Consider the following 111,799-nt stretch of genomic DNA (forward strand, 5'->3'; position numbering starts at 1 on the left):
AAACAACAATAGCGACTGGAATACATTAATTGATCATGCTGTTTACCCGGTTATAGATGCTAGGGGCAGACATATTCAAATTGCTTATCCTGTGGAAGCCTGTAAAAAATACGCTTACGGAAAAGGGGTGGAGCTGATTGCTAACTATGATTCTTTGGTATACCGGCAACACCGCATATTGGGCCTGATTAAATACAACAGGGTTCCCGATAATCACATTCTCGCCAGGGTCAACTACAATTATTACATGTTCCGCGATGGAGATGGTGTGGCTTATATGGGTACGGACCCGGGCAATGCGATGGCCCTGGTGGTTGATCCGGCCCGTGTGGTAAAAGGTGATCCTTGCTGGGGATTCAGCCACGAAGTAGGACATGTACATCAATTACGTCCTTACCTCAATTGGGGTGGACTGGGAGAAGTGAGCAATAATATTTTCTCTTTGTATGGCACTACTTCCTTTGGCAATAAGAGCCGCATCAGTGAACAAAAAAATTACCAGAAAGCCCGCGACAGTATTATTGCACGTAAAATATGTTATCTGCAAGACAATGATGTTTTTAATCGCTTGATCCCCTTCTGGCAGCTGCAGTTATATTTCGCTGGAGTCGGTAATAATCCTGATTTTTATCCCGATCTTTTGAAGCTTTCCGTAAACAAGGGAATGTGGAGCGTGCCAGCCAGCGCGGGGGCCGCAGAGCTAATGGCGGTTGGGGCGACAGGGGCAATAATCCTGCACCATATCAGTTAAACTTTGTGAAAACAGCCTGTGAGGTAAGTAAAACAGATTTAACAGACTTCTTTGATCAATATGGTTTTTTCTATGTGGGCCAGTTTGAGTTTGGCGATTACGGCAATTATAAGTATGAGCTGACACAGGAAATGGCAGATAAAACAAGGGCCGAGATCAAAGCGATGAATCTGCCTAAACCTAAAGTAGATCTGACAAAACTGGAGGATTAAAAAGGTTGAGCTCAGGCGGGTTTGATACTTCAAGAAGTATTACTCAGCAAGCATTTTTTCGAACATTTTTTTAGTTCGGTATTGGATTGGTGTTCAAGATCCCTGCTCACAATCTCGCCTTTTTTATTAACCAATGCGTAATGCGGGATGCCACTGATATTGAAAAAACCTGCAAGGTAGTTCCACTCATTTTCTGTGAGCCTGAAGTGTTCGCCATTGATACCGGCTATCATGTTCTTCCATGTCTTTTCGGGTGACGAGGGGTCTGTAATGTAAATAAATACCACGTTTGTTTCTTTCATTTCGTCTTTCAGCGAAGCTATTTCCCTGATGCCTGCAATGCAGGGGCTGCACCATGTAGCCCAGAAATCTATGTAAATAACCTTACCTTTAAATTGGTCGGTTATGGAAGACAGTACTTTCCGTACTTCTACATTACCTAATTTGTTTATCTTGCTTTCGGTATTGTTTCTTTGCTTGGCAATGGTATTGTTAACCGCATTGTTACAATCCTGCCAGTAAGAAGCTATAATGGGTAGTTGAAGCTGTTTTTTTAAGTAGGCGAGTTCTTCATTGTCTAAGGGCGATGTTTGACTGATAAGCTTTTTAAGTACCTCTTGCGAAATAATAATGTCATTCAGCAATGGGTTTTTTAACTGCAGCTTATGTTCGAAGAAATTCTTTTGGCATTCTGCCAGCCTTGCCCCATCCAAAAGTTATGCAGTCCTCCATATTGCTCAGAAAGGTTTTGGAAAGCTTGGATTCGCGGGTAGTAAGCCCTTGAAACTTTTGGTACGCTTCTGTACTTTCATATTGTTGATAAGCATTTATAATCGTATCGGAGACTGCCACATTGCTGTCTTTTAAAAAAGTAGCAAGCGGCTCGGTGAATACCCGTTTTCTAGTGGAAACAGTTTATAATATTTTCTCCATAAAACCATATTTTCTTTCACAAGGAGAGATAATTGGGATTCAAACGGTGCAATAATATCTTTATGAGGGACTTGGATGTAGTTCTTCTGTTCTTGAATTTTTTTAATTCAGCAATTTTTTTTGATGCTATATTTTGTCTGCTCAATGAGTCGATAAAAGCGCTGGTGCTCAAACCGTAAGATGAATTGGTAGCCCGCGCCTCTTTGAGGAAAAATAATCTGTTAAAGAGGAAGAAGGAGCTTGCAGACATAAGGTATACCGGGTTACCCATGGTTGCATTGCTTAAAAAATTGTAATAGTTGTCGGGTTTTTCAGGCTTTTCGGGCAGACTGTCTTTGTGGCTCTTTAGATTGTATTTATCCCTCACATGATTTTCAAAATCCATATTGTAAGAAAGCAGTGTTTCGGTACAATTGTTTTCAATGGCTACCGCCTTTAATTGTATAGCCCTCTCGCTAATGGTAAAATTCTTTTGCATAGCGTTTAATGAGTCCAATAGTTTTTTTCTATTGGATAATAGGAAATCTTTATATTGGTCCGCTGAAACGCTTCCGATTTTCCGGGTAAGTTCCTCATAACCCGGGTGCTTTATACCTGACAGAAAGTTTAACTCGCGATTAATTTGTCCCGATGTTCCCATGAACACATCTCCATACTGTGCGTCAATAATATGAAACAGTGTTTCGCCCGGTTCCAAATAAACAGAAAACCTGTTGCCCAGGTTTACATAAACATCTTCCGGGTAAAATAAGGGTATGCTCACTTTGAAGTATCCCAGCTCATTTACCTGCACAATATGAGCATCCTGGTTGTCTGTGAAAACATTGTTTACAGCTATTTTACCGGTTTTTAATTTGCTGGTAGGGTTATAGTTGGCTATGTATCCCTCATAAATAGCAGTATCTATTTTTAGTACATTATCTGCCTGATAGGCAGCTATGTTTTTAATGGTGGCAGCCTGAATGTTTTTTACATAAGTGATGCTGTTTTTTAAGGAAGCACCTGCTTGTATTTTGCTATGGGTTAACTTATTAAAATATAGTCTTCTGACAGTTTTGTTATCAGTAAGGACAATGAGGTCTGATGACAGGTCGATTAATTTATAACTCCATATTTTATTATCGTATACCGCTGTAGTCTTGTAAAGAGCTATTTCAGCCAGGCCGGTTTTTGAGTTATACCAACCTCCACGTAAGTCTTTAGGCATGTTATTAGGAGCTGTTTCATTAGATAATTCAATTCTCCCAATGAACCAGGAACCTCCGTCTTCGCCATAATTGATGGTTGATGTTGCAGCATGTATTGCAGGGAAGTCGAGCGTGTAGGTAGCAATGTTATCATTGCCCATTTTGTGCTGTTTGTCAATCTCAATTCCTTCACCGGATTTTACATATAGCTTCGTAGTATCGCTGCCTGCCTGTATGTAAGTTTTAGACGGGATCTTAATCCAGTCCCCATCATAGTTTACTGTGAAAAACAGTCTTGTGGTATTACTGTGCAGCTCTATTTTAGATACCTGCACATAAGGGGCAGCAGAGGTTTCATAATCCGGAAAATGGATAGTGGTTTGAGACTGAGCGGGAATAAAGTAAATAACTAAAATAAGAAGTGAAAGAAGTCGCATAAGAAAGCTGGTTTTGTTGCCGAATATAAATTATTAGTTATTACACTTATTGCAACCTGTTTTAAATTGGTTAAATTTTAACTATAGAATGCATGGAACTTTTTCATCAGAGGGCTAACATTTATCGGACAAGTCTTAAAGTTGTCGCATGGAGATGTTCAATCAGGAGAATATCTCTTTGACCAGGTGTCGTCGTTGCCTGCTTACGGGTACTTTAATGTTGGATTCCATAATGAGGTAGCCGCCGTCTTCGGGCTAACGAGTATATGCTTTTCAGTTTACAGGTGATCAGCGCATTGTTTTTCGAGAGGGTTGTATATTAAAAGGAGGAGTTCTGGCCGGAGTACTAAAAGAGAGGAAAACTGCAGAGAGATAATACATTTTTCGGCACTGATACTAATCAGTTTTCCCTCGGGAGTCGTTTTGATTTTTTGAGCAAAGGATGCCTGCCTGAAGAAAACAACTTTCCGGCCAACAAAGAAAATTCAAAAAGAAATCGCCACTTGAGACATTTTATTGATCTTTATAAAGCAAAAAATGTAATGGATAAAGTAAAAGCCTATGATGAAATGGATTATTTTTATTCACCACTATTTTCATAATTTATTGCACGATAAAGAAAAAGTAATAATTTATTATTAAATTACAATATGCTGGACCCAGAGGAATTACAGAAATACAAAAGTGAAGGCTATACTCCACTATCTTAATTCCGCCGAAAAACATCAGACAAACTAATCAGAACAGGTATGACAACCAAAACATTCAAAGAAGAATTTCGAAAGAGAACTAAAAGTATAGATAACATAATGATTGAAGCGATGTTCAGCGACTATGTTTTGTATAAAAAAGGAAAACGGAATGGCGTACTATTCGATAACAAACCGCTCTTGGTTTCTACCGAAACCTGAAAAAATTATTGCCCGATGCACTTGAAGAAACTTCTTTTGATTGGGGTTACTGCGCTTTTGCTACGAAAAAAACTACTTAAAAAGCAGCCAATCGATAAGGTGGGACGCATCATCCGGATGTATTATATAAACATTGATTTAACTAAAAACGGAATAAAAATAGTTAACCATTTCTACTCAAAATGGCTTACCTACAACGACAAAAACGATGATAAAACCGATGCAAGGGTGGTAGACATAAAAACGCTGGAAAAGTATTACACTAGAATTCTTGCAGAGCAAAATATTGTATAACGACGGATTATTCAAATCAGGCACAACAAACTATGGAAGCCCAGGAAATTTATATTACAGAGCTAAACGCAATGCTTGAAAGAGCTATCAAAAGAATGAATGAAGAGCATCCCCACTTTGTTATTTACACGGCAAGCATTTGGACTGATAAAGATGCAAAAGTGAGTGCCATAAGTTTTGACAGCAAAGAGAACGCATTGCAAAAGATTGAGAAATCAAATGAATGGGACCGGAAAAAGTATGAAAAATTTCTTGCCGAAGGAGATTTGGAACAAGCAGAGCTTTTTAAGCCCGAAGAAAGCGATCGGCTTTACAATCCTGCCGATTTTGAATGGGCAAGTTTTGAAGAATGCGAACACGAAACGGTACCGGGAAAATGGTATCTGGCACTTAAAAATTTGGTAAATCGGCATTTGAAAAACTCATCCTAACGGCAAATACCGATAAAGAAAAATTTGAATTTGGAATTAACAGCACCCGCGATTGGTACGATAAATCGTGGAGCGTAAACAAGTAAACCCAATGGATTATTTAGAACAGGCACAGCAGGACATTTCTAACCGAAAGCATGGGTTTGAATATTTTATGCTTTTACTGGGCATTTTCCTTACGTGGTCGGCAGTTGGCAACTGGAACTGGTTTTATAATCCTCCCTACAACTCGGTAAAAATCCCATTGGCTATTGGCTGGGGCGCAAAGCATTTAGATTGACCATTTTAATTTTTGGCATTTTTTAATAGCCGGTGCGGTTTGGCTTTTAGTGGGGAGTAAATAACAACTGAAGATATAAAAAGGGCTTAACGAAATAAATGTCAATATTATCCAAACCTAAAAAGTATTGAAAGTTCATTAACGAACTATAAAAAAATACTTAAAGCCAACAACGCCGGTATTTACATGTATTGTTATTACGTTTATATAGTTAGTAATGAAACAGTACTCCACTAAGAAGGGGTGCCAAAAAGCCGGGCTGAAGTTCTTCAATTGAATATTGGTGTTAGGTTCAATTAGGAGAATGTTGTCGCCAGCGCTTTATATCAAAAAGTACCCCCTGTTAAAACAGGGGGTACATCTATATGTATAATTGATTGCCTTATTTGATCTTACTAACTGCTACTTCATTAGTAATTTTTTTACTTCTGTTTACGTTATATGAGCTCAAGGTTTTACCTTTTGTGTTGGAGATGGTAAAGGTTAGCTCATAATCGTTGCCAACCGCATTGTCAAACTGGTAGTTACGAACGATCTTTGCACCACTTACCTTTTCATTGTACAATATATTTCCGTCAGTATCTGTAACAGATACAAAAAAGTTTCTTTGGTATCGTTGTTTAATGATAGCCTGTAAACAGGAGATTCGTTCAGATTACCTATGTAAGCAATCTCAGATTTTTTGTCATCTTCAAAACCAGCAAAAGCAGGTGTAAAAGCGGTTGTTAGTATAGCAACTAATGCTACAGCTAATGTTTTTGTGTTAGATAGGATATTCATCGTATTGAGTTTTATGTTTATTTAAAAATGGAATGAATGTTTAAAATGACCTTTATCTTCTGCGATAGGCCATTAATGCTGCTACTTGTTCGATACGGAACTTGTAGTTAAAGTGTTTGCAAATAGTACTGCCAACCGGAGTGCTACTTTTTCTGCTTTTAAAAGAACTGTTTTCATCATCTTTCTTTGATTTTTAATTTATAATCTGTAACCGTTACTGGTTGTTTGATTATGTATTGACAACACAAAGATAGATCGCTTAATGTGGCGTTTGAAACCAATGTTTTGTTGCTTTTAAGAAGCTGAAATTTTGTATTTATTTCCCAGTATATTGATTGTCAGTTGTTTATTGTGTATGGTTTAATGATGTCCAAACATCAGATTCCCGGTAAAACAAATGAAAATGAGTTATCAAGTACAGGAGGTCTTACATTTGTAGCTATGTCGATTAATGTACAAGCCTATCAGCAGTTGATAGCAGAATTGAGCTCCCAGAATGTAAGCCTGGTAGCGGTTTCCAAAATAAAGCCGGTATCAGATATTCAAGCTTTATATGACCTGGGCCAAAGAGATTTTGGTGAAAACTATGTACAAGAGCTGTTAGATAAGCAAGCACAATTGCCTGCTGATATTCACTGGCATTTTATAGGGCATTTACAGAGCAATAAGGTGAAGTATATAGCGCCCTTCGTTCATTTGATCCACGGCGTGGATAGCTTTAATTTATTAAAGGAGATCAATAAACAAGCGCTGAAAAACAACCGTATTGTCGACTGCTTATTGCAGGTACATGTGGCACGGGAGGAGACTAAGTATGGTTTGGATGAAAAAGAACTCCACGAGGTTTTAGCACAGTTGCCGGCACTTAAAAATGTACAGATCAAGGGCCTGATGGGCATGGCCAGCTTTAGTGATGATGAGGCACTGGTACGCAATGAGTTCAGGCAACTGAAAAAGCTCTTTGAACAATTAGGTCAACCTGCTATCTCAAACATTAAACCTCAAATTCTATCCATGGGAATGAGCGGCGATTATAAAATGGCGGTAGAAGAAGGAAGTACCATGGTACGTGTAGGCAGCCTGCTTTTTGGAGCAAGGGTGTAGCAGGAGATTTAAAATGCAAAGTTTGAAGTTCAAGATTTGAAAATGCTTTGTGTATCATTTTAGTTGCTAGAAGGAAATAGCAAAAAATGGATAGCCATAAGTAGGTACGAGACAGTAATATATGATATTCAGATTTCAATAATAAATTATCAGTAATCTTCGAGGGGGTTATCTCTTTTCGTTTCCTGTTAGAAAATATAAAATAGCCGATGAAATCAACCTCATGATATTTTTCTTTCTTCCCTGAGAATGCATTATTTTACGCAGAATTGTTACCATAATCCTATGCGTAAACCATTCAAGTCCGAATATGACGTAGTTATTATTGGGGAGGTGTTGGCGGACTCACAGCCGGAGCATTACTAAGCAAAGCCGGTCTTTCCGTTTGTATACTGGAAAAGGAGCCTCATGTAGGCGGCTACCTGGCTGGCTTTCGCAGGAAGGATTTTCGTTTCGATACGGCTATACATTGGCTGAATCAATGTGGACCGGAAGGCGTTGTAGGAAAAATATTCGCTATACTCGGTAAGGATCATCCTGTTGCTGTTCCTCAAAAAAGAATCAGGCGATATATGGGTAATAATCACGATTACCTGCTAACCAATGACCCGGAAGAATTAAAAGCCACTTTGATACAGGAGTTTCCCCACGAAAAAAAGGGATTGAAGCATTTTTTAAAGCAGCAAAAAAATAGGAAAGGCTTTTAACGAATACAGCACCGTATTTCGCAGGGGAAAGTATGGGTTTCTGGGAAAGACTTAAAAATAAGTTACCGATTATTAAATTTGGTTCCGCGTTTATTCCGCACCTGGGCTATTCGGGCGAGGCAGGCATTACAAAAGGACTGAACAGGTATTTTAAGGAAAAAAACTGCATGATATTTTTGCGGCAGATGGCGATATTATCGGATGCCTGGTGCCTATTGGCTGGGCTTACTACGGAGATTTTCAGTCACCACCCAAGGGCGGTGGACAGGTGATCCCGGAGTGGCTGAGCTATCTCGTAAACTATTATCAAAATGATGTTTTTATCAATTGCGGGGTTGAAAAGATATTGTTGAAAAATAACAATGCAACAGGTTTATTATTTAAACACAGGGGAGAGGTGCATGAGGTAAAAGCCAGGCATATTATAGCGGCTTGTGATGTGGAAACCTTGTACAATAAAATGTTGCCACCTGCTGTTCTTTCTGAAAAATTGAGAACGAGAATGCAGGATGCAGATATTTACAGTAGCTCGTTAACTATTTCTGTTGCATTAGACTGCCATCCGGGTCAATTAGGGTTTAATGAAGAATTGATACATATCAGCAATAATGAGGCAAGTATAGAGGAACATTCGGGTGGTGATCCGTTAAAGAGTGAGATGGTTGTGCTGACGCCGTCATTGAGAGATCCCTCTCTTGCCCCTGAAGGTTGCGGCACTCTTACGATCTTTATGCCGGCTTACATGTCTTTTAAAGACGGCTGGCTTACCACGAAAGACGAGCAAGGGAACTATATAAGAAATGAAGACTACAGGCATCTTAAAAATGAGATTGCCGAAGTTTTAATTGATCGCTTAAGTAAAATTATCGCACCAGATCTGCGCGCTCATATTCTTTTTTATGATGTGGCAACGCCTGTAACTCACTGGCGGTATACCGGCAATAAAAACGGAACGATGATGGGGGCTAAGCCAGGCCGGGAGAATATGAAAAACAAAGTAGCGCATTATCAAACGCCTATCAGCAACCTGTTGGTAGGAGGACAGTGGGCAGAACTGGGCGGTGGTGTGCCTATTGCGGTGAAAGCTGGCACGAATGCAGCTTTGATGATTTTACAGAAAGAAAACCCTAAAGCCTTTAGATTACTGGCTGATTATATGGATGCAAGAATAACTGCTGAAGATTTTGAAGCCGCTGCCATATTTAAAGCCTACGATCATTCATGGCAGGCTAAACCAACGCCTGCTGAGCGAAAACGTAATTAGAACCTGGTGTATAGAGCCAGTTGCACTACATTGTTAACCGTATTGGTTACAGCGCCTTTTGCAAATACATTCATATATCCGGCTTCTGCATCAAATTTTTTAGAGAAGCGATACCCCGCTGCAATATAAGCCCGGTTTTGATCGAAGAAATGATTATTGGTATTCTTTTGATGATGAATATTGGCGAATACTTCGTTTTGCAAAGCGGCAAATGGTCCTTTAGTAAAACCACCTTCATTAGATTTCAGAGGTTGAACATGCCTGAAAAAATAGCGAAGCCGTTGTGCAAATACGGTTTGATCTCCTGCCTTTTCAATAAAGCGCTGCTCCAGCCTGAAGCGATGGCTAAGGCTGCCGGTAAAGGCCTTATGCGAAATAATATATTGTTCCCATATCCTGTGCTCCGTTAAAGTAGAGCCGTCCTGCGGAATGGTAGGTACATATAAGTATCCCAAAGTAGCGTTCTGGTTAGGTTTGATGTAATAGGTAAGTCCCGGGCGCACCAGAACATTTCTAACGCCATTCCATCCGTCATGACTACGTACCTGTACATCCAGGTGAATTCCCCATTTGTCATTGAGCTTAGTCCCGTTCATAAAGAAAAACCAACCGGTTTGTTCATGTCTTGTTTGAGCGGACAGATGATTACATAAGAATAGGAAAGGAATTAAAATGGCGGCAAATCTTTTAGTCATTCGTTTTAATCTTGTGGTTGTATACAAGGGATCGTGACATTTTTTCTATTACTTCTCTATTCCAATATCTCCCCAAAAATGCGACACACCCAATTCGAACAAATATAACGAGGCTAACTAAAAAATGTTTAATTTTAGGAAGGAATTGTTAACTGTATGAAGATCATCCTAATCTGGCTATTGGTCGGGATTGCTTTTCTAACCTGTAAAAGAGAAAGACCCGATGATAACGGAACATCCCCCACCGGTAGTGATGGCCCGTTTAAAGATTACAACAAAGACATAAGAATTGCTAACTGGAATATAGAATGGTTTGGCGATCCGTCCGGATTTCATGGAAATTTGAATGACCAGGAATTGAATGCAGCAAAAGTGCTGAAGTACCTGGATGCAGATCTGTATGGTCTTTGCGAAATAGTGGACACCACGCGCTTTGGTCGTATGATCAGGAATAACCTGGGCGATGATTTCAGGTATACCGTTTCATTTTTTACAGGTGGCATGCAGAAAATGGCTTTTGTATATAACCGGCATATTTTCAGGAACGTATCGGTGCGGCCCTTTATGGCCATCAGTGCACCTGCCTATTATAATTTTGGAAACAGGTACCCTTACCTGCTTCAGGCCGAAGTATCTGTTAACGGTGCAAAGAAAGAAATGAGCTTCCTGCTGATTCATGCTAAAGCTGATGATGATCTGTCTAGCTATAATCGCAGATTGAACGGTGCGTTGGAGCTGAAAGATAGCCTGGACACTTATTACAACGGGAAATACTTTATGATCCTGGGGGATTTTAATGACAATTTCGATAAAAGCATTATTCCCGGAAAAATATCTCCTTACCGGAATTTCCTGGATGACGCGGTAAGGTACAACGCTATAACCGCACCCTTAAATATTCCGGGCAACCAGTCTTCACTGGGATATGCCAACTCAGTAATCGATCAGCAGGTGATCAGTAGTAATATGACAAACTGGTATCTACCCGCCTCTGCCCAGATAAGAACGGATGTGGTTAATGCTGTGCCGGGCTATTCATCAGGTAACACCTCCGATCATTATCCTGTAACATCAGTTTATCGGGTTCGTCCTTAGTTTATAATAAGATTAATACATCAACTATATGGGTGGCATCTTATTTGTTTTTCCCGTTATAGCAGTATTGTGTCGTAAATCGCTTGTAGTTTGTCGCTTTCTTACAACAAACATGATGTAATAGCATTATAAGTTTGTCTTAAAATAAGTATATGGAAAACCTTATAATTGAAAAAGACAAACGCGTGATTGTTTGTCAGGCAAGTTCCTTTCCTGACGGTATAATGGATGCTTTTCAGAAGTTACATAGCAAAGTGCCGGATGCTTTCAACAGAACCACTTATGGCATTTCAAGACCTGAAGGTAGTATGGACCATATTGTTTATAAAGCGGCAGTCGATGAATCCTACAAAGGAGAGGGTAAGGAGCTGGGATTTGCTACTGTTATTATACCGGCCGGCAGCTATAAAAGTATCACCATAAAAGATTTTATGAAGAACCCACAAGCTATCGGTTCAGCCTTTACTGAGCTGTTAAAAACGTCTGAATTAGACTCTGAAGGGTTTTGCCTGGAGATCTATAAAAATGATAACGAGGTTATCTGCGCCGTACCTCTAAAGCGAAAATTATGAGCAGGATATTTGTCTCTAACTGGATTTCATTAGATGGTATTTTCTCTGGTCGTGGTGGTGATACAGGTTGGTTCACCAGCGATGAAGAATTGATGCATTTTAATCTGGAACAACTGAATCAGGCTGACACCATTCTTATGGGACGTACAACTTTTGATTTAATGGTAGGCTACTGGCCCGGCATTGAGGCGAGTCGTGATTTTGCGGATGCGTATAAGTTGATGAATGAAAGCAGGAAACATATTTTTTCCAAAACAGTAAGGGATTCGGATTGGCAGAACTGCTTCTTTCATGACGATATTAACGAGGAAGTGATCAGTCATATAAAGGCGTCTACTCATAAAAATATTGTGATATTAGGCAGTGGAGTGGTTTCCACACAATTGCAAGCTATCGGGTTAATAGATGGGTACCATATTTTGTTAGATCCGCAAATAAAGGGCGAAGGAAGGAGATTTTTTGATGCGAAACATTGTCCGAAATTAAAATTAGAAAACGCAAAGAAGTTTGATTGTGGCGTTGTTTATCTGCAGTATTCAGTTGTTAAATAATTGTAAGCATTTGTTTTCTTGTCAAATGACAAGCGATAGCAGGATCATTGCATACTAATTTTGAAAAACGATTATTTACTATAAAGCCAGTTGTATGAATAATAAGATCTATCCCTGTGTATGGCTCGATAAAAACGGCAAAGAAGTCGCGGCATATTATAAAAGTATTTTTCCTGATACACATCTTACGGAAGATAATGGTCTGGTTCAGATGCTCAGCATCACTGGTCAAAATCTGATGTTATTAAGTGCTGGTCCGCATTTTAAACCTAATGCTTCTATTTCTTTTTTAATAGCCAATAAAGAAGAAGGCGAAACAGTGCGTCTTTTTAGCGAATTGTCGAAGGATGGAAGTGTTTTAATGCCATTAGATAGTTATCCTTTTAGCACCAAATACGGTTGGGTGCGCGATAAGTTTGGTGTTACCTGGCAATTGCTTACTGGGGATAAAGGCGACACCGATCAATACTTTGTTCCTACCTTGATGTATGTAAACCAGCAGAACGGTCGTGCTAGAGAAGCGATTGAATTGTATACCAGGATATTTCCGGGGTCTCAAACGGAAGGTATAATGGAGTATGACGGAACAGAAGATACAAAAGGTAATGTGCAGCATGCTCAATTTCATATTGATCACTATACGATGGCCTGTATGGATAGCTCACTGCCACACCAGTTTAATTTTGATGAAGGTATTTCCCTGGTGGTGATTACGGCAGATCAGCAGGAAACGGATTACTATTGGAATAACTTGATAAAAGATGGGGGCAGGAAAGCATGTGCGGCTGGTTGAAAGATAAATTTGGGATGAGCTGGCAGATCGTACCTCAAAAGCTGATGATCCTGACGGGGCAGGAAGACAAGGAGAAAGCAAAGAAAGTTACCGATGCTTTAATGCAGATGCAAAAAATAGACATTGACAAGCTAAGTGCTATTTCTGCAGCCTGAAGTAACCATTTCGTAACCTTTAAACATATAAATATGAAAGATCTTAGTTTTTCAATTATCATAAGTGCACCGCTGGAAAAGGTATGGAAGACCCTTTGGGACGATGATACCTATCGCAAATGGACAGCTCCTTTTAATCCGGGCTCTTATATGGAGAGTGATTGGCAGGTGGGGGCAAAACCTTGTTTTTAGATGCGGAAAGAAATGGTATGTTGTCTACTATAAAAAGGCTGGAGCCACCATCACTTGTAGAATTCTCTCATTACGGAGAATTGAATAAAGGGGTGGAGGATACAACGAGCGACAGGGTAAAAGATTTTGCTGGCGCTGTTGAGCGGTACGAGCTGCTTCCCGATAGTGAAGGTACTTTATTGAAAGTACTGGTACAAACTACTGAGGAATATGAACAAATGATGAATGATGGCTTTACCAAAAGCCTGCAGGCATTAAAAGAACTGGCCGAGCAGACCGACAGTCCGGTTAACACAAAGCCTGATTATAATTAACGTTTTAAATATAAAAAAACTAATACTTTATGGCATTCAAATTAAACCCTTACCTCAATTTTGATGGTAACGCTGAAGAAGCATTTAATTTCTATAAATCTGTTTTCGGTGGTGAGTTTGCCGGTGGTATCATGAAAATGAGCAGCGCGCCCGGCACGGAAAACCTGCCTGATGACGAAAAGGGGCGGGTGATGCATGTTTCTCTACCACTGGATAACAACCAGACATTGATGGCTTCGGATATTGTTCCTTCTATGGGGCATAAATTAACACAGGGTAATAATGTTTATTTATCTCTTCATCCGGATAATAAGGAAGAAGCTGATAAACTGTTCAACGCTCTGGCTGACGGTGGTAAGGTAGAAATGCCTATGGAAGATCAGTTCTGGGGCGATTATTTCGGATCATTGGTAGATAAATTCGGAATCGGCTGGATGGTGAATTATAATCCGGCTTTCTAAGCACCCTGTTATCAATTAACAGTAATTCTTTTCAACCAAAGCCTGCTGCGATATTAGTAGCAGGCTTTTTTGCTGGCATGTTTTTAGTTGCTGATGACTATAAATAATGTACTCACCTATAAAACCTTTGTTATGTTTGATATTAAAGAAAAAGAGCAGGTACTGGAGGCGAAAACACTTCAACTGGTCATACCTCAATACCGCATGCATACCCAGCTCTTCGATAATGTAATAGACAATATTTCCGGCTTCGACGCCTTGAAAAGGGTGAATGATGTAACCAATCATTTTGTTTGGATGGCGGGCAATATGGTCAATATCCGGTTTTGGCTGGCCAACATTCTGGGTGTTGAAGATAAAGACCCTTATGATGAATTGTTTAAAGATGCAAGGGCATTAGACCCGAAGGCTAACTATCCTGAGTTGAAGGATCTGAAAGACCAGTGGCATAAAATATCATCCCAATTGTATGATATGTTGTACCGGGTTACAGACGAAGAACTGGCGCAGCCTTACAACCTGGGAATGGGCGTTGATTTTTTTGAAGAAAATAAATTGAATATGATAGGCATGTGTCTTGACAGGGAGAGCTATCTTTTAGGACAAATGGGTTTAATGCGTAGAGCGCTGGGCTATGAAGGGATGAAGTATGATATTAATAAAGAAATACATTATTAAGGCGGATGGTGAAGAGGACTTTGTCTCGCCACAAAAAGCAAAGAGGCATTTTGTAAATCGAAATGCCTCTTTGCTTTTAATAGCATTGTTTAAGACCAGGCTCCCCAGTCAACATTTACTTCAATATCCGGGTGAAGGCTTTTGGCCACAGGGCAGGTATGGCCTGTATTTTTCAGTATAGCGATTGTCTTGTCGTCAATAGCAGCCAGGTTTTCGGGTATATGAAATTTTAGATCAATACCGCTTACACGTCTGGGTTCAGCCGCCATCTTTTTCAGTACTTCCACTTTTACATCGTTCAGGTCAAAGTTCATAGTGCGGGCTTTAATGCCCATTACTGTAACCATGCAGGTGGCAAGACTGGTTGCCATTAGGTCGGTTGGAGAAAATCTTTCTCCTTTGCCGTTATTGTCAACGGGGGCATCTGTTTCAAAATTAGAACCACTCTTTAAGTGGGTACAGGTGGTACGCAGGTCACCATTATAAATTACTTCCGATGTCATGTGTCAAATTTTGATAAAGATATGGTTTCCTGTTTTGAAAAGTTTAGCGATGCTGTTATGAATTTATGGCGGGTAGTTTTAATATGTCGCCGCAATGCGGCTCAATGGAGGTTTTGGGCGATTGTTATAATATACCGCCGCTCTGCGGCTGTATTGGATTTAGGCGTTATATATTAGATTGACGCCGTGTCGGGTTTGCATTTACCTCAACACTGAATTTTTAAAATGTGTTACAGTCATGGAGCACGACTAATGTGTAAACTGTTTTTAGTATATCATCCAATAATAAGCGATTTTGTGAGATCTAATGAGCCGTATAGCGCTAATCCCCCGATGTTTCTTGTCAATACATTGTCACGATGGGGATACATTGGGGTTTGGGGCGGTTTTATATTAATAGGTCGATGATTCGCGTCCACATTCATTTTAAAGTGAATTCTCAAATTACTACAGCTGCGTAGCGTAACTGATGTATAAAATGTTTTTAGTAAATCGTTCAATAGTGAAAGCTTTTTGAAGATTTAATTTGCCGCGTAGCGGTAACATATCGATAGAATTATCATTTTAAATGTAAATCCAGCCGCAGAGCGGCGACATATCATTCTGTCTATGATAGACTTTATGAAGCCACGAGCTGATATAGATGGATTTATCCAATCGTGTCCTTAAAGTTGATTTTTATTGAAAGCGTTATCAATACAGGTGTAAGCCTACACGAATAGTAGAAATATGATTAGCTAATAAATGACGTTGATGCGCCTTCAGTAGATGCCTACAAAGATTTAACCCAACTCAACACATAAGCCGCAACTTCTTCCCAACCTGTTTCACCGGCAATAAAATGGCTTTTGCCTTCAAAATGTTTATAATTAACACGGCTATTAGGGTCTTTATATTGACCGGCAATTTTTTTAGTAAAAGAAGAGGCGAAAATCGTGTCTTTACCACCTCCTATAAACAATAACGGTGCATGTGGTTTTGAAAAATCAACATTGGCAAAAAAACTTAATAAAGTATCTCTGGCTATTTTCCGGCTCTCGGGAACTGCAATGGCTTCGTATAACCGATCACTTTCAGCTTTGCTGTAATTATTAAAAAATGACGATGGTACCATTCTTTACTACCCATAAATGCACTATTTCCTTTAAACAGGTTTACAACAGGCCATACTGCTTTTACAGTAGCCCAGGGAGCTAAAACGTTTTTAGGAGGTGCACCGTCGATACTGATGCCAGCTATCGCTTTGTTCATTTCCACCAGTTTTTGTACCACCAGGCCGGCTAATGAGTGACCAATAACAATGGGTTTTTCAGGTAAGCTATCTATTAAGTTAACGATATTGTCAACCACATCTTTAAAGCCTGTTTGTACCAGTTGCGGATGAATCGTGTTTCTTAAACCGGCAGGTACCCTGGTGACCGGGATTGGCTGGTGTATGTACTGTATAGCCCTGTGCTTCAAAATAGGCTTTCCAATCATTCCATGTACTGTTGTTTACAAATAATCCGTGGATTAATACAATGTGCTTTGTGTTCATAACTTTAATTTTTAGTTTTTTATTTGATTTGATAACACAAAGCTCGCCCGCCGGAATGCCAAAAACTTTAACCTGGGTTAAAATCGTATTATTTACCTAAAATTCTTTTCCGGATGCGACTGAGCGAGGGACCCTGGATGCCGAGGTAGGAGGAGATATGGTATAATGGGATATTGTTGAAAATATCCGGGTGGTTTTTGATCAGGTCCAGGTATCGCTGTTCGGGCGACTTAAAGAGAAAGCTTTCTGTTCGTTCCATCGAAATATTAAAAGCTTCCTGGGCCAGTACTCTGCCAAATCTTTCCCATGCATGTGATTGCTGATACAGCTTCTGTAAGTCTAAAAAATGAATGCACAAAACTTCTGCTTCCGTCATGGCTTGTGTATGATAATCACAGGGTATTTGTTGAATAAAGCTTTTAAAAGAAACAACAAACTGGTTACCTGAATAGAGAAATACATTTTTATCCTCGCCGGTTTTTTCGTCAATAACATAGGAGCGAAAGACACCCTGCTTTACAAAGCCCAGGTATTTACATACCGACCGGTGTTCATTATAAAAATCCCATTTCTTAAAAGTTTCATTTTTCCAGTAGGGGATTGATTTTTCAAATTCTTGTCCTGGTAAACCAGCAAATTGTTTAAAGGCAAATGCCAGTACTTCAAAATCTGTCATAGCAAAAAGTTTGGATGAGGGCGTTTTCTTGTAAAACTAAGCTGCTTTTTGTTAGGATGCAAAAACCTGGAAAAATGATTAGTTTGTTATCCGTTTGCTGTAAAAGCAAAAAGAGGAAATCTCCTTGCCGGAATATTCCTCTTTTCCTTTATCAGTTTTTGATGGGCCCGTTCTGCCCATCAAAAACAGGTTGATTATGATCTTTTAGTTGTTGAAAGCAATTGCAAACTCCTTAGCAAAATCTTCCAGCTTTGTTGCGCCATTTACCGGTGCGCCAGTCTTTATAAAATCCTGCTGAATTGCGCCGCTCTTCAGGCTGGCGCCCATTGCAACGTACAGGCCAGCTATCTCTGCTGGTACACCTGCCTGTGTCATACCTTGCAGCGCTTCTTCATCGGTAAATGCCACCCAAGGTAATGCTGGTTTACCTATGGCAGTACCAATGGCGATAGCTATATCCGAAGCCGGGCGATAGTCGCTCACGATATAGCGCACTTTATTGCCCGTTGCCGGTTGTTGCAGTTCCTCAGCAGCAGCTACGGCAATATCAACGGGGTGCACCAGTGGAATGGATGCTGTGGCGGGCAGGTTAGACCCTATAATTCCGGCATTTTTGATCAGGGGCACATCATTGTAGTAGTTGGTATAAAAGTAACCTGCTCGCAGGTTGGTGATAGAAATGCTTTCGAGTTGATTGTAGATCTGTTCTATATTATATAAACCTTCAATAGGGCCGGTACCTGCTGGTACATCGGCACCAATGCTGCTTAACATCACTATTTTTTTACACCTGCATTTTTAAAAGCTGTTGCAAATGCTTTACCGGCGTTGGTAGTATTTTCAATAATATTGCTGCCGCCCAGGTTAGGTGGTGTCATCGCAAAAACGGCATCGGCATTTTTAAAAGCTTCGGTCAGAAACGCTGCATCCGTTACCGAACCGATAGCTGCTGTGGCGCCGAGCACTTCAATATCTGCTTTACGATCGGCCTGGCTGCTGATTGCCGTAACCTGGTGCCCTGCTTTTGTAAGAATGGGAATTAAGTTTTTTCCGATGTTGCCTAATGATCCTGTTACTGTAATTTTCATCTGTCTATTTTTTTTAATTAATTTTTTTGTTTGACAAGGCAAAGGTAACTTTGTACTTACTTTTATACAAGTACTTACCCTAAAGTATGTATTATGACAGCAGTAAAGAAAGCATCTACGATACAGGAGAATAAACAAATAGCCCTGGATCTTTGCCCCGTAACCTATGTAATGGAAAAGATAGGCGGCTACTGGAAACCTATTATACTTTATCATTTATCTAAGCAGTCCAAAAGGTACAGCGAGGTAAAACGGGCCATACCAGCCATCACTGAGAAAGTACTGATTCAGCATTTGAAACAACTGGAAGAAGATGGCCTGGTGATAAGAGAATCAAAACCGGTAGTGCCGCCCTTTGTAACTTATAGCTTAAGTACAGCAGGCAAAGGGCTGATCCCCGTTATCAACGCCATGGCCAAATGGGCTATTAAGGAACGACAAGGCGCATTTATGTAGAATAGGGTCTTTGTGCACAAAAACTTAAAAATCATTTTGAAGACAGCGGCTTTTCTAAATTTCAAAAGATTTTGAGGGACGCTGATTTATTGATATTTTGTCTTTGCTAATGAAACTGCTGCATAAGAGTGAACGCAATCATGCCAGAGACGCTTGTGTCAGAAAAACTGTTTATTCGAGTAATAATGCCAATAATTGAAACTTTATTGGTGTTTTTGTTTAAAAAGTAAAATAGCGAATTGTGTTTTGTTGTTTTATGGAAAATTTTAGATCGGGAACCTATATCAACAAAAAAACCTATAAAAGTTTTCAGCCTGAATTGATTAACAGGAATTGGGCGCTCAATGATATGAGCATTTAGCAACTTTTGAGTTAGGCTGATCGGCATTTAGGCGTTTAGATATGTATTCTAATTATGTAGACATAGATCATTACATAAAAATGCACATTGCTAAAGAGGCTACACAGTCATCGAAAATTGAGGCTACACAAACAAATATAGAAGAAGCTTTTTTGTCGAAAGATGAAATAAATGCCAACATGCGGGACGACTGGGAGGAAGTGCAAAACTATAGTACAGCTATGAATGAAGCAGTACAGCTATTACATACGCTGCCCTTCTCACCGAGGTTAATAAGGCAAACCCATAAAATATTATTACAAGGCGTAAGAGGTAAACACAAATTGCCTGGTGAGTACCGTAGTAGTCAGAACTGGATAGGCGGCGCCTCTATTATGGATGCTACTTTTGTACCGCCGGTTCATAGTTCAATAGCAGAGCTTATTTCAGATATAGAGAAATTTGCAAATGATGAGTTGAACCCATTACCGGAATTGTTAAAAGTCGCATTGATTCATTACCAGTTTGAAACCATTCATTCTTTCCCGGATGGCAATGGAAGGGTAGGCCGGTTGCTAATAACCTTATACCTGGTCGATAAGGGCATCTTAAAACGTCCTATATTGTACTTGTCAGACTTTTTTGAACGTAACCGCATGCTCTACTACGATAATCTGATTCGGGTACGCACGCATAACTATATAGGGCAGTGGTTTAAGTTTTTTCTCACTGGTATAATAGAAACTGCCAAAAACGGGGTAAGCACTTTTGATAATATTTTACAATTGCAAAGATCTATTGAAAGCAGGCTGAAAGATATTGGCAGCCGTAGCGGTGATGCTTATAAGGTGGTGAATTATTTATATAGTAATCCTATTATCGATGTACAGAAGTTGAGTGTAGTGACCGGTAAATCTTTAAAGCCTGCTTATAACCTGATGGCGCTTTTGGAAAAGCTGGAAATTGTAAAAGAAATTACGGGCGCACAGCGCAGCAAATTATATATGTTTGACGAGTATATGCAAATATTTAAATGATCACTATCCGGATAGGTGGTGGTATCGACACAAGTACATATTTTGATTTGATAGCAGACATATGTCGATTTATTTTATTCCATCGGCTCACCGCCCCTGGCAATTTTGTATTCATTCAAGAGCCTTCCGTCCTTAGAAAACACATGTACGCCAGATTGATAGTCCATATCTTCCCCGCTAAAATAAAAGGCTGCGAAACCGTCATTGGTTTGGGTGGCGTTTCGGTATTCAAATGAAGAAGCTTGCGTGGTCCATAACACCTTACCGGTATTCACATCGATGCGTTGCAGGTGTATGGGCGACTGTGGCGCTGCGGTGGTATTGCCCTGTATTACCAGGAAGTCGGGGCTTTGTATCATTACTTTAGCTGCAAAATATTTGCGGTTGGGGTCAAGAACTGTTTCGTTCAGCTGATCCCCATTTTTAGTAATTTTCAACAGGCGACTATTGTCATCCTTTGTTTTGAATGAAACCGCAGGCTGAGCTGCGTTTTCTGCTGCCTGTATCAGCAGGTACGCATCTTCTTTAAATAATTGATCGGTGGTAGGTAGGTAACGGAACTTTTTGCCATCATTGGTCAGCAGGTCCCAGCTGGTACCATACATACGCAACCGGGCAATGCCTGAGCTAGCTTCCGGATGGTTTTGTAAAAGAGTTTGTGTAACATCGTTAAGGCTATTGTTATCCCGGATAATCTTGAGGTAGATTTGTTCGTTATAGTTGATGTAAATGTCACCATTGCTTAGCTGGTAAAACTGGGAGCTATGCCCAGCCAGCCGCCTGATGCGCTTGAAAAGCAACTGACGCTTGATTTCGGACTTTGTAATCGGGTCAATAAATAGGGCATACCCATTTACCAGGTCGTAATTACCATCTTCACCCCTGAGTTGCTCCTGAACCATTCGTAACAATACCGGTCTGCCATTAGCAGTATTCGTATACACAAAATTTTCATGATATCTTAGTTCGTTTTTTTCTTTTTGTGCTTTAACGGCAGGGTCCTTCGATCCTCTAAATAGGCTGAAAGCTCCCATTAAAAAAATAAAGCCTATTACGAGAGCCAGGCCTATAAGGGCCTGTTTTGACTTGCCGGTATTAGCGCCCAGATTGGGTGTTACTGGTGTGTTTTCATGCTTATGTGTGATGTTGATATTGATATCATCATCGTCAAGGAAATACTCCGTTTGACAGCTGTTGCAGCGGTAGAAATGATTGCCGATTGAAGTTTTTTGCACGCCGCCACAGTGCGGACATTTAACTGCTTTTATATTTTTAGCCATGACTTGGCGGTTGTTTGTACTAAGAGTTTGGATTAGATGAATCGAGCTTTGGGTCAGCCTGAATGCCGGTAAAGTGGTTTGTATAGTTATGCCGCTGCATTAGAGTTTAGGATGGGCACGATTTTCACCATTTGGCCGCTGGTATCCTTTTTTAGGATCGCGGAAAAATACACCATAAACAATTACCAGTATAATGGTGAGCACGGCCAGTAAAACCAATGTGGCACCACTTCTTAGTACATCACCCGTGCTAACTAATTCAATACCCCAGATGCGTAAAACGATAATACCTATTAGTGCTATGCTGCATAATACGATTAACAGGCCAATGATCTTTTTCATGTAATTAAGTTTAATTAAAATTTTGCCAGCCATTCTTTTTCTTGGTATCAAATTCCTCCTGCGTAATAATTCCTTCTGTGAGCAACAGCTTCAATTGTTGCAGCTTTGTAACAACGTCTTCTGCAGGGGCATCCAGCTGTTGGGTTTTAGCACTATCAAAAGCTTTGCCCAACTCCATGCCTACGCCCAGTTGTAAGCCGGCTCCGGCCAGCCCGCCTTCGTTGCGGGCCGCGTCACGCAAGGCCTTCAGTTTTTCCATCTCCACATAGGTAAGTCCTCCTTCCGCGGCAGCCATCGCTTCGGCAGTAATATTGGCTACTTTGTCAATCCGTTCTTTGGTTGCGTCATCAAATACGGTACCGTTTACTTTAAAGTCGGTTAGTTCAAAGCCTAAAGCCTGCAGTTCGCCCAGCAATTGCTGCCTGATGGATTCGCTTAATACCGGTAGCTGTGCATCGATATGCTGATAAGACCATCCGCTTTGCGCTAATACTGCTGCCATGGCCTGTGGAAACCTGTTTTGCAATAGTTGCCTTGCATCCTGCACCAGGTATTGGCTTTGAGAGCCTACTACATTATTGAACAGGTGCAATGCATTTTGTATACGAAAAGCAAAGCTGCCATTGGCGCCCAGCTCCACCGGTATCTTATAAACCGGATCCATATACTTTACTGGTGTGGCGGTACCCCAGTTCTGGTTTACTATCTCAGCTGTTCTGTAAAACCATATCTTAAGTTTATGCTCGCTTTCAAATGCCGTCCGCAATTTCAGTAATGTTGTAACGAAGGGATGGTTATCGGTTTCCAGGTTATAAATACCTTGTTGATCAATATGATCAGTGACTTTCCCTTCATACACCAGTACAGCTCCCTGGCCAGGCCCCACCAATAATTTGCTGGCGTTCTTTATTTCATCATCGGTAGATGGAAATTGATATACCAGCACATCAGGTTGCTGACTGTTCCATTCTATTACCTGCGATAATTGCCTTCTAAGAAAATTTTTTATGCCCATTATTTTCACTAATTGGTTAGTAAAATTCGTTGAATAGCTACCGTATCAGCACTTATTTATACTGTAAACCATTAATACGGTGTCTCTGTAAATCTTTACAAATCTAAAATAATATAGCTGTACCCGTCCTGATAATATAAATCCGCCGTGGATGATTTATTATTCGTTGTGTAGTATCGGCCTATACTATTTTGTTGGGCCAATAAGCAATAATGCAGCCAGAATTGCTCGCCTTGTATTTAAAGGCGGCCAGCACCTGCACAAAAAAGCCCGGACCGAATCCGGGCTCGTACTGGTAGGTTGTTAATTTATTTGGATGGCTTTGCCGACATATAAAAAACCAAGTTGCCACCGGCTGTTAATGTACTATGATCAATGGACGTTCCTTTTACAGGTATGCCATTAAAGGTTACTTTGGACACATATACATTTTTATCCGACTGGTTCTTTGCATCTACGGTTAGGGTATTGCCATTCTCTAACCGGATCACCGCTTTTTTAACCGCCGGACTTCCCAACTGGTAGGTTTCGCTACCGGGAGCAAAAGGGTAGAAGCCTAAAGCGGTGAAAATATACCAGGCGCTCATCTGCCCGCAATCATCATTGCCTCCTAATCCATCAATAGCCGCCTTATATTGCTTTTTAAGGATCATGCGTACCCGCTCCTGTGTTTTCCAGGGCTGGCTGGTGAAATTGTAGAGGTATGCCACATGGTGCGATGGCTCGTTACCATGCACATAGTTGCCGATAATTCCCTCACGGGTAATATCCTCCGTGTGCGCAAAAATTCATCAGGTAAATGCATGGTAAACAGGGAGTCCAGATGGGGCAGGAATCTTTTATTGCCACCCATGGCTTCAATCATGCCTTTGGGGTCATGCGGAACAAATAAGCTGAAGTTCCAGGCATTACCTTCAATAAAGCCCTGGCCATGAGTAGAGAGGATGTCAAACTCTTTTTGAAACTACCGTCACTGCTTTTGGGCCGCATATAGCCGATTGAAGCGTCATATACATTTTTCCAGTTTTGCGATCTTTTGATAAAAGTTTCATAAACATCATTTCTTCCAAGCTTTTTAGCTGCCATGGCAATGCTCCAGTCGTCAAATGCATATTCAAGTGTAGTAGAAACTGAGTTGCCGCGTTTATCATCAGGAATATAGCCTAAACGGATGTAATCCTCCAACCCATCATAGTACTTTACGTTGGCAGTGGTGATGCAGGCATCCAATGCTTTGTTGTAATCAAATCCTTTTACCCCTTTCACAATAGCATCTGCAATAACAGGTACTGAGTGATAGCCGCTCATACACCAGTTTTCATTGGCATAATGACTCCATACGGGTAGCATTTTATGGGCACTTTGTTGCTGGTGCGCCAGCATACTTTGGATCATATCACTATTTCGTTTGGGTTGTACCAGGTTGAAGAAGGGGTGAAGTGTTCTGTAGGTATCCCAGAGTGAAAAAGTGGTATAGTTGGTGAAGTTCTTAGCAGTATGGACGTTCTGATCTAGTCCTTTATACTGGCCATTTAGATCGCTGTACACGGTAGGTCCAAGGAAAGTGTGATACATGGCTGTGTAAAAGTTGGTCATGTCGTCTTTACTCAAAGCTTCCACCTGTATCTTGTTCAGCTCCTGGTTCCATTGTTGCTGTCCCTGCGCTTTTATAGCTGCAAAATCCCATGATGGCGTTTCAACGCGAAGGTTTTCCAGTGCATTCACTGTACTAACAGGAGATAAAGCAAATTTTACTTTAATTTTTTCATCCTGCTCCGTTTTGAAGTTGAAATAAGCACGCAGGTTTTGCCCGATCATTTCAGGAAAATTCTGGGTTACATTAAACCGTCGCCAGAAGCCCTGGTATACCTGCTTTTAAATTGTGCATAGCCATAGCTTTGAATGGGCTTGGAAAAGCTCATGGCGAAATATACAGTACGGGTTTTAGCCCAGCCATGTGTTTGCTTGTAGCCTGTAATTAAAGTATCGTTTTCCACCCTTACAAAAGTCCAGGTGTTCTTATCATCATAATTATAAATACCATGCATCAGGTCGAGGATGATATGTGCATCATCTGATTTGGGAAAAGTATACTGGTGCACGCCCACACGGGTTGTAGTGGTCATTTCAGCCAGGATATTGTGGTCGTCGAGTTTTACTTTATAATAGTTGGGCGCTGCTACCTCGTTGCTGTGGCTGAAACGGCTGCGGTAGCCTGTTTCGGGCTTGTCGGCTGTTCCCGGGTTTAACTGTAGTTGGCCGGTCGTGGGCATGATCAGGAAATCGCCGAGGTCAGAATGGCCGGTGCCGCTGAAATGTGTATGACTAAACCCTACAATAGTTGGGTCATCATATTGATATCCTGCACAATAGCGATAAGCTGTACCGGTGTATTTCCCATCAGGGCCTGCATAAGGTATGGTATCCGTGTCGGGGCTTAACTGTACCGCACCAAAAGGAACCGTTGCTCCCGGATAGGTATGCCCCATCTTAGCCGTGCCAATCAACGGGTTCACATATTGAACCAGGTTATTGTTTTGTGCCTGCAATGTGCCTCCTGCTAAAAGGGCGGCTATGGACAGTTTTATTGCTTTATAGCTCATTATTATCTGTTTGAAAATGCTTGTTAGAATTATTGATATTTGCTACGCCATGTTTCCAGTTGCGTGTTAGCCCCGTTTATATTTTCTGCCGTTTCTATAATTAGTTGTCCTCCTTTCATGATGTCACTATGCAACAGGTAGTTTTTAGTGTATGGTTTACCATCGAGGTAAAGACTTTTAATGTATTTATGCCTGGGGTTATAGTTTTTTATGTGGATGCGAAAACGGCTATTGCCAGATATGGGTAAGTCGATACTTTGAAATTGCGGAACATGCAGGTAATATACCGGCTCGCCTACAACAGCCGGATAAAGCCCCATTGCTGCAAAAACATACCAGGCCGACATAGCGCCGCCATCATCATCCATGGTCCTTAACAAAGCCTTTGGCTGATTTTTATAAACAGGTCCAACAAAGGGATCAATGCCTTTGCTATTGTCGTTAAAATAGTATTGCACAATAGTATCTGCTGCTATGGTGTGCATCCAATATTGGGACAGGGGATAGGCGCTGGTAGGGTTAAACATCGCCGGTGCCGTATATCCGGTTCATTAGCGTGATTATAAAGATCTTTGCTGAAAAAGGTTTTTAGCTGATCAATGAAATTAGTTTCTCCGTCGGTTAGTTCGATCAATCCTGCAACATCAAAAGGAACAAACCAGCGATACTGCCAGATAGTTCCCTGGTACAAACCCCGGGCCTGCATCTGGTCTACGTCTCTTTTAGTAAGGTCTTTAAAGTCTTTGTTCCAATAATCTTTGTATGACAGGGCTTTTTGTTTGTAGGCATTGGCTTCTGCTGTTTTATTCAAAATGGAACATATCTCAGCAAATGCCCAGGTGTCGTAGCAGGATTCTAATGCTTTATCGGGCTTACTGAAATCTAATCCATCAATCTCTTTTTCAGTGGCTCATATATCTTATTGAAATCAATGGCTACGCCTTTCCTGTAGGCATCTAGTAATACAACTACAGCATGTTCGGTTCTCACTGTATTGGATGGCTCCGTCGCTGTGGCATAGTCTTTTTGCCGTATAAATATAATTGGGCTAATGAGTGGGCAATAGGTTTGAAGCGGTCTGGGTAAGCCAGAGAAATAAGAGGGAGTTGGGTTTTGTAGTTGTCCCATACAGACCAGCCATTGTAGTAAGGTTCTTTACTTTTCTGCAGGCTGCCATCGTTGGCCCGGTAAGTTCCGTCGGGCTCACTGGTATTATAGGGAGATTGAATGGCACGATATAATAAAGAGTAAAACAGTGATTTTTTAGGCTCATCAGCTCCCGATACACTGATTCGCTGCAATACCTCATTCCATGCTTTCTTCGTTTGTTGTTGCTGTTCTGTAAAACTGCCAGTAGATATCGCAGCTTTAGCATAAGATTCGCTTACCGATGAAAGCCCTATTTTGAGTATTATTTTTTCAGGCGCCTGGCTTTCCCATTCAGCAATGAGCTGGTTAGTTGCTTTTTGTTGCCAACTGACGGAAGGATTTGCCGAAAGATAAAAATATAGCTTATAAACGCGGCACCACAGGTTGTTCCTGCTTCAATCCATCCTTGTACCGTGCTACCTGATATGGTGTAAGAGGCATTTTTAAAACCGTTAGATAAGCTATAAGACAGATCGATCGACAGGCCCTGATGGCCTTTAGGGAAGCTGTAAATATGCTGGCCGTATTTTTCGCCCACTACAAAATCTGCAGCTATTTTGTTAGCGAATTGTACGGCATAGCTTCCAGGTGTTCCTGCCTGGCTGGTTTTCTCCAGTACATCATCGGCATTTTTTAAAAAAGGTTTTACCAGGATATTGCCTCCGCTGCCCCTGCAACCAACACCTTCAAAAACGGTGTGCGCGAAACCCTTAAACTCCTTTGCATAATATTCGTACCCGGTATGAGTTTTGGGATAGGTTTGCGGCACAATGTTCATATAACTAAAAGGGTAGCTTGCTGCCGGTGATAGCTGTCCGTGATCGCCCGAAGTGCCTAAAAAACATTAACGTATTCAGCAGCTGTGAATGTTGTTTTGTTTTGAGCTATCGACGCCATAGAGATCAACAATATCCCGATAGCAAGTACCCCTTGTCTCATGTTTAGATTGCCGGATTTTTTTATAAAGATCCCAAAGCTCATCAACCGTTTTACCGGTTTCTTTAGCCCAGAAATCTTGGGTATAAGTTTTAGTTCGCATAGCATGATCCAGTTTCTGCACCATCTTTTTATTATAGTTTTTTCAACCCATACAAAGAACCGTGCTGTTACACGATAGGCATCGGTATACTTATGTTTGTCGGTTAATGCCGGAAGGCTCCATTTGGAAGCTGCATTGTTTACACCCAGCTTATGACGAACATAATCAGCAATACCTTCTGTAATCCATCCCGGACCGGCCCATCCTGGGTAGCTTTGCACAATATGCATCGCTTCATGTGTTACCACATCCAGGTCTTCCGGGTTTTTGATCATCCATTCAGGATTTACCTTTATTACACCACCCGAAGCCGCTGCAACTGCCGTATATTCAGGGTCGATTACAAATGTAACTAACTTCCGGGTGTTCTTATTGTACAATTTTGCCTCCTGGGGATACACTTTGAAAAATGTTTCGATCATCCGGTCACCTGTCTTTGGACTGAATTTTTCCGACTTGTTGATAAATACTATTGTGAATTTTTTTCTTTTGATGGTGTCGTTGCTAATGGCTCCTGTAAGGTCAACATCTTCCCAGGCTCTTTTTGAGCCTGTACATTATTGTTAGTGGCTATAAGGGTTAGAAGTCCTATTCCTGCGATTATCTTCTTCATTTTTGTCAGAGTATTTTTATGGGTGATAAAAACAAACAGTCCTGATTGAACTGTTGTTTTTTTATTGCTTAGATGGAATTGTTATTTGGATTTCGGATCGGTTGAAAGTGAGTAGGGGAATTCCGCATCTTTAGTTCCCTTGGTTGTATTGGGTGCACTGCTCATCGTAAAATCAAGTTTAGCACCTTTCTGCAAATCAAAATGGCTAATCCAGTTTTTGGTATAATTCGCGCCATTAAATTTAAACGCATTTACATACCGGTTGTTCTTATTGTTATTGTTAGAGGTGATCACCACCTGTTTGCCGTTTTCAAGTGTAACGGTTATTTTATCGAAGAGGGGAGAGCCTAAAACATATTGATCGGTGGCCGGGCAAACAGGGTAGAAGCCCATTGCTGAAAATACATACCAGGCAGAAGTTTGCCCGTTGTCTTCATCACCGCAATAACCATCAGGCGTAGCGAAGTAAAGTTTGTCCATTACTTCCCTGCTCCAGTATTGGGTTTTCCAGGGTTCGCCGGCATAATTGTAAAGATAGATCATGTGTTGAATGGGCTGGTTGCCATGTGCATACTGACCCATATTCATAATCTGCATTTCCCTGATCTCGTGTATCACACCGCCGTAGTAAGAGTCGTCAAAAGTAGGAGGCATAATGAAAACCGAATCCAGCATGGTGATAAAGTCTTTCTTGCCGCCCATTAACTGAATTAAGCCGTTAATATCGTGGAATACACTCCAGGAGTAATGCCAGCTGTTCCCTTCTGTAAACGCATCACCCCATTTTTGCGGATTGAATGGTTTTTGAAACTGGCCGTCTTTATTCTTGCCCCGCATCAGTTTATGCTCTGCATCAAAAAGGTTTTTATAATTCAGGCTGCGCTTTTTGTACAGCTCTATTTCTTCTTTAGGTCGGTTGAGGGCCTTCGCCAATTGATAAATAGTAAAATCATCATAGGCGTACTCCAGTGTACGTGCGGCATTTTCGTTAATACCTACGTCATACGGTACATAACCCAATTCATTATAGTATTTAACACCTTTACGTCCTACAGCAGTCATCGGGCCTTCGTTGTTAGCGCCATGCTGCAAGGCTTTGTAAAGTGTTTGTATATCATAGCCGCGGCCACCTTTAATATAGGCGTCAGATACCACCGAGGCTGAGTTATTGCCGATCATAATATCTGCATATCCCGGGCTGCTCCACTCAGGAAGGAAGCCGCCTTCTTTATAATCGTTGATGAGTCCTTCCTGCATTTCTTTATTAATAGAAGGGAAGGCAAAGTTTAAGAAGGGGTAGAGTGCGCGGAAAGTGTCCCAAAATCCGGTACCGGCAAACATATAGCCAGGTAATACTTCGCCGGTATAAGGGCTGTAATGCATTACTTTTCCTTTTGCATCAATTTCATATAATTTATTGGGGAAGAACACCATCCGGTATAAGCAGGAGTAAAAAGTGCGTAGTTGATCTGTATTCTTGCTTTCTGCTTTAATAGTACCAAGGGTTTTGTTCCAGGTACTGCGACCCGCTGCTGCAACCTGGTCGAAATTACGGTTGCCAATTTCTTTCAGGTTAATTTCGGCCTGCTCCTGGCTGATAAAGGATGATGCTACTTTAGCTTGTACTTTTTCGCCTCGTTTTGATATAGCAAAGCCTACAATAGCTCCGCTGTTTTTTTGCTCCAGCAGTTTTAAAGAACCCCTGGTAATGTCTTTGTCTACCCACGTACCTGTGCTGGTAAAAGGACGATCGAACTGGATAACAAAATAGTTTTTAAAATTCTTCAACCGGCCACGTGCATATTTGGTTGTATAACCGATGATCTTATTTTGCGAAGGGATGATCTCTACATAAGATTCTTTATCAAATGCATCGATTACCACAAATGCACTGTCCGTTTTGGGAAAGGTAAACCTGAAATAAGCAGCCCTTTCTGTTGGCGTAATTTCAGTAGTTACATCATGGTCTGCCAGGTAAACGCTATAATAGTACGGCTTGGCCACTTCAGCCTTATGCGAGAACCAACTGGCTCTGCCATCCTGGTCGGCTACTGCCTTTCCGGTAACAGGCATGAGCGAGAACATACCGTAGTCATTCATCCAGGGAGAGGGCTGGTGGGTTTGTTTAAAGCCTCTTATTTTGTCTGAAGCATAAGTGTATTGCCACCCGTTGCCATTATTGCCGGTTTGAGGGGTCCATAAATTCATACCCCAGGGTAAGCCAATGGCCGGGTAGGTATTACCGTTGGAAAGGCTTCCTTTGGAGTCGGTACCCATCAGCGGGTTAACGTAATCAACAAGCTCTGTTGGGTTACTATTGCTTTGTGCTAATGCGTATAATGACAATACACAGGAGACAAGAGGCAGCAGGATTTTTTCATTTTATTTATTGATTTCTTGGGAACTAATTTTTCTCTTTATAAACACCTAATTCAGCGATAGACACTTGTTGTCGGGCTTCCAGTATGTGTATCCTGATCTTTGATCCGGTTACCAGGGGGAAACGATGAACTTTTACATTTTTTTAATATCACCATTTACTATCGTCTTCCAGCTGCCGTTTAAAAAATATTCGATGCGGTATTGGTTGATATTGGGGTGTGATTCTGTTATCGATATGGCATTGAATGGTGTAGCATTTTTCAGATCGATTTCGTACCAGGGATTTTTTACCGTTGCATTGGATACCCATGATGTTGTGTATCGGTCATCATTGGCAAAATCCATGATGTTCATATCATCGCTCCAGCTTGAATTGGATGGTTTTCCTGTAGCCAGGTTATGTGAAATGATGGGAGCGTCTAATGTTGGCAAAGTTGCAGCAGGCCCTTTATTATTCCACAATTTCCCCACCTCTGTTAAAGAAGCTAAAGCATTGTCATCGATTAGGCCATCTTTATTGGGCGCTACATTCAGGATGAAATTACAATTGGCATTGTTAAGCGGGATGATCAGGTCATTCACCAGTTTTGCAGGTTCTTTTACCGGGGTGGTTGGGAAGTTGTCTTTCCAGAACCAGGATGAATTAATGGGCAGGCAAGCCAGTGCAGGCATACGGTTTTTGTCCTCCTGTACTTTTTGTCCCGCGCCCATTTCGTAGGTTTTAATGTCGGTGTAGAACATTCCTTCGGCAGGATATTTAGCACCGTTGAGATCCATTACCAGGCAATCGGGTTGCAGCTTTTTTATGAGCAGGTATACCTCTTCGAAAGGAATATCGTCGTAGCTGATCCTCGACCAGGGTGCGTCCCATCCATCAATAATTAACGCCTCTATTTTGCCATATTTTGTTAGCAGCTCAGTTACCTGGTCTTTAACCATTTTTATATGAGCGGGCGTAATGCTATTAGGTCTTAATTTATGATGCGTATCTAATATAGAGTAATAGAGCATCACTTTTAGCCCCGCCTTTCTGAAAGCATTGGTAAACTCCTTTACTACATCACGCTTTAGCGGGCTGTTCATTACGTTGTACGGAGTAGTCTTTGTATCCCAGATGCTAAAGCCGCTATGATGTTTGGTAGTGAGGCAACCATAGCTCATATTGGCGCTTTTTGCCGCCTGTGCCCATTGGTTACAATCCAACCGGGTGGGATTGAACAGGGAAGGGGATGCCTCGGGGTCTGCCCAATCCTGGTTCATATAAGTAGGTATATTGAAATGTATAAACATACCAAACCTAAGGTCAACAAATGCCTGTTGTAAAGCTGGTAATTTGTCATTGACGACTTTTAGCTGAGCGGAGGCAGTCTGTACCGTTTGCAAAAGAATGCAGGCGATTGCGAGTAAGGAATTTATCGTTTTTTTACAGTTTGTCATTGCTATTTATGTTAAACATATATTGCCTGGTTGCAGCATTGTTTATGATAGCTAAAAATAAACATAGTTTTTAATAATATTAGCTAACAGATTTTGAAGCGATTGTTAACGGATCTTTAAGCTACCTACGTTATTTTTTTAGCAATAGCCATTCACTTAACTGAATGTCAGCGCTACCCGCAGTTTGGGTGATGCGCAGGCGGTAATGTTTATATGCTGCGGTATTAGTAAAATCAAAGACCCTTGTTTCGTTGCGGTATAAGAAGATCTGGTTGTTTTTGGTATCCAGCGTTATCCAGTTTGTTTTATCCTGCGAGCCTTCCAGCACCCATGTTTTCGGATCACGGGAAGGGGTGTCGTTACCAGATGTGAGCAGGTAGGCATTGGCTGTTGCCGGAGCACCCAATGTTTGCAACGTTAAACCCTGTAGTAAAACCTTTCACCAAAAATTTGCTGTTATTATCCAGGTCAATCAGCTTCACGGAGCCTTCTGCACTGTTAGCCCCACCCTCGTTGTCTTTACTTACTTCCAGCTGTGCCGTTTTTGAGAGGTTGACGCCATATGTCGGATCCAAAGTATAAGTAACACCGGGGAAGTCTGTTTTTGCTTTTTCGAACTGTGGTTGCCAATCTGATCCGGCCCTGTCTTTTGCACCAAAAGTCATTTGAGCTCTGAAAGAAAGGTCCACACCAGCTGCGCCGCTCCAGAAATGGATGAACTCACCCATATTCATTCGTCGGGTGTAGGTGGATATTCCGTCGCTTCCCAGCCTTTTAGGGAAATGGTTAGCGAGCAATTCAAAAAATCTGTTGAGCACTTTTACTTTTCCGTGTTGATTGTAAATAGGGAAAAACCAGTTCCTGAACCAGGCCGTATTAGCCCTGGGATAACTATCCGTTTTTGCCATGCATTCATCAAACACCCTTTTTGAATGTCAGTCCTGCCCAGGTAGCTGTAAATATCATATACATAAATTTCAGCCCATTTACTGTCTCCCCAAATATCAAAGGCAGGAGATTCTCTAACTCCTTTTGAGGCACCTTCTACTATATGCGATATTTCATGAATGGTGGCACTAAGCTCCCAGTCGGTCTGGTGAATCCAGGCGTTAGCGCCTGCGCCCAGATCTATCACATTACGAAAGTCGTGACGTTGGCCCAGGTAGGTGCCGGGATGACCGCCCCCATATTTATTGGTATGAAAAATGGCAAATAAGCGGTTGCTAGTATCTGTTTTACCAAAGCTTCCATATTCTTTTTTAGTGTAGGCCCACGCGCTATCTACCATGCCAAATAACCAGCTTGTTTTTTCCCGGCTTACATCATCGTCAAAATATATGGCTACATTTTCATTAAAATGAACACGCTTTATTAGTTGTCTGTGATCAAACCAATGCTCCTGCCATGTGTAGGGAGGATAGGTTGACGTGTCGATAGCCGCAGTTGTGGATGCGGGAGGAGCTGATGTGTTAGGCAGGGTCTTCTTACCGCAGCCTGCTGCAGCGAGGAGGATAACCGCCAATTTTGTAAAAAGAAATAATCTCATATTTTTTCGATTCATACAAATGGCCGGTGTGAACGTTGCTAACCAACTACACCGGCCATTGTTAAGTAAAATAAAGTATTTACGAGGCTACTTAAATGTGATTAACCTCCATTCTGCCAATTGGAATAGTCCGCCTATTGCATTCGTTCTAAGTGCCGAAATAGAAAGCCTGTAAAACCTGTAAGGCGTTTCATTTTCAAACTCGAAAAACTGGGTCTGACCTCTGGCTGCGAACATAAAGCCAACTCTGGTGTCTAATGTAGTCCAGTTCGTTCCGTCATTTGATCCGAGAATCTGCCAGTCCTTAGGGTCTCTTTCGGGGCATCTCCGCCCGAAATTAACCTGTAGCCACCAATTACTTTTGCATCTACAAAAGTGAGCTGTGCCCAGAATCCGGCTGGGAATGTATGAAGTAAAAACTTGCTCGCAGCATTGTTATCCACTAATTTAGGCGAAGCTTCATTAGCACCTGATCCATCCCTGTGCTCTTGTGATACTGTTAGTTTCGATAAGTCGGTAATGTCCGTTTCTTTACGAACTATACTTTCCAGTCTGAAGTAAGTGGTTTGCAGATTAGAAGATACTTTTGTGCCTGCGGGAGTCTCCAACCTAATGGGGAGTATATACTTCTCATCCCTGTCCAGTTTATTTGAAAGAATAGAAATGCTTAAAGGAACAGAGGTGGTTTTGCCTGCTTTGATAACGGTAGTAAGACCTGATACAGAATACGCATTTTCCGGAAATGACATATAGTTAGTGCCATTGGCCTGATTAAAAGCTGCAATAAGATCATTCTGTACTGTAAAAGAAACCGGGATGTCGCTGTCGGGAAACCCAAGCCCGCTGTAGGCCGCGCCAAAAGCAATAGTTTGCGCCGTGTCTGCCAGGAAAAGATTGAACTTGGCTTTTTCATCTATGGCGGTTGCCATATATAAAGTGCCTTCTGTATCTAAGGTTATCTCGTTGGGCTTGTTGCAGGAGAAAAGGAAGGTTCCCGCTACTACTGCACCAATGCCTAAGTTTTTTATATTAAATTTCATTTGTTGTGGTTTTAATGTTGAATTACCAGCCTGTGTTCTGCACTAACAATTCATTTTTCAGTACTTCATTATTAGGAATAGCCCATAGATAATCGCGGGGTAAAAACTTCCTCGTTTCCAGTAATGTTTTAGTATAGAATGCATCACCACTGGCTTGCAGGTTCATCCCGTAAAAATCACCCGAATTAGTTTGCTCTGCAATTTTCCAACGGCGGGTATCAAAGTATCTAACGCTTTCAAAAGCCAGTTCAACTCTTCTTTCTCTGCGTATGGCCTCTCTAACCGCTGCTTGTCCTGAAGGTGCTTCCAATTCCGTACTTCCATACTCAGGTATGCCTGCCCTTTTCCTGATTAGGTTTACATATCGCAGAATATCTGCGTTGCCGGGTTCAGCCTCATTTAATGCTTCAGCATAATTAAGGTAAATATTGGCCAGACGAAGCAACAAAGCGCCACGGTTATTGCCGTTGCCTGCTGTGTTTTTGCGAACAATATAACCGGTTGGTGTTACATCTGATAAACTTTGCACCCGTCCGGAATTACCGTTATACTCCATTATAGTGATTACCTGGGTACTGCTACCTTGTTGAAATAACCAATAGCTTCTGTTATAAGTTACACCTACATAAAACCTGGCTTCGCGGCCTGTCCATTGATTGAACGTGCTTCTGGCCTGTACATCAAAAGGGGCCTGAAAGTTAGAGAACCCGGTAGAAAGATAGCCAGAGTTGGGGTCCGTAATAGGTCTTCCATTTGCGGTAAAGTAAGCATCCACCATCGTTTGCGTTACACCATTGGCACCACCACCTTGAGTTGCAGCAATGAAACCTACATGCTTGGGAGTACGGTCATATTCCATATTGTTGGGAGACATGCTGCGGGCAAATATCCATTCCGGATTCCAGTCCTGTGTCATTACATTTCGTGTAGAAAGATAAGCCTGCATAAAAGGATTGGCATTGGCCTGAACAAACAGGTCATATACTGTTGGCACAAATTCATCAATAAATGCTTTGTGCGCGTCCGATGCAATTTTCCATTTGTTGGCATCGTAGCTCTGGCTAATCAATTGCTTGCCATCAGCATTTTTTAAAGAAGCATACTGGGTATTGCCATTAAATAAAGGACTTGCAGCTAATAGCAGGGTTTCTGCTTTGTAAGCTTTTACGATCCCTTTGGTCATTCTTCCGGATTCTCTTACGTCAACTGGTCTTACCGGTAGATCAGCATAAGCTTTGTCTAATTCCGAAACGATGAAGTCAACGCATTCATCGAAGCTGTTTCGCGGAAGTTTTAATGTGCTGAGGTCTGCTTCAAAGTCCAGTAACTCATCGCCTAAAATAATTACAGGCCCATATATCCTGATCAATTGAAAGTAATAGTAAGCCCTTAATGCCCTGGCTTCTGCGATGTACCTGGTGATCATCGTCGCGTCTATTTCTGCCGGATCGGTTTTTTGTGCATTTTGCATAAAGTAAGTGGCATTTCTTATGGCACGATAATACTCTCTCCAATAATGCGCCACCTGACCGTTGTTGTTGGCCCAAACGCTCGAATTCATATTATTCGCATAGTTGAAATCCCATGTGTACTTACTCTCATCGGACGCAGCGATCCAGGGACCTGAGTTAGTCGTATTAACGAACCTTTGCTGATGTTCATTCGGGAGCGCAGCGTAGATATTGGCCAGGAAGTTTTCTGTTCTGCTCTTCGATTTCCATATTTCCTCTGCTGTCAGAATATTGTCCGGTATCTGGTCCAGGTATTTACTACATGAAGTTGTAGCAAGCAACACAGATACCACCATTGTGTATATAAGTGACTTTTTCATTATTATTATTTTAAATCATTTGATGGCCATGAAATTTGATTAAAAGTTGGCTTGAATACCAAACGATATAGTTCTGATATTTGGATAAGATGAACCGTTGTTTGAGTTGATTTCCGGATCCCATAATTTGAACTTACTCCAGTAAAAGAGGTTCACACCCTGCGCATATATTCTGGCATTTTTCAATCCAAGACTGCTAAAGGTTCCCTTAGGCACATTATACCCTAGATCAAATGTTTTTAAGCGAATAAAATCCATATCCTTTACCCACCAGCTGCTTCCAACCGCATTGTTCTGGTTCACTACAGAACCCCAGCCTAATCTGGGATATAATGCGTTTTGATTTGGATTTTCAGGAGTCCAGCGATCTGTTGCTGCCATGAATAAATTGCTTCTTTCAGCACCAGTGCTATTATTAAACGGAATCATACCATCTCCGCCTAACATCCTGTCTGCACCTGAAGTTCCCTGGAAAAATGCTCCGATATAGAACTGTTTCCAGGTTACATTAAAGCTACCGCCCCAAATGATGTTGGGTACATCGCCGTTTCCAATTCGTGTAATGTCATTGGCATCAATCAATCCATCTCCATTTAAATCTTTGTATTTGATATCACCAGGGCGAACAGCACCTGTTCTTTGCAGCGGGCTGTTTTGAATATCCGCCTCGTCTTCAAACAGTCCAATGGCAACATATCCATATCTGGCCAAAGCATTTTGCCCTCTTCTTTCCATGTACGGGAAAGGTTGTACCGGCTGATCGTTTTCGATGATCAGGTCGCGATTATAGGTTAAATTAGCTCTGAAGTCCCAATAAGTTTTGCCGATAGCAATAGGGGTGGTTTCGACTGTGAAATCTAAACCTTTATTGGTCATTCTGCCCAGGTTGCCGTAAGGCACACTGATCAAACCTACATAATCCATCAGTACACCACGTTGTAGAAATATGCCTGTGCGATTGTCACTGAATAAATCAACTGTTGCAGAAATTTTATTGTTCAGGGTTTTAAATTCTATACCCAGGTTCTGCTTGTTCATTTCAGACCATCTTACCATACTTCCATATTCGGAAATAGCAGTACCACCAAAGCCTGATGTGGTAGAGCCTAAACCGAAAGTATAGCCTGCGGCACTGCCGTTAACGATGTCTAAGAACCCAAATCTACGTCCGCCTGATCCGGAGCCAACTATACCATTTGAATAACGGATTTTAAAAAATTGGATGGCCTCAGTTAATGACTCAAAGAATTTTTCGTTAGATATTACCCAACCCACACCTATGGATGGGAAGAAACCATAGCGATTTTCAGGGGCAAAGTTTTCAGATCCGTTGTATCCGAAGTTGAACTCTCCAAAGTATTTATTGTCGTACGCATAAGTAGCACGGCCAACGATACCTTGTAATCTGAAAGGTATCGATTCAATCAGGGTTCCTGCATTGGAGCTGATGTCCTCTCTTTGGTTGAACAAGAACATACCTGTTACAGCATGCTTACCAAACTGATTATTGTAGTTAATAGCGCCTTCGAGGTAATTTCTCCTGTTAGCGCCGCTACCAGTACCATAACCCAAATCATCAGAACCATTTTGTACGATCGTTAAATTAAGTGAACCATCTGCATTGTAAGGGTTTCCACGGTCGATTTGGTAGGCACTCCTGTTACGGGTACGTGATATAGAATGAGAGTTCCAAACATCAAATGAATACAGAACAGTAGCCGATAAACCCTTCAGCAGGCCGGCCAGATCTTGTGTCAATCTAGCATTCGAATACAATTGGTTGCTCGCCGTATTAACATAACCTCTCTGAGTAATAAGTCCGTAAGGGTTAGGTTGTGCATCTGTAGACTGATTCACTGCAGGTAGCAAATTGCCGGGGTACATAACAGGGTATAGTACCGGGTTGGTTTGCATTACCCTGGAAAATGCCTCCTGTGGACTCGTACCTGGCATATTGGTATTGGTAACATAACCTTGTACACCTAATTCAAACTTGGTCGTTTTCGTCCAGTTCATATTTACATTAGATGTAAAGTTGATCCTGCGAAACTTAGCATCCGCATTGTAATCGGCAAGGTCGTCTAACTTCAGCAAGCTGTTTTCTTCATAATACGAAAGACCAACATAGTAGTTGGCTACATCTGATCCACCACGGGCATTAAAGTTGGCTCTCCTGTTATAAGAAGATTTCTGGAAGATTGTTTTCATCCAGTCTACGTTAGGATATAAATAAGGCTGATTGCCAGCTACGGTGCTGTCAATATAAGCCTGCGAGTACTCAGGGTGCGCCCGCTTGCAACCAACGCTTCATTACGCAATTGCATATAGGTGATTCCATCCGTTAATTCAGGTAGCTTGGTGAAGGTATTAAAGCCCTGGTTGTAGTTAAAGCTTAACGAAGGCTTTGCTGATCTACCTTTTTGGTAGTGATAAGGATAACGCCATTCGCACCGGCCACGCCATAAACAGCAGTAGCTGATGCGTCTTTCAGGATAGAAAACGAAGAGATATCTTCCGGGTCAAATGCATTGATGTCGCGACCAATTACCCCATCTACTACCACCAGCGGTGAAGTAGAGTTGCCGCCACCAAAGTTGGAGATCCCCCTGATCCAGAGATCTGCCCCGTTTGATCCGGGTAATCCTGAACGCTGTACACCAATTAAACCGGCTATACGGCCGGCTAAAGCTGCACTCAGATTGGCTACTGGTTGTTTGAGGTCTTCTACATTTACGGTTGACTGGGCACCAACAGTACTGATCTTACGCTGCTGTCCGAATCCAACCACTACCACATCTTCCATGCTGCCGGAGGTGGCTTCCATTACAATCTGGATGTCTATCCTGTCAGTAAATTTCCATCGATAATCTTTATAGCCAACAAAGGTTGCAATAATACTGTCTCCTTTAATAGCCTGGATAGAGAACGCTCCGTTTTCATTAGAAGTAACGGCCTGGTTGGATCTTACATTTTCAATAGATACGCCAACCATGGGGGCATTGAGTGGGTCTTTAACTGTTCCGGTAATTGTAATCTCCTGTTGTGCCTTCAGTTCCGGCAATACCAAAAGATTGAACAAAAACAGGAAAGCACACACTTTCAGCAGTGTTTGTTTTGTCATCGTTTTTACTTGTTTAATCGTATGTTAGAAAATAGTTTACGTATCGTATGGAGCAATCGCGTCAATTTTAAACTCTAAGCCTTATTCTCATTTTGACCGGTTGAAAGTATTTAAGGTTTCTATAACATCTTAATAACAAAAACCCAACAGATTGTTAACAGATTTTTAATATTGCAATAAAATTGTTTTCAATCGGTAGTTTTATCTCTATTTAATCATAATGTCATCTTCTATATTCAATGTCAGGTTTATTGCGATCGCGAGTTTTGTGATACTGGCGGGTGTACAATACTTTTTAGTGTACAATACTTTTGAGCTTAAAAATGATCAGTTTTTTCTGGCTGAGTCTAAACTGATCAAGGAAGATTATAGTAATGCCATCCGTAATGATAAATTATTCCCTGGTGGACAGGCTATCATTGATAGTTTTTTAAACAGGAACATGTATGAACTGGAGCGGTTGTATAAATCAGATTCAGTGCATTTCGAGGGCTATAGCCAGCTGGTGATCGATAGTATTGCGGTAAGTTTGAGAGCAGCAAGTAATGTGGATAGCCTGATGACGGCTATTATAAGAGATAATAAGCTGGAGGATGACCTTATCTGGCTTTCAACAATCGACCATATCAGTGTGACTTTTAATGGTCAGCAATATGTAACGCTTTATGATAAGTTTAAGCAATATGAGGGTTTGGATAATGCATTTCAGAACAAAGGCATAGTTGTCAGCGGTTCTCTACAAAATGCAGGCCCTTCCAATCTTGTTTCCAATATTACGATTAGTACGCCCACCGCTTACTCTAACAGGATCGGCTTCTCACTGTATACAGATACACCGCATCGCATGCGGGCCATCATTGCGCGTATGCTGCCTACTTTTCTGTTATCGTTGTTTTCTATTCTTTCACTGGCTACCATATTTTATATTACGTTCAGGAACTGGTCAAAACAAAAAAGCTGGCAGAAATGAAATCGGATTTTGTGAATAGCATTAATCATGAATTTCAAACGCCTTTATCTGCAATTATCGTTGCGAATAAAACGCTGGGCAAAGACCAGGTGAAAGACAATAAAGAAATGGTAGCTTCTCTTACCGGCGTCATCAGCCGGCAGGCGGAAAGGTTGAATAGCCTGTTCAAGCAAGTAATCGATATCACGATGATGAATGAATCTACTTTGCAGAAAGAGTCGGTTATGGTAGAGGGTTTATTGAAAGATGTGGTAGATGATTATATGATACAGGCTGACAACCGGCAGATAGAGATCAGCTTTAAAGAAACAGGAGCGCAACATACTGTTTTGCTGGACAGGTTCTGGGTGACCACCATGATTGTGAATATTATAGAAAACGGCATTAAATACAATACCAGCGCTATTAAACGCATCAGTATCTTTACAACCGAAACTGATAAAAAGCTCACGGTGCATATCGTAGACAACGGAGTGGGGATATCTGCCGGTGACTTCAAGAATATTTTTGATAAATTCTATCGCAGCACAAAGTCTATAGATAATAAGGCTGTAAAAGGCCTGGGGCTAGGACTTTATTATACCAAACAATGTATAGAAGCGCATCGCTGGCAGCTGCAGGTGGATACGGTTGAAAAATCAGGAACAGATTTTAGTATTATTATTCCCCTTTAAAATAATGGGGTTATTGTTGGAGACAAATTATTTAATCAGATGAAGAGTAAAATTCTTTTTGTAGAAGATGAAGTAGACCTGGGTAACGTGGTGAAGCAATATCTTCAACTAATGAATTTTGAAGTGGAACTGAGAACCACTGCAGAAGAAGCTTTGAATACTTTTAAGCAAACACCCGGTTACTACGATTTGTTGATAACAGATATACAGTTGCCGGGTATGAATGGCTTTCAATTTGCCGAAGAGATCAAAAAGGCAGATGATACCATACCTTTTCTTTTTTGACAGCGCGAAATGAAAAGAAAGACCGTATTGCGGGTTTAAAATTGGGTGCTGACGATTATATCAATAAACCATTTGATATAGATGAGCTGGTATTGAGGGTTACCAATATTATCCGGAGAAATAATAAAGCGATAACCGCTGAAATGGAAGAGGATAGCGGAAATACACTAAAAATAGGAGATGTTATTTTTCGCAAGGATGTATTTAAAATGTCTGTAGGCAACGCAGGCAAAAGTATTTCACTCACAGTGAGAGAAGCCAGCCTGCTTGAATATATGTATCAGAATAAAAACGCGGTCATTAAGCGGGAAGATATTTTGGTTCAGCTTTGGGGCGAGAACGATTATTTTTTAGGAAGAAGCCTGGATGTATTTATATCCAGGTTGCGCAAGCTGCTGGCTGAATCGAAAAAGTGAAGATTGAAAACGTCTACGGTGTCGGTTTTATTTTTAGCGTGAAGTAATACCTTTAGTCACATTAATGGAATGATGGCCTCAATTGTCATAGTAATGGGTGTTTCCGGTAGTGGAAAAACTTCCGTAGGTGAAGCTATTGCGAAGGTGCAGCAACGTATTTTTATAGATGGGGATGATCTGCACCCTCAGGTAAACGTTGATAAAATGAGCCAGGGTATAGCGTTAACAGATGAAGACCGGGAGGGGTGGCTCAATACTATTGTGCGGGAAGCTGTGATAATGAATAATTCGGGAAAGGCTGGTCTTATTACCTGTTCGGCATTAAAGCGAAGGTACCGCGACAGGCTTCGGTCGGGCATTGCTTCTGTGGTGTTTGTGTATCTTAAGGCTTCTTACGATAAAGTGCTGCAACAGCTGGCAACAAGAAGCGGTCATTTTATGCCGGTTAGTTTATTGGGAAGCCAGTTTGAGCTGCTTGAGGAACCTGATGAATCGGAAGACGATGTGGTTACTATTGAAGTGCAGGAAAGCCTTGAAGCAACAATAGCTGTGGTTCTGAAACATTTTGCCTGATTGAATAAAACGATTGTATGAATCCTATAACCCTGCTTATACTAGGCATGGCGCTATTGCTGCTACTCATTGCCGGCGCCAGGCTCAATGCTTTTATAGCTTTGTTCATTACAGCATTATTTATCGGTTTAACCAATGGGATGCAGCCTGCTACCTGTATGGCCGCTATCTCAAAAGGGATGGGAGATATACTCGGGTCGGTAATTGCTGTATTAGGGTTTGGAGTGATGTTGGGCAGTATCCTGACGGAAACCGGTGCTACCCGGCAAATCAGTAACCGCCTGCTTAAATTATTTGGTAATCGTAATGCCAAGCTGGCTGTTTGCCTCACCAGCTTTAGCGTTGGGTTAGCGCTTTTCTATAACGCAGGATTTGTAGTACTTATTCCATTGGTTTTTACCATTGCTTATGAAACCAGAACTTCTCTCATCTACCTGGCCATTGCTATGGCGGCGCCACTCTCTGTTACACATGGGTTTCTGCCTCCCCATCCGGGCCCAACCGCTATTGCCAGTATCTTTAAAGCCGATATCGGTTTAACACTTTTATATGGGCTCGGTATCTCCATCCCGGTTTTGTTAATTGCCGGAATATGGTTTCCCGAATGGATAAAAAAATCAGCACAAAGCCTCCGGCAGGAATATTCAGCCAGCAATCCGAGGCTTTAGTTAAACCACCGGGATTTGGCATTAGCTTGTTAATAGCCCTGGTGCCGGTTATTTTACTGGCGATATCTACACTTGTATTGCAAGGGTATAAACCCCCGGATGGATCACTGCAGCAATTTCTTTTATTTATCGGTGATCCGGGTATGTCACTGCTGATAGCGGTATTAATGGCCATTCTTTTTTAGGTGTTTTCAGAGGGGTAAAAGTGAGCGGGCTGATGGAGCAATCGGGTAGTGCGATCAGTGCTATTGCGGCCATTATATTGATTACTGCTGCAGGTGGCGCGTTGAAGCAGGTATTAATAGCAAGTGGCACAGCCGATGCAATTACCAGCTATTTTAAGGATAGTAGCTTGCCACCTCTTTTGCTGGGATGGCTGGTAGCTACGGTATTACGAATTGCTATTGGTTCTGCAACAGTTGCCGGGCTCACTGCTGCCGGTATCGTACAGCCGCTGGTGGCTTCCATGCACGTAAATCCCGAACTGATGGTATTATCTATTGGTGCGGGTAGCCTGATGTGTTCCCATGTAAATGACACCGGCTTCTGGATGTTTAAAGAATACCTCGGATTAAGCCTGAAAGATACTTTCAGAAGCTGGACGGTTATGGAGTCTGTTATTGGTATAGCAGGTTTGGGTGGTGTATTACTGCTCGATCTTTTTGTTTAGGGATGCATGTTAAGGGCATTGATCTGGTCTTTATAATCGGCAGGAAGCAACAGGTGTTTTAATAGCCAGTCCATTTTCATAACACGGCTTACCTTATACAGGGGAACGGCCGGGGTCAAAAGAGAAAACTCTGAAGTTGAGCAATTGTTTAACCCGGTCGGGCACCACCAGTTTCTGACCTTCCAGCAAAACCTTAAACCGTATGGCACCCAGGTGTTTTTTGTATTGAAGAAAAAGGTCCTCTGTATAATTACTTTTTTGAAGGTTTTCTAATAAGTGTGCATCCCGTACCGGTAACCAGCCTGCATAAGATGCAGGTAGCTCTTTAATCCCATTCGGGTCCCCACACGATAGAATACATAGTATACTTCGTCCTTTTCAGCATCAGTTAACGGATGTTCTAAAAGTTCATGAGCCGCAATCGAATAATAGATCAACATAAAAAGTACATCGCGATAGGCCCAGTCGGGTATAGCGTAGCCTCGTTTTGATTCTACTCCTTTGTGTATTTGTGTAATGACATCAATGGCTTTGAAAGCGGCTTCTTTTGGTGCAAAAACAATTTCCCGGGCATAACGCACAGTAGAGAACAGGCGCCCTATCGGATCGGAAGGTAGTTTTCCTGTAAAGTACAACCAGTCTACAGACTTATTTAAAGCAAACTCTGCAGCTGCGCCTGCAAATATAAACAGTATCGTGTCGCTCTTTCCCCATATAGTGCGTACTATAGATCCTTCTTTTACGAAATACTCCATCAGGTCAGAATTATTAATAGTGCTAAGTTATAATAAAGTTTCACATGGTAAAAGGATCTTCGAATGGTATATTTATAGGTTAGCCGATTGAGGTGGTAGGTGGAACACGGAAAATGGCTTTCAATGCTTTATAGCTTTAGTGCTGTTCCTTTGATCCTGGCGTCGCTGCGGTTAAAATTTTTGTACTCCTAATTCGAAAAGAGTACTACTCAATTTCCTATCAAAGTAAAATTAATTCGATATGCGTATGTGACCGGAGTATTTCCACAATGATATCAAACAGGGTCTGTCCTTGGCCTGCATTTAATGCTTCCAGTTGTTTAGTGGCCCACTCCGTATTATAGGGTTTTCCCTGGTCTATTTTATGCTGATAAAATTCGCGTGTGGACTGCAGTCCTAAGTCGATTCGGCTTTTTACGGATTGCTCCCACACCAGCTTTACCGGTTCTTTACCAAAGCCGCTATACAACATATCGTTGAGGGCATCGAGGTTATGAGCAGGCTTCCAGTCTTCATGCAGGTCCATCATACTGTAAATAGTACTATAAAATCCATCCAGATCGTCAAAGTCCGATGCCTGTAGCAGGATTGGGGTACGGCTGCTCATGCTATATTTTTTGAAAGCTAAGTTAATACGAATTGCGGGTTGAAGCACAAGAGGTCATGTTGGATGCAGATGAATGATTAACGTTTCGGTAATAGTTTTTCGAGGTCTTCCCGGGCGCCTCCATTGTAAATCTGTTTAAATCCTCTTTCCTTTAGTAAGGTAGCGGCCTTCACACTTCTTAATCCGTGCGAGCAGTAAGTGATATATACTTTTTGCGAATCCAGTTCTGCATAGCGTTCCCTGATGGTGCCTAAGGAAATATTTACGGCCCCTTTTATATGTCCGGCTGCATATTCCTTTTCTGTTCTTACATCCAGCAGGATAGCGCCACCTTTTATTTTTGACTGAAGTTCTTTGGATAGATGCGCGGCCCTGTACAGGCGATATCCGGCGTAAAACAGGGCCGTGATCAATATTAACAGGATGGCTGCCTTCATATCAGGTGTTAAGTGGTTTTAAGATCTTTTTATCAATATAAAATGTTCCGAATGGTATCATACAGGCTAATAAAACCTTCCAGGTAGTAGTGGTGAACTTCCATTGCTGCTCAACTCCTACACCCAGTGTATTGATAATAAACAACACAAATAAAGCTCCATGAATGGGCCCTAGCACTTTAACTGTTGCGGGGTTGTTAAAGCCATATTTTAAGGGCATTGCTATAAAGATCAATGTCAGCAGTGAAAGACCCTCGAGAAAACCGATGATGCGCAGCCTGCCGATTTTTGTTTGAAGTAAATGTTTCATATTATCTGAAATAAGGTCTGTTGGCTAGTGGAGAAAAGGGCCAGGGTACAACTATGAGAATCAGTACCAACGCAATTGAGTAAGAAATTAGTATTGTTCTGAAAGCAACTCTGTCCCGGGTCTGTCTTTTGGCCAGCGCTGATCCGATCGTTATTATCAGGATCGATGCAAACATCAGTAAGATGTGAATAATGCTGAAAAAGCTGAGTTCTTTAGCCAGAGATGCTTTTTGCTGGTGTGTCCAGAAGTACTGTATCAATGGGCTTTTAAAATAAAGCACCATTCCGATCAACAACTGTGTATGTGCAATGGTAGCTGTCCAGTGACGGACTGCATTATCCGTTTGCGTAAAGGTGCTGTTGCGCATATATCCCCTGCACGCCCGGTAAATGCTATAAGCCAGGCTGGCTAACACCAGCCACCTGAATAAAGAGTGCAATAATAAGAGTATAGTGTACATCGCTTTTTTGTTGAGCGATGCAAAAGTATAAAAAAACATACTAATTGGTATGTTTTTTTATTATTGAAATTTATCGTAGCTGATCCAGGTATCTTTTGAGTTCTTTCAGGTAAGCGGTATAGTAGGTTTTATTACCCAGTTTTCCAAGATTCCGGATGCCCCAGTATCCGGACATAATAAAAAGCGTAGCCTGCCTGGGATTTACCTCTTTACCCACCCATCCCTGTTTTTTTCCTCTTTCCAGGGCTTGGGTCATTACCTGCATCCATTGCCCGGTGAGCTCATTCAGGGCTTTACTAAAATGAGTGTTCCATGATGTCATTTCGTGGGTGAAGTTGGCGGCGGGACATCCATATTCAGGTTTCAGAAATTTATCTTTTATCAGCAGGTAATACATTAAATCGTAAATAGCCTTCAATGGGTTTTCGTTGCTTGTTAAAGGTTGTATGAAGCTGCCGGTAAGTGTGGGTTTTAGTATTTCTTCTATAATGGCGAGCCCCATCTCGTCTTTGTTTTTGAAATGGTAAAAGAATGCTCCTTTGGTAACCTGGGTGGTAGCAATAATCTCATCGATGCTGGTTGCCTGGTAGCCCTGGGCATAAATAAGCTCAAATGCTTTTTGCAGTATAGTAAGTCGTGTGGCTGCTGCTTTCTTCATAAAAAAATACTGATTAGTAGGTTACAAAGGAAGTACTATTTGGTGAATGGGGAAAGTGTTTCGGAAATGGGTGTGCAGTTTTCTATAGCCTCACATTTCCTGGCGTAAAATTCCGTGGCTTGAGATAAAAAATATTCAATCCCCGATTTTTATATGTCACGAAAGGTAATTACCTGCTACTTAATCACCTTTGCCTTACATTTGAAACAGATAAATAAACTTTAAAACCGATCATGAAGAAAATACTGAGCCCATTACCTGTATCTGCATTGCTGTTATTGTTAGCCTGCAACAACCAGGAGCGTAATACACAGTCTGTTGAAACCCCAACCGGTGAGATAGTAACTGCAGTTGATAGCACACTTGCTGATGCTGACATCAGGATAGGTAATGCGCGCTTTGATAAATCATTGAATAATGCTGCGGAATTAATTAAGGTAGATAGCTCCGGGGAAGTACTGTTCAGAGTAGGCGCTAAAAAAGACTTTTTCTCCGATCCTGATGGGAAGCTCTCCAATAATTCAGCCCCCATATTATTGTCATCAGTAGATAATACGAAGCCATTTACATTAACGGCAAAAGTAACGCCTCAGTTTACGGCTAATGGTACTTATAACGCCGGCGTGTTGTATATCTACAGCAGCAAAGATCTGTACCAGAAGTTTTGTTTTGAGCAGGATGAAAGTGGCGATCACCGGGTGGTTTCTGTAAGAACGGTGGGTACTTCTGATGACAATAACCACGATTTGATTCCGCAAAAATATGTCTACATGAAACTTTCCTCCGATACAAAAACAGTGGGTAGTTATTATTCACTGGATAATAAAAATGGAAGCTGGCGCGTTTGTACAAGAATGAGTATCCCTCAAAGATTTTCCTGGGTATCAGCGCCCAATGCCCGGTGGATACCGGAACCGTTAGCTATTTTAATGAGGTGAATATTGAGACTAAAAGCGTAAAGGACTTTCGGTTAGGAATGTAATGGTTGGAAATTGATTTTTCAAGCGTTCGTATTTTAACTAACTTACCGGTATTATAATTATCTGCTGATGAGAAAGCTTTTAATAAGAGGGTGCTTTTTGCTGACGGTTTATTTGCCAGTATCCGGATGGAGCCAGGATGCTCCGACAGTCACTCTTGTTGAAATACTTGAAGGAGCAAATCTGAGGGGATTGTTCCCGAAACAAAAACATTCGAAATTGTCCATGAAAGTTTGGCAACGCTTCAGCACTTTTTAAGATGGAGCTATTCGCAATCAACACCGATTCAACTTTTAAGAATAACGCAGCATCCATCATTATAGGGGCGTTACTGCCCGGAACCTGCTTTTTGAAATTATTGGTATTGAGTCCTATTTTTCTGATAGCATTTTATTTTCCGTTAACGTCTATTATCAATTTAATCAAGGAGCAATTAAGCTTTTTCAGGGTACGGTTAAAGTAGCTGTAGATGTAAAGAAACAGCAGGTACTGTTTCCTTTTTACAACCAGGAGTATACTTCAGTAGATTATGAAGATATTTGTTTTCATGTCAAAGCAGTAGAACGGGATAAATATCTGCACAGTATGGAAAAATCTCGTATCTATCTTGCGGGGGCGCTTCGAAGTATCCGCGATAAGTACCCTGCTTTTATGCCTCCTTCAAAAAAGTTACAATATGTTATCGGTAACGGGTATTTTAACAGCCTCGAATACTTTAATTTTTATAATTATTTCTCAACGTTCAGGTTCATAAAAGATAACAATACCGTTATAGATGTGATCGCCGGTGGTTACTACCGACATGAATTAATACATTATGTTCTTTCCAACTATAAATTCAATAAGTTTTTAAATGAAGGAATGGCCGCTTTGTTGAGCGGGGGAGAGGTTCGGTATGGTAGCTCCACGGGTGAAGACTGGAAAGAAATCCAAGGACGGATAGCAATGGATAAATCCTACATTAATGCGCTCAATAATACGGACTCTTTGCTGATGGGTAGTTATAAACCCGAAATGTATGGGGTGTCTGCGCTGTTATTGCACAAGTATAGGCAAAAGGTGGGTGAAGCACAGTTTTATAAAATTTTATTTGAAAAGCTTTTATTTTTTTCGGAGGCCGCTTCTATCCAATTCCTGAAAACAGAATTAGAGTAAAACAGATCTCCGATTTTGTAAGGAACACCGACGCTGCTGTGTGGAGTGAATTGAGCACCCACTAAATACCCGGGAGGTTTGGGTTAGTAATCTGTATCCATAAATTTACTTCATTCTGTATCTGTATCTAATTAGTTCGCTGATGTAGCTTTGTGTTATGAAAGCGACAAATTCTATACAGCCCACCTTGACAGACCTGTGTTTTAGCCCTGTTTGTATTCCGGATCTTGGTGCAATTAAGGAACTCTACCGGAAGCGGCAATTATCATTAGACGCTGCTGTAGAACCTGCGGAAGCATCGCCGCTGACTGCAGATTTTGGTTGCCCGCTTTACGCAGCCCGGTGTAAGAATACTATGATCGGTTATTCTTATGTTACAGTAAATGAGTCGGGAAAGGCGGTTTTCAGGACTGTAATGGATCAGGCTTATAATGGCCACCAATGGGAGCATCAGCTGATGACTTTAACCAGGGAGCAGTACCCAACAAATGAGTGGCAGGCAAAGGCTCAAAAACACAAAGAGGCCAATGAGCGCCTGGTAAATTGGCTCAATAGCTGTTTGTAATTAATTAGTATCTTACTACATAAATTCTAACAAAAGAGCAGGATGGCCAGGGATACTTTATACCGGAAGATCGCAAAAATTATAGAAGGGCAGATCATGTCTGAAACTTTGAGGATAGGAGATAAATTGCCTTCTCTGCGTTCTATTCAAACCCTGTATAATGTGAGCCTGAATACTGCCACGCAGGCATTTATTGAATTGGAGAGCAGGTCACTGATCGAATCGCGTCCCAGGTCTGGTTACTTTGTTAGTAAAACATCTAAAAGAAAGCTTTTACTGCCCTCTGTTAGTAAACCCAGAGTTTCGGCTAAGGAAAAAAATCCCGAAGACCTGATCAATAAAGTTTTTGATACATTACGCTATAAAAATATCCAGCAGTTTTCTTTGGGTATTCCTGATCAGAGTTTACTGCCCATTGCCAAGCTGAACAAAAGTGTGATAAAAGTGACGCGTAGCATGGAGGGCTGTGGTACAGCGGTAGAGCCGGCGCAGGGTAGTGTTAACCTTAGGCGAAACATTGCCAAATGGTCCATGGTGCTGGAAGGCAAAATATCGGAAGAGGACCTGGTGACAACAGCGGGGACCATGAGTGCTATTTTCTATTGTTTAAGAGCTGTTACACAGCCGGGAGATTATATCGCCACCGAAAGTCCAGCCTACTTCGGCATTCTTCAACTGGTCCGCTCGATGGGCTTAAATATTATCGAGCTTCCTACGCACCCGGTAACAGGTATTGACATTGCTGCATTAGAGAAAGTGATACATAAGATAAAAGCCTGTTGCCTAGTCAACAATTTCAGCAATCCTTTGGGAAGCCTGATGCCCGATGAGAACAAGAAACAGTTAGTAAAGCTATTGACACACCATCATACTCCCTGATCGAAGATGACTTGTTTGGGAATCTGTATTTCGGAGGCAGCCGCCCCAAACCCTGTAAAGCTTTTGATGAAGAAGGAATAGTGATGTGGTGTGGCGGCGTTTCAAAAACCCTGGCGCCTGGCTATAGGGTAAGTTGGGTGGCACCCGGTAAATTCAAGGAGCACATTATTATGCAGAAGCTGCTGCAAACAGTATCCATGCCTTCTCTATATCAGGAAGTAATTGCCGATTTCCTGGAATTTGGGAGGTATGATCATCATTTACGAACGATCCGTCATACCCTTCATACAAATTGTCTTAAGTTTCAAAGAGCGATTGAAGAGTACTTTCCCGCCAATACCAGGATATCGCAGCCACAGGGTGGTTTTTTTCTCTGGCTGGAGCTGGATCCACGTATCGATACAGCAGATTTGTTTGATACCGCAATACGGCAGCAATTAAGCTTTGCGCCAGGCCGGATGTTTACCCAACGCGACCAGTTTAATAATTGTATGCGCTTAAATTTTGCTTTACAGTGGGATGATCGCCTGGAGTTCGACTTGAAACGCCTGGGTAAGATCGTTAAACAGGCTTTGTAAATCTGTATCCATAAAAATATTCAAAACTGTATCTGTATTTATCTGGCAGGATTTCGGAAATTTGCCGGCTACTATTCTGGTTATTATAATGGGCAAGGCAATCAATTTATCGACCAAACATCTTTTACTGGCTCTTTTTACAGTTTTGATCTGGGGGCTTAATTTTATTGCCATTCATTATGGTCTAAATGGTTTTCCGCCTTTGTTGTTATGTGCCGTTCGTTTTGGCCTTGCCGCATTACCCTGGGTGTTTATACTGCCCCGTCCCAAAGCCCCGCTAAAATATATTATAGGGTATGGTGTTTTTACCTTTGTCATGCAATTCGGTCTTTTATTTAGCGGTATTTATATGGGATTGTCAACCGGGCTCGCATCCCTGGTGTTACAGGTACAGGTCTTTTTCTCCATGGGGCTTGCTGCGTTCTTTTTGCGGACAGGCCCGGTATATGGAAGATATGTGGATCCCTGGTGTCTTTTATAGGGATTGGTATTGTTGCTTTTCACATGGGAGATAAGTCTTCCCTGGTTGGATTGGTTTTAACCATACTGGCGGCGCTTTCCTGGTCTGCAGGTAATATGTTTTCCAAAAAAGTAGATGCAGAGTCGCCACTCTCGTTAGTGGTTTGGGGTAACCTGGTAGCTTTCCCTTTTATGGCGCTGTTGTCATTTTTTATCGAAGGGCCTGAACGTATTGTGAGTTCTCTCCAACATATATCCCTGCCTGTTGTATTAGCTATTCTTTACATTGTTTACTTATCCACTCATGTGGGCTATGGCATTTGGGGGTCTCTGCTAAATTCTTACGCTACTGCTGCTGTAGTGCCGTTTACACTTTTAATACCGGTTGTTGGTTTTTTAAGCGCCGCAGTGGTGCTGAATGAGCCGCTTCCTTTCTGGAAGATCCTGGCGTCTTTGTTTGTGATGGCTGGTTTGGTTTTTAACCTGCTGGAAAAATATATACTTTCCGCTTTCAAACGTTTAAGGTCCGGGAACAGATAGTTTTTTGTTAACCATATTTCGGAGTAGAAAGCGGGTATATCGATTTATCGGAGCTGTTCTGTCTTAGTAAAGAAGCTATCAGTTCTTGTTACTGATTCCGCAGGCTTGCAACACTGTTTCCGTTAATTGCAACAGGTCAAAGGGTTTCAGTAGTAAGAAGCTGGCCCCTGCCTTTATGGCTTCGTCACCTTTTGTTCCATTTGCTGTCATATAAATCACCGGGATCTTGCTAATCGTTGGGTGTTGTTGTAATAAATATAATACTTCCAGCCCTCCATGTGGTAATATAGAATTGTCCAGCAAAATAGCAGATGGCGATGAGCTTTGAAGCTGATCCAGGAAATGGCTGCTACTGGTGAAGGCGAGGATGTCGATATCCTGCTCCCTGAGTATTAACGCACAAGCTTCCAGCATTGCTTTGTCTGAATCAAAAACAGCCAATGTATAATTTTTCCTGTTCATAGAGTTTTAGGGGCGGCAAATGTATTGAGTTGCATCGATAATGGAAAACGCTAACCGGAGGAGATGATGTACGGGTGTATGGTGAAAAATGGCAGCCAGGGTAGGATCACAGCCTTTATTGATAGCAGTTATGGTAAATAGGCAAATAATCAGCAGGCATATATTATAAGGATTGTAAAGGTAATAGGCTGATTACAATCCGGTTAAGCTGCAACCTTATTGCAGTTGCTGTTAAAGGGGTGGAACGGGGCAGACAATCCTGCTTTTTAACAGGAACCTATTAATACAGCTAACCGCTTTAAGCTCATACCTGCGCATACGGTTGCGCAAATTTCTACAGGCATACCATTGCTAACAATAAGATATGTTTGGAGCCTGCTGTTAATTGCCATGTATCTGATGGATTAGGTAAATGAAGGCAGCAACTCAAAGCAAGGTTATAAGTTTTAAATGCTAAATCTTATATCTTATTAACGTAGTAGTATTATTATATTCTGGTGAAATTATTGTTTTATAGTGTTTTATTCCAATTTATTTTAAATAAGTAGTATTATAAGCTACTATGAATAGCTTTGTAGCACATTCGAAGGAAGTAGAATGTAGCTCTTTGTATACATCAGCTAAACGGGGTTACCGATGCAAATCGGCATTAATAGGGAATCATGTGTAAATCATGAACTGTCGCGCAACTGTAAGTAGCTACAACAGGTTTCGGTCAATGTATGTCCACTGTGCCCAATAGCTGGCATGGGAAGGATGACTGAAATGTTACAAGTCAGGAGACCTGCCTTATTTGGTAAAACGGACATTCGTATGACAAAGCAACAAACTTTAACCGTGCATATTTTATGGAACAGCATCGAATGTTCTAAGCACCGCAGGTTTGCTGTTTTCAGCGAATTGGGTCGTAGATGCATTTAATCATTTTAAAAAACATTTTAATGCAAACACAAAACCTGGGCTACCCGCGCATCGGTAGTCAAAGACAATTGAAAAAAGCCTGCGAACAGTATTGGGCAGGTAAAATTGATTTAAAAGATCTGCAGCGCACAGCGTTTAAGATCAGGGAAGAAAACTGGCAAACGCAGCTTCAGGCAGGTATTGAACTAATACCCTGTAATGATTTTAGCTATTACGACCAGGTATTGGATATGAGCCTGATGTTGGGAGTTATTCCCCAACGGTATGCTCCGGTATTAACGGAAGTAAAAGCCAATGGGGAAACGGATCTGTATTTTGCTATGGCAAGAGGCTACCAGAAAGATGGGCTGGATATCACGGCAATGGAAATGACCAAATGGCTGGACACCAATTATCATTATATTGTACCTGAATTCACCGCGGGGCAGGAGTTTAAATTATTTTCCGAAAAAGTATTTGGAGAGTATGTGGCAGCTAAAGCGCTGTTGGGCGAAAAGGCAAAACCTGTATTGATTGGCCCTGTAAGCTATTTGCTACTTGGCAAGGAGAAGGAAGCCGGTTTTGAAAAGATAGATCTGATTAAGAAAATAATACCTGTTTATGTAGAGGTATTGACCCGGCTTAAACAGTTGGGCGCCGAATGGATACAGCTGGATGAACCATTTTTAGCATTGGATCTTTCTGATAAAGAGAAGGAAGCCTTTGAGTGGGCGTATCGGCAGATTGCTAAATCAATAGCCGGGGTGAAAATCCTGGTTGCCACTTATTTTGAAGCGTTGGCAGATAATGCACAGTGGGCGTTGAACCTTCCGGTAGCTGCTTTACATATTGACCTGGTGAGGGCTCCTCAACAATTAGACGCAATTCTTGCTACTATACCCGATAACCTTATTCTTTCCCTGGGCGTTGTTGACGGAAGAAATGTCTGGAAGAACTGTTATGAACGATCAATATCGTTTATTAACAAGGCTATTGATAAGATAGGTCGTGATCGTATTATGATCGCTCCATCCTGCTCCCTTTTGCATAGTCCCATCGACCTGGATCCCGAAAATACCATTGATCCGGAGATTAAAAACTGGATGGCTTTTGCCAGGCAAAAATTAGATGAAGTGACGGCATTGAAACAGATTGTTGAGGGTACCAATAATCTTTTACAGATCAATAAGGAAGCGATTCAAAGCAGGAGCCTGTCAGAAAAAGCGCATAAAAAATCAGTGAAGGATCGCGTGGCGGCCATTACAGCCGCAGATGCCACAAGAAAAAGTGTTTTTGCTGCAAGGCAGGAACTGCAGCGAAAGCGTCTTCAACTCCCTGCTTTTCCTACTACTACCATTGGTTCTTTTCCTCAAACGGATGATATAAGGCAGTTAAGAGCTCAATATAAAAAAGGCGATCTTAGCACTGAGCAATACGAACTGGCTATTGAAGAGGCAACTGTCGAAGCCATTCGCTGGCAGGAGTCTATCGGGCTCGATGTATTGGTTCATGGAGAATTTGAGCGGAATGATATGGTAGAATATTTTGGTGAGCAGCTGGATGGTTTCTTATTTACAAAAAATGGCTGGGTACAGAGTTATGGCAGCCGTTGCGTAAAGCCACCGGTTATTTATGGAGATATCAGTCGCCCGCAGGATATGACCGTTCGCTGGAGCCGCTTTGCTGCTGCACAAACTAACAAGCCTATGAAGGGTATGCTAACGGGGCCGGTTACTATTCTACAGTGGTCTTTTGTTCGCGATGATCAACCGCGAAGTGTGACCACCAACCAGATCGCACTGGCTATCCGGGATGAGGTAGTAGCACTTGAAAAAGCCGGTATTAATATCATCCAGATCGATGAAGCTGCCCTGCGGGAAGGGTTGCCGCTACGGAAGTCCAATCAACCGGAGTACCTGAATTGGGCAGTCACGGCATTTCGTATTGCGGCTAGTGGAATAGCCGATCAAACCCAGATCCATACACACATGTGTTACAGCGATTTTAATGATATTATTGAGCATATTGCCGCTATGGACGCAGATGTAATCACTATTGAAACATCCCGCTCGCAGATGGAGCTGCTGCAGGCATTTGCTCATTTTAAATATCCCAATGAAATAGGTCCGGGTGTATACGATATTCATTCACCAAGGGTGCCTTCTGTGGCAGAAATGACTAGTCTCCTGACCAAAGCAGCCAGCTTGTTGCCCGCGCAGCATTTATGGGTTAATCCCGATTGCGGTCTGAAAACACGCAAATGGCCCGAGACAAAAATAGCGCTGGAGAACATGGTTGCTGCAGCGCGCGAGGCCCGGGAAACTATAAATGTAGAACTGTTATTTTAATCAATCTGGTGGCAGGCGAAAGCCTGCTGCTTTTTTACAGATGTTTGGCAAGGATATAGGGGGAGAAGATCATCGATATTGGGCCAGGGCGGTTGGGTGAGTGAATTGTTAAGCGCTCAATTATATATCAGTCCCGCAAGGGATGAAATAATTGTAACATTGCCTGATATAAGTGCCTAAAACCCCGCAAAGGGTGATATAATAGGGACAATCCCCCTAATTTATGGATAAAATTCATCTATCATAAGAAGATGTATTTTGTCTACTTTTATCATATGGAGCGCATCTTCTTCATCTGTAGTGTTATATTAATATTGGCGTCCTGTGGAAGTAACCAGGATCCTTTGCCCATACTGGGCGAAGCAACAATGGTAGGAGATAAGAAGATATATCCGCGTATTGCCGATTTTAATTTTATTAACCAGGATAGCAGCCCGGTAACAAATGCCAGTTTTACAAACAAAATATACATAGCCGATTTTATCTTTTTATCATGCCCTACTATTTGCCCGGTTATGACAATGGAGCTCAAAAAGGTATATGATGCTTATGCAACCGATAGTCGGGTATTATTCCTGTCGCATACCATAGATCCCGAACGGGATACCATTCCGCGGCTGAAAGCATATGCCCGGGCCCTGGGTGTGCCAACAGCCCGATGGCATTTTGTGACCGGGCAACCCGATACAATTATTAAGCTGGCTGAAAAATCTTATTATTCGGCTGCACATCCCGATAGTAGGGCTCCCGGTGGTTTTGTACATAGCGGCGGTTTTTTACTGGTAGATAAGGATCGCCATATACGCGGTGTATATAACAGCTTGCGGCCTGAAGAAACCGATCGTTTGATCGCAGATATTAAACGGTTGCTCCGGGAGCAATTTTAGTGTACCTTCGCTGCGTTTGAAAAAAACTGTCCTCATATTACTATTGGGAGCCTTCCTGTTCCAGGCGCTGAGTGGCCTGGTTATATTAGCCGCTTTTCATTTAAACAGGGACTATATTTCTGAAAACTTATGTATTAACCGGTTTGATGCCATTCCTCTTTGTAAAGGGTCCTGCTATCTCGAAGAGCAGCTGAGCGAGCATGAACAGCAGCAACAGGATACCACTGATTTGAAGTTAAACGGAACCGTACTTTTTACGATAACCGCAAGGTGACTATTGAAACGCCTGTTAGTATAGCAGGTAGCCGCGCTGTATTTTCTCTTCCGGTAGATGCTACTTTATTAAAAGGCCTGCCATCTTCCATTCTTAAGCCGCCGATTCTGGTTGGTTAGCATTTTATATCAATAGTGTTAATCAAAATTATTTTACATGGGTACAAAATCAGATATGATACCTGTGTATACTGTCGATGTTTTTGCTACGGATAAAACCTTCTTCTGGATGGGTGGTTTAGGTGGTATTCTTAATGATTATCCGCACCTGTTATCGCCTCATAAACAAATGTTTTATACTTTGGTCCATGTAGAAGAGCCGGGTGGGCACATGCTCATAGATGATGAGACTGTGCCCCTTACACCGGCAAATGTTATTTGTATCAAACCAGGCAGTATCGTTCAGGTGGATGTAGGCAGCAGTGCTGCGGGTAGTATCATCTGCTTCGCAGAAACTTTTTTTTCTTTACGATATAATAGCAATGTATTGCAAAGGTTTGCCTTTTTGAATAGGGAGGCCAAAGCTGAACTAGGCCTTGGAGGGGAGCATGCTGCAAAATGGGATGCCCTGGTGGCTTTAATGCTTGCTGAGTACCAGGGGCAACGTGATGAACAGGTGCTGAGATCTTATTTGAACATCATCCTTATTGAACTGGAACGTTGTATTGAGTTGCCTCTGATTGCAGAAAAGAAAAGAGCAACCTCCGAGAAAGTGATACAATTTGAACGGATGGTGGAAGAACAGCATAGCCGTTTAAAAACGCCGGCAGCTTACGCGGCACAATTATATATCAGTACTAATTACCTGAACAAGCTTTGCCAGGAACATAGGAGCATTACTGCCGGTGAGCTTATAAGGAATCGAATTATACTGAAGCCCGGCGGCTACTACATTATACGAATTTATCAGTGGGCGAAATAGCCGGTCAGCTGGGGTTTGAGAGTCTTTCTTATTTTGTTACGTTTTTCAAAAAGAATGCAGGAGTAACGCCGGAAACATTCAGGAGAAACGGGTGATGACAATGGGGAGCAATAGTTAGAGCTGATGTGTTACAGGTAAATTGGTGTAAGAAGATAAAACCTGTGCATTGGTAAGAGCCCGAAATGGCCGGATCGTATAAATATTTGTCATGATTATGTAAATCCTAATAGCTGTACAACCCGGTAATTTTGCAAAAATCAGTGAAATTCTTTTTAGTAACCATATTGTTAGTTGTATTTGCAGCCCAATCTTTTGGGAATGTGTGGCTATGGGTAGACTATAAAATAAACCTGGAGAAATACGCGAAGAACTGTATTAACAAAGCACGTCCCATGCTTAAATGTAATGGCAAGTGCCAGCTGGCTAAAAAGATACAGGAGGAGGAAACTAAAAAACAAAAGGAGGCAGAGAAAGCTGCCCCCAAGATCGATTATAGCTTGTCGTCAAAACATTTTTTTCCAGCCATCCATCATGTAGCGCTTATAGTACCCCGGTATTTTTATATACAGGGTTCTGCTACTGAAATTAAAATGCCACGTTCCGTATTCCGCCCGCCCTGCGCCTGATTCCATATGTTTTCCGGTATAATGGCCGATGTTGGTCTGATGCCGGTTTTTAATTTTTAATGTATCAGTGATGGCTGCTATATAGGCTATTACTGATACAGCTGCAACTTGCTCTTCGTATATGCCTGCGATAGGGCATAGCATCTATTTTCTTACTATTAATATCCGTTAAAAATGATCCATAAAATGCAATTCGCATGGGCGGTGCTTTTATTAAGTACTTTATTATCCTGTAAAAAAATGTTACCGAACCAGAATTTAACCAGGAAAACCTCGCGCCTTTATCTGTTGAGTTTGATAATATCGTGGGAGGACAGAATTTGATTCTCAATACAACCAGCTATAAAAACAGCACCGGCGAAAACTATACAATACAGTTACTGCAATATTTTATCAGCAATATAGTGGTTACCAAAGCAAATGGTACCCGCTATACCGTTCCGCAGGATAGCAGTTATTTTTTAATCAGCGAAGCAAATCCTGATTCCCGTTTTGCGCATGTAAAAGTTCCTGAGGGAGATTACTCAAAAATAACATTTACACTTGGTGTGGATAGTCTTCGAAGCACCATGGATGTAAGCAAAAGAACCGGGGTGTTGGATCCTGCCGGTGGCATGGAAAGTGGTATGTACTGGGGATGGAATAGCGGTTATATATTTTTTAAAATGGAAGGCACAAGTCCTCAGGCTCCTTTAGATCCCACCGGTGCTAATAAGTATCGATATCATATCGGGGGATTTGGAGGATACTCAGCGCCGACGATCAATAATATTAAAACCATCACAGTAGATCTTACTGCCCGCGGTATCGCCCAGGTTCGTACCAACAGGAGCGCCAATATTCACTTCTTCGTCGATATTGATAAAGTATTAAGTGGCACTAACCCAGTAAGTATAGCTGCCAATCCGCAGGTTATGTTTAGCGACTTTAGTGTAAAAGTGGCTAACAATTTTACGGCAATGTTTACCCATGATCATACCGAAAATTAAGCCAATGGGAACTAAGCAGATCGGCGTAATCCTGTCCATTATGATAGTGATTATTGCCTGTAGTAAAGATGAGCTGGTTCCGGGATCTTTATTTGCAGGATTTAGAAAGCCGGCCCATTTTCCCGAACTTACTTATAACATATCGGGCAATCCGGTTACGCAGGAAGCCTTTGAGCTGGGAAGAAAACTTTTCTACGAGCCACGCTTGTCTAGAAATAACACGATCAGCTGTGGTAGCTGCCATATACAGTCATCGGCATTTACCCAGCATGGCCACGACGTAAGTCATGGTATTGATGACCGCCTCGGCAAGCGAAACAGTCCGCCGATCATGAACCTGGCCTGGATGCCTGCTTTTATGTGGGACGGCGGTGTTTTCGATTTGGACCTGCAACCCATTGTTCCTATCACAACACATGAGGAGATGGATGAGTCTCTCGCCAACGTGATCAGCAAGCTGCATGCCCATTCAGCTTATCCGGCCCTGTTTAAAAAAGCCTTCGGTACCGATCAGATCACAACGGCCAATTTCATGAAAGCCTTGTCGCAGTTTATGATCATGTGCGTTAGTGCCGAAAGTAAGTACGACAGCGTAGTGCAAAAGATAGGTAACGCTGCTTTTACCAACGAAGAGGCGGCAGGTTATAAGCTGGTTCAGCAGAAATGCGGGAGCTGTCATAAAGAGCCCTTGTTTACTGATAATAGTTTCCGGAATAATGGCATTGGTATTGGCGCCAACAACGATATGGGGCGTTATGATATTACCCTGAATGAAGCAGACCGGTATAAGTTTAAAGTACCCAGTTTACGCAACCTGGCTTATACCGCCCCTTATATGCACGATGGCCGTTTTATCAGGCTGGATGCGGTGTTAGATCAGTATAGCAATAATATACAACATACGCCTAATCTCGATCCCGTGCTGCAAAACAACCTGGCATTGTCTGCAACAGAAAAGCAACAGGTCTTGGCATTTTTAAATACACTGAATGATAAAAGCTTTATTAATAATAAGCTTTTGTCTGAGCAATAATTTATTTATATGAAAAGGATACTAAACATGATTGTGTTAGCCATTCTGTTCTATGGATGCAATGGTGACAGATCAACAAATACAGCTCCTGATCAATCAGAACAGCATCATCATGTGAATAGCAGCATGAAGGTAAAGCCGCACGATCATTCAGATTCAGATCTGAGTTATTTGAGTTTTGTTTCTGATAGAGATACCAGCTGTGGTATGCCATTAACTGCAGGTGTAACGGATACATTGGTCTATAGTGGACAGCTATTCGGCTTCTGCAGTGCCGCCTGTAAACAGCAATTTGCAGCCCTTGCCCGAGGCGTCTGGTGCCAACAGGAAATGAACAATCTAACGGAAGTGATAATCAACAATTATTTATGAAAAAAATAGTCCATATTTTAATAGCATGTAGTTTTTCTCTAACCTCATTGGCCTGCGATATATGCGGTTGCGGGGCCGGTAATAATTATATCGGTATCCTGCCCGATTTCTATAAACATATTGTAGGCGTGCGATACCGGTATAACCAGGTAATATCACATGTTGGAGTAGGAGGGGCCAATACGCCGCTCACTACCAAAGAGCGATACAATATAGCCGAGGCCTGGGGCGGATGGAACCTGAACGATCATATAAGGGTAATGGCCGTGCTGCCTTATAGTTTTAATGAGAAGTCTAATCAGGGCACTACCACAGCAAAAAATGGCATAGGCGATATTAGCTTGTTTGGTTTTTATCAACTGCTGAATTCGCGCAATACTATATCGGGAGCCAGCAACACCAACCTGTTAGTACAAAGCCTTTGGCTGGGTGGCGGTGTAAAGCTGGCAACAGGTAAGTATAACCCTGCCGACCGCGCCGATAATGCGCAAAGCGCCAACCTGTTTCAATTGGGAACCGGTAGTTACGACTTTAATGTCAATGCAATGTATGACGTAAGGTTGCAGGATGCGGGGGTTAATTTAAACGGGAATTACAAAATAAATACAGCCAACCGGTTCGATTACCAATACGGTGACAAAGCGAGCTTAAACGCGCAGGCTTATTATAAATTTCGTACTAAAAGTAAGGTGATGATTGCACCCAATGCGGGCGTGCAGTATGAAACCTCGCAAACCGATCGGGATGAAAATATCAGGGTTCTTACATCCGGTGGGAATTTATTAATGGGCACAGTTGGCCTGGAAACAGCCTTTGGAAAATTTGCCGTTGGCGCTAATTTTCAAACACCCTTGTCCCAAAACCTGGCCAGTGGTATTGTAAAAGCCCAAGACCGGGTTATGGTGCATTTGGCAGTTGCACTTTAGACGATAAGCGTAGTGGTAGGTGGCCGCAACCTGCATCCCGGGTTGCGGTTTTCTGATTACATCGCTTTTCGACGATGCTACCCGGTGGTACATTTATGCTTTTATCGGGTCAAGGATCGCAGCTTTAAGGGCCTGTAGCCTGCTGTAGCAAAGTCCTGCAGCAACCGCATTTAATGCATTGCTTTTTAACAGCTCAATATTCTCTTGCACAAACCTGGGGGCATTGGTTTGAGTAGATGCCTGATCGAGTTTGACTACGGTAGGTATATTTATTTCGTTAAAAAATTTCTCAATCTCTAATATCTGGTGGATGGTTGGAATCATGGGTGCAATGTAAAGAAAAAGATAGAAAGCGTACTGAGTAAAAGCTGGCTGATTTATGACAGCAGCCAGGTTAACGCGTTGCTTTTATTATCAAAAAAGCCACCTGTACAGCTTCGTAATCGGAGGGCAGACTTTTATTAGCAGCTATCCGGCTAAAAGTACTGGGCGAGTAGATCCAGGCAAATTTTTTAAGTCCTGCATCTGCCATGGCCGGAAACCATACGGAAGCGCCCCAGTCCGAAGCTTCGGACCAGTTACCTTTTACCAGCGAGTTGTCGTTCAGTATGTGATAGCAATTGTTTTTCTGCATCAGGTCCATCATAATGCCACATCCTTTTACAACAGAGTCATAGTTCTGGTAGCCCAGCCATTCTACATCCAAGTAAGCCTCCTGTTCGCGGTAATGTATGCGAATAAAGCTGCCTTCATAATAGGTTTCGTGATCGGTAGCTTTATCGGTAAACTCCTGGGTGCCGTTTAGCGGTAAGAGAAAAGAAAAAGTAGATCCGTCACCTGGCTGGCTTTCGATCCAGAAGCTACCCCCATGTCTTTTCACAATTTCATTCGCGATAAAAAGACCTAATCCCAGTCCCTGGAAACGTGCGGAAGAATTATCTACCCGGTAAAAGCGGTCAAAAAGACTTTTGAGGTGCTCTTCTGCTATACCTACGCCCAGGTCTTCTACTGAAACTACCAGGTTGCTATTTTCAATCGTGCATCTTACCGTGATTTTGCGGCTTCCGGGAGAGTATTTGATGGCATTGTTCAACAGGTTGATCAACACCTGCTCAATACGCAGTTGATCGCCGTAGAACTCAATAGAACAATCTGAATGTAATTCAATCTGGTGCGTTGTTGTAGTATGTTGTATGCTTTCTACCGTGTCGGTCATCAGGGCGCTGAAATCAAAAAGTTCTTTGTTATAGATCATCTTGCCTGCGTTGATCTTCGATACATCCAGCAGGTCTTCTATTAAGCGGGAAAGACGCTCCAGTTGTCTTTCTGCCTTTATCACAAAACTGCCCAGGCTGGTTTGCTCGGTAACATCGCGTTTAATAAGCTGAAAGAATCCTTTAATAGTGGTTAATGGCGTTTTAAGTTCATGACTGGCGATACTGATGAATTCATCTTTCATGGTTTCATTCACCTTTTGGCGGTGAATATTAGTATTCGTACCCAGCCAGAAGCTGACTTTTCCATTTTCAATCATAGGCACCGCTCTGGCAAGGTGCCAGTAGTAATTACCATCGCTGAATTTTAACCTGAACTCTGCCAGGAACTGTTGCTTGCTGTGCAGGCAGCGTTGCCATCTGTTGAGTGCGTCCGGCAGGTCTTCGGGATGGATGAAAACCTCCCAGCCCTGGCTGATAATGTCTTCAAATGACCGGTCAAAATCCCTTATCATAACCTCATTCAGGTAAGTGAAATTGCCATTAGGCGCAGCTGTCCATACCTGTTGGGGCATAGCATTCAGCAGGAATCGGAAGCGTTTTTCATTTTCTTCGGTACGCCGGCGTGCCACCACTTGTGCCGTTACGTCAATGGTTATGGCAATTACACCCTGCACTTTGCCATTTTCGTCATGGTAGGGCTCGTATACAAAATTCTGGTAAACGGTGTCCCACTCACCGTTGCGCAATAAATTGACGGGCCTTTCATTGGCGCTAAAAGTTTCCCCTTGTATATACCTGTGCCAGAACTTCCTCTAGTCCCTGGTTGCGTGCATCCGGCAAAGCATCAAATACGGGTTTATGGAGCACTTCCTCCTCTGGTTTTCCCCATAGCTCAATCATCTGGGTATTAGCTACCGTGATCACATGTTGAGGCCCCAGCATAATACACATGGCAATGGGCGCCTGCAGGATCATATTGTGGAGGTTGCGTTCGCTTTGCTCTATTTTTTGCTTGGCCAATACCACGTCGGTTACTTCGGCTGCTGTATTCATTACGCCGTAAATACGCCCCTCATCATCATACAACGTTGTAAAACTATAGTTGAAATAAAACGGCTGCAAGGTGCCATTAATCACAAGATCTATGCGTTGGTTACGGGCGTGAAATGGTTTACCCTCCATAAAAACACGGTCCAGCTGTTCATAAATACCTGTTCCTTTCAGCTCCGAAAGCAGCTCATGATAGCTTTTCCCGATTACATCATTGCCCTTTCCCCAAACATCTATAATAGATTGGTTGGCCAGCTCTATGCGCATTTCCCGGCCTACGTATACGCCAATAGGAAAAGGAGCGCCCGCCACCATACTTCTGATCTTGTGCTCACTGCCCGCCAGCTCTCTCAGAAGCTGCTGCAATTTTCGTTCGCTTTCTACGAGCTCTTCATTGATTGTAAACAGTTCTTCGTTAATGGCAGATAACTCTTCGTTCGCGGCTTTCAGTGCGGTTTCACTTGCAGCGAGGTCTTCGGTTCTTGCTTTTACTTTGTCTTCCAGTTCTACGTTTAGCAAAGCCAGCATTTCCCGGGTCTGGACCAGTTCTTCATTGGATGCCAGTAACTCTTCATTTACCGAGGCAAGCTCTTCATTCAACTGCTGTTCACGATTTAGCGCCAATATCTGGGTATTCGCCAGCTCAATAGCGCGGGCGCCTTCCAGCTGCGTGGTTACATCGGTCGCGGTATGAAGTATCAGGGCCTGGCCGTTGGGCGCCAAAACTCTTTTATAACAATAGGCATACTGGCGGGTAACCAATTCCCCATTGATCAGGGTTTCTGCAGCTATCACACCTTCATCTGTAACGCCGGTTCGCAGCACTTCCTGTAACATCCTGTTAAAGGGCTGACCTTTCAATTCGGGCACGCCCTCTTCCAGCTTCATGCCGATAATATCAGTGCTTTTACCCCAAAAGGACAGCATGGCGTCGTTGACGTATTCAATGATAATTTGATCGCTACTGTAAATAGCTGTGGCTTCTGTTGAGAGCTTCAGTATGTTCAACAGGGTGGAGGCGGCTGCGGAATTTTCAGGTTTCGGCATGAGTTGGAATCGAATTGTTCAGAAAAGGTTTTAAGGTTTAATTCTAACAAATGTAACTATTTAAGCTGCCGTATTTGCATCAAAAAGCATGCATTTTGAGACAATTGAGCAAAAACTTGAATACTGCCTGTAAAGGATGTTCTTTTACTTTACAACAAGGGAAAAGAAAAAGAATGCCGATTGCTGCAAGTATCCATAATGTATACGCCAATAGTGTGCCAGTACTTTTAAATGCTTTTCTCAAAGATTGCTGCAATCTATTATGCTATAGAACAGTAGTTGGGCTCAACCTGGAGCTACAGCATGATTTTTATGAATAAAAACAGGAAAAAAACAAGTCAATCCCCAATCATCACATGTATAAAAAAATCCTTTTATCGTTACTGATCCTTTGCTCTTGCAGGATCCTGGTGGCCCAGTCTTCGGCTTTAACAGGTTTTCCCAAGAATTTCGCACCACAGGATATAGGCAAGCGCCTGGCCTATCATTTTATAGACGGGAGGCACGACCTGTATGCGGCCAGATACATTCACTATGCTGAGGTGTGTACCTGGAATGGTGCGCTGGATTATGCCGTAAAGGCCAAAGACCAAAAGCTGATCAAGCTTTTGCAGGATAAATTTGAACCATTTTTTGATAGAGAAAAGCCATTGTTGCCACCCATGAATCACGTGGATTATAATATGTTTGGAAGCCTTGCCTTGAAATTATACCAGGTAACTAAAGATGAGCGTTATCGCAAAATGGGCCTGGCTTATGCTGATACGCAGTGGGAGTTGCCAGCGAATGCCAATAAAGAAGAAAAAGCCTGGGCTGGTAAAGGATTTTCCTGGCAAACCCGGCTCTGGATCGATGATATGTATATGATCACTGTAGTGCAAAATGAGGCTTACAAAGTAACCGGCGACCGGAAGTATATTGACCGGGCGGCGAAAGAAATGGTTATGTACCTCGATGAATTGCAGCGTCCCAATGGTTTGTTCTTTCATGCTCCGGATGTGCCTTATTACTGGGGCCGGGGTGATGGCTGGATGGCAGTAGGGATGCCTGATCTGCTGAGCGCTTTACCGAAAGATCACAAAGATCGTCCCCGCATTATGCAGGGGTATTTAACGATGATGAAAAGCCTGAAAGAGCATCAAAGCCCGGGCGGTATGTGGAATCAGTTGATTGATGAACCCGATTTCTGGCCCGAAACCTCCGGCACGGCTATGTTTACCTACGCTTTTATAAGGGGCATTCAGCAGGGATGGTTAGATGCTGCTGAGTACGGTGCCGCTGCCCGCAAAGCCTGGATGGCGATGATTCCTTATATCGATGCGCGTAGTAATGTAACAGAAGTATGTATTGGTACCGGTAAAAAGAACGATAAACAACATTATCATGATCGTCCGCGGAACGCCGGCGATTTTCATGGACAGGCACCTTACCTTTGGTGTGCTGCGGCGCTTCTGGGAAAGTAATTTCGCCACAGTCAACAACCCCGAACCCCGGTAATCCGTTCACTAAGCGGTTATCGGATTTTAAAAATGCGTATGAAGAAAGTTCTGTTTGCTTTAGCCATCCTGGTATCTTTTGCAATAAAAGGCCAGGCTTTTCAGGTGCCTGCTCATGTAGATGTTTGTGTGTATGGCGGTACATCCGCAGGTGTAATAGCAGCCTATACGGCGGCGCTTCAAAAAAAGACAGTAGTATTGGTTGAACCCGGGCAAAGATTGGGCGGATTGTCTTCGGGCGGACTTGGCTTTACAGATATCGGTAATAAATATGTGGTAACCGGCCTTGCCCGTGATTTTTACAGGCGTATAGGGCAGCACTATGGAAGGTTTGAACAATGGATATTTGAACCAGGTGTTGCCGAAGCTGCTTTCCTGGCTTATATAAAAAGAGCGGGTGTAAAAGTGCTATATGGCAAGCGCCTCAATAAAGTAGATAAGGCGGGCACGGTGATACAGGCCGTTCATCTTGAAAATACTGATGGATCAGGCGGGTTGGTTCCACTGAAGGCTCAACAGTTTATCGACTGTTCTTATGAAGGAGACCTGATGGCAAAAGCGGGTGTGAGCTATACCACGGGGCGGGAGCCCAACAGTCTTTATAATGAAACCGTAAACGGTGTTCAGTTAAAAGACAAGCACCAGTTTCCCGAAGGGGTTGATCCTTACAGGATACCGGGTAAGCCTGAAAGCGGCCTGCTTTGGGGTATCAGCAAGGGTACTTTGCAGGAAAGCGGTTCGGGCGATGATAAGATACAAGCCTATAATTTTCGTATCTGTTTAACCAATGTGCCTGCCAACAGGTTGCCTGTCACACGTCCGGCAGATTATGATCCAGCGCGCTATGAATTGCTATTGCGTTATTTGTCGGTGAAGCCTACCAAAGACCTAGGGCAAATCCTTAAAATGGATCGTATGCCCAACGGTAAAACAGATATCAATAACCAGGGGCCTTTTTCTACCGATATGATCGGTATGAATTACGATTACCCTAATGGCGATTATGCTACCCGCGAAAAGATTTTTAAAGATCATGTCAGCTACACAAAAGGGTTGTTGTATTTTATAGGTAATGATAATCGTATGCCGCCGCCTGTTCGCGAACAGATGCTGCAATGGGGATACCCCAAAGATGAATATAAAGCCACGGGTCATTGGACGCCCCAGCTCTATGTGCGGGAGGCGCGCCGTATGACAGGCGCTTACGTGATGACACAAGCCAATTGCCAGCGCAAAGAAGTGGTGAACGATGGTGTAGGTATGGCTGCTTACACCATGGACTCTCATAACGCACAACGTATTGTGGTAAATGGTATGGTAAAGAATGAGGGCGATGTACAGCTTAAAGGTATACAGCCCTACCCGGTAGCTTATCGTTCCATAACACCCAGGCGTGAAGAATGTACTAACCTGCTGGTGCCGGTTTGTTTATCTGCCAGCCATATTGCTTACGGATCCATTCGCATGGAGCCGGTATTCATGGTGCTGGCACAGTCTGCAGCTACAGCGGCGTCTATGGCTATTGACGGTAAAACCGGTGTTCAGGATGTAGATATACAGTTGCTGCAACAGCGTTTAAAAGACGATCCATTGGCTGATGGAACTGCTGCTGAAATACTGGTAGATGATGCGGAGGCAAAAATCATAGGAGGACAATGGGAAAAAGAAACAGCAGGAGGCTACGGCCCCACGCTTTTGGTGAATAAAGAAGGAACGGAAGCATCGGTACAGTTTGCGCCCACCGTTACCCGGGCCGGCAATTATGCGGTTTATTTTTACTATCCAAGATTGCAGAAGGCATCCGCTCAAATAACCGTAAAGGTTTTTGATGGTACTAAAGATCTGGTAAAAACACTCCAGGCTAAAGATATACAGGTTACGGGGCAAACTTCCGGAGAATGGGTGAGTCTTGGAATGTATAAATTACCCGTGGGCAAGAAAGCCTATGTTGAAGTTTCGAACGCCGGCGCTAACGGTGCTATCGCTGCAGATGCTGTTTTATTTGTTCCGGTAAAATCCTCTAATAAACGGTAATGAATTCATCGAGAAGACAATTTCTGGAAAAAACTATGGGTTGTGTGGGTGGCCTTGTATTGGGTGGTATGCTACCCGCAGCTGCCGAAGACACTTTCATTCCTACACACCCGGAGCCTGGAAATGGTTTACCGGTGATCAATGCCGGCATCGGGGGTAATAATACGGTAGATTTATTAAAGCGGATAGAAAAAGACTGCCTGGCCCATCGCCCAAGGCTTACCATATTAATGGCAGGCACCAATGATATGAACAGTGTAAAGCATGTGCCACTGGCAGACTACGAAAAAAACCTGTCAGTCATTGCAGGCCGCATTACTGCATCAGGCAGCCATTTATTAATGATGACTATTTTGCCGGCTTATGAGCCCTACCTGCTTACCCGTCACCCGGCAGCGTTTTATCAGCCCGAGGGAGTGGTTGGTCGCCGCCGCAGGCAGGTCAATGATACTATCAGGAAGGTTGCCCAACAATACAAAGCCGTACTGCTGGATATCGAACAACGGTTCATGGCTGTAGGTAAAGTAGGTACAGGCAGAGATTCGCTGATCCGCAATGAGCAAAATGCAAACATAACGGACGGTATTCATCCTACGGCCAATGGGTACCGGTTTATGGCGCTGGCGGTTTATGATTGCATTGTATATAACCAACTTCCCACTAGTTCCATTGTTTGTTTTGGCGACAGTATTACCAGGGGAGATGGTTCAAACGATAAGGATAGCTATCCCGGCTATCTCAACCAATTACTAACTACGGCCAATGCCGTAAAAAAGGATGACTTATAATGAAGAAGAAAATATGGAGTGGTATACTGATGGGTACCATGCTCGCATCACTAGTAAAGGCACAGGCACAACAGGCGTTGTATGAAATGGACCGTTCATCTATGCAATCTGTTTCCCTCAACTCAACAGGTAGTGCAGTACAGAAGGGTTCCTGGTCGATGAAGAAGTTCAGCGAGGGCGGCGCAGGCGAACAGGTATCATCAGTAGGCAATGCTGCCAATGGTTGGTTGCCGGCCATAGTGCCGGAACGGTTTTAAATAGCCTGGTGTATAATAAAGTATACCCCGAGCCCTATTTCGGAGATAATAACCGCCGTTCGCGCGGGTTGATACCCGATATCCACGATGCCGGGGCTGATTTCTACCATTACTGGTTTCGGAAACCCTTTAAAGTGCCGGAAACTTTAAAAGGCAAAAAAATATGGCTCAAGTTTCACGGGATCAATTATAAGGCAGGAGTTTGGCTAAACGGTAAAAAGCTGGGTAGCATGGCTGGTATGTTTCAGCCTGCCGTTTTCGACGTGACAGATATCGTGCAGCGCAATGGAGATAATGTAGTAGCTGTGGAGGTAAAGCCGGTGGACTTTCCCGGAGACCTGTTTCGTAATAATAATAAGCGTACCGGTGCGGTGGGTGAAAATAATAATGGGGGAGATGGAGAAATGGGTAAGAATGTCTCCATGCTAATGTCGGTGGGCTGGGACTTTTCGGTGCCCGACGGTACGCGCGACCGCAATACCGGTATCTGGCGCGATGTGGAATTGTATAGTACCGGCGATGTAGTTTTGGCACATCCTTTTGTTCAAACCTATCTGCCCTTACCCGATACCACGGTGGCTATGGAAACAATATCAGTAGAAGTAAGTAATGCCACGCAGCAGCCCCAGTCGGGGAACCTTACCGGTACGATTGCCGGTACTAATATCCGCTTTGAGACCAGCCTGGTGCTGCAACCCGGCGAAACCCGGCAGGTGGTATTTCGCCCGGCCGATTACCCGCAATTGAAGATCAAAAATCCAAAGTTGTGGTGGCCCATCAATAAAGGCGGGCAACACCTGTATGAGTTAACGCTTCAATTTGAAAAAGATCAAATCGTCAGTCACCAGCTTAAGACCCGTTTTGGCATAAGGCAGGTACAAACAGACCGGTCAACACCCGATAAGTCGCGGCGCTTTATAGTAAACGGACATCCTGTTTTCGTAAGAGGCACCAATTGGGTGCCCGAAGCCATGCTGCGCGGATCCGTTCACAGAACGCGTACGGAGCTTAGGTATACCCGCCAGGGAGGCTTTAACCTGGTTCGGTTATGGGCCGGCGGTATAGCAGAGTCCGACGAATTTTACCGGACATGCGATGAGCTGGGACTGTTGGTTTGGAACGAGTTCTGGATCACAGGCGATACGCGTTTCCCGGCTGATACCGCCCTTTATTTTCAAAACCTGGAAGCTACCGTAAAACGCATCCGTTCGCATCCTTCAGTGGCTTACTACGTGGCGGCTAATGAGTCGAAAGAAATACCGGGCACGCAGGCCCGGATATTTGCCCTGGATTCAACCATCGGCTACCAGGAGCAATCCGAATGCTGTGGTGTGCATGATGGCAGTCCCTATAAGTATGAGAACCCGATGCAATATTTTGAGAATACAGCCTCACCAAGAGGCAGCCGTGTAGATGGGTTTAATCCGGAGTATGGCACACCTAGTTTGCCGCTACTGGAGTCGCTAAAAGAAATGATGCCCGCAAAAGATCTCTGGCCCATTAATGATTCGGTGTGGAACTACCTCGATGGTAATGGCTTTCATAATATCACTACCAAATACCGCCAGGCGGTTAATGAATTTGGCCCCTCCCGTTCTATTGAAGAATACGCTAAAAAGCACAACTGGTGGGCGCGCTGAACTACAGGGCTATTGGCGAAGTATGGAATTACAATAAGTTTGGCTGGGGCGACCGCTTTGCCTCGGGGTTTTTGTTCTGGTATAATAACAGTCCGCTACCTCAAACGGCCAGCCGAATGTACGATTGGTATTTACGACCTACGGCTGCGCTATACTATTCACAAAACGGCCTGGCGCCGCTGCATCCGCAGTTCGATTATCTTAAAAATACCGTATCCGTATATAACGATTACCGTAAAGCCTTCCCCGATCATACTGTTGAGGCCCGTATCTATGATATCAACTCAAAGCTGGTATATACCGGTTCGAAGAAGATATCGATACCGGCCGATGGTACCGTAAAAGATGCACTGCAGTTATCCTTCAGCGATAGCTTAACTCAGGTGCATTTCATAAAACTATCACTGAAATCGCCGGCTGGTAAAGAAGTAGGCGAAGCGTTTTACTGGCGGTCAAAGGATGCTTATAAAGGCGCCTGGACAATTACCGGTCCTGCTGTTTCCGGCTTCTCCGATATCAACAAGTTGCCAGAGGCGCAACTAACTGGAGCCGTTAAAAAACGTGTGCAGAACGGTAAAGTATGGCTCGATATGCAGGTGAAGAATGTATCGGATAAAATCTCATTTTTTACACAGGTTCGGTTAACCGATAAAGCCAATGCGGTTATACCTGCTGTATTTTATTCGGATAATTTCTTTTCGCTGCTACCGGGAGAAGCCCGTACCGTTACTTTGGAAGTAAGCGAAAAAGCCTGGAGCCAGGTAAAGGGATTGTCGGTAGAGGCTTTTAATACAAAGGCACTCCAATTAAAGTTATAATTGGTATTACCCCAACCATCAACAGGGTGGGTAGCCACAGATCATAATAAATATATGATATGAACAGGTTTTTTTAAGAGCGATATTGCCGGCTGTTTTTATATCCGCAGCAGTTACTGCTACGGCACAGCAGTTACCCGGCTGGGCACTGGGACCTTTTGTAAGGCCCGCAGGCGTTAATCCTATTATAGTGCCCAATGCACAAACCTTGTTCTTTGATCCCATGAGCCGCAAAAACCTGGCCTGGGAGGCGGGAGATGTGTTCAACCCCGCGGCAGTCGTAAAGAATAATAAGGTGTGCGTGTTGTACCGTGCCGAAGATGAATCGGGCAAGGGTATTGGCAAACGTACATCAAGGCTGGGCCTCGCCGAAAGCAAGGATGGTATTGTTATGAAGAAAAGCCCCAAACCGGTTTTTATCCTGATGACGACGGGCAAAAAGAAAATGAGTGGCCGGGTGGCTGTGAAGATCCACGTATCGCCGTTACTGCAGAGGGATTGTATGTGATGCTGTATACGCAATGGAACCGCAAAGTGGCCCGCCTGGCCGTGGCTACTTCCAGGGACCTGGTTAAATGGACCAAGCATGGGCCTGCCTTTGCCAAAGCTTATAACGGCAAATTCAAAGATATGTTTTGTAAGTCTGGCTCTGTGGTAACGAAACTTGAAAAAGGGAAACAGGTAATTACGAAAGTCAATGGTAAGTATATGATGTATTGGGGAGAGCGCTTTATGAATATTGCTGTTTCCGATGACCTGGTTAACTGGACACCAACGCTCGGTGAAGACGGTAAGCTCGATATGATTGTAAAACCCAGAAACGGTTATTTCGATAGCGACCTAACCGAATGTGGTCCGCCTGCCCTGGTAACCGATAAAGGCATTTTGGTATTGTACAACGGTAAAAATAAAGGCAATAAAGATCGCGATACCAATTATACCGCCAATACCTATGCGGCCGGCCAGGTTTTGTTCGATTTGAATAATCCTTCCAAAGTGATCAGTCGTCTCGATCAGCCTTTTTTGTGCCCACCGAGCCTTTTGAAAAAAGTGGCCAGTACCCGGCAGGCACTGTTTTTATAGAAGGACTGGTGGTGTATTTTAAAAGCAAATGGTTTTTATATTATGGCTGCGCCGACAGCAGGGTAGGTGTAGCTGTTTTCGATCCACATACTAAATAACTCCCGCAATAAAAGAAGGTGTTTTTGCGGCGAATAATGCCATTTTGATAATTTTTACACTTATTCACCGCATATTTTGCGGCGAATAATTTTATTTGCGGCGAATAAGGGCTATTTTCGCCGCAAATGCGTGCTCATGCTACATATATACACCATTTAAAGGACTGGCCCGGTTTTACCTGGGACACAGCCCGGTTACAGCCTATATTAAATGAGCTGAGGTTAAAACAGGTTCGTTTATTATCCCGCATGGGCAATTTAGGGTTTCCGCTTCGGGTGGAGGCCAATCTCAACATGATCACACTTGATATTGTTAAGTCCAGCGAAATAGAGGGCGAAGTATTGAATCCCGGGGTGGTGAGATCTTCTGTTGCCAGAAGGTTGGGTATAGAAGATGCAGGCACAGCTGTAATCGACCGTAACGTGGAAGGTGTGGTAGAAATGATGCTGGATGCCACTTCAAATTATAAAAAACGCTTACTGAAGAGCGGCTATTTGGCTGGCAGGCCGCTATGTTTCCAACCGGCAGAAGCGGCATGACTAAGATCGTGACCGGCGGCTGGAGAGATAATGCGGTAAACGATCCAATGCAGGTAATCTCCGGTATGATGGGAAGGGAGAACATACATTTCCAGGCTCCCGATGCTGTGTTATTGCCCGATGAAATGTTTGCTTTTTTAAAATGGTTGAATAATGTAGTGGATATAGATCCTTTTGTTGTTGCCGCTATCGCCCATTTATGGTTTGTTACTATTCACCCGTTTGATGACGGTAATGGCAGGATTGCGCGTTCCATTACAGACATGCTGCTGGCAAGAGCTGATGAAAGCTCGCTTCGTTTTTATAGCATGTCGGCACAGTTAAGAAAAGAGCGTAACCGTTATTACCATATCCTTGAGGAAACACAGCAAGGAAGTATGGAGATAACTGCATGGCTGATCTGGTTTATGGCCTGCCTTGATCGGTCTATAAGTACCAGTGAAGAAATATTGGCAGATGTATTGTACAAAAATGCTTTTTGGAGAACGCATGCTATGACGGTTCTGAATAAACGGCAACAGCTGATGCTTGCAAAGATTCTGGATGGTTATGCAGGTAAAATTACGTCGTCTAACTGGGCCAGGCACACAGGTAGTTCGCTAGATACTTCGAACCGGGATATTAATGATCTCATACAAAAAGGCATACTGGAAAAAGGACCTGCAGGAGGCCGCAGCACCAGCTATTTACTGGCTGATTTTTAAGGAGTTTACCGGCTATTTTCCCCCTCTTGTAAAGAAGCATAATAAGCTTCCGGCGACATTTTATACTGTGCTTCAAAACCACGGCTGAAATTCAGCTCCGAGCTAAAACCGGTCTGCTTCATAATCTCTGCCAGCGAAAGCTTATTCTCTGCCATCAATGCGGCCGCTTTTTTAAACCGGGTCATATCCACAAATTCTTTGGGAGATAAAGACATCAGGGCCGTGATCTTACGATAAAAAGTAGCACGGCTCATAAACAGATGTTCTGCCAGCGCGTCAAAATCTATATTAGGGTCTTTCATATTGGCCTCAATATATGCTTCCAGTTCATTCAAAAACAGTTCGTCTTTTTTAGAGCGTACCGGTACCTGCACGTGCGCAAAAGGGTCATTGGCAAAATGATCTTTTATTTTGATGCGGTTGCGGAGCAGGTTTTGAATCTGGGATAATAATAAGTCAACCGAAAAGGGTTTCTGAATATAGGCATCAGCGCCTACCTGGAGGCCCTCAATATGCGCATGGTGCGTGTTCTTAGAAGTCAGCAGGATGATGGGTATATGGCTGTAAGCTACATTGGACTTGATCAGCTGGCAAAGCGCAAAGCCATCCATGCCCGGCATCATTACATCCGATATAATCAGGTGAATGATTTCTGTGTCTAAAATCTGTTGTGCTTTCCTGCCTCGGGCGCTGTATATATTTTATACGTGTATCCCAGTATATGCGATAAAAAATCAAGCACATCCTGTTCGTCGTCAATAATAAGAATCGTGTCGGTCATATTATTTTGTTTTTTTCCAGCTGCCTAATTGAAATTCTATTTCCTGGTGTATGGGCAGCCTCAGTTCAAAACACACCTGGTCGCGCTCGCCCGATAGCAGCTGCAGCGTACCGTTATGCAGTTCGGTAAGGGATCGCGCCAGCGATAAGCCAATGCCGGTGCCTGGTTTATTATCGCCTCCCACCCGTACAAAGGGTTCAAATATCTGCTGCCTGTACTCGGGTGGAATGCCCTTGCCGTCGTTATTAAAATAAATGGTGAAATAGCCATTTTTTTCCTCCACCTTTTCAATAACAATGCTGGCATAAGTAGCTGCATATTTAAGCGCATTCGATATCAGGTTTGAGCATATTTTAATAAAGGCTTCCCGGTCTACAAAAGCCATAAAGTTGTAGGCGGGTGCTTGCAGTTCCAGTCTAACCGGGCTGGCTTCCGCCTGTTGTTTAAAACCCTCTGCCACATCGGTGATAAGTGCTGTAATATCTGTCTTCACAAAATTCAGACTGAACTGGTTGGCCTCGGTTTTCCTAAAGTCCAGCAGTTGGCTGGTAAGCGACACCAGCCTGCGGGTATTTTTCTCCGCAATAGTGAGGCTTTTATTAATCTCGGGATCTTTGCCAAATTGCCGCATCAGCCATTCTATAGGCCCCGATATCAATGTTAACGGTGTTTGTATCTCGTGGGTAATATGGGTAAAGAACTCGATCTTGGCCTGGTAGATCTCTTTTTCCTTCTCGTGCTCAAACAGCTGCAGCTTCCGCAGGTTTTTTCTTTCCAGGTTCTGGCGATACATACGCGTACTGATAAATACGGCTGCTGCTAATAAAAGTATATAAAACAGGTAAGCAATATTACTTTTCCAGAAGGGTGGGCGTATCCTGATAAATAACCGGCGCTCTTTGCCCAGCCAGCTGCCGGTGTTGCTTTCTGCCTGCACAATAAACTCGTAATCGCCATGGGTGAGGTCGGTAAAGAAAGCCTTGCGGTTAGTGTTCAGGTAAGTCCAGCCATCATCCATCCCCTTCATACGGAATTTGTAGCGGGTAACCTGGGGCGAAGAGTAGTTCAGGGCCGCAAACTCAATACTGAAATTGTTCTGATCGTGGTTGAGTACCAGTGTATCGGTATAAAAGATCGACCTTGCCAAAGGGCTTCCGGGCTCGCCTGGTTCTACATCTTTATTGTTGATCTGGAAACCCGTGATATAAGTAGGCGGGCTCGGCTCTGGTTGGCTGAAGGCGGCCGGATCAAATGCGATCATACCTTTTACCGATCCAAAATACATACTTCCATCCGTATGCTTGTAAGCTGAGTTGTAATTAAACTGGTCGGTAAGCAAGCCATTGGCCTGGGTATACACTTTTATTTTTTCGGTAATAGTGTTAAAGCAGATCAGGCCCTTCAGGGAGCTGATCCACAGGTTGCCTGAGTTGTCTTCCAGTATGCTGTACAGCACATTGCTGGGCAGGCCCGTTTTGGTACCAAATTTCTTTACGATCTTTTTATCGGGTCCTACTTTAATGAGGCCGCCGCCGGTGGTAGCAAACCACAAAAATCCTTTGTGGTCTTCCCAGATGCTGTAAACAGCAAATTCGTTTACTACCGTATTATTCACCGTATCTCCAAAACGTATATTGCCCTGCTCACCGGTTTTGGGGTGGTAATAGTAGGCGCCTCTTGATACGCTTCCCGTCCAGATATTTCCCTTGCTGTCTTGCCTGATGTCCCAGGTATAACTGTTGTAGGGTATCTGCGGCACCCGTTTAAAAGTTTTGGTAACCGGGTTATAGCTAAGCAGACTGGCGCCATGGTAGGCGCTGCCCACCAGTATCGTACTGTCCCTGGTAAGGTAAATGCAGGAAACAAAATCAATGACCTGCTCGGCGCTGTCTTTAATCACCTTAAAACGGTCGGTTACCTTGCCGGTACGGGTATCCATAATATCCATGCCATTATAGAACATGCCTACAAATAAGCGGTTATCCAGGGCCAGCAGCCCATGCACATTGTAGTAAGCAATATCATCTTTCTTACCGGTTGCGGTATAATGTGTAAACAGCCCGGTTGTCAGGTCCAGCCGGTTCACGCCGGCATCTTCCGTGCCAATCCAAAGCTGTCCTTTGGGATCGGCAACAATTTTTCTTACAGCATTGCCCGAGATGGAATTAGCCCCGGGTAGCGGATAGTATTTTTAAAGCGGGCATTCTCTTTAGAGTAGTAATTAATGCCTCCGAAATAAGAGCCTACCCACATGCCTCCCTGCCGGTCTTTGCAAAAAGTATATACCGGGTTATCGTTTAAGGAGTAAGGATCGTTCAGTCTTTTTTGCAGGTGCTGCGCCGTGTTAGCGGCACGGTCGTAAATATAAATACCCGACTCGGTGGCGATCCAGTACTGTTCTCCCTCGCCGCGAATAATATCACGTACATAAATAGAAGCCCGCGGATCTTTTACCAGCGACAGAGATTGGCAAACACCGGTTTGATGGTTATAGAGCTTCAGTCCCTGGGTAAAGCAGCCGATCAGCACTTCCTGCCCGTTGATGGGATATATTTTACTGATCGATCTTAAATGAGCCGGTGTGCGTTCGTCAATGATGCGGGTATTGACCAAATTGCCGGTCTTAAAATTGTACCGGCCAATCGTACCATCTTCCCGCCCGATCCATAAGCCTGTGTTGCCATCGGTGGCCATACAGGCGGCCTGCAGGTTTGTTGGTATTAACCGGTTCTTATTAATCTGGTATTGGTGCAGGGTGCCATTAGTAATAAACCAAAGACGCTCCCGGTTATCCTTTACCAAGTGGTGGATGTAACCGGCAGGCACGGCGGCAACCCGTATGGATAGTTCCTGGTAGGGGTCGTAACTAAACAGCCCTTTGGCCGTGGCTACCCATAATTTGCCCTTGCGGCCTTCGGTAACCACGTTCACAATATTATTGCCGATATTATCGAAGGTAGATTTGCGGTTATCGCAGGGCTTAAAACTGTACCCGTCAAAACGGTTGAGCCCGGCCCGGGTGCCCACCCATATCATACCGTTCTCATCCTGTATCACCGAGGTTACTGCATTATGCAACAAACCATCATCTACCTGGTAATGTTTAAAGTAATACTGACCATGGATAGAAAAAGGAACAAGCTGTAACAGCAGGCTTAAAGCAATAACGTAATACAGAAAGCGCATCATAACGATCTTCAAATATAGAACAAGGTGGTTAGAATCGCTCTTTTATACCCGTTGAATTATGCAGGCCAGATTACTGTTTCGGGTATTTGAAACGATTGCACAAAATGTTGAACAGGCAGTATGAACGGCGTGTATTTATTTTGTCCCTGTATTATTAAAGAGCCGGGTAGCTCCTTATGCGGGCTGTCTGCAATGGATTGCTTTGTAAACGCCAGGGCGTGTGATAACGGTTGCAGTTATAAACGGTGGCAACCGCCTACAACAAGTATTTCAATAGCTGCAGACTTCATGTTACCCGTTCAGTCTCCGTGTAGGCCGCTGCGGTTTCTAACCAGTTTAGACCAGTCGTTTTTACATGCAGAAAAAGATCCAAACAATATTCAACTATGCGCTTGCTTTTTTCATTAGTCCTGTTTTTTGTGTCGCTTATTCCCATTCCCAGCAACTGGTTTTACCGGCCGATCATCCCGATCCGTCTGTCGTAAAAATAGGGGCCGAGTACTGGGCTGCGGGCACCACTTCCAATTGGTTCCCGGCTTTCACGCTTTACCGTTCCAATGACCTGGTGAACTGGAAGGCTTCAGGGCATGTATTTAACCAGATGCCCGCCTGGGCAGATTATTATATGTGGGCGCCCGAAATTACTTACGAAAATGGCAAAGTATACCTGTATTATACCGGGCATAAAAAAGGCGGCAGTCTTTGTATTGCAGCGGCTGTAGCCGACAGGCCGGAAGGACCTTACCGGGACCTGGGGCCGCTGATGTGTGAAGCCGATGGCTCTATTGATGCGTTCCCTATGCGCGATGAGCAGGGAAAGCTGTATATGATATGGAAGGAAGATGGCAACAGCAAAGGCAAGCCTACTCCTATTTGGGCGCAGGAGATGAAGGAAGACCGTACCGGTTTGCTGGGTGTTAAAAAGGAACTGTTTCGTGCTGATAGTCCCTGGGAAAAAGGGCTGGTAGAAGGTGTATCTATCATACAGCGCCAGGGGTATTTCTATGCTTTTTATGCAGCGGCAGCTTGCTGTGGTAAAACCTGCAGCTATGGTACCGGCGTAGCCCAGGCCAAAAACCTGCTGGGGCCATGGGAGAAATTTCCCGGCAACCCTGTATTGGCCGATAATGCAGACTGGAAATGTCCGGGCCATGGAACGCCCGTGGAAAAAGATGGTCGCTTTTATTATTTGTACCATGGCTACAGCAAGGCCAGCGGCGCTTATGGCGGTCGCCAGGGCTTGTTGAGCGAGTTTACTTTTACTAAAGATGGCTGGCTGCAATTTATCGATCAACCAGGCAACAAAGGGCCGGTAGTGCCCACCACGGTTATCGATCTTTTTGCCGGCAGTCAATTGGCCGATGCCTGGCACTGGAGCGTTTTTCAGCCCGTGCGGGCCAAAGTAGCACAAAATACCCTGCAGCTGCAGGCGCTTCCCGGCAATGGCGGCGCTTATGTAGGCCGCTCGGTAATGGCGGTTCATTACGAGGCGCAGGTAACCCTGCAAAAAAACAGCACGGCCCAGGCCGGGCTGGCGCTGGTGGGCGACGATAAAAATATGGTGTACGCCAGCGTCCATAAAAACAAGATCCGCCTGGTTCAGCTTAAAAAGACCATGAAACCGTGTTGATGGAAACGGTCATCTCCAACGCTCCATGGCTGCTGCTAAAAGTGCAGGTAACCGGTAATACCGGGGCCCGCTTTTATACAGCACCAATGGCAGGCAATTTAAAACCTTGAACACTGAGCCGGTAGATATTGCTTTTTGCCTCCCTGGGACCGTGCCGTACGCATAGCCCTGCTGGCCAAAGGCCCTACCAGCCAACAGGCTTTCTTAAAAAATTTATGATCAATAACCAGCCTGATCATTTGCTGGCAAAGCCGGCAGTAAGCCCCACCGGCGTTAGCGCAGCGCTGCGTTAGCTACCCCGGCGGCCCTTTGTAAGTAGCCTAAACCTGTAATTTTTTTGATATGCTATATATGAAACGATTGTTACTAACCACGCTTTTGCTGAGTGCAGTATTAAGCTGGAGCGCCTGCCAGAAGAGCTCTGAGGCGGGGCCTGAAGATCCCGGTACCGAGAACCCACCGCCAAAAGGCGATGATCTTTCGGGCCTTACCGCCGATACGCATTTTACCAACCCGGTTATGCCCGGCGGGCCCGATCCCTGGGTAGTGCAAAAAAATGGCGTTTATTATTACATGTATACCCAGGGTGGCCGGCTGGTGATACTCGAAACCCGTGCCATGTCGGAGCTGGCTTCTTCACGCCGTTACGAGGTATGGGTGCCGCCTGCGGGGCAGATGTACTCTAAAAACCTCTGGGCGCCTGAGCTGCACGAAATTGATGGCAAATGGTATATTTATTTTGCGGCTGATGATGGGGCCAATGCCAATCACCGCATGTATGTACTGGAAAATACCGCGCCTACACCTGTAGAGGGTACCTGGATATTAAAGGGTAAGGCAGCCGACCCTTCCGATCTCTGGGCTATTGATGGTACCATATTTAAGCATAACGGTCAACTCTACATGGCCTGGTCGGGTGGTAATGCCGGTGCGCCGCCACAAAATATTTACGTTGCCCGTATGAGCAACCCGTGGACCATCAGCAGCGAAAAAGTAATGATCGCCACGCCTAATTTCGACTGGGAGAAAAAGGTAATCCTATTAACGAAGGGCCGCAGGTGCTCACCAACCCGCAGGGCCGCGTATTTATTGTATACTCGGGCAGCGGTTATTGGGTAGACGGTTATTGCCTGGGCCTGCTGAGCCTGAAGGAAAACGGCGACCCGATGAACCCGGCAGACTGGACCAAAAGAAACCAGCCGGTATTTGCTATGCGGGCGGAGAGCAGCGCTTATGGCCCCGGTCATAACGGCTTCTTTAAATCGCCCGACGGTAAGGAAGACTGGATCATTTACCATGCGCGTACCAAACCTGGTGGCGGCGACGATAATGCCCGTAACCCGCGCATTCAACGCTTTAGCTGGAACAGTGATGGTTCGCCCAATTTTGGACTACCCTGGGATATTGCCGTGGCTTATGCCCGGCCTTCGGGAGAGAAGAAGCGCTATAGCTATCCTAAAACCGGCTGGACCATTGTCGGCTTCAGCTCAGAGGAAACGGCCAACAGTCGCCTGGCTTCCCGCCTTATCGATAATAATACCACCACTTACTGGATCACCCGCTACTCCACCGAGCCTACCGATTACCCGCAGCACTGGATCACGGTAGATATGGGTGTGGTTGCCAAAGTAGATGGCTTTATGGTGCACCAAAAGGAGGGCGACCGTAAAATAAAAGAACTGCAGGTACAGGTAAGTAACGATAATGCCAGCTGGGAAACCCTGGGTACTTACCCCCTGAATAATATCGATCTAATGAAGCAATATGTCGATCTGCCTGCGCAAAAGCAGTTCCGCTATTTTAAGCTGGTGCCGCAATCGGGCCACGATGGGCAGAAACAGCCGGGACTGGCGGAAGTAGGGACGTATAGGATGGAGTAGGGAAGGGGATGTTGGAGGAAAGATGTTAGATGGCAGATGTTCGATTCTAGATGCTAGATGGCAGATGTTAGATGACAGATGCTAGGTGACGGGAAGGGGCAATGGTGAATGGTGAATAGTCAGTAGTGATTAGGGAGTGGTCGTACCACCTACATCGTGCAGCGTTGAAAGATGACGAGGGGGTGAACATTGGGTAAGGGATATTGGTTATGGGACATTTTCAACTGTTGCTGTTAGGCGACAGATGGCAGATGACAGATGACGGATAACTAAAAGAGGGGGCAATGGTGAATGGTGAATAGTGAATAGTGAATAGTGAATAGTCGTACATCGTATCACCTACATCGTACAGAGTTGAAGATGACGAGGGGGTGAACATCGGGCAATAATGAATAATGAATAGTGAATAATGAGTAGGAAATAGGGAGTAATCGTACATCGTATCACCTACATCGTACAGAGTTGAAGATGACGAGGGGGTGAACATCGGGCAATAATGAATAATGAATAGTGAATAATGAGTAGGAAATAGGGAGTAATCGTACATCGTATCACCTCTATCGTATAGAGTTGAAATATGAAGATCGATTACAGGGCATTGAATATTGAACGGAACGTATGCCATCAACTATCAACGATGAACTTTAAATAAAAGGAATGATGTATAAACGTAGTATTGTCTTTTTACTGATGTGGCTGCCTGCCTTATTTGCGGGAGCACAAAAGAGTGCTTTAACGGGTTTTCCCAAAGGGTACACGCCCGAAGAAGTGGGCCGGCTTATTGCCTATCGCATGGTATACTCCAAACATGCGCTGCATGCGGGTAAATGGATCGGGTATCCGGAGACTTTTTCTGGACCGGGGCCCTGCATTATGCACAGCTCACCAAGGATGAGATGTTGCTGGGCTTTTAGAGAAAAGGTTTGAGCCGCTGTTTACTACCGAAAAAGAACTGTTACCCATACAAAATCATGTGGACCTGAATATGTTTGGCAGCCTGCCGTTAACGCTATGGCAGCTTACTAAAGATCAGCGTTATTTAAACCTGGGCCTGCCTTATGCACAAACCCAGTGGCAGGTACCGGCCAATGCCAAAGCCGATGAAAAAGCCTGGGCTGATAAAGGCTATAGCTGGCAAACCCGGCTCTGGATCGATGATATGTACATGATCACCATTGTGCAAACCCAGGCCTATAAAGCCACGGGCGATGCGGTATATATTAACCGGGCCGCTAAAGAAATGGCGCTTTATCTTGATGAGCTGCAGCGCCCCAACGGCCTGTTTTACCATGCGCCCGATGTGCCTTTTTACTGGGGCCGGGGTAATGGCTGGATGGCCGCCGGTGTAACCGAGCTATTGCGCTACCTGCCCACCACCAACCCGCATTATGCACGTATCCTTAAAGGTTATAAAGCCATGATGAGCAGCTTAAAGAATTTTCAGCGGTCCGATGGTATGTGGAACCAATTGATTGATGAGCCGGATTGCTGGGCCGAAACCTCGGGCTCGGCGATGTTTGCCTATGCGTTTATTACCGGGGTAAAAAAGGCTGGCTGGATGCTGCTACCTATGGCCCGGCCGCCCGTAAAGCCTGGCTGGCCATGGTAAAATATGTGAACCACCAGGGCGCGGTATCAGAAGTATGCGTGGGTACCAATAAAAAGAACGATAAACAATATTATTACGACCGCCCCCGCGCCACCGGCGACTACCATGGCCAGGCGCCTTATTTATGGTGCGTAAGGGCGCTGCTGGAGAAGTAAGGATGCTACTTAGTACGCTAGATCTACTTATTGTTCCCATTTGCATAGTGTTTTACCACTGATAATAGCGCTGTCTAATGTGGTGGATAGAATATGGTAATTACAGTTGCTTAATCCCCGGCATTGATCGGTAAGATGATACCGCTTGCCTGACTGGCTACCACATACAAATACAGTATTGGTTTTGCAACTTTTAATACTAATGACTAATAATACAAAAAACACTGTTTTCACTTGCTTGAATTAAAGCAAAAAAGAATAGTTGAGGGTGGTGTTTTGAGATATACAACGGCCAGGCTACTAATTGGTTTATTATATTTTGGACTTTATTGCGAATGACAAGGTTTGCTGCAATGCTTACAGCCATTTACACGAGTGTAATAACTTTTGGCTTCTGCAACAGCAGAAAAGCAGGATGGATATTCACCCAAATATAACCTGTTTGCTGCTGCAGGAAGCCAACTGCAGGTTTGTTCATGTACTTCGTGATCTCCATTGGATTGCGCTTGTTTGTTAACGTAGTAACTTTTATTCATAATCAAAATGTTTTAATGATGAATCGAAAATAGCATACGTTAAAAACTTTTTTTACGGAAATCCGTAGTAAAGTATATTATCAAAAAATAAATGCAGTTATACAACAAAAGATTCTAAAATGTCGGGCCCTGACGATATTCTGAAACCAGAGATTGATGTAGTATTAAATAATACCCATTTTAATACAGTGCGCTATCAGCTGCTCGTTGGTGGAAAAGTCGAATGCCTCTTTCATAAGTTTTAGTCGTTTTTCAATACTACTTTTGCCAGCCGGCTGTATATTGTTTTTTCCCAGGTAATCTGAAATTTCCTGTTGTCGTTTGCCTTCCGTCAATTGGGTGATGATAGCAATATCAGTTTCAGTAAATTCGTAAGCATTTTTTTGTTTGGCCTGCCGTATCAACATTACCGGAAAATGTCGTTGGTTATGGGTAATCTTTTCTATGGCCTTTTTCAGTTCTTCAATATCACTTCGTCCCTTTGACACATACCCGTCAATATCCTGTTTTTCAAACAATGCTTCTATAACTGAAGGCTTACCCGTGGCAGAAAAGACCAATATTTTCAGATCGGGTTGCACTTTTCTTACGGCGGCAATAAGCGCTTCGCCGGTGGGAATTTTTGTTGCCGGTGATCCTGGTCAAAAGACAGGTCGGTGATCAGCAGGTCATAAGATACTCCGGCCTTTAGGGCAATTTGTATTTTTTGCAGCGCATCATCACAATGGTAAACATAATCCGGGTCTGGAACTCCGAACGCTTCAAGTGTTTTTTGTACGGAGATGTTGGCGCTTTGATAATCTTCAGCTATCAGTACTTTCTTTATCATATTTATTTAGCAATTGGAATAAAAATACGGACTTTCAATCCTGGCATTGTTTTATCAAAAATAATGCGGCCCCCAATATCTTTAATACGGGTTTCCGTATTTCTTAATCCATTGCCATAAGGCGTTCAAGAGGAAGCCCGATGCCATCATCGATATATTGTACTTCTAGTTCATTTTTCTTTTGCATAAATTTCAGCACAACATTGCTGGCGGAGCTATGCTTTTTCATATTGGTCATTAACTCTTCTATTATAATGCTTAGTTCTTCCCTGGCTACCGGCGTGAGCTTTTCCCAAACCTCCTGGGAGTTGCCTACGCTTGCAACCCTGATGGTATCGCTGGCAAATGATTCCAACAGCTCTGAAACAGATTGTTGAAAATCTTGGTTATTTTTTTGTTGCTGGTCATAAGAAATATCGCGTGACTGGTTATACACGAGATTTAATTTATAGAGCAGTACATTTTTTTCAGGAAGCCCCTTGTGTTCAACTTCCGACATAATACGATAAACCCGGTTGGCAACTTTATCATGCACTTTTTTGACATGCGTAACCGTTGTTCCTGTATGGCTTGTTGCTTGAGTTTTCGATACCAGATAAACCCAATAATAGTTAATATAGTCACTATTATAAGGATCACTTGCCACCAGAGAATGCGTAGTCTGGTTTCAGCGTTTTCTTTTTGCAATGTAAGATTCTCGGTCTTATGCTTTTCTGCATTGTAGCGAATTAAAGCAAATTGATTCTTGGCGTTACTCCTTGCAGTCTGTAGACTATCACTTAAGAATTGGTGTTGTTTAAAATATTCCTTGTACTTTTCGAAGGTGCTAAGGGGAATTAATTTAGAAAGCGCAGCTAATTCATCATCCGGGCTTTTCAAGTATTCGGCGATATGTTTTAAAGCATTTGCATAGTAACGGGCTGAGTCTGGAAGCAGTTGTGTATAATAATCTGCTAAGTGACCATAGCTCGCATTTAAACCCCAACTGTCTTTTTCCTCCTGTCGTATTTTCAATGCTTCTAATAACTCATCACGCGCAGGATAATTGGGATTTTCTAGCCATTTTGTCTTAGCCATATTCGATAATATTCGAGCATACTCCTGTTTGTTAGGTTTACTCCATTCTATTATTTTTTTATAGATGGATATTGCGGTTGTGTATTCTTTTTTCTTTTGATAAGCAAGAGCTTGGTTATTTAACGGGAAGATTTTATAATTTTTATCGCTAACAAATTGTAGAGCTTTGTTACTATACTCAATAGCTAGGTTATAATTTTTAAGATTCAGATTGACAAAGCTAAGTTCATTATAATCTGAAAAAGGCAAGGATAGTGTAGGCCATTCTTTTCATTTAGCGACTTTAAAGATGCGAGCAAGCTCTCTTCGCTTCCGAAATAATCTCCTGCATCGTTCTGTAAGATAGCCATTTCGTTGTAGGCCATCGCAATTTCCAGGCTATCTTTTGAATTAGAGGCTATTTCATTAAAATAATAAAAAGAAGAATCATTTTTTATGTATTTGTATGATAAAGCTTTTTTGTAAAAAGGAGAAGTTCTAATAGAATCTGTTGTTTTTGAAATAGAAAAGTTTAAAGACTTCTGTTTGCAGTTGATAAGATAAAGTGCTGGCGTTATACAGCAGAAATAAAGGGCTAGTTTTTTCACAACAGTTATTTGAATCAAAAGTAAGAGAAATATATGCCTCTATCATATAAATAATATTGCTTGTCCTATTTTCTTTTGCTAAAGGCTAGCATTTATTAATTCAATCCGGAAAAATAAGTTTGATAAATATGCGCTTCTTATTTAAGAAATAAGACAGGTTGGATGCCTGCCTTATTTAGTGTTGAATAATAGTGTTTACGGACGGGGAGGAGGAGGGGAGGGGAGGGGGTGGTGGGTAATTAGGGGCGTGACTGCCTTCGCCACCATCATCTGTTTCATCGCCCATAGTGCTTACCTGCCCGTTATTAGGAACGTGATTATGAATATGTCCGTTATGGTTACAGGCTGGGCATGTTGCCAGCAGTAACGCCAGAATGATTTCTAACATTGTTATTGTTTTAAAAAGTTGAAAAAATATTGCAGCCCCGAAGGGCGCGGTCTTTTGAAATGGCGGTAAGAAGCGCTTCTTACTGCTGAAGGGAAGGGGTGGATAATAGATTGCGGGAGCTTCAAAAACGCTTCCCAAACCGCTTATGAGCAACCACTTTCTATTGTTCCGATAAAAGAGATACTGTACAGTCGGCTTTTAGCTAAGAAGCCCGATCGCTTTCGAAAACAAAGATAGATCGGTGTAATAGGTTGGTTAGCAATCGATTCCGGTGATTCCGGTAATTCCAGTACTTCCGCTTTGAATTCCGGTAAGGTCTACGGAATTCCGTAAATTCCGTTAGCTTTATAGTATAACCTTCGTAAAATGTATTATGCTGATTACAAAAAGCAGGTACTGCAGGAATACAAGAACAAACTGGCTGCAGACCCAAGTCTACTAAACCTGAGTCAGCCCTCACCGGCAAAGCTTAGAAAGGAATGTGCAATCGTATATGATGAACGATATCAACGGAAAGATGAGGGAACCCTGAGAACGTTTTTCGAAGCTGCAGTGGAACCTTCGAAGTTTTTAAAGTGATTGAGAATTTTTCGATCGACAAATTCAGGCCACTGGTTAAGTATATTAAAGAACCCGATATTGAAACCGCGTTTAAAAATGTAGAGTTGCTGGCCTGGCTGATCAATTTTGAACCTCGACCCCTGGAACATTGGAGGAAAACATCCCGCTCAGCAAAAGAAGCCTCGGCTGAAAAAGAGCTGGATGGCAATAATGACGCTGGCATTACCTTGCCAGTAGAAAAAGTTCAGACATCTGTAGCTACTGAACCTGTTGTCGAAAGAGCTCCTGTTGAAAAAGACCAGGGGTAAAAAATGATGATGGGACAGGACAAAAGTGAAAGATCAACCGGCTGTAGTAGCTCAGTCAACTACAGAAGGGGCGGTTGAAAAGCAGGAACAGATAAAGAAAGATAACGGCGATCCTGGACGGATTGCAGAAACTAAGTCTCTTATTGAAACAAGCTCTGTAGTGAAAGAAGTGCAACCTACCACTGGCGAATCCTTCGGCACTTCATTCGTACCAGTGGTATCCTCCTCGCCCAACAAAAACGGCATTCATAAAAAACATGGAACAGTGTAGTGCTGGCGCTATTGGTCTCCGCTACCGGTATAATTATTTACCAGGCAAAAAACAACGATGGCAGTATTATGCCTATTGGTAGTAGTGCTGATGGTAAACAATGCATGTATTGGACTGGCGATCATTATGAAGCCGTACCCTGCAGCCGTAAAATAGATGATGTAATTGTCATTGCGCTCGATACCGTTAAGCTGAGAAGGTTTAAAAAAATCACCCGGCCTGATACCATTACAGAAAATGATATTGGCCGGGTTTGGTACACCAGGATAAATAAACAGTTGGAATTTTATACTGCTTATGATAATCATCCCACCCAACCACAGTTTCGCTTAAAGCCTATAACCGGTTATATTATTGATAAGTATATTCAGCATCGGCAATCGACTGAATAAAGCTGGCGGTAATAAAGTTATGAGGCAGCTGCTGCTTCCGGTTCGTACCTTCTCCAGATATTTTATTAGTTTTTTATGTTTTACGGTTTTTCGTAAATCCGTCTTAGCGGGCTGGTATAGATTTGTTCTTACAAAGCACTTTTTCGGAAGACGGACACAAAATTTATTGCCGTATATGTCGTCGATTTTTCCGGGCACGGCTTTTAACGTAATCAACTTAATAATGGAAACTACGGGTATTGCCCATCGTTCGCATGCTCTTTACCAATAATTAACAACACAAACATGAATCGTAAAATTTCTGCCACTGATTTTTTCCTGGCTATCCTTGCAGTCTTATTGATTAGCGTAAGCTTTTACCAAACCTGGTTAGGTTTGCAACAGATATTCGGGGCTGCCTCTTTTGTTATTGCAATGGTGCTATCGCTGTTGCTGCTTTTTTTATGCTGGATGATAAGGGCTGCAAAAATGGAACGTCGCTCCTCTTCTAGCTTGGTTTGGATCTATATTTTTATTGCTTCATTTTGCTTTATTGCCAATTTTAATGCGCTCTACACGCGGTTTATGAGAACGGATATTTATACTACGGAGTTGAGGGATATAAATGAGAAGTTCAATGTCCTGGAAACAGATATACAGTCTAAGCTAAGCTATAAATATAATAAAGAAACTACGCAGAACATTGAAATAAAAAAGAAGCAATTGATAGAGCAGATCAAAGATCCAGGGAATAAAGGCATAGGAGAAAGAGCTCAGGCTTTGATAAGAGATATAGAAAAGTTAACGGGTCAGAAGGTAGATTTATTGACACCTATTAGAAATGATTATGAAGATCTGGCCCAAAGAATGGGGAGTCAAATAGATAATATGATCTCCGATCTTTCGCCCGATGAGCAGGCGCTAAAAACAGATATTAATAACGCGGTATTAAAGTGGAATAAACACATACAGGATTTGCTTCTATTACCCAAAAAAGAGAAAGACGACCTATCTCTGGGTTTGATCGATGAGTCTTTAGCAGAGTTTAATAAGTTGGGTGCCAGAGCGCATACCGTACTGGGGGAGAACAAATTTAAATTCGAACCAGTATTCTCTAAAACGCAGGATGTTGGAAAAATAGGTTATGCCTTTGATCACGCCGTTAAAAATTTTGGTATGTACCAGTTCGTAGTACTTGCAGGTTGCATTCTCTTGGATTTTGTTATTGTTATCATCATTTTACTGGTTACTAGCCCTGATCATAAAAAAGCAGATAGTAATGGTTCTGTCTTTAATAATAAACGCAGCGGAAAAACACTTATTCCTAACAACTAATTGACAAAATGAATAACGAAACTTTACAGCCGCTGACTTTTGATAACGAGGATATATTAAAACCCCTGTCGTTTGAACCTCCAAAAGCTAACCTGATCGATGACTTTGTTCCTATAACAAAAACAAACCCAACCGAAATAAAAAATAAGGATAGCAACTTTGTTTTTTTCTTTGGTACGGCGGAGTCTGGGAAATCGGTCATTCTTTCATCCATGCTATATTACCTAAGCTCGCAGGCAGGTGTACTAAGACCTAAGCTCGGTATACCTAATACAAAAGAAGCCCAGGTCCTATTGTCCGATTTTTTGAGAATATCAGGCAGGGTATTTTACCTACCCGAACTACGAGAGATCAAGTGACTCGTTTAGATCTGGTATTTGAACCTAATAACAGGTCAAAAAAGTAGTGCCAATCAACCTTACATTCCTGGAGACATCTGGTGAAAATCATAATGAGATTAAAAGAGGAGGCGCTTATCACAGTAGTATTGAATCTTTTTGAATGCAAATATTCCGCTCACTTTTATTATTGTTACAAGCTATGAATCGGCGCATCGCGATGATACTTTGATCAATGAGTTTTTAGATGAGCTGGAACGGAAAGGGAAAAACCTTAGATCAGTAAATGCTATTCTCGTAGTGTCCAAATGGGATAAGTCTGGAAAAGTGAATGTTGTGAATGCGGATGAACTGGATGACTTCATTAATGAGCGGTTGAGTAGGACCAGTCAACGCATCGATACTTACGGACTAAGTAAAACATATTATACCATCGGTGATATTCAAAACAGTAACGGCGGCGAGCGTATTGAATCGTTAAGTTTGGCAACTGCTGAAATTTTATCAAAATGGTTGTATCAAAGTATTGTAGGGTACGATCTGGATTATGAAGGTACTTTTTGGGAACGCATTAAATTTAGCCTGATAAAATAATGAGCCATCATGTTAATATTATCGCATTCGGGACTTTTGGAAATCCGAATGGCTTTAAGCAAACTTTTTTAATGCAGACGCTGACCGAAGTTTGGCGAAAAACATTAAAACCTTCGATTTGAAAACAGATGCTATCCGCCTATTTCCCAATAGCAGGCTTTATTCCATTAGGAAAGAGTCGGTAAATGGTAATGATTTGGTTGCGTATAGTGTTTATAGCTTTGCGAAAGAACAGGGTTCCGAAAGAGGAGGGACTTTTATAGGATCCAGTTTGCTTTTTTCGAATAAGGTAGCCGAGGAGGCCATTACGGTTAATTGCTTAACCGAATTTCATGATTACCTGGAAAAAGAAATGTGCAACAGGATATCATTAAGGTAGCTCACTCTGATCAGTTTCAGGTGAGAAATCCCAAAGACTTTACAAAAATAGATTTTAACTTAAAGGAGATAGACGGTCTGGATTTTATGACCACAAATGATAAATACCTGGTTGTTTTTTGTGAGATCAACCGGGATAGCCTTAGCGGGTATTTCAAAAAAACACTCGGACTGCTAAGTCTATATAGTACCATTTATTTTACAAGTAATGCTGAAGTTGCAAAGTTTGTAAATGATAGGGGCTTTTTACATTGATTCAGGATGTAGGCGAAAAGCGAGATCTTGATAAAGAGTTAGCGAAGTTAATGGAGGAAAAGCGACAGAAGGTAGCAGCTTTCATCACCGAGCTGGATATAGAAAAGCAAAAAATAGAACGAGACCAGGCCACTACGACAGAGTGGTATCAAACCTGGATTACCCAAAGCGAGAAGCAGCACTATGAAAACAGCAAAAAAATAGAAGATGGTAAGAAGCTCGCAACTAATATGCAGCAAACTTATCATGGTTATCTTAAAAAACTCAGTGAATCGATCAGTCGTTTAAAAGCCAACGAAAAGCCAGATATGGAAAGAAGATCGTTGAATGAATATAAAAGAGATTTTATTGATGCTATTGGTAAGCAACAAGTGCCGCAAGCATTGCTAGCTGTTTCTATGACTGAAAATTCTGCTACGGTTAAAGCCAGGCCCTCCTTTATAAGTGAATTCGAGAGCTTTGATAGTAGAGAGAATAAAAAGTATAAACGCTCTGGGGCTAACGAATTTAATATTTACAAAGTCCTAACAATAGTGCTTGTTTTTTTATTATTATCTGCTGTGGCTTTTGGATGCTTTTTTATGGAAATTGTAATGTAGTTTATTGATTGAGCTACAGCTTTTGATCTATGTTTGTAGATTGATACCCTTATATCTATGTCCTGGTTTGTCTACTTTCATATAGTCTTCTTTATTTCCTCCCTGTACTCTGGTTCCGATGGTTGCCTAAATGCCGACTGTCGTTCATTTCCTAGTAATGAAACTGTACCCAAGCCATCTACCTACAAAGTAATAGGCATAAAAGATGGTGACACGTTTGTCGTATTAATGAATGGCCAAGAGCAGGTGGTAAGGCTGGCGCATATCGACTGCCCCGAGAAGAAACAACCTTTCGGGAATAAAGCAAAAGAGTTTGTCTCGCAACAATCTTTTGGCAAGCAGGTGTCGTTGGTGCATCAATATAAATATGATCGTAACCGGCGACTGATTGCTGAAGTTATTTTAGCCGATGGTCGCAACCTGAATAAGGAGCTGGTAAAAAACGGGCTGGCGTGGCATTTTAAAAAATACTCCGACGATAAAGTATATGCGGCGCTTGAAGAGAAAGCTCGCAAAGCAGGGATAGGGCTCTGGAAGGAACGGGGTGCTGTAGCGCCCTGGGAGTGGCGTCGTCCCGTCAAAGTAAACATCTCTGGTCGATAGGGCCATCTTCTGTTTTATAAAGTAGTCATTACGGTTTCCCGTAAATAAAAGAAAACTAGCTGCTTTAGTTTAGCTGCTGTATGTTGCCTGCTTGAATGCGAGCGGCCTTTACCTCAATTATTAAAACTATGCAAATGGAGAATGATCTAAAGCTGAAACTGGAACAACTGCATCAACGGGTGGATGCGCTCAAAGACCAGATCAATACAGAAGAGGCTACCAAGAATGCTTTTGTAATGCCTTTTATACAGATCATAGGGTACGATATTTTTAACCCTACTGAAGTGATCCCCGAATTTATCTGCGATATTGGTACCAAGAAGGGAGAGAAGATTGACTATGTGATCAAGAAAGACGGCGAGCCTATATTAATTATCGAATGCAAGCACTGGAGAGAAAAGGCGGATGCACATAACTCACAGCTGCACCGGTATTTTCATGTATCCAAATCGCGTTTTGTGTTTTAACCAATGGACATGTATATAATTTTTACACAGATTTGGAGCGTCCTAATATTATGGACGATAAGCCCTTTTTACACTGGATATTGCCAACCTTAAAGATTCGAACCTAAAGATTCTGGAGAACTTTACCAAACAGGGTTATAGTCTTGAGAGCATTCTTGATTCTGCCGAAGCATTGAAATACATTAAAGCCATTCGCAGCGAATTTGAAAAGGAATTGCAAGAGCCCTCGGATGAGCTGGTAAAACTTTTGGTCAACCGTTTTTTGAGAAGCCATTAACGGCCTCACGTCTTAGCACTTTTAAAGAATATTCCCGGAGAGCCATTTCCAACTCTATCAATGAGTCCATCAGCTACCGGCTGAAAAATGCGCTCAGTATGAATGATAAGATCCCTTCCCTACAGGAAGAAGAAGCGATTGTGCCTATTGATGAAAATGTAGAGGCAACAAAGGCCATTACCACTGAAGAGGAGATAGAGGGCTCTCAGATTGTAAAAGCTATTTTGAGAGAGCTCGTACCTGCTACCCGCATAGCTTTCAGGGACACCCAATCGTATTTCGGTATATTGCTGGATGATAATAACCGCAAGCCATTGGCCCGGCTGCATTTTAATTTTTCCAAAAAATATCTTGAGCTATTTCATAATGGAAAAGATAATGGAGAGCGAAAACTATTGGAGTCGTTAGATGATATTTATAAATACCGGAAGGAGCTTTTGATGACCATCCAAAATTACCAGCAAAATAGTACCGCAACAGAAACCGTTAATACCACTGCATTATGAACAGACTTTTTACCATCTTTATTTTTTGCCTGATCACACAAGTTTCCTGTGCGCAAAAGACCCTGCTGCACGTAGTGAAAACAAAGAACGGCACTACCGTTAATTTGTACAGCGATAATACCTGGGACTATGCCAATGCCGCACCCTCCCAGGGAAAGGCGAGTTCCATTTCTTATACTTACGGATCAGCATCAGAAGGTTCAGGTAGCAAAACCCAGCAGTGCAAAGAAAAACACCGGCAGCCGTAAGCCCGCTTCCGGCAGGGTATACCATACTGGCCCCCGCGGCGGCTGTTATTATTATACGGCTGGTGGCAATAAAGTATATGTAGACCGCAGCTATTGTAATTAGCAGGCTGTAGTGTAGCAGTGTAGATCCGTTATTTTTAAGAATGTATTTAGTCGTTAATGGCTGGTGAAAAACAGCATCCATCTCGAGAAAATAATAAATTTCCCAATGCCTGGGGAAAGTAGCTACCGGCGATTGCGTAGGTTAAAAGAACCTGAGCACCAGTTGTTATTTATTGCGAACCCTTTAACCCGGAAGCCTACTGGCCGGTGGCGATTACAATGGCCGCCACAAGGTTTACGCCAAAGGCAATGCCCCAGTTCATCCATACCTTGCCCTGTTTAATTTTTTTAGCCTTTTTGGTATAGCCCTCGTAATAGTCTGCCTTTTGCATCAGCTCTTCGTTGGGGTAGTTAAGATTGCTGTGTTTGGGAGCAGTAGAAGAAGTGATAACGGCCGGTATAAGCCCCAGTACAGGCGATGCCAGTCCGGTAATTAAAGTACCGGCACCTGCTCCCTTGTATTTGCGGTAATGTTTCGATGCATCTGTTTTACCCAGGATAAACAGGTCCTGGCTGCTTAACGGTTCAACCACCGATATATCAGCTGTTGCCGGTGTAAAGGCATCCTGGGTTCCGTTTTCGTACCGGATTAGAGACACCCTGTTTTTGTCTATCGTAAAAACCGGGCCATTGAGGTTATTCCATTTTTTGTAACTAATGGTGGCGGGGCAACTTCCAATACTTTGGCTGAAATAGGCTCGCCTGATATAACAATAATAGTATCCTGCGAAAAACAAAAAGAAAAGCTAAGCAGGCAAATAAACACGGTAGTAATACTTTTTTCATTGCGGTTGTTTTGGTATTTTTTGAATGAATCAATAGCAGCCATTTTGGGATGGTTCAGTTATTTTTGATATAAAGGCAAAGATAAGTAATAGATGGAATCCTGCTTCTTTTTGATCCATGCGCTGGCCAGGCGGTATCGATAGTTTAGGTGAGTGGCAGCCATCCCGATACACGCAGGCGCAGCCAGCAATGAATGGCCATTTTGTAAGATCAGTTTTTATTATGGATGGCTGTTGAAACGCATCAGCCAGGCAGCAATAAGCAGGTGCTGGCACTATATTCCCGGGCAATTATTCGAGCACCACACCATCGATGCGTACTTCAAAATCGTCGAACCAGGCTTTGGCGTTCCCGGTCATTTTACAACCAAATCCTATAGACAATACTTCTTCACTTAAGGGCAGCTCTATCGTATGTTTGATCCAGTCCCTGGTGCCCGTTACAGCCTGTGCATCAGAGTTTTTATCAGCCACTATTCTGCCGTTTCCATTCAATTGCATCCAGATGCTGGCGCCGCCTTCGGTGATATTTTCTGTTTTGATATAGGCCGTAATGGTGATCTTCTTTTACCTGCCAAAGCCTTGTGCGCAATAAGGGTGTTGCATAATCCTGTTGTTTTTTCGGCACCTGTATTAGGTTTTCTAGCTATGGATACGGCCACTTTGCCGGTTCGGGCCGCCAGGGTATCCATGCCAAATGAATACTTGCCGTCAGAGTTTTGAGGGGCCCATCCGATGGGCTTACCCATGGCGTCGAAATACTCGAAACTATAGTTCCTTACAATTTTTGAGAGAACAGGGTGGTGGTTGGTGCCAGGACAAGAAGCAGTAAAACTATTTTTTCATAGCAGTTGTTTGGGAATCTTTCAAAAGCAGGCCTGTTTTTATAAATGCATTTTGTGTTGATAGCACTTTAAACCTTGTAGCTATAAAGATAAGGATCTGTTGCGTTGAGAATTGCCTCCTGTAGATTTGGTACAAATAAGCAAAATAATGACCACGGCTTCTTGCTTATTTTAGGTGGCTGGTGCTATATTCGTGGGGATTTATAACCATTGCTTATGATGAAAGCCATTGCTTAGCCGCTCAATATGAAAAGTATTTATCTGCAGCCAACTCATCCTCACTTCGGTGGATTCAAGAGCAGGCTGGCCAGCTACCAGGCGCTTAATCTCGGGGATATTTTATCAGGTTAGAGGAGGTTTCCCTAAACTGCAAAAAGCAAATGGCCGCCGTCAATTGTTTGCTGATGGCTACGCTTTATTAGCAATAAGTTCGGGCTATGGGTAGGTATATGGCTATAAATAGCGATGGATATAAGTTTTAAAAGAAATTATCAGGAATATGAAAAAGAACAGATATAAAATGCTGTTGATAGTATTGATGGCAGGTGTTGTAAGCCAGCCGCTGAAGGCCACTGCCTGTACCCGTGATACCCTGCCGCCTACGATTTTTCGCAAAGTAGTGAAAGACGCAATTTTTACAGGAGGTATTGATGCATGGAAGCAGTTTTTAGTGACCCATGTAAGGGGAAATGTGGCGATGAAAAAGGCGCTCCCGCCGGACGGCATGAAGTTTTTGTGAGATTCCTGGTAGATACCACGGGCTGTATAGATACGGTAATGGTGATCAAAGACCCGGGATATGGTATGGCGGAGGAATTGAAAAGAGTGATCATGCTGTCATCAGGCAAATGGGAGCCCGCCCTACTGGAGAGTGGTAAAAGATCCGATCGATTCGAGGACAACCTTTTACTTTCCTGGTAAACCCAAAATAGACGCTGCACAGGTTGCACAAAGTGGGTGTAAAAAGAGCAAATATATGAGTGGTCCTGGGCTCTTTATAAAGCCATTGTTAGTGTTTTTACCCGCAATCGTTAAAATTCTGTTTTTACTTTTAATCCGCAATCTCGATCCGGGCCGGGGCATGATCGCTGGCCTTTTCCCAACCCCTTACTTTCTTGTCCACACCGCCAGCTTGAAGGTTGGCCGCTACCAGGGGGCTTAATAAAAAATGATCGAGGCGCAGGCCGGCATTGCGCTCCCAGGCATGGCGCAGGTAGTCCCAGAAAGTATAGATGGCTTCGTTGGGGTAAAGCGTACGCAGGGCATCCGTCCAGCCCTGCTTTAACAGGCTTTGATAGACTGCGCGGATCTCTTTTCTAAAAAGCGCGTTGTCCTGGTATTTTTCCGGCTTATATACATCCAGCTCGGTGGGCATTACATTATAGTCGCCTGCCAGTATAACGGGCAGTTCGGTAGCATAGAGTTTTTTGCATGGCGGACGAGGCGTTTAAACCAGGCCAGCTTATAATCAAATTTAGGGCCGGGCCAGGGGTTGCCGTTGGGCAGGTAAATGCAGGCAATTATTTTTTCGTAAGTAATTACCTCCAGGTAGCGGCTATGGGTATCAGTACGGTCACCAGGCAGCGCGCGCCGCAGCACCTGTATAGGTTTCCTGGAGAGTATAGCTACGCCGTTCCATGATTTTTGTCCCAGCCATACCGCGTTATAACCCGCTTTTGTGAGGGCTGCTTCCGGGAACTTCTCCTGCGGCGCTTTCAGCTCCTGCAGGCACACCACATCCGGGGCTGCCATCTTCAGCCATTTCAACAATACAGGCAGCCTGCCGTTAATACCATTGATATTGAAGGTTGCGATCTTCATGGGGCATTTTTTGTTTTAAAACAGATGCTGTTGCCGGGAACCGGTTGCAAAAGCAATGCCGCTTTGAAGACCATCGATGTATTAAGGGGCATTTATAACCAGGCTCAAAAGGCTTTAAACTTAATTAAAGAGCACCTTTATTAACGTTTTACCAGAGCTGAGGATTTCCCGTATGGGCTGAATAGATAATGACTGGCGCATTGGCTGTACAACCTCTGCTAACGCCCAGATTTTTACCTTGTACATGCCTGGTGAGGTATAGTAGCCACTGCCTGCACCAGCGTTTACGCACAGAGCTGAGCCGTTTATACCTGATATTTTGCCCGGCGCCTTGGCTAAGGCTGGTACGACCAGGCATACCAGGCATAAAGAAAATAATACGGCATTCACAAATACACTACCGGGTATTTATTGGTCGAGATTGTAATATTTGAATAACTCCCGCGTAATAAGGCGGCAGGCATGGCCCAGCTCGTTAAGTGTGCAGTATTTGGTAGCCAGCACCTCATCCCCCAAGCTGCCAGATCGTACCAGGCTAAGGCGAAGGAGTAAGGTGTTGTTTGTATACGGAAGCCCGGGCAGCAGCTCAAAGCTGTTCTGCGCAGCCGATATATCTGTGTTTACAAAAAAGCGTCCGTATTCAATATAGCCTTCAGCCACTTTCATATCTAAGGTAATATTAAACACTTCTCTCATCTTGCTTGCTTTAAACGAAAAATAAAAGGCCCGTAAGAAACGGGCCTTTAGTGATTTTAACCAATTTCAATAAGCCTTGGCGCTTTCTTCCTGGCTGCCTCTTTTTAGGTATGGTTAAATGAAGCAGGCCATTCTCGTACCGGGCGGCAATTTTTTCTTCATCTACCACATCCTGAGGCAATTCAAAGCTTCTTTGAAAAGACTGATAGCTGAACTCTTTGCGGCTATAACCTTCTGTTTCCTTCTCTTGTTTGCTTTGTCTCTGAGATGCAATAGTAAGGGTATTGCCTTCGAGCGAAATGTGAAAATCTTTTTCTCCATGCCTGGAGCTGCCATTTCCACTTCGAAACTGTTATCGGTTTCTCTGATGTTTACCGAAGGCATGGTGGTGCTGGTGGATGAAAAATTATTGTTATTCCAGTTAAAAAGTTCGCGGCTCAATAAGTCGTCGAACAGCGTGGGGAATGATGGGAAACCTCCATTTCTTTTGATAAGTGACATAATAAACCTCCTTTTAATTTAGTTAAACAATAATTGAAAGAATATTACAGCATGCCGTTTTGTACAACTCATATACAAAGGCTGTACCATCGGTTATACAACCGCATTTTTTTCAGTTTTGCTGACATTTTTTCTGTCAAAATTTCGCTTGCAAAGCCAACAGGCATCCGGTTAATATTTTAAAAAATTGTCCCTCAAAAAAATATAGAGGATCCGTAGCTTTTTGAAGCCGTTCCGATATAATAAAACTAGGGGCCGGACTGCCTGTACAGGGTTGTTTCCTCCCAGTATCTTAGGTATTGTAACAGGAATTCAAACCCCTGTGCTGTTCTTGAAAAGGTATACAAACATCTGCGGTGGAAATACTATGGCGATGTAAAAAAAATCTATTTTTTTTTTGAAATTAATTTTCAATTTTTAAATTAGCGTGCCATTTTAAAAATTACCGGTAACCAATTATTCAAAATACATTTTTTACAAACTACAATTATAAATTTTAGTTATTAGATTATGTTAACAGAATCTTTATTTACTCGTAAGAGCGCATTGCGCCTGTCTCTTGTTGTTGTTATTTGTTTTTGTTGTTATTCATTATGGGCCCAGCAGGCCTCGCCGGGAGCAGATGGTAAGAATAGTTTTACTGCCCGGTTAATGAATATAGAAGCACCTGCTAACGAAACCTTCCGTTATACAGCTACCCTACATAACGGATCTTCAGTTTCCCGTGTTTATGAATTAAAAACAGATCTGCCAGCCGGATGGCAGATTGCCTACCGCGTGGAGGGTAGCCAGGTTCGGTCTTTAAACCTGGACAGCGGCAAGTCGCAGGAGATTTCAATTGAAGTAAATGCTACGGTTGCTGCAAAACCTGATAAGTACCGTTTGCCTGTAAAAGCTGTTTCGGAGGCAGATACCCTGCTGCTCAACCTGGAAGCGGTGGTAAAAGGATCCTACGCTCTTGAACTTACTACGCCCACCGGGCGATTGAGCGAGGAGATCACTTCCGGTAGCCGAAGTGAAATGCAGCTGGTTGTAAAAATTCAGGTAGCTTACCGCTAAATGAACTGGAACTGTCTGCGCAACTGCCTCCTCAATGGGAGTCTGCTTTTGAACCTGCCAGGATACAGCAACTCGAACCCGGCAAAACTGCAACCATAACCGTTACGGTTAAAGTGCCCGATAAAACGATTGCCGGAGATTATGCCGGTACCTTCAGCGTTAAGAACACGACCAGTTCAGCCCAGGCCAACTTCCGGTTGGTAGTAACCACTTCCCTGCTTTCGGGCTGGATAGGCATATTAGTTATTATGGCTGCTATAGCCCTTGTATATTACCTGGTACGTAAGTACGGCAGAAGATAGCAGGGCGATAGGAGTAGAGGCAGCGCACTGCGGCCGGGTACCCGCGCAAAGTTGTTGCCGCTGTCGGCGGTATTAATCACCTAACATTTACAGATGGAACCTATTATACAGCTAAAGGGACTGACCAAGTGCTATGGTACCCTTAAGGCAGTTGACGAACTAAACCTTGACATTACGAAAGGAGAGATATTTGGCCTCCTGGGCCCTAATGGAGCCGGTAAAACAACTACTATATTGATGATGCTGGGCCTTAGCGAACCTTCGGCAGGCAGTGCCTGGGTGTCTGGTATCAATGCTACCTTAAACCCCATTGAAGTAAAAAGAAAACTGGGGTATATGCCGGATAGCGTGGGCTTTTTGATAATATGACAGCCTTTGAAAACCTGGTATACCTGGGGCGGCTAAATGGCTTGCCCGACCAGGAAGTAAAAAGCCGCGCCGAAGAAATGATGCAGGTGGTAGGCCTCACGGCTTACAGGCATAAAAAACATCGACCTACTCGCGGGGCATGAAGCAACGTTTGGGCCTGGCAGATGTGCTTATAAAAAAGCCGGAAGTAATTATACTGGATGAACCTACACTGGGCATTGATCCGGCGGGTGTTAAAGACTTTCTGAACCTGATCAAAGAACTGAGTGTAAAGCATGGGCTTACGGTATTGCTTTCCTCTCATCATTTACATCAGGTACAGCAGGTGTGCGACCGGGTGGGCATTTTTGTAAAGGGTAAGCTTCTGGCTGAGGGAAGTATTCATTCGCTCTCGGGCAACCTGTTTAAAAGGGAAGGTTATACCACTGCTATTACATTAGGTACTGCTCCGTTGGAGCCGCTGCCATTGGATGAATACACGGGTGAATGGGATGTGATTAAAAAAACGGAAATGGTCGGCAATACCGTCTATTTTTCATGCAGCAGTGATATAACAGCCCCCTTGTAAAACTGTTTGTAGATAAAGGCTTTGAAGTTATAGGGGTGCAGCGAAAGGAGTACGGGCTGGAAGACATCTACCAGAAATATTTTGATAATAATTCAACAGAAGACACAGCAAATGAAAAGTCAGATCATGTTAATAAAAAGTCTTTCTTTAAAAAGCGCAAAACCCGGTAATACTGCACCGCACAAAGCTCATAGTCCTTTTTGGGTAATAGTAAGCAAGGAAATGGCTGACCACATTCGCAGCTGGCGGTTTATCGTATTATTCCTGCTTATTGTGCTCACCTTCCTGGCGTCGATGTATGTATCATTGGGCAACCTTAAACAGGCTATGGGTAATACTTCCGATCCGGATCATATTTTTTATATCTTAAGCTATTGACAGCTACCGAAAATTCGATGCCGCCCTTTCACGTTTTTCTTAGCTTTCTCGGGCCTCTGCTCGGCATCAGCCTGGGGTTTGATGCCGTTAATACAGAAAAGAATAACGGAACATTGATCAGGCTGATGGCCCAGCCTGTTTACAGGGATAACCTCCTACTGGCAAAATTTGTAAGCACGCTTATCATCGTAACGACCCTGGTCGTTGCGCTGGTATTGCTGATGATAGGAGGAGGACTTTTAATAACAGGTGTAAGGATGGAGCCGCAGGAACTGATGAGAATACTGGCATTTGTTGTGATCAGTATTTTATATATTGGTTTCTGGTTAAGCCTTTCGATACTGCTGTCTGTGGGGCTAAGGCAGGCGGCTACCTCAGCCCTGACGGCTATTGGTTTCTGGCTTTTTTTACGGTGTTTTACCAAATACTGGTCAACCTGGTAGTGCGTGCCCTGTTACCAGATCCGGATTTCCTGGATCCCCAACAGATTGCCCGTTACAATGAACTCATTTTAACACTGCTCCGCCTATCGCCTGGCCAGCTGTATACCGATGCTACCACTACCTTATTGATGCCTTCGGTGCGCAGCCTCGGGCCTGTTACTATGGAACAAATGGCGGGTGCTATTCCTGCTCCCTTACCATTCAAAGAAAGCCTGATGATCGTATGGCCGCAAGTAAGTGGTTTGGTGGCGTCAACGGTGGTTTGCTTCGCAATAGGCTATTATATTTTTATGCGCCGCGAAATAAGGAGTTAACATTATAGCGGCCTGTGTGGTGACATATAGGAGAATGATAGCAGCGGCCGTATATGCGTGATACGGAACGGGGAGCGCATGCCCTTGCCGCACAGGCAACGGATACGTTATAACAGCTGTGGGATTTATAAAATGATTTATCCTGACTAATCCTGCGAAAACCCTCGCTGCTGATCCGGCATCTTTTTTGTCTTTCTTAACTTACCATGGTAGGCGCACCAACTTGAGAGGCACCCTTAATAAGTGTTGTTAGCAAGTGCGCCTTTTTTGTTGATGGTGATACCACCTTCTTAAAAAAGACCCGCGACTGCGGATCTTTTTATAGGGTAAAGTTTGATGTAACAGTTTTATTACTTTACAACGGCTTCCACAGCTTTTGAATAGCTTGTGCTACCATCCATATCCTGCTGAACGATACGTACGAATACTTTATGGTTGGTATCTATATCCGTTCCGTTATTATTTTTATTGCAGGCAACTAAAACGGTACCCAGGAGTAGTGCTGCTGCCAGCAGGTATTTTCTTCTGCGCGGAATGAAAAGCAATAATGCAGGCAGACCGAAAAAAGCAAAGGAGGCTCCTGCCAGGTTGAAGTTAAAGGTATAAGACAAAGCAGTGTCTGAATTACCACCGGGTGCTTTGGATGCCGCTGTGCCGATGGTGGTCCAGTTGCTTCCGTCAACAGAAGCTTCAACAGCATATTGTTTACAATTGGTTTCGGAAATGGTTTCCCAATTTACCGAAAGATTCTTGTCCTTAATTTGAGCGGTAACCGTTCCAAAACTAACCGGAAGCACGGATGCCACAGAGATGAGTGGGTAAGGAGTAGAAGTTCCGTTCGATTCCCAGTTAGCCGGCGTGTAAATGGTGGCTCTTGCTGCAGCAGCATTCGTACCTATTTTAACGGTTGGGCGTAAACGCATAGAATGCCCGGAGCCACTGGTTGGTAAAACAGCGAAGGCCAAGTTCAGGTTGCCATTTAAAGCGTTATTAAGCGTCGGGGGAAGTGCTGAGGGCGTAGATGTGAACTCGCATTGTGTTAACGTAGCGGCCCAGCCGGCAGGACGGGCGCAAATACCACCTAGCAAAGTAGGGGCAGCCAAAGTACCCGTATAAGCAAAAATAGATTCACCCCCGCTCACCAGATTTACATATTGAGCTGGTGGCGGATCTATAGCGCTGTTATAAGTTTGCTGAAAGCCCGTGGCAGTGCCCACATTGGCCTTAGGGTTATTTTGACAACGGATCACCACCTGGGTGCCATAGGGCAGGTTACCATTGGCCTGCCAGCGTACCACACCATCAGAAACGGCACCGGAACCGGAGGGGTAAGTTTGTACCGAGCAGGGCCAGGCAGTTTGAAATGCCTGCGCATCTGAACGCCATCCAAAATCCGTGAAAAAGATCACCGTATTGTTGGTAACTGCCTTTAATAATACAAAGCTAAACTCGCGGTTACTCTCCGACTGTGGTGTGTTCACAAAGTCGTTGATGGTATTAGAAACAGAATTAAGCCCTGTGAAAGCAATATCGCCGGGAGCTAAAGTGGTTTGTGCAGTTGCACACATAATCGTAGCGCTAAGCAGTGAAGTTAGCAGTGGTTTGAGAAGCATAATATTTATTTAGAGGTTTAGAAACTCTAACAAAATTAAGTGTAATGCCTCATTTTTAAGAAAAACACCCGGTTTTATTCAATTGCCTGGGAGGGTAGTATTAAACATACCTGTATATATTGCGCCGGCGCATCAGGATTGTCTCCATTGAGTGACATCTTGTGCGCAGTTCTTTAACCGTGCTATAAATGTTGATAACGTTAGCCTGTTTTATGTACTGTAATAGCTACATTTGCGGCGCTGTAAGTAACTTCTAAAGAAATACGGTTATTAAACCCATTAGGAGCAGGAGGCTAAAGTAGGCGATGGCAGGCCGCCCCTGCTAGATCATAATATTATCGTACAAATACCTGCTTTATGGGTGCCAGGTATTCTTAACATATAGGGAGGATGAGCTCTTAACTTTTTCTCATGTAAAACAACGGAGGGGGTATTCTTATCTTCTCCCTTTTTATCGCGATCAGAGTTGGCTGTATAACTTTAAAGGGAGTTATGGCAGTAAAGGGTTAACTTTATATAATGTGTACCATTATCATAGGTGACCATGTACGGTTGTTGCCCCCTTTTTCTTCTGAAAATATATATACAGTTAAAGCGGTAGAAGGCGCTTATATAACGCTTTACCGGGAAAAAGCGCATAAGGACCTGGTGATCTATATCAAATGCCTCCAAAAAATCGGGAAGCGGAATTAAGAGGGTCGTTGTTCTGGTTGGATTGTTGAAGGCTTAAAACCTGTATACAGCTGCGTTAATGTTCATTCCGGCGCCTACAGATGCGAAAACAACCGTCATTCCATCTTCAATATGATGGGCAGGCATTTTCCCTTTGCGAATAAGATCGAGCAAGGTAGGAATCGTTGCAACAGAGCTATTGCCCAACCACGAAATGGTCATGGGCATAAGTTCAGAATCGGCAGAGTTGTATCCATACAATTGAAACAGCCGATCTAAAATAGCTTCATCCATTTTTTCATTCGCCTGGTGAATGAGTACCTTTTGAATATCGCTGATATGCATGCCAGCTTTATCCAATACCATCTTAATAACAGCTGGAACCTGGGTAAGTGCAAATTCATATAATTTCCGGCCATTCATTTTCAAAAATAAACCATTACAAGACTGCGGATCGAAAGAAGGCCCCATGTTTAAGAACATAGCCTCGTTGCTGGCAAAGGTTCTTGTTTTATGGGCAAGCAAACCTTTGTTGTTATGAGAGCCGGCCGAAATAATCACAGCGCCGCTGCCATCACCATAAAGCATCGAATCCCTGTCGTGCGCATCGATAACCCGCGAGAGTGTTTCTGTGCCTATCACCATGCAATGGCGGGCATCGCCTGAGCGGATGTAGTAGTCTGCCTGTATCAATGCCTGCAGCCAGCCGGGACAGCCAAACGGCAGATCGTAAGCTATGCAGTCGGGGTTATTGATTTGCAACAGGTACTTTATTCGGGAAGCAATAGAAGGAACCAGTTCAGAGTGTTGGCCGTTCATAGAAATGTCTCCGAAGTTATGCGCCACAATAATATAATCTAATGTTTCTTTATCCGCGCCACTACTTTGCAAAACATCTACCGCTGCCGCCGCACCCAAATCGGAAGCCCGCTCATGAGGTGCCGCATACCGACGCGTTTCAATACCGGTTATTTTTTTGAATGTTTCAATGGTATCGGCATTTGTTTTTTTACCGGATCACCGTTTTTTCAAGAAACCGGTGTTGCAGGAAATAGCTGTTGGGGATTTTTGTTTCGGGTATATAACTACCCGTGGCGGTAATAATGGAGTAGCCTCTTCTGTCTGACATAAATATGTTTGTTGCAATTGATGAAGTAGTTGGCGGGTTAGCGGTCTTCGCTGTATAATCCTCCGGTTACGGAGTCCTGTGAGCTTCCATATAGAGTCAGGTTGATGGTGGTTACCGCGGTGTAATTTATTTTTATCAAACCCCTGTTTTCCAGCTCAATTAATAGAACGAATAAGGCATCACGCTGTAAAGAACAGTTTTTTATAAGCGCTGCAAAACTCAGCCGGGGACATGGGTTTAGCGTATGCTTGCTTAATGCTTTTATTATTTTGAAAACGTCAATGCTCGGTATCATAATTATGAATATAGAAAACCTTAATAAAAAGGTTGTGATTAAACTCCGCGTGCCAGTTGCCGAATCCGCTATATATTGATATCTGTAACGATGTATAGCGTGGTGCCACTGGTTATGTCTTCATGCCAGGTGCAGTTTTCCAGGTCGGTTGAAAAGCTGCCACTACGATCGCCCAGTAACGAAATGGCATTCCCTGTAAAGTATACCAGCGTGTTAGGAACATCTTTATTGTTGAGTTTTATTCGGGGCGTGAGCAGGCGCGATGAAATATTTTTTGCATATAAATTGATTGTATCTTTTGCGCTATCGTATTTGTAAACCTGCGACAGCTATTGTTAAAGATGTAGCGTATATGTTGATAAACGCATAATAAAGCCGGGAATATAGCAGTTTATTCTATAACAGCTTTTTTCATTTAGAAGCTGTTGCATCATCCATTTAAATACGGATATCTCGCTTCTGGCTTCCAGGGGCAGCTCGCAATGGAGCAATTGCTCCAGCAAATGCAACTGCCGCAGATTAAGCTGCTCGTTAAAAGCAGCATAATGATTTACCAGGAAAAGTACCTGTGCTCCATTGGATTTATCGAAGCTCCTGCGGCTGGGTAGGCCTTCATATAACGCGTCTGCGTTGCTCCAGGTATAAAGATCTATATTAAGATCGTGTTTTTCAAAATGCATACTTATTTAATTTACACGAATGATGACTAACCGGGCATGATGCTGGTGCCTTTAAATAAGGCGTACGAGAACCGGGTAAGGGAAGAATAGAGTGGAAGATATTTCGTCCTAATAAAACGGGTCCGACACAGGTTGTATAAAACCTTTTTTATGTATAGGATATCGATGCCCTTAAAGTGAAGGTAAGCTTTTTAATGCGTAAAGGTTTTTTTAATATATTCCCCATGCTCATTGCTAAGCGGTAAACAGATACTTTAGCCGGAATGGGTTTTACTAACAATAGTCCTCTTAAAGCAGCCGCATCTTATTTTTGCAGCTGAACAAAGTGACACATGTGTAAACATGAAAAAATTTTATTGTCCGCCTGTAAGCAGCCGTTCGAATGTAAAGCTGGTTCTATACAGCTTTGTCATTGCAGTAGTGTTGCACTAACGCAAACGGAAAGAGCATGGATCAGCCGGCAATATACCGGTTGTCTTTGTGCCGGTTGCCTTGTGCTTTTAAAAGAAAGAACACTCACTTAAAAATACCTAACTTGCTCTTATGAGAGCGATTGTATTTGTATTGCTTTGGGCCAGCCTGCAAGCCCATGCGCAGCAAAATCCTGCTATGTATTTCAGCGACTCGGGGTGATAGCTCGTCCTATAGCCAAAGATCCCAAGGTGGTCCGGTTCAAAGGTCGTTACCTGATGTACTACTCTGTGCCCGGTAGGAATAACCAGAACTGGAGCATCGGCATTGCTGCCAGCAGCGATCTGGTAAGCTGGACAAAGATCGGCGTGCTGCAACCTGGAGCGGTTTACGAAAAGAATGGTCTTTGTGCACCTGGCGCTATTGTAAAAGATGGTAAAGTGCACTTGTTTTATCAAACCTATGGCAATGGTAAAAATGATGCCATCTGTCATGCCGTGTCGGAAGACGGTATAAGCTTTGAACGAAATGCCACCAACCCTGTTTTTCGCCCTACCGGTAGCTGGAACTGTGGCCGCGCCATTGATGCAGAAGTAGTAGCCTTTAATAACCGTTATTTTTTGTATTTCGCTACGCGGGATACTGCATACAAGGTACAGATACAGGGAGTAGCTGCCACAGCATCGTTAAACACTGCATTTAATCGCAGCGAATGACAGCAGCTGGTTGACAGTTCAATACTCAAACCAGAATTGCCTTGGGAGAAACAATGTGTGGAAGGCGCCAGCTGTATGGTTGTTGGTAAAGAACTTTATATGTTTTACGCGGGCGGTTATAACAATGAACCCCAGCAGATAGGCCTGGCTAAAAGCGGTGATGGCATTCGCTGGACGCGTGTATCAGTTCAACCCTTTCTGCCTAATGGAAAACCTGGCTCCTGGAACGAAAGTGAGTCCGGCCATCCGGATATATTTAGAAGCCGGGAAGGGCGCTACTATCTTTTCTTTCAGGGCAACAACAATAGGGGTGCTTCCTGGTATTTGTCTAATTTGCCAGTGAACTTTAGGAAAAGGAAGTGGTGGCTTCAGTAAACCTAAAGCTGATCAATTGGATAATAAGAGGGGGATCTCAGAGGCAGATGATTTCAAAATGGATTAAAGCTTCGTATATCACCCTAATGCATACAAGCATGGCTGCGGTCATATACTGCCCCTTCAGGGCGTTCGTATACCCAGAAGCAAGTTCGGTGTTTTCTTATACCCAGGACGTTGCCTTGGGTTGTTGATATAGATGCCTTTCAGGCAAGCATATTCTGCCCGCTGGAGTTTGGCACAGAGCAAGGTTTCTTTTGGCGTAGGCTTTTAAGGGTTTGCGGCAGATCTTACTCCATCTCCCAGAGGCTGTTTGGATGTTAGTAGCGAGCCTTTTGGCTGGCCTTATGTCCAGCGTGTCGCTTCGGGTTTTTGGTGTGTGAGGTCTTAGTGTGTGCTTATACCCAGGACGCTGTCCCGGGTTGTTGATATAGATGCCTTTCAGGCAAGTATGTTCTGCCACTGGAGTTTGGCACAGAGCAAGGTTTCTTTTGGCGTAGGCTTTTAAGGGTTTGCGGCAGATCTTACTCCATCTCCCAGAGGCTGTTTGGATGTTAGTATCGAGCCTTTTGGCTGGCCTTATGTCCAGCGTGTCGCTTCGGGTTGTTAGTGTGTGAGGTCTTAGGGTGTGCTTATACCCAGGAGGTTGCCCTGGGTTGTTGATATAAAAGTCTTTCAGGCGAACACATCCTGCCACTGGAGTTTGGCACAGAACAAGGTTTCTTTTGGCGTAGGCTGTTAAGGGTTTTTGGAGGATTTTACTCCATCCCCCAGAGGCCGTTTGGGTGTTAGTATCGAGCCTTTGGGCTAGCCTTATATCCACAGTATAGCTTCAGGTTGTTAGTGTGTGAGGTCTTAGGGTGTGCTTATACCCAGGACGTTGCCCTGGGTATGTAGTATTAGATGCCTTTCAGGCAAGCATGTCCTGTTGCTGGAGCCTGTCATAGAACAAGGCCTCTTTTGGAGCAAGTTATTGGGGTTTACTAGCACATACCATAGTGTCTCCAAAGGCTGCCGGGGTGTTAGTGTAGAGCTTTTTGGCTAACCTTATATCCACACTTGTCGCTTCGCGTTGTTAGTGTTTGAGGCCTTTGGGTATGTTTCTACCCAGGACGTTGCCCTGGATTGTTGATGTAGATGCCTTTTATTCAGGATTTGTTCTGTTACCATAATGTAGTGTTGAACCAGGCGTCTTTGGCGCAAATTATCAGGGTTTTCTTACACACCTTGCACCATCCCCAGGAAGTTGTGGAGGAGTTTGGTATCGGCCTAAAGGCTGAAAGCCTTCCCACTTAAGCAGGAGGCAACGCCTCCTGCTTTGAGATCTGGCCATGTCATACGCCCTGAAAGGGCAGCATAGTTAAGTCCATAAATAGTTTTCATCAAAATCAACGCGGTATTCAGCCAGGAATTGCAGATATTCATCCTGGAACGAAACTCTTTTATGGTGTTCCTTTTGCCGGTCTATGTATTTCCTTACCCGCTCTACAACCGATTGGCTTACCGAATAACCTGCATAACCTCCCTGCCATGCAAATCCCCGGTATTTTTCTCCTTTGGTTTTTATCCACCTGCTGCTGTTTCTTTTAATTTCTTCCACCAATTTCGATAATGCTATATTTTTCGACATGCCCGCCAGAATGTGAATATGATTTTCAATGCCATTTATCGTTATAGGAACAGACTGGTTTGCTTTAATAATGCCACCTATGTAAGCATATAATTCATTCTCGACATCAGGATAAATAAGCGACTGGTTATACTTTGTATGAAAGATAATATGTACATACAGTTGAGCTAAAGATTGTGACATGTTTTCATTGGTTATTGTGGTTGAAAAAGATGTTTGCTAAAGCTGACAAGTGTTTTTTCTTTAGGGAATTTACGAAATTATCGTCAGGTATCAATAGGCAGTTGTGGCCGATGAGAAAATAAAATGGAAAGCGACAAGTTGTTAAGGTGCTGGTTTATCAAATGCTTTAAATAATATGCGGCCCTTTTAATGGCATTTGCTGAACCAATTGCAACGCAGCCACTTTTCACCGTGTTTTAAGTAGCCTGGCCCTTCAGGCGCTATGGTTTTTCTACCGGCAACATGCCGGCATCAGGCTGAAAGCCTTATATACGTATATGCTTGAGGTAGCGCCTCATGCAAATAGGTTTGCAATTAGTTGCGCCCTGAAAGGGTAGCATTAATGATCGGAACAAATTATGGGAGGATCTGTTGGATGTATATATATCAGCCATACAAGCTCTTTTAATTAATTGAAACACATCGTTGGCGAGGCTTAAGCCTTATATACGTACATGCTTGAGGTAGCGCCTCATGCAAATAGGTTTGCAATTAGTTGCGCCCTGAAAGAGTAGCATTAATGATCGGAACAAATTATGGGAGGATCTGTTGAATGTACCTATATCAGCCATACAAGCTCTTTTATCTAATCGGAACACATCGCTGGTAAGGCTGAAAGCCTTTTATTATGTCTGTGCGTGAGGCAACGCCTCACGCTGTTAGTTTGTAATTAGTTACGCCCTGAAAGGGCCCTGAAAGGGCAGCATCCATAATATCGGATCCCCGTATTGCGGGAGCTCCTTATTAAAAACCAAGTCGGTAGGAGCATCTCTGAAGTCGCGGATAACTGCTTTTTCCATCGTACAACTTAGAATGCTGGCGTCATAAATAAAAAGGGGTATTGAGCGCACTATCTTCCACTCAGGGCCAGATGCCTGTTATATAATTTTAGCAACCAGCAGAATTGCCCGGTTTTTTTCATTCATTTAAACAGAATCAGCTTACAGGTTATTCTTTAGAGTATATGGGTAACCAACAATAAGCTAACCGTAGCTTCCGATTGCCCATGTAATTAACCGGACGTGCTTACTTTTCACAGTGTCTGTCGTGGTATTAGAATAGTATTAGAAAATTAAGAAGGTTTTAATGGGGTAGCCGGCGAGTGCACTGTTTTTTGTAT

At 43.1% G+C, this 111,799-nt stretch carries 145 protein-coding genes, 8 pseudogenes and 1 riboswitch (1 of these 154 cut by a window edge); of the genes and pseudogenes, 87 read left to right on the forward strand and 66 right to left on the reverse strand.

Going from position 1 to position 111,799, the window contains the following annotated elements; translation table 11 throughout:
• Positions 1–751: the 3' portion of a M60 family metallopeptidase gene (locus MKP07_RS20720; protein WP_240848875.1), read on the forward strand. Its footprint begins 632 nt before the window's first position; only the last 751 of its 1,383 coding nucleotides appear in the window; its start codon lies off the left edge, out of view; it ends in the stop codon at positions 749–751.
• Between the two features lie 5 nt (positions 752–756).
• The gene (locus MKP07_RS20725) at positions 757–963 is read left to right on the forward strand and encodes a hypothetical protein (protein ID WP_240848876.1); all 207 of its coding nucleotides are present in this window, start codon (positions 757–759) and stop codon (positions 961–963) included.
• 29 nt (positions 964–992) lie between these two features.
• On the opposite strand, the gene MKP07_RS20730 is transcribed toward MKP07_RS20725, so the two are convergent.
• Both MKP07_RS20730 and MKP07_RS20735 read right to left on the reverse strand, forming a co-directional pair.
• On the reverse strand, positions 993–1,607 hold the full coding sequence (locus MKP07_RS20730; RefSeq protein ID WP_240848877.1) for a TlpA family protein disulfide reductase: 615 nt from the start codon (positions 1,605–1,607) through the stop codon (positions 993–995).
• Between the two features lie 305 nt (positions 1,608–1,912).
• Positions 1,913–3,520: a hypothetical protein gene (locus tag MKP07_RS20735; RefSeq protein ID WP_240848878.1), complete on the reverse strand. Its 1,608-nt coding sequence runs from the start codon at positions 3,518–3,520 to the stop codon at positions 1,913–1,915.
• Between the two features lie 932 nt (positions 3,521–4,452).
• Here MKP07_RS20735 and MKP07_RS20740 point away from each other — a divergent pair.
• The 3 genes from MKP07_RS20740 to MKP07_RS20750 all read left to right on the forward strand — a co-directional run bounded on the left by MKP07_RS20740 (position 4,453) and on the right by MKP07_RS20750 (position 5,436).
• A complete protein-coding gene (locus MKP07_RS20740; protein ID WP_240848879.1) occupies positions 4,453–4,725 on the forward strand; it encodes a hypothetical protein in 273 nt (90 codons plus the stop codon).
• A 32-nt stretch (positions 4,726–4,757) separates the two neighbouring features.
• The gene (locus MKP07_RS20745; RefSeq protein ID WP_240848880.1) at positions 4,758–5,156 is read left to right on the forward strand and encodes a hypothetical protein; all 399 of its coding nucleotides are present in this window, start codon (positions 4,758–4,760) and stop codon (positions 5,154–5,156) included.
• A gap of 67 nt (positions 5,157–5,223) precedes the next feature.
• Positions 5,224–5,436, forward strand: a complete 213-nt coding sequence (locus tag MKP07_RS20750) for a hypothetical protein (protein ID WP_240848881.1) — start codon at positions 5,224–5,226, stop codon at positions 5,434–5,436.
• 382 nt (positions 5,437–5,818) lie between these two features.
• On the opposite strand, the gene MKP07_RS20755 is transcribed toward MKP07_RS20750, so the two are convergent.
• On the reverse strand, positions 5,819–6,001 hold the full coding sequence (locus tag MKP07_RS20755; protein WP_240848882.1) for a hypothetical protein: 183 nt from the start codon (positions 5,999–6,001) through the stop codon (positions 5,819–5,821).
• Positions 5,983–6,216, reverse strand: coding sequence for a hypothetical protein (locus MKP07_RS20760; RefSeq protein ID WP_240848883.1), 234 nt, complete (start codon positions 6,214–6,216; stop codon positions 5,983–5,985). Before MKP07_RS20760 ends, MKP07_RS20755 begins: the two co-directional genes overlap by 19 nt.
• A gap of 363 nt (positions 6,217–6,579) precedes the next feature.
• Between MKP07_RS20760 and MKP07_RS20765 the strand changes: the two genes are divergently transcribed.
• The 4 genes and pseudogenes from MKP07_RS20765 (at position 6,580) to MKP07_RS20775 (ending at position 9,291) form a co-directional block, all read left to right on the forward strand.
• Positions 6,580–7,320 carry a YggS family pyridoxal phosphate-dependent enzyme gene (locus MKP07_RS20765; RefSeq protein ID WP_240848884.1) on the forward strand — a complete coding sequence of 247 codons (741 nt, stop codon included), beginning with the start codon at positions 6,580–6,582 and terminating at the stop codon, positions 7,318–7,320.
• A 389-nt stretch (positions 7,321–7,709) separates the two neighbouring features.
• Positions 7,710–7,775: pseudogene (locus tag MKP07_RS20770) on the forward strand (hypothetical protein); the annotation flags it as partial.
• Between the two features lie 117 nt (positions 7,776–7,892).
• Positions 7,893–8,027, forward strand: a complete 135-nt coding sequence (locus tag MKP07_RS39160; RefSeq protein WP_262919398.1) for a hypothetical protein — start codon at positions 7,893–7,895, stop codon at positions 8,025–8,027.
• 208 nt (positions 8,028–8,235) lie between these two features.
• The gene (locus MKP07_RS20775) at positions 8,236–9,291 is read left to right on the forward strand and encodes a phytoene desaturase family protein (RefSeq protein ID WP_240848885.1); all 1,056 of its coding nucleotides are present in this window, start codon (positions 8,236–8,238) and stop codon (positions 9,289–9,291) included.
• Here MKP07_RS20775 and MKP07_RS20780 read toward each other — a convergent pair.
• Positions 9,288–9,986: a DUF2490 domain-containing protein gene (locus MKP07_RS20780; RefSeq protein ID WP_240848886.1), complete on the reverse strand. Its 699-nt coding sequence runs from the start codon at positions 9,984–9,986 to the stop codon at positions 9,288–9,290. The genes MKP07_RS20775 and MKP07_RS20780 overlap by 4 nt on opposite strands.
• 156 nt (positions 9,987–10,142) lie before the next feature.
• Here MKP07_RS20780 and MKP07_RS20785 point away from each other — a divergent pair, with 156 nt between their 5' ends.
• The 9 genes from MKP07_RS20785 (at position 10,143) to MKP07_RS20825 (ending at position 14,797) form a co-directional block, all read left to right on the forward strand.
• Positions 10,143–11,081: an exonuclease/endonuclease/phosphatase family protein gene (locus tag MKP07_RS20785; RefSeq protein ID WP_240848887.1), complete on the forward strand. Its 939-nt coding sequence runs from the start codon at positions 10,143–10,145 to the stop codon at positions 11,079–11,081.
• 152 nt (positions 11,082–11,233) lie between these two features.
• Entirely contained in the window at positions 11,234–11,653 is a 420-nt protein-coding gene (locus MKP07_RS20790; RefSeq protein WP_240848888.1) for a hypothetical protein, read from the forward strand.
• Positions 11,650–12,204 (forward strand): dihydrofolate reductase family protein, encoded by a 555-nt coding sequence (locus MKP07_RS20795; protein WP_240848889.1) that lies wholly within the window; start codon positions 11,650–11,652, stop codon positions 12,202–12,204. Before MKP07_RS20790 ends, MKP07_RS20795 begins: the two co-directional genes overlap by 4 nt.
• Positions 12,205–12,298: 94 nt before the next feature.
• Positions 12,299–12,997 carry a VOC family protein gene (locus MKP07_RS20800; RefSeq protein WP_240848890.1) on the forward strand — a complete coding sequence of 233 codons (699 nt, stop codon included), beginning with the start codon at positions 12,299–12,301 and terminating at the stop codon, positions 12,995–12,997.
• The gene (locus MKP07_RS20805) at positions 12,994–13,152 is read left to right on the forward strand and encodes a hypothetical protein (RefSeq protein ID WP_240848891.1); all 159 of its coding nucleotides are present in this window, start codon (positions 12,994–12,996) and stop codon (positions 13,150–13,152) included. Before MKP07_RS20800 ends, MKP07_RS20805 begins: the two co-directional genes overlap by 4 nt.
• Positions 13,153–13,185: 33 nt before the next feature.
• Positions 13,186–13,344 carry an SRPBCC family protein gene (locus tag MKP07_RS20810; protein WP_240848892.1) on the forward strand — a complete coding sequence of 53 codons (159 nt, stop codon included), beginning with the start codon at positions 13,186–13,188 and terminating at the stop codon, positions 13,342–13,344.
• Positions 13,335–13,658, forward strand: a complete 324-nt coding sequence (locus MKP07_RS20815) for a hypothetical protein (protein WP_240848893.1) — start codon at positions 13,335–13,337, stop codon at positions 13,656–13,658. The genes MKP07_RS20810 and MKP07_RS20815 overlap by 10 nt, the downstream gene beginning before the upstream one ends.
• A 29-nt stretch (positions 13,659–13,687) precedes the next feature.
• A complete protein-coding gene (locus MKP07_RS20820; RefSeq protein ID WP_240848894.1) occupies positions 13,688–14,119 on the forward strand; it encodes a VOC family protein in 432 nt (143 codons plus the stop codon).
• A gap of 132 nt (positions 14,120–14,251) precedes the next feature.
• Positions 14,252–14,797, forward strand: coding sequence for a DinB family protein (locus MKP07_RS20825; protein ID WP_240848895.1), 546 nt, complete (start codon positions 14,252–14,254; stop codon positions 14,795–14,797).
• Positions 14,798–14,886: 89 nt separating this feature from the next.
• Here MKP07_RS20825 and MKP07_RS20830 read toward each other — a convergent pair whose 3' ends face one another.
• The 6 genes from MKP07_RS20830 to MKP07_RS20855 form a co-directional block, all read right to left on the reverse strand.
• Positions 14,887–15,300 (reverse strand): OsmC family protein, encoded by a 414-nt coding sequence (locus tag MKP07_RS20830; protein WP_240848896.1) that lies wholly within the window; start codon positions 15,298–15,300, stop codon positions 14,887–14,889.
• 772 nt (positions 15,301–16,072) lie between these two features.
• The gene (locus MKP07_RS20835; RefSeq protein ID WP_240848897.1) at positions 16,073–16,261 is read right to left on the reverse strand and encodes an alpha/beta fold hydrolase; all 189 of its coding nucleotides are present in this window, start codon (positions 16,259–16,261) and stop codon (positions 16,073–16,075) included.
• Positions 16,262–16,323: 62 nt separating this feature from the next.
• Positions 16,324–16,779: an alpha/beta fold hydrolase gene (locus MKP07_RS20840; protein ID WP_240848898.1), complete on the reverse strand. Its 456-nt coding sequence runs from the start codon at positions 16,777–16,779 to the stop codon at positions 16,324–16,326.
• 146 nt (positions 16,780–16,925) lie between these two features.
• Complete coding sequence (locus tag MKP07_RS20845) at positions 16,926–17,513, reverse strand: Crp/Fnr family transcriptional regulator (protein WP_240848899.1); 588 nt, start codon at positions 17,511–17,513, stop codon at positions 16,926–16,928.
• A 204-nt stretch (positions 17,514–17,717) separates the two neighbouring features.
• A complete protein-coding gene (locus MKP07_RS20850; protein ID WP_240848900.1) occupies positions 17,718–18,287 on the reverse strand; it encodes a Rossmann-fold NAD(P)-binding domain-containing protein in 570 nt (189 codons plus the stop codon).
• Positions 18,288–18,289: 2 nt separating this feature from the next.
• Positions 18,290–18,601: an SDR family oxidoreductase gene (locus MKP07_RS20855; RefSeq protein WP_240848901.1), complete on the reverse strand. Its 312-nt coding sequence runs from the start codon at positions 18,599–18,601 to the stop codon at positions 18,290–18,292.
• A 93-nt stretch (positions 18,602–18,694) separates the two neighbouring features.
• On the opposite strand from MKP07_RS20855, the gene MKP07_RS20860 reads away from it, so the two are divergent.
• Both MKP07_RS20860 and MKP07_RS20865 read left to right on the forward strand, forming a co-directional pair.
• Entirely contained in the window at positions 18,695–19,057 is a 363-nt protein-coding gene (locus tag MKP07_RS20860; RefSeq protein ID WP_240848902.1) for a winged helix-turn-helix transcriptional regulator, read from the forward strand.
• A 441-nt stretch (positions 19,058–19,498) separates the two neighbouring features.
• Positions 19,499–20,434, forward strand: a complete 936-nt coding sequence (locus MKP07_RS20865) for a Fic family protein (RefSeq protein ID WP_240848903.1) — start codon at positions 19,499–19,501, stop codon at positions 20,432–20,434.
• 74 nt (positions 20,435–20,508) lie between these two features.
• Here the strand turns inward: MKP07_RS20865 and MKP07_RS20870 are convergent, their stop codons facing one another.
• The 21 genes and pseudogenes from MKP07_RS20870 to MKP07_RS20970 form a co-directional block, all read right to left on the reverse strand.
• The gene (locus MKP07_RS20870; protein WP_240848904.1) at positions 20,509–21,714 is read right to left on the reverse strand and encodes a hypothetical protein; all 1,206 of its coding nucleotides are present in this window, start codon (positions 21,712–21,714) and stop codon (positions 20,509–20,511) included.
• A 99-nt stretch (positions 21,715–21,813) separates the two neighbouring features.
• Positions 21,814–22,056, reverse strand: coding sequence for a hypothetical protein (locus tag MKP07_RS20875; RefSeq protein WP_240848905.1), 243 nt, complete (start codon positions 22,054–22,056; stop codon positions 21,814–21,816).
• Between the two features lie 10 nt (positions 22,057–22,066).
• The gene (locus MKP07_RS20880) at positions 22,067–23,071 is read right to left on the reverse strand and encodes an SPFH domain-containing protein (RefSeq protein WP_240848906.1); all 1,005 of its coding nucleotides are present in this window, start codon (positions 23,069–23,071) and stop codon (positions 22,067–22,069) included.
• Positions 23,072–23,379: 308 nt separating this feature from the next.
• Positions 23,380–23,838 (reverse strand): glycoside hydrolase domain-containing protein, encoded by a 459-nt coding sequence (locus tag MKP07_RS20885; protein ID WP_317236062.1) that lies wholly within the window; start codon positions 23,836–23,838, stop codon positions 23,380–23,382.
• Positions 23,721–24,889 (reverse strand): annotated as a pseudogene (locus tag MKP07_RS20895) (GH92 family glycosyl hydrolase). Before MKP07_RS20895 ends, MKP07_RS20885 begins: the two are co-directional and overlap by 118 nt.
• 17 nt (positions 24,890–24,906) lie before the next feature.
• Positions 24,907–25,674 carry a hypothetical protein gene (locus MKP07_RS20900; protein ID WP_240848909.1) on the reverse strand — a complete coding sequence of 256 codons (768 nt, stop codon included), beginning with the start codon at positions 25,672–25,674 and terminating at the stop codon, positions 24,907–24,909.
• A 29-nt stretch (positions 25,675–25,703) separates the two neighbouring features.
• On the reverse strand, positions 25,704–26,201 hold the full coding sequence (locus MKP07_RS39165; RefSeq protein ID WP_262919399.1) for a glycoside hydrolase family 92 protein: 498 nt from the start codon (positions 26,199–26,201) through the stop codon (positions 25,704–25,706).
• Positions 26,147–26,569: a glycoside hydrolase domain-containing protein gene (locus MKP07_RS39170; protein WP_394803683.1), complete on the reverse strand. Its 423-nt coding sequence runs from the start codon at positions 26,567–26,569 to the stop codon at positions 26,147–26,149. The genes MKP07_RS39165 and MKP07_RS39170 overlap by 55 nt, the downstream gene beginning before the upstream one ends.
• Before the next feature lie 91 nt (positions 26,570–26,660).
• Positions 26,661–27,122 (reverse strand): glycoside hydrolase domain-containing protein, encoded by a 462-nt coding sequence (locus MKP07_RS20910; RefSeq protein ID WP_317236064.1) that lies wholly within the window; start codon positions 27,120–27,122, stop codon positions 26,661–26,663.
• Positions 27,086–27,604, reverse strand: a pseudogene (locus MKP07_RS20915) (hypothetical protein); the annotation flags it as partial. The gene MKP07_RS20910 and the pseudogene MKP07_RS20915, both read right to left, overlap by 37 nt.
• Positions 27,605–27,657: 53 nt before the next feature.
• The gene (locus MKP07_RS20920) at positions 27,658–28,371 is read right to left on the reverse strand and encodes a basic secretory protein-like protein (RefSeq protein WP_317236065.1); all 714 of its coding nucleotides are present in this window, start codon (positions 28,369–28,371) and stop codon (positions 27,658–27,660) included.
• Positions 28,332–28,475, reverse strand: a complete 144-nt coding sequence (locus MKP07_RS20925) for a hypothetical protein (RefSeq protein ID WP_240848911.1) — start codon at positions 28,473–28,475, stop codon at positions 28,332–28,334. Before MKP07_RS20925 ends, MKP07_RS20920 begins: the two co-directional genes overlap by 40 nt.
• 81 nt (positions 28,476–28,556) lie before the next feature.
• Positions 28,557–30,821, reverse strand: a complete 2,265-nt coding sequence (locus MKP07_RS20930) for a GH92 family glycosyl hydrolase (RefSeq protein WP_240848912.1) — start codon at positions 30,819–30,821, stop codon at positions 28,557–28,559.
• A gap of 168 nt (positions 30,822–30,989) precedes the next feature.
• On the reverse strand, positions 30,990–32,294 hold the full coding sequence (locus tag MKP07_RS20935) for an alpha-L-fucosidase (RefSeq protein ID WP_240848913.1): 1,305 nt from the start codon (positions 32,292–32,294) through the stop codon (positions 30,990–30,992).
• Between the two features lie 130 nt (positions 32,295–32,424).
• Positions 32,425–32,700 carry a hypothetical protein gene (locus tag MKP07_RS20940; RefSeq protein ID WP_240848914.1) on the reverse strand — a complete coding sequence of 92 codons (276 nt, stop codon included), beginning with the start codon at positions 32,698–32,700 and terminating at the stop codon, positions 32,425–32,427.
• Positions 32,654–33,202 carry a hypothetical protein gene (locus MKP07_RS20945; RefSeq protein ID WP_240848915.1) on the reverse strand — a complete coding sequence of 183 codons (549 nt, stop codon included), beginning with the start codon at positions 33,200–33,202 and terminating at the stop codon, positions 32,654–32,656. The genes MKP07_RS20940 and MKP07_RS20945 overlap by 47 nt, the downstream gene beginning before the upstream one ends.
• A complete protein-coding gene (locus MKP07_RS20950; RefSeq protein WP_240848916.1) occupies positions 33,115–33,840 on the reverse strand; it encodes a hypothetical protein in 726 nt (241 codons plus the stop codon). Before MKP07_RS20950 ends, MKP07_RS20945 begins: the two co-directional genes overlap by 88 nt.
• A gap of 254 nt (positions 33,841–34,094) precedes the next feature.
• Positions 34,095–34,880 (reverse strand): DUF1735 domain-containing protein, encoded by a 786-nt coding sequence (locus MKP07_RS20955; protein ID WP_240848917.1) that lies wholly within the window; start codon positions 34,878–34,880, stop codon positions 34,095–34,097.
• 22 nt (positions 34,881–34,902) lie between these two features.
• Positions 34,903–36,711, reverse strand: a complete 1,809-nt coding sequence (locus MKP07_RS20960) for a RagB/SusD family nutrient uptake outer membrane protein (RefSeq protein WP_240848918.1) — start codon at positions 36,709–36,711, stop codon at positions 34,903–34,905.
• A gap of 39 nt (positions 36,712–36,750) precedes the next feature.
• Entirely contained in the window at positions 36,751–38,973 is a 2,223-nt protein-coding gene (locus MKP07_RS20965; RefSeq protein WP_240850977.1) for a SusC/RagA family TonB-linked outer membrane protein, read from the reverse strand.
• A gap of 130 nt (positions 38,974–39,103) precedes the next feature.
• Complete coding sequence (locus tag MKP07_RS20970; protein ID WP_240848919.1) at positions 39,104–39,832, reverse strand: TonB-dependent receptor plug domain-containing protein; 729 nt, start codon at positions 39,830–39,832, stop codon at positions 39,104–39,106.
• A gap of 220 nt (positions 39,833–40,052) precedes the next feature.
• Here MKP07_RS20970 and MKP07_RS20975 point away from each other — a divergent pair, with 220 nt between their 5' ends.
• From MKP07_RS20975 to MKP07_RS39180, 7 genes and pseudogenes are all read left to right on the forward strand, one after another.
• On the forward strand, positions 40,053–40,802 hold the full coding sequence (locus tag MKP07_RS20975; protein WP_240848920.1) for a hypothetical protein: 750 nt from the start codon (positions 40,053–40,055) through the stop codon (positions 40,800–40,802).
• Entirely contained in the window at positions 40,799–41,476 is a 678-nt protein-coding gene (locus MKP07_RS20980) for a sensor histidine kinase (RefSeq protein WP_240848921.1), read from the forward strand. The genes MKP07_RS20975 and MKP07_RS20980 overlap by 4 nt, the downstream gene beginning before the upstream one ends.
• A 39-nt stretch (positions 41,477–41,515) precedes the next feature.
• The gene (locus MKP07_RS20985) at positions 41,516–41,761 is read left to right on the forward strand and encodes a response regulator (RefSeq protein WP_240848922.1); all 246 of its coding nucleotides are present in this window, start codon (positions 41,516–41,518) and stop codon (positions 41,759–41,761) included.
• A complete protein-coding gene (locus MKP07_RS20990) occupies positions 41,758–42,177 on the forward strand; it encodes a response regulator transcription factor (RefSeq protein WP_240848923.1) in 420 nt (139 codons plus the stop codon). The genes MKP07_RS20985 and MKP07_RS20990 overlap by 4 nt, the downstream gene beginning before the upstream one ends.
• 69 nt (positions 42,178–42,246) lie before the next feature.
• Positions 42,247–42,750, forward strand: a complete 504-nt coding sequence (locus tag MKP07_RS20995) for a gluconokinase (RefSeq protein ID WP_240848924.1) — start codon at positions 42,247–42,249, stop codon at positions 42,748–42,750.
• Between the two features lie 47 nt (positions 42,751–42,797).
• Positions 42,798–43,603, forward strand: a pseudogene (locus MKP07_RS39175) (GntT/GntP/DsdX family permease).
• Between the two features lie 32 nt (positions 43,604–43,635).
• Positions 43,636–44,088 (forward strand): GntP family permease, encoded by a 453-nt coding sequence (locus tag MKP07_RS39180; protein ID WP_262919402.1) that lies wholly within the window; start codon positions 43,636–43,638, stop codon positions 44,086–44,088.
• Here the strand turns inward: MKP07_RS39180 and MKP07_RS21005 are convergent.
• From MKP07_RS21005 to MKP07_RS21035, 7 genes are all read right to left on the reverse strand, one after another.
• Entirely contained in the window at positions 44,085–44,297 is a 213-nt protein-coding gene (locus tag MKP07_RS21005; protein ID WP_240848925.1) for a hypothetical protein, read from the reverse strand. The genes MKP07_RS39180 and MKP07_RS21005 overlap by 4 nt on opposite strands.
• Before the next feature lie 60 nt (positions 44,298–44,357).
• On the reverse strand, positions 44,358–44,843 hold the full coding sequence (locus MKP07_RS21010) for an oxygenase MpaB family protein (RefSeq protein ID WP_240848926.1): 486 nt from the start codon (positions 44,841–44,843) through the stop codon (positions 44,358–44,360).
• A 220-nt stretch (positions 44,844–45,063) separates the two neighbouring features.
• Positions 45,064–45,450, reverse strand: coding sequence for a hypothetical protein (locus MKP07_RS21015; RefSeq protein ID WP_240848927.1), 387 nt, complete (start codon positions 45,448–45,450; stop codon positions 45,064–45,066).
• A 77-nt stretch (positions 45,451–45,527) separates the two neighbouring features.
• A complete protein-coding gene (locus MKP07_RS21020) occupies positions 45,528–45,887 on the reverse strand; it encodes a rhodanese-like domain-containing protein (RefSeq protein ID WP_240848928.1) in 360 nt (119 codons plus the stop codon).
• 1 nt (position 45,888) lies between these two features.
• On the reverse strand, positions 45,889–46,197 hold the full coding sequence (locus MKP07_RS21025; RefSeq protein WP_240848929.1) for a DUF3817 domain-containing protein: 309 nt from the start codon (positions 46,195–46,197) through the stop codon (positions 45,889–45,891).
• Between the two features lies 1 nt (position 46,198).
• Positions 46,199–46,696, reverse strand: coding sequence for a hypothetical protein (locus MKP07_RS21030; protein WP_240848930.1), 498 nt, complete (start codon positions 46,694–46,696; stop codon positions 46,199–46,201).
• Between the two features lie 31 nt (positions 46,697–46,727).
• On the reverse strand, positions 46,728–47,315 hold the full coding sequence (locus MKP07_RS21035; RefSeq protein WP_240848931.1) for a TetR/AcrR family transcriptional regulator: 588 nt from the start codon (positions 47,313–47,315) through the stop codon (positions 46,728–46,730).
• A 233-nt stretch (positions 47,316–47,548) separates the two neighbouring features.
• Here MKP07_RS21035 and MKP07_RS21040 point away from each other — a divergent pair, with 233 nt between their 5' ends.
• From MKP07_RS21040 to MKP07_RS21065, 7 genes are all read left to right on the forward strand, one after another.
• Positions 47,549–48,253: a DUF1349 domain-containing protein gene (locus tag MKP07_RS21040; RefSeq protein WP_240848932.1), complete on the forward strand. Its 705-nt coding sequence runs from the start codon at positions 47,549–47,551 to the stop codon at positions 48,251–48,253.
• Between the two features lie 627 nt (positions 48,254–48,880).
• Positions 48,881–49,450, forward strand: a complete 570-nt coding sequence (locus MKP07_RS21045; protein ID WP_240848933.1) for a hypothetical protein — start codon at positions 48,881–48,883, stop codon at positions 49,448–49,450.
• Positions 49,451–49,637: 187 nt separating this feature from the next.
• The gene (locus MKP07_RS21050; RefSeq protein ID WP_240848934.1) at positions 49,638–50,015 is read left to right on the forward strand and encodes a hypothetical protein; all 378 of its coding nucleotides are present in this window, start codon (positions 49,638–49,640) and stop codon (positions 50,013–50,015) included.
• A gap of 42 nt (positions 50,016–50,057) precedes the next feature.
• Positions 50,058–50,894, forward strand: a complete 837-nt coding sequence (locus MKP07_RS39185; protein ID WP_262919403.1) for an aminotransferase-like domain-containing protein — start codon at positions 50,058–50,060, stop codon at positions 50,892–50,894.
• An 11-nt stretch (positions 50,895–50,905) separates the two neighbouring features.
• Positions 50,906–51,472 carry an aminotransferase-like domain-containing protein gene (locus MKP07_RS39190; RefSeq protein WP_262919404.1) on the forward strand — a complete coding sequence of 189 codons (567 nt, stop codon included), beginning with the start codon at positions 50,906–50,908 and terminating at the stop codon, positions 51,470–51,472.
• 88 nt (positions 51,473–51,560) lie between these two features.
• The gene (locus MKP07_RS21060) at positions 51,561–51,953 is read left to right on the forward strand and encodes an EamA family transporter (RefSeq protein WP_240848935.1); all 393 of its coding nucleotides are present in this window, start codon (positions 51,561–51,563) and stop codon (positions 51,951–51,953) included.
• Positions 51,941–52,471 carry an EamA family transporter gene (locus MKP07_RS21065; protein WP_240848936.1) on the forward strand — a complete coding sequence of 177 codons (531 nt, stop codon included), beginning with the start codon at positions 51,941–51,943 and terminating at the stop codon, positions 52,469–52,471. The genes MKP07_RS21060 and MKP07_RS21065 overlap by 13 nt, the downstream gene beginning before the upstream one ends.
• A 78-nt stretch (positions 52,472–52,549) precedes the next feature.
• Here MKP07_RS21065 and MKP07_RS21070 read toward each other — a convergent pair whose 3' ends face one another.
• The gene (locus MKP07_RS21070) at positions 52,550–52,933 is read right to left on the reverse strand and encodes a response regulator (protein ID WP_240848937.1); all 384 of its coding nucleotides are present in this window, start codon (positions 52,931–52,933) and stop codon (positions 52,550–52,552) included.
• Positions 52,934–53,543: 610 nt separating this feature from the next.
• Positions 53,544–53,739: riboswitch (cobalamin riboswitch) on the forward strand.
• Between the two features lie 135 nt (positions 53,740–53,874).
• Between MKP07_RS21070 and metE the strand changes: the two genes are divergently transcribed.
• From metE to MKP07_RS21115, 10 genes and pseudogenes are all read left to right on the forward strand, one after another.
• Entirely contained in the window at positions 53,875–56,181 is a 2,307-nt protein-coding gene (metE, locus tag MKP07_RS21075) for a 5-methyltetrahydropteroyltriglutamate--homocysteine S-methyltransferase (RefSeq protein WP_240848938.1), read from the forward strand.
• 251 nt (positions 56,182–56,432) lie between these two features.
• Positions 56,433–57,068 (forward strand): SCO family protein, encoded by a 636-nt coding sequence (locus MKP07_RS21080; protein ID WP_240848939.1) that lies wholly within the window; start codon positions 56,433–56,435, stop codon positions 57,066–57,068.
• Between the two features lie 16 nt (positions 57,069–57,084).
• Positions 57,085–57,342: a hypothetical protein gene (locus MKP07_RS21085; RefSeq protein ID WP_240848940.1), complete on the forward strand. Its 258-nt coding sequence runs from the start codon at positions 57,085–57,087 to the stop codon at positions 57,340–57,342.
• Between the two features lie 156 nt (positions 57,343–57,498).
• Positions 57,499–58,263 carry a helix-turn-helix domain-containing protein gene (locus MKP07_RS21090; protein ID WP_240848941.1) on the forward strand — a complete coding sequence of 255 codons (765 nt, stop codon included), beginning with the start codon at positions 57,499–57,501 and terminating at the stop codon, positions 58,261–58,263.
• Positions 58,251–58,358, forward strand: coding sequence for a helix-turn-helix domain-containing protein (locus MKP07_RS42820; RefSeq protein ID WP_394803591.1), 108 nt, complete (start codon positions 58,251–58,253; stop codon positions 58,356–58,358). Before MKP07_RS21090 ends, MKP07_RS42820 begins: the two co-directional genes overlap by 13 nt.
• A 165-nt stretch (positions 58,359–58,523) precedes the next feature.
• Positions 58,524–58,889 carry a hypothetical protein gene (locus MKP07_RS21095; RefSeq protein ID WP_240848942.1) on the forward strand — a complete coding sequence of 122 codons (366 nt, stop codon included), beginning with the start codon at positions 58,524–58,526 and terminating at the stop codon, positions 58,887–58,889.
• A gap of 290 nt (positions 58,890–59,179) precedes the next feature.
• Positions 59,180–59,878: pseudogene (locus MKP07_RS21100) on the forward strand (MbnP family protein); the annotation flags it as partial.
• Between the two features lie 4 nt (positions 59,879–59,882).
• Positions 59,883–60,911 (forward strand): cytochrome-c peroxidase, encoded by a 1,029-nt coding sequence (locus MKP07_RS21105; protein ID WP_240848944.1) that lies wholly within the window; start codon positions 59,883–59,885, stop codon positions 60,909–60,911.
• A gap of 9 nt (positions 60,912–60,920) precedes the next feature.
• Positions 60,921–61,283, forward strand: coding sequence for a hypothetical protein (locus MKP07_RS21110; RefSeq protein ID WP_240848945.1), 363 nt, complete (start codon positions 60,921–60,923; stop codon positions 61,281–61,283).
• Complete coding sequence (locus MKP07_RS21115) at positions 61,280–62,209, forward strand: transporter (RefSeq protein ID WP_240848946.1); 930 nt, start codon at positions 61,280–61,282, stop codon at positions 62,207–62,209. Before MKP07_RS21110 ends, MKP07_RS21115 begins: the two co-directional genes overlap by 4 nt.
• A 93-nt stretch (positions 62,210–62,302) precedes the next feature.
• Here the strand turns inward: MKP07_RS21115 and MKP07_RS21120 are convergent, their stop codons facing one another.
• From MKP07_RS21120 to MKP07_RS21130, 3 genes are all read right to left on the reverse strand, one after another.
• Entirely contained in the window at positions 62,303–62,533 is a 231-nt protein-coding gene (locus tag MKP07_RS21120; RefSeq protein ID WP_240848947.1) for a DUF6965 family protein, read from the reverse strand.
• A 70-nt stretch (positions 62,534–62,603) separates the two neighbouring features.
• A complete protein-coding gene (locus MKP07_RS21125) occupies positions 62,604–64,172 on the reverse strand; it encodes a sensor histidine kinase (protein WP_240848948.1) in 1,569 nt (522 codons plus the stop codon).
• A 25-nt stretch (positions 64,173–64,197) separates the two neighbouring features.
• Positions 64,198–65,523 (reverse strand): PAS domain-containing protein, encoded by a 1,326-nt coding sequence (locus MKP07_RS21130; protein ID WP_240848949.1) that lies wholly within the window; start codon positions 65,521–65,523, stop codon positions 64,198–64,200.
• Between the two features lie 410 nt (positions 65,524–65,933).
• On the opposite strand from MKP07_RS21130, the gene MKP07_RS21135 reads away from it, so the two are divergent.
• From MKP07_RS21135 to MKP07_RS21180, 10 genes are all read left to right on the forward strand, one after another.
• Positions 65,934–66,986 carry a glycoside hydrolase family 88/105 protein gene (locus MKP07_RS21135; protein WP_240848950.1) on the forward strand — a complete coding sequence of 351 codons (1,053 nt, stop codon included), beginning with the start codon at positions 65,934–65,936 and terminating at the stop codon, positions 66,984–66,986.
• 72 nt (positions 66,987–67,058) lie between these two features.
• The gene (locus MKP07_RS21140; protein ID WP_240848951.1) at positions 67,059–69,053 is read left to right on the forward strand and encodes an FAD-dependent oxidoreductase; all 1,995 of its coding nucleotides are present in this window, start codon (positions 67,059–67,061) and stop codon (positions 69,051–69,053) included.
• Entirely contained in the window at positions 69,053–69,841 is a 789-nt protein-coding gene (locus MKP07_RS21145) for an SGNH/GDSL hydrolase family protein (protein ID WP_240848952.1), read from the forward strand. The genes MKP07_RS21140 and MKP07_RS21145 overlap by 1 nt, the downstream gene beginning before the upstream one ends.
• Complete coding sequence (locus tag MKP07_RS21150) at positions 69,841–70,098, forward strand: hypothetical protein (protein ID WP_240848953.1); 258 nt, start codon at positions 69,841–69,843, stop codon at positions 70,096–70,098. The genes MKP07_RS21145 and MKP07_RS21150 overlap by 1 nt, the downstream gene beginning before the upstream one ends.
• Complete coding sequence (locus MKP07_RS21155) at positions 70,065–71,738, forward strand: glycoside hydrolase family 2 protein (protein ID WP_240848954.1); 1,674 nt, start codon at positions 70,065–70,067, stop codon at positions 71,736–71,738. Before MKP07_RS21150 ends, MKP07_RS21155 begins: the two co-directional genes overlap by 34 nt.
• On the forward strand, positions 71,726–72,556 hold the full coding sequence (locus tag MKP07_RS21160) for a glycoside hydrolase family 2 protein (protein ID WP_240848955.1): 831 nt from the start codon (positions 71,726–71,728) through the stop codon (positions 72,554–72,556). The genes MKP07_RS21155 and MKP07_RS21160 overlap by 13 nt, the downstream gene beginning before the upstream one ends.
• A gap of 85 nt (positions 72,557–72,641) precedes the next feature.
• Positions 72,642–73,064, forward strand: coding sequence for a glycoside hydrolase family protein (locus tag MKP07_RS21165; protein ID WP_240848956.1), 423 nt, complete (start codon positions 72,642–72,644; stop codon positions 73,062–73,064).
• Entirely contained in the window at positions 73,064–73,639 is a 576-nt protein-coding gene (locus MKP07_RS21170) for a glycoside hydrolase family 130 protein (RefSeq protein WP_240850978.1), read from the forward strand. Before MKP07_RS21165 ends, MKP07_RS21170 begins: the two co-directional genes overlap by 1 nt.
• Positions 73,640–73,863: 224 nt before the next feature.
• Positions 73,864–74,277, forward strand: a complete 414-nt coding sequence (locus MKP07_RS21175; protein WP_240848957.1) for a DUF4172 domain-containing protein — start codon at positions 73,864–73,866, stop codon at positions 74,275–74,277.
• Complete coding sequence (locus MKP07_RS21180; protein ID WP_240848958.1) at positions 74,274–74,981, forward strand: Fic family protein; 708 nt, start codon at positions 74,274–74,276, stop codon at positions 74,979–74,981. Before MKP07_RS21175 ends, MKP07_RS21180 begins: the two co-directional genes overlap by 4 nt.
• A 5-nt stretch (positions 74,982–74,986) precedes the next feature.
• Here MKP07_RS21180 and MKP07_RS21185 read toward each other — a convergent pair whose 3' ends face one another.
• The 4 genes from MKP07_RS21185 to MKP07_RS21195 are packed head-to-tail and all read right to left on the reverse strand — an operon-like array spanning position 74,987 to position 78,963.
• Entirely contained in the window at positions 74,987–75,679 is a 693-nt protein-coding gene (locus MKP07_RS21185) for a response regulator transcription factor (protein ID WP_317236067.1), read from the reverse strand.
• Positions 75,640–75,762, reverse strand: coding sequence for a hypothetical protein (locus MKP07_RS39195; protein WP_262919406.1), 123 nt, complete (start codon positions 75,760–75,762; stop codon positions 75,640–75,642). The genes MKP07_RS21185 and MKP07_RS39195 overlap by 40 nt, the downstream gene beginning before the upstream one ends.
• A gap of 1 nt (position 75,763) precedes the next feature.
• A complete protein-coding gene (locus MKP07_RS21190) occupies positions 75,764–77,848 on the reverse strand; it encodes a sensor histidine kinase (protein ID WP_240848959.1) in 2,085 nt (694 codons plus the stop codon).
• Between the two features lie 56 nt (positions 77,849–77,904).
• Positions 77,905–78,963, reverse strand: coding sequence for a ligand-binding sensor domain-containing protein (locus MKP07_RS21195; protein WP_240848960.1), 1,059 nt, complete (start codon positions 78,961–78,963; stop codon positions 77,905–77,907).
• A 343-nt stretch (positions 78,964–79,306) separates the two neighbouring features.
• Between MKP07_RS21195 and MKP07_RS21200 the strand changes: the two genes are divergently transcribed.
• The 3 genes from MKP07_RS21200 to MKP07_RS39200 all read left to right on the forward strand — a co-directional run bounded on the left by MKP07_RS21200 (position 79,307) and on the right by MKP07_RS39200 (position 82,461).
• A complete protein-coding gene (locus tag MKP07_RS21200; RefSeq protein WP_240848961.1) occupies positions 79,307–80,581 on the forward strand; it encodes a glycoside hydrolase family 43 protein in 1,275 nt (424 codons plus the stop codon).
• A 351-nt stretch (positions 80,582–80,932) separates the two neighbouring features.
• Complete coding sequence (locus MKP07_RS21205; protein WP_262919407.1) at positions 80,933–81,700, forward strand: glycoside hydrolase family 43 protein; 768 nt, start codon at positions 80,933–80,935, stop codon at positions 81,698–81,700.
• Entirely contained in the window at positions 81,640–82,461 is an 822-nt protein-coding gene (locus MKP07_RS39200; protein WP_317235869.1) for a family 43 glycosylhydrolase, read from the forward strand. Before MKP07_RS21205 ends, MKP07_RS39200 begins: the two co-directional genes overlap by 61 nt.
• A gap of 220 nt (positions 82,462–82,681) precedes the next feature.
• On the opposite strand, the gene MKP07_RS21215 is transcribed toward MKP07_RS39200, so the two are convergent.
• A complete protein-coding gene (locus MKP07_RS21215; RefSeq protein WP_240848962.1) occupies positions 82,682–83,089 on the reverse strand; it encodes a hypothetical protein in 408 nt (135 codons plus the stop codon).
• A 29-nt stretch (positions 83,090–83,118) separates the two neighbouring features.
• Here MKP07_RS21215 and MKP07_RS21220 point away from each other — a divergent pair, with 29 nt between their 5' ends.
• Complete coding sequence (locus tag MKP07_RS21220; RefSeq protein ID WP_240848963.1) at positions 83,119–83,388, forward strand: hypothetical protein; 270 nt, start codon at positions 83,119–83,121, stop codon at positions 83,386–83,388.
• 58 nt (positions 83,389–83,446) lie between these two features.
• Positions 83,447–84,225, forward strand: a pseudogene (locus tag MKP07_RS21225) (glycoside hydrolase family 88/105 protein).
• A 27-nt stretch (positions 84,226–84,252) separates the two neighbouring features.
• On the opposite strand, the gene MKP07_RS21230 reads toward MKP07_RS21225, so the two are convergent.
• The 7 genes from MKP07_RS21230 to MKP07_RS21260 form a co-directional block, all read right to left on the reverse strand.
• Positions 84,253–84,459 (reverse strand): hypothetical protein, encoded by a 207-nt coding sequence (locus MKP07_RS21230; protein WP_240848964.1) that lies wholly within the window; start codon positions 84,457–84,459, stop codon positions 84,253–84,255.
• Between the two features lie 466 nt (positions 84,460–84,925).
• Positions 84,926–85,342 carry a DNA-binding response regulator gene (locus MKP07_RS21235; RefSeq protein ID WP_240848965.1) on the reverse strand — a complete coding sequence of 139 codons (417 nt, stop codon included), beginning with the start codon at positions 85,340–85,342 and terminating at the stop codon, positions 84,926–84,928.
• Positions 85,343–85,347: 5 nt separating this feature from the next.
• Positions 85,348–85,590 (reverse strand): hypothetical protein, encoded by a 243-nt coding sequence (locus MKP07_RS21240; protein ID WP_240848966.1) that lies wholly within the window; start codon positions 85,588–85,590, stop codon positions 85,348–85,350.
• Between the two features lie 103 nt (positions 85,591–85,693).
• Positions 85,694–86,026 carry a sensor histidine kinase gene (locus MKP07_RS21245; RefSeq protein ID WP_240848967.1) on the reverse strand — a complete coding sequence of 111 codons (333 nt, stop codon included), beginning with the start codon at positions 86,024–86,026 and terminating at the stop codon, positions 85,694–85,696.
• 5 nt (positions 86,027–86,031) lie between these two features.
• Positions 86,032–86,916, reverse strand: a complete 885-nt coding sequence (locus MKP07_RS21250; RefSeq protein ID WP_240848968.1) for a hypothetical protein — start codon at positions 86,914–86,916, stop codon at positions 86,032–86,034.
• A complete protein-coding gene (locus MKP07_RS21255) occupies positions 86,874–87,254 on the reverse strand; it encodes a hypothetical protein (RefSeq protein WP_240848969.1) in 381 nt (126 codons plus the stop codon). The genes MKP07_RS21250 and MKP07_RS21255 overlap by 43 nt, the downstream gene beginning before the upstream one ends.
• 175 nt (positions 87,255–87,429) lie before the next feature.
• The gene (locus tag MKP07_RS21260) at positions 87,430–87,642 is read right to left on the reverse strand and encodes a hypothetical protein (RefSeq protein ID WP_240848970.1); all 213 of its coding nucleotides are present in this window, start codon (positions 87,640–87,642) and stop codon (positions 87,430–87,432) included.
• Positions 87,643–88,008: 366 nt separating this feature from the next.
• Between MKP07_RS21260 and MKP07_RS21265 the strand changes: the two genes are divergently transcribed.
• The 14 genes from MKP07_RS21265 to MKP07_RS21330 all read left to right on the forward strand — a co-directional run bounded on the left by MKP07_RS21265 (position 88,009) and on the right by MKP07_RS21330 (position 94,753).
• Complete coding sequence (locus tag MKP07_RS21265; RefSeq protein WP_240848971.1) at positions 88,009–88,221, forward strand: hypothetical protein; 213 nt, start codon at positions 88,009–88,011, stop codon at positions 88,219–88,221.
• On the forward strand, positions 88,218–88,511 hold the full coding sequence (locus MKP07_RS21270) for a hypothetical protein (protein WP_240848972.1): 294 nt from the start codon (positions 88,218–88,220) through the stop codon (positions 88,509–88,511). The genes MKP07_RS21265 and MKP07_RS21270 overlap by 4 nt, the downstream gene beginning before the upstream one ends.
• A 25-nt stretch (positions 88,512–88,536) precedes the next feature.
• A complete protein-coding gene (locus tag MKP07_RS21275) occupies positions 88,537–88,782 on the forward strand; it encodes a hypothetical protein (RefSeq protein ID WP_240848973.1) in 246 nt (81 codons plus the stop codon).
• Entirely contained in the window at positions 88,782–89,174 is a 393-nt protein-coding gene (locus tag MKP07_RS21280) for a hypothetical protein (protein ID WP_240848974.1), read from the forward strand. The genes MKP07_RS21275 and MKP07_RS21280 overlap by 1 nt, the downstream gene beginning before the upstream one ends.
• Before the next feature lie 285 nt (positions 89,175–89,459).
• Entirely contained in the window at positions 89,460–90,488 is a 1,029-nt protein-coding gene (locus tag MKP07_RS21285) for a hypothetical protein (RefSeq protein ID WP_240848975.1), read from the forward strand.
• 8 nt (positions 90,489–90,496) lie between these two features.
• On the forward strand, positions 90,497–90,847 hold the full coding sequence (locus tag MKP07_RS21290; protein ID WP_240848976.1) for a hypothetical protein: 351 nt from the start codon (positions 90,497–90,499) through the stop codon (positions 90,845–90,847).
• Between the two features lie 138 nt (positions 90,848–90,985).
• Positions 90,986–91,420 (forward strand): hypothetical protein, encoded by a 435-nt coding sequence (locus MKP07_RS21295; RefSeq protein ID WP_240848977.1) that lies wholly within the window; start codon positions 90,986–90,988, stop codon positions 91,418–91,420.
• A gap of 118 nt (positions 91,421–91,538) precedes the next feature.
• Positions 91,539–91,799 carry a hypothetical protein gene (locus MKP07_RS21300; protein WP_240848978.1) on the forward strand — a complete coding sequence of 87 codons (261 nt, stop codon included), beginning with the start codon at positions 91,539–91,541 and terminating at the stop codon, positions 91,797–91,799.
• Positions 91,775–92,053, forward strand: coding sequence for a hypothetical protein (locus MKP07_RS21305; RefSeq protein WP_240848979.1), 279 nt, complete (start codon positions 91,775–91,777; stop codon positions 92,051–92,053). Before MKP07_RS21300 ends, MKP07_RS21305 begins: the two co-directional genes overlap by 25 nt.
• Before the next feature lie 50 nt (positions 92,054–92,103).
• Positions 92,104–92,652 (forward strand): hypothetical protein, encoded by a 549-nt coding sequence (locus MKP07_RS21310; protein WP_240848980.1) that lies wholly within the window; start codon positions 92,104–92,106, stop codon positions 92,650–92,652.
• Positions 92,653–92,880: 228 nt separating this feature from the next.
• Positions 92,881–93,255: a thermonuclease family protein gene (locus MKP07_RS21315; protein WP_240848981.1), complete on the forward strand. Its 375-nt coding sequence runs from the start codon at positions 92,881–92,883 to the stop codon at positions 93,253–93,255.
• A 134-nt stretch (positions 93,256–93,389) separates the two neighbouring features.
• On the forward strand, positions 93,390–93,722 hold the full coding sequence (locus MKP07_RS21320; RefSeq protein ID WP_240848982.1) for a type I restriction enzyme HsdR N-terminal domain-containing protein: 333 nt from the start codon (positions 93,390–93,392) through the stop codon (positions 93,720–93,722).
• 375 nt (positions 93,723–94,097) lie between these two features.
• On the forward strand, positions 94,098–94,505 hold the full coding sequence (locus tag MKP07_RS21325; protein ID WP_240848983.1) for a hypothetical protein: 408 nt from the start codon (positions 94,098–94,100) through the stop codon (positions 94,503–94,505).
• Positions 94,502–94,753, forward strand: coding sequence for a hypothetical protein (locus MKP07_RS21330; protein WP_240848984.1), 252 nt, complete (start codon positions 94,502–94,504; stop codon positions 94,751–94,753). The genes MKP07_RS21325 and MKP07_RS21330 overlap by 4 nt, the downstream gene beginning before the upstream one ends.
• 299 nt (positions 94,754–95,052) lie before the next feature.
• Here the strand turns inward: MKP07_RS21330 and MKP07_RS21335 are convergent, their stop codons facing one another.
• Both MKP07_RS21335 and MKP07_RS21340 read right to left on the reverse strand, forming a co-directional pair.
• Positions 95,053–95,592: a hypothetical protein gene (locus MKP07_RS21335; RefSeq protein ID WP_240848985.1), complete on the reverse strand. Its 540-nt coding sequence runs from the start codon at positions 95,590–95,592 to the stop codon at positions 95,053–95,055.
• Between the two features lie 339 nt (positions 95,593–95,931).
• Complete coding sequence (locus MKP07_RS21340) at positions 95,932–96,114, reverse strand: hypothetical protein (protein ID WP_240848986.1); 183 nt, start codon at positions 96,112–96,114, stop codon at positions 95,932–95,934.
• An 870-nt stretch (positions 96,115–96,984) separates the two neighbouring features.
• Here MKP07_RS21340 and MKP07_RS21345 point away from each other — a divergent pair.
• Both MKP07_RS21345 and MKP07_RS21350 read left to right on the forward strand, forming a co-directional pair.
• The gene (locus MKP07_RS21345; protein WP_240848987.1) at positions 96,985–97,224 is read left to right on the forward strand and encodes a hypothetical protein; all 240 of its coding nucleotides are present in this window, start codon (positions 96,985–96,987) and stop codon (positions 97,222–97,224) included.
• Positions 97,221–97,406, forward strand: coding sequence for a hypothetical protein (locus tag MKP07_RS21350; protein ID WP_240848988.1), 186 nt, complete (start codon positions 97,221–97,223; stop codon positions 97,404–97,406). The genes MKP07_RS21345 and MKP07_RS21350 overlap by 4 nt, the downstream gene beginning before the upstream one ends.
• Positions 97,407–97,536: 130 nt before the next feature.
• On the opposite strand, the pseudogene xth reads toward MKP07_RS21350, so the two are convergent.
• The 4 genes and pseudogenes from xth to MKP07_RS21370 all read right to left on the reverse strand — a co-directional run bounded on the left by xth (position 97,537) and on the right by MKP07_RS21370 (position 99,503).
• Positions 97,537–98,306, reverse strand: a pseudogene (xth, locus tag MKP07_RS21355) (exodeoxyribonuclease III).
• Between the two features lie 408 nt (positions 98,307–98,714).
• The gene (locus MKP07_RS21360) at positions 98,715–99,002 is read right to left on the reverse strand and encodes a hypothetical protein (RefSeq protein ID WP_240848989.1); all 288 of its coding nucleotides are present in this window, start codon (positions 99,000–99,002) and stop codon (positions 98,715–98,717) included.
• A 10-nt stretch (positions 99,003–99,012) separates the two neighbouring features.
• Complete coding sequence (locus MKP07_RS21365; protein ID WP_240850981.1) at positions 99,013–99,276, reverse strand: Hsp20/alpha crystallin family protein; 264 nt, start codon at positions 99,274–99,276, stop codon at positions 99,013–99,015.
• On the reverse strand, positions 99,165–99,503 hold the full coding sequence (locus MKP07_RS21370; protein ID WP_240848990.1) for an Hsp20/alpha crystallin family protein: 339 nt from the start codon (positions 99,501–99,503) through the stop codon (positions 99,165–99,167). Before MKP07_RS21370 ends, MKP07_RS21365 begins: the two co-directional genes overlap by 112 nt.
• 510 nt (positions 99,504–100,013) lie before the next feature.
• Here MKP07_RS21370 and MKP07_RS21375 point away from each other — a divergent pair.
• The 9 genes and pseudogenes from MKP07_RS21375 (at position 100,014) to MKP07_RS21415 (ending at position 102,936) form a co-directional block, all read left to right on the forward strand.
• Positions 100,014–100,562, forward strand: coding sequence for a COG1470 family protein (locus MKP07_RS21375; RefSeq protein ID WP_240848991.1), 549 nt, complete (start codon positions 100,014–100,016; stop codon positions 100,560–100,562).
• Between the two features lie 23 nt (positions 100,563–100,585).
• Positions 100,586–100,666, forward strand: a pseudogene (locus MKP07_RS41340) (hypothetical protein); the annotation flags it as partial.
• A 9-nt stretch (positions 100,667–100,675) separates the two neighbouring features.
• Complete coding sequence (locus MKP07_RS21385) at positions 100,676–100,864, forward strand: hypothetical protein (protein WP_240848992.1); 189 nt, start codon at positions 100,676–100,678, stop codon at positions 100,862–100,864.
• A 93-nt stretch (positions 100,865–100,957) separates the two neighbouring features.
• Positions 100,958–101,233: an ATP-binding cassette domain-containing protein gene (locus MKP07_RS21390; protein ID WP_240848993.1), complete on the forward strand. Its 276-nt coding sequence runs from the start codon at positions 100,958–100,960 to the stop codon at positions 101,231–101,233.
• A complete protein-coding gene (locus MKP07_RS21395) occupies positions 101,230–101,376 on the forward strand; it encodes a hypothetical protein (RefSeq protein ID WP_240848994.1) in 147 nt (48 codons plus the stop codon). The genes MKP07_RS21390 and MKP07_RS21395 overlap by 4 nt, the downstream gene beginning before the upstream one ends.
• Entirely contained in the window at positions 101,373–101,801 is a 429-nt protein-coding gene (locus MKP07_RS21400) for an ATP-binding cassette domain-containing protein (protein WP_240848995.1), read from the forward strand. Before MKP07_RS21395 ends, MKP07_RS21400 begins: the two co-directional genes overlap by 4 nt.
• Before the next feature lie 111 nt (positions 101,802–101,912).
• Complete coding sequence (locus tag MKP07_RS21405) at positions 101,913–102,179, forward strand: hypothetical protein (RefSeq protein WP_240848996.1); 267 nt, start codon at positions 101,913–101,915, stop codon at positions 102,177–102,179.
• Between the two features lie 17 nt (positions 102,180–102,196).
• Entirely contained in the window at positions 102,197–102,622 is a 426-nt protein-coding gene (locus MKP07_RS21410; RefSeq protein ID WP_240848997.1) for an ABC transporter permease, read from the forward strand.
• Positions 102,622–102,936 carry a hypothetical protein gene (locus MKP07_RS21415; protein ID WP_240848998.1) on the forward strand — a complete coding sequence of 105 codons (315 nt, stop codon included), beginning with the start codon at positions 102,622–102,624 and terminating at the stop codon, positions 102,934–102,936. The genes MKP07_RS21410 and MKP07_RS21415 overlap by 1 nt, the downstream gene beginning before the upstream one ends.
• Positions 102,937–103,286: 350 nt before the next feature.
• Here MKP07_RS21415 and MKP07_RS21420 read toward each other — a convergent pair whose 3' ends face one another.
• From MKP07_RS21420 to MKP07_RS21435, 4 genes are all read right to left on the reverse strand, one after another.
• Positions 103,287–104,549, reverse strand: coding sequence for a hypothetical protein (locus MKP07_RS21420; RefSeq protein ID WP_240848999.1), 1,263 nt, complete (start codon positions 104,547–104,549; stop codon positions 103,287–103,289).
• Between the two features lie 726 nt (positions 104,550–105,275).
• A complete protein-coding gene (locus tag MKP07_RS21425) occupies positions 105,276–106,139 on the reverse strand; it encodes a 3-oxoacyl-ACP synthase III family protein (protein ID WP_240849000.1) in 864 nt (287 codons plus the stop codon).
• Positions 106,140–106,387: 248 nt separating this feature from the next.
• Positions 106,388–106,645 carry a hypothetical protein gene (locus MKP07_RS21430; protein ID WP_240849001.1) on the reverse strand — a complete coding sequence of 86 codons (258 nt, stop codon included), beginning with the start codon at positions 106,643–106,645 and terminating at the stop codon, positions 106,388–106,390.
• Positions 106,646–106,980: 335 nt separating this feature from the next.
• Complete coding sequence (locus MKP07_RS21435) at positions 106,981–107,325, reverse strand: hypothetical protein (RefSeq protein ID WP_240849002.1); 345 nt, start codon at positions 107,323–107,325, stop codon at positions 106,981–106,983.
• 332 nt (positions 107,326–107,657) lie between these two features.
• Between MKP07_RS21435 and MKP07_RS21440 the strand changes: the two genes are divergently transcribed.
• From MKP07_RS21440 to MKP07_RS21450, 3 genes are all read left to right on the forward strand, one after another.
• Positions 107,658–107,849 (forward strand): cysteine-rich CWC family protein, encoded by a 192-nt coding sequence (locus MKP07_RS21440; RefSeq protein WP_240849003.1) that lies wholly within the window; start codon positions 107,658–107,660, stop codon positions 107,847–107,849.
• A 138-nt stretch (positions 107,850–107,987) separates the two neighbouring features.
• Complete coding sequence (locus tag MKP07_RS21445) at positions 107,988–108,452, forward strand: hypothetical protein (RefSeq protein ID WP_240849004.1); 465 nt, start codon at positions 107,988–107,990, stop codon at positions 108,450–108,452.
• Positions 108,453–108,488: 36 nt separating this feature from the next.
• Complete coding sequence (locus tag MKP07_RS21450) at positions 108,489–108,827, forward strand: glycoside hydrolase family protein (RefSeq protein ID WP_240849005.1); 339 nt, start codon at positions 108,489–108,491, stop codon at positions 108,825–108,827.
• A gap of 1,360 nt (positions 108,828–110,187) precedes the next feature.
• On the opposite strand, the gene tnpA is transcribed toward MKP07_RS21450, so the two are convergent.
• Positions 110,188–110,640: an IS200/IS605 family transposase gene (tnpA, locus tag MKP07_RS21455; RefSeq protein WP_240849006.1), complete on the reverse strand. Its 453-nt coding sequence runs from the start codon at positions 110,638–110,640 to the stop codon at positions 110,188–110,190.
• Positions 110,641–111,799 lie beyond the last annotated feature (1,159 nt).

This window comes from Paraniabella hibiscisoli (assembly GCF_022512515.1).
In the GTDB taxonomy this organism is placed as follows: domain Bacteria; phylum Bacteroidota; class Bacteroidia; order Chitinophagales; family Chitinophagaceae; genus Niabella; species Niabella hibiscisoli.

Coding starts and splice junctions, on each gene's coding strand:
- MKP07_RS20800 (WP_240848890.1), top strand. CDS start 12,299: ATGAATAATAAGATCTATCCCTGTGTATGGCTCGATAAAAACGGCAAA.
- MKP07_RS21430 (WP_240849001.1), bottom strand. CDS start 106,645: ATGATACCGAGCATTGACGTTTTCAAAATAATAAAAGCATTAAGCAAG.
- MKP07_RS21260 (WP_240848970.1), bottom strand. CDS start 87,642: ATGTTAGAAATCATTCTGGCGTTACTGCTGGCAACATGCCCAGCCTGT.
- MKP07_RS21025 (WP_240848929.1), bottom strand. CDS start 46,197: ATGAAACATTTACTTCAAACAAAAATCGGCAGGCTGCGCATCATCGGT.
- MKP07_RS39195 (WP_262919406.1), bottom strand. CDS start 75,762: ATGACCGACACGATTCTTATTATTGACGACGAACAGGATGTGCTTGAT.
- MKP07_RS20820 (WP_240848894.1), top strand. CDS start 13,688: ATGGCATTCAAATTAAACCCTTACCTCAATTTTGATGGTAACGCTGAA.
- MKP07_RS20900 (WP_240848909.1), bottom strand. CDS start 25,674: ATGAGCTATAAAGCAATAAAACTGTCCATAGCCGCCCTTTTAGCAGGA.
- MKP07_RS21130 (WP_240848949.1), bottom strand. CDS start 65,523: ATGCCGAAACCTGAAAATTCCGCAGCCGCCTCCACCCTGTTGAACATA.
- MKP07_RS21405 (WP_240848996.1), top strand. CDS start 101,913: ATGAAAAGTCAGATCATGTTAATAAAAAGTCTTTCTTTAAAAAGCGCA.
- MKP07_RS21290 (WP_240848976.1), top strand. CDS start 90,497: ATGAATAACGAAACTTTACAGCCGCTGACTTTTGATAACGAGGATATA.
- MKP07_RS20935 (WP_240848913.1), bottom strand. CDS start 32,294: ATGACAAACTGTAAAAAAACGATAAATTCCTTACTCGCAATCGCCTGC.
- MKP07_RS21030 (WP_240848930.1), bottom strand. CDS start 46,696: ATGTTTTTTTATACTTTTGCATCGCTCAACAAAAAAGCGATGTACACT.
- MKP07_RS39180 (WP_262919402.1), top strand. CDS start 43,636: ATGGAGCAATCGGGTAGTGCGATCAGTGCTATTGCGGCCATTATATTG.
- MKP07_RS21320 (WP_240848982.1), top strand. CDS start 93,390: ATGGAGAATGATCTAAAGCTGAAACTGGAACAACTGCATCAACGGGTG.
- MKP07_RS20745 (WP_240848880.1), top strand. CDS start 4,758: ATGGAAGCCCAGGAAATTTATATTACAGAGCTAAACGCAATGCTTGAA.
- MKP07_RS21400 (WP_240848995.1), top strand. CDS start 101,373: ATGAAGCAACGTTTGGGCCTGGCAGATGTGCTTATAAAAAAGCCGGAA.
- MKP07_RS20810 (WP_240848892.1), top strand. CDS start 13,186: ATGAAAGATCTTAGTTTTTCAATTATCATAAGTGCACCGCTGGAAAAG.
- MKP07_RS21150 (WP_240848953.1), top strand. CDS start 69,841: ATGAAGAAGAAAATATGGAGTGGTATACTGATGGGTACCATGCTCGCA.
- MKP07_RS21410 (WP_240848997.1), top strand. CDS start 102,197: ATGCCGCCCTTTCACGTTTTTCTTAGCTTTCTCGGGCCTCTGCTCGGC.
- MKP07_RS21120 (WP_240848947.1), bottom strand. CDS start 62,533: ATGATTCCAACCATCCACCAGATATTAGAGATTGAGAAATTTTTTAAC.
- MKP07_RS20845 (WP_240848899.1), bottom strand. CDS start 17,513: ATGACAGATTTTGAAGTACTGGCATTTGCCTTTAAACAATTTGCTGGT.
- MKP07_RS20850 (WP_240848900.1), bottom strand. CDS start 18,287: ATGTTAAGCAGCATTGGTGCCGATGTACCAGCAGGTACCGGCCCTATT.
- MKP07_RS21395 (WP_240848994.1), top strand. CDS start 101,230: ATGACAGCCTTTGAAAACCTGGTATACCTGGGGCGGCTAAATGGCTTG.
- MKP07_RS21045 (WP_240848933.1), top strand. CDS start 48,881: ATGGAAAAATCTCGTATCTATCTTGCGGGGGCGCTTCGAAGTATCCGC.
- MKP07_RS20780 (WP_240848886.1), bottom strand. CDS start 9,986: ATGACTAAAAGATTTGCCGCCATTTTAATTCCTTTCCTATTCTTATGT.
- MKP07_RS20860 (WP_240848902.1), top strand. CDS start 18,695: ATGACAGCAGTAAAGAAAGCATCTACGATACAGGAGAATAAACAAATA.
- MKP07_RS20765 (WP_240848884.1), top strand. CDS start 6,580: ATGATGTCCAAACATCAGATTCCCGGTAAAACAAATGAAAATGAGTTA.
- MKP07_RS20950 (WP_240848916.1), bottom strand. CDS start 33,840: ATGAGATTATTTCTTTTTACAAAATTGGCGGTTATCCTCCTCGCTGCA.
- MKP07_RS21105 (WP_240848944.1), top strand. CDS start 59,883: ATGGGAACTAAGCAGATCGGCGTAATCCTGTCCATTATGATAGTGATT.
- MKP07_RS21435 (WP_240849002.1), bottom strand. CDS start 107,325: ATGCATTTTGAAAAACACGATCTTAATATAGATCTTTATACCTGGAGC.
- metE (WP_240848938.1), top strand. CDS start 53,875: ATGCAAACACAAAACCTGGGCTACCCGCGCATCGGTAGTCAAAGACAA.
- MKP07_RS20995 (WP_240848924.1), top strand. CDS start 42,247: ATGATGGCCTCAATTGTCATAGTAATGGGTGTTTCCGGTAGTGGAAAA.
- MKP07_RS21015 (WP_240848927.1), bottom strand. CDS start 45,450: ATGAGCAGCCGTACCCCAATCCTGCTACAGGCATCGGACTTTGACGAT.
- MKP07_RS20985 (WP_240848922.1), top strand. CDS start 41,516: ATGAAGAGTAAAATTCTTTTTGTAGAAGATGAAGTAGACCTGGGTAAC.
- MKP07_RS21110 (WP_240848945.1), top strand. CDS start 60,921: ATGAAAAGGATACTAAACATGATTGTGTTAGCCATTCTGTTCTATGGA.
- tnpA (WP_240849006.1), bottom strand. CDS start 110,640: ATGTCACAATCTTTAGCTCAACTGTATGTACATATTATCTTTCATACA.
- MKP07_RS21175 (WP_240848957.1), top strand. CDS start 73,864: ATGCGTGCTCATGCTACATATATACACCATTTAAAGGACTGGCCCGGT.
- MKP07_RS21070 (WP_240848937.1), bottom strand. CDS start 52,933: ATGAACAGGAAAAATTATACATTGGCTGTTTTTGATTCAGACAAAGCA.
- MKP07_RS20825 (WP_240848895.1), top strand. CDS start 14,252: ATGTTTGATATTAAAGAAAAAGAGCAGGTACTGGAGGCGAAAACACTT.
- MKP07_RS21040 (WP_240848932.1), top strand. CDS start 47,549: ATGAAGAAAATACTGAGCCCATTACCTGTATCTGCATTGCTGTTATTG.
- MKP07_RS20945 (WP_240848915.1), bottom strand. CDS start 33,202: ATGGCAAAAACGGATAGTTATCCCAGGGCTAATACGGCCTGGTTCAGG.
- MKP07_RS21010 (WP_240848926.1), bottom strand. CDS start 44,843: ATGGAGTATTTCGTAAAAGAAGGATCTATAGTACGCACTATATGGGGA.
- MKP07_RS20980 (WP_240848921.1), top strand. CDS start 40,799: ATGAAATCGGATTTTGTGAATAGCATTAATCATGAATTTCAAACGCCT.
- MKP07_RS20840 (WP_240848898.1), bottom strand. CDS start 16,779: ATGATTGGAAAGCCTATTTTGAAGCACAGGGCTATACAGTACATACAC.
- MKP07_RS21315 (WP_240848981.1), top strand. CDS start 92,881: ATGAATGGCCAAGAGCAGGTGGTAAGGCTGGCGCATATCGACTGCCCC.
- MKP07_RS20975 (WP_240848920.1), top strand. CDS start 40,053: ATGTCATCTTCTATATTCAATGTCAGGTTTATTGCGATCGCGAGTTTT.
- MKP07_RS20870 (WP_240848904.1), bottom strand. CDS start 21,714: ATGGCTAAAAATATAAAAGCAGTTAAATGTCCGCACTGTGGCGGCGTG.
- MKP07_RS20875 (WP_240848905.1), bottom strand. CDS start 22,056: ATGAAAAAGATCATTGGCCTGTTAATCGTATTATGCAGCATAGCACTA.
- MKP07_RS21240 (WP_240848966.1), bottom strand. CDS start 85,590: ATGATAAAGAAAGTACTGATAGCTGAAGATTATCAAAGCGCCAACATC.
- MKP07_RS20865 (WP_240848903.1), top strand. CDS start 19,499: ATGCACATTGCTAAAGAGGCTACACAGTCATCGAAAATTGAGGCTACA.
- MKP07_RS21330 (WP_240848984.1), top strand. CDS start 94,502: ATGAACAGACTTTTTACCATCTTTATTTTTTGCCTGATCACACAAGTT.
- MKP07_RS21440 (WP_240849003.1), top strand. CDS start 107,658: ATGTGTAAACATGAAAAAATTTTATTGTCCGCCTGTAAGCAGCCGTTC.
- MKP07_RS21265 (WP_240848971.1), top strand. CDS start 88,009: ATGTATTATGCTGATTACAAAAAGCAGGTACTGCAGGAATACAAGAAC.
- MKP07_RS21020 (WP_240848928.1), bottom strand. CDS start 45,887: ATGAAGGCAGCCATCCTGTTAATATTGATCACGGCCCTGTTTTACGCC.
- MKP07_RS21090 (WP_240848941.1), top strand. CDS start 57,499: ATGGGTACAAAATCAGATATGATACCTGTGTATACTGTCGATGTTTTT.
- MKP07_RS21325 (WP_240848983.1), top strand. CDS start 94,098: ATGAATGATAAGATCCCTTCCCTACAGGAAGAAGAAGCGATTGTGCCT.
- MKP07_RS21140 (WP_240848951.1), top strand. CDS start 67,059: ATGAAGAAAGTTCTGTTTGCTTTAGCCATCCTGGTATCTTTTGCAATA.
- MKP07_RS20785 (WP_240848887.1), top strand. CDS start 10,143: ATGAAGATCATCCTAATCTGGCTATTGGTCGGGATTGCTTTTCTAACC.
- MKP07_RS39185 (WP_262919403.1), top strand. CDS start 50,058: ATGGCCAGGGATACTTTATACCGGAAGATCGCAAAAATTATAGAAGGG.
- MKP07_RS21360 (WP_240848989.1), bottom strand. CDS start 99,002: ATGAGAGAAGTGTTTAATATTACCTTAGATATGAAAGTGGCTGAAGGC.
- MKP07_RS21200 (WP_240848961.1), top strand. CDS start 79,307: ATGCAGAAAAAGATCCAAACAATATTCAACTATGCGCTTGCTTTTTTC.
- MKP07_RS20955 (WP_240848917.1), bottom strand. CDS start 34,880: ATGAAATTTAATATAAAAAACTTAGGCATTGGTGCAGTAGTAGCGGGA.
- MKP07_RS39160 (WP_262919398.1), top strand. CDS start 7,893: ATGGGTAATAATCACGATTACCTGCTAACCAATGACCCGGAAGAATTA.
- MKP07_RS21390 (WP_240848993.1), top strand. CDS start 100,958: ATGGAACCTATTATACAGCTAAAGGGACTGACCAAGTGCTATGGTACC.
- MKP07_RS20735 (WP_240848878.1), bottom strand. CDS start 3,520: ATGCGACTTCTTTCACTTCTTATTTTAGTTATTTACTTTATTCCCGCT.
- MKP07_RS21205 (WP_262919407.1), top strand. CDS start 80,933: ATGAAACGATTGTTACTAACCACGCTTTTGCTGAGTGCAGTATTAAGC.
- MKP07_RS20790 (WP_240848888.1), top strand. CDS start 11,234: ATGGAAAACCTTATAATTGAAAAAGACAAACGCGTGATTGTTTGTCAG.
- MKP07_RS21035 (WP_240848931.1), bottom strand. CDS start 47,315: ATGAAGAAAGCAGCAGCCACACGACTTACTATACTGCAAAAAGCATTT.
- MKP07_RS21420 (WP_240848999.1), bottom strand. CDS start 104,549: ATGCTTCTCAAACCACTGCTAACTTCACTGCTTAGCGCTACGATTATG.
- MKP07_RS20760 (WP_240848883.1), bottom strand. CDS start 6,216: ATGAATATCCTATCTAACACAAAAACATTAGCTGTAGCATTAGTTGCT.
- MKP07_RS21115 (WP_240848946.1), top strand. CDS start 61,280: ATGAAAAAAATAGTCCATATTTTAATAGCATGTAGTTTTTCTCTAACC.
- MKP07_RS20855 (WP_240848901.1), bottom strand. CDS start 18,601: ATGAAAATTACAGTAACAGGATCATTAGGCAACATCGGAAAAAACTTA.
- MKP07_RS39165 (WP_262919399.1), bottom strand. CDS start 26,201: ATGTTTAACCCTACCAGCGCCTATCCCCTGTCCCAATATTGGATGCAC.
- MKP07_RS21220 (WP_240848963.1), top strand. CDS start 83,119: ATGATGTATAAACGTAGTATTGTCTTTTTACTGATGTGGCTGCCTGCC.
- MKP07_RS21370 (WP_240848990.1), bottom strand. CDS start 99,503: ATGTCACTTATCAAAAGAAATGGAGGTTTCCCATCATTCCCCACGCTG.
- MKP07_RS21060 (WP_240848935.1), top strand. CDS start 51,561: ATGGGCAAGGCAATCAATTTATCGACCAAACATCTTTTACTGGCTCTT.
- MKP07_RS21170 (WP_240850978.1), top strand. CDS start 73,064: ATGCTGTATACGCAATGGAACCGCAAAGTGGCCCGCCTGGCCGTGGCT.
- MKP07_RS21375 (WP_240848991.1), top strand. CDS start 100,014: ATGTTAACAGAATCTTTATTTACTCGTAAGAGCGCATTGCGCCTGTCT.
- MKP07_RS21345 (WP_240848987.1), top strand. CDS start 96,985: ATGAAAAAGAACAGATATAAAATGCTGTTGATAGTATTGATGGCAGGT.
- MKP07_RS20830 (WP_240848896.1), bottom strand. CDS start 15,300: ATGACATCGGAAGTAATTTATAATGGTGACCTGCGTACCACCTGTACC.
- MKP07_RS21145 (WP_240848952.1), top strand. CDS start 69,053: ATGAATTCATCGAGAAGACAATTTCTGGAAAAAACTATGGGTTGTGTG.
- MKP07_RS21310 (WP_240848980.1), top strand. CDS start 92,104: ATGGAGGAAAAGCGACAGAAGGTAGCAGCTTTCATCACCGAGCTGGAT.
- MKP07_RS21285 (WP_240848975.1), top strand. CDS start 89,460: ATGAATCGTAAAATTTCTGCCACTGATTTTTTCCTGGCTATCCTTGCA.
- MKP07_RS21180 (WP_240848958.1), top strand. CDS start 74,274: ATGACTAAGATCGTGACCGGCGGCTGGAGAGATAATGCGGTAAACGAT.
- MKP07_RS20795 (WP_240848889.1), top strand. CDS start 11,650: ATGAGCAGGATATTTGTCTCTAACTGGATTTCATTAGATGGTATTTTC.
- MKP07_RS20960 (WP_240848918.1), bottom strand. CDS start 36,711: ATGAAAAAGTCACTTATATACACAATGGTGGTATCTGTGTTGCTTGCT.
- MKP07_RS20925 (WP_240848911.1), bottom strand. CDS start 28,475: ATGAAGAAGATAATCGCAGGAATAGGACTTCTAACCCTTATAGCCACT.
- MKP07_RS20880 (WP_240848906.1), bottom strand. CDS start 23,071: ATGGGCATAAAAAATTTTCTTAGAAGGCAATTATCGCAGGTAATAGAA.
- MKP07_RS21080 (WP_240848939.1), top strand. CDS start 56,433: ATGTATTTTGTCTACTTTTATCATATGGAGCGCATCTTCTTCATCTGT.
- MKP07_RS20970 (WP_240848919.1), bottom strand. CDS start 39,832: ATGACAAAACAAACACTGCTGAAAGTGTGTGCTTTCCTGTTTTTGTTC.